This window comes from Chryseobacterium sp. C-71 (genome assembly GCF_020911865.1).
Taxonomy (GTDB): domain Bacteria; phylum Bacteroidota; class Bacteroidia; order Flavobacteriales; family Weeksellaceae; genus Chryseobacterium.
The window spans coordinates 1,672,472-1,787,814 of sequence record NZ_CP087131.1 but is presented as its reverse complement, the minus strand read 5'-3'; the positions used below and the strand labels follow the sequence as shown (position 1 = coordinate 1,787,814).

Annotated in this window: 109 protein-coding genes, 2 tRNA genes, 3 rRNA genes, 1 pseudogene and 1 riboswitch (2 of these 116 running past the window's edge); of the genes and pseudogenes, 44 read left to right on the top strand and 71 right to left on the bottom strand. The window is 35.2% G+C overall.

Features of this window, described 5'->3' with window-relative positions:
• Positions 1-1,034, top strand: the 3' portion of a protein-coding gene (locus LNP04_RS08135) for a carboxylesterase family protein (protein ID WP_229986013.1). Its footprint begins 295 nt before the window's first position; only the last 1,034 of its 1,329 coding nucleotides appear in the window; its start codon lies off the left edge, out of view; it ends in the stop codon at positions 1,032-1,034.
• Between the two features lie 77 nt (positions 1,035-1,111).
• Here LNP04_RS08135 and LNP04_RS08130 read toward each other — a convergent pair whose 3' ends face one another.
• The 4 genes from LNP04_RS08130 to lpxK all read right to left on the bottom strand — a co-directional run bounded on the left by LNP04_RS08130 (position 1,112) and on the right by lpxK (position 5,496).
• Positions 1,112-2,584: an alpha-amylase gene (locus LNP04_RS08130; RefSeq protein ID WP_229986012.1), complete on the bottom strand. Its 1,473-nt coding sequence runs from the start codon at positions 2,582-2,584 to the stop codon at positions 1,112-1,114.
• A 43-nt stretch (positions 2,585-2,627) separates the two neighbouring features.
• A complete protein-coding gene (gene dinB / locus LNP04_RS08125; RefSeq protein ID WP_229986284.1) occupies positions 2,628-3,722 on the bottom strand; it encodes a DNA polymerase IV in 1,095 nt (364 codons plus the stop codon).
• A gap of 87 nt (positions 3,723-3,809) precedes the next feature.
• The gene (locus LNP04_RS08120) at positions 3,810-4,325 is read right to left on the bottom strand and encodes a thioredoxin family protein (protein WP_229986011.1); all 516 of its coding nucleotides are present in this window, start codon (positions 4,323-4,325) and stop codon (positions 3,810-3,812) included.
• Between the two features lie 142 nt (positions 4,326-4,467).
• A complete protein-coding gene (lpxK, locus tag LNP04_RS08115; protein ID WP_229986010.1) occupies positions 4,468-5,496 on the bottom strand; it encodes a tetraacyldisaccharide 4'-kinase in 1,029 nt (342 codons plus the stop codon).
• Positions 5,497-5,699: 203 nt separating this feature from the next.
• Here lpxK and truA point away from each other — a divergent pair, with 203 nt between their 5' ends.
• From truA to LNP04_RS08095, 4 genes are all read left to right on the top strand, one after another.
• The gene (gene truA, locus LNP04_RS08110) at positions 5,700-6,440 is read left to right on the top strand and encodes a tRNA pseudouridine(38-40) synthase TruA (RefSeq protein WP_229986009.1); all 741 of its coding nucleotides are present in this window, start codon (positions 5,700-5,702) and stop codon (positions 6,438-6,440) included.
• A 114-nt stretch (positions 6,441-6,554) separates the two neighbouring features.
• Positions 6,555-7,142 carry a Crp/Fnr family transcriptional regulator gene (locus LNP04_RS08105; protein WP_229986008.1) on the top strand — a complete coding sequence of 196 codons (588 nt, stop codon included), beginning with the start codon at positions 6,555-6,557 and terminating at the stop codon, positions 7,140-7,142.
• 429 nt (positions 7,143-7,571) lie between these two features.
• Positions 7,572-8,342, top strand: a complete 771-nt coding sequence (locus LNP04_RS08100; protein WP_229986007.1) for a carboxylesterase — start codon at positions 7,572-7,574, stop codon at positions 8,340-8,342.
• Between the two features lie 375 nt (positions 8,343-8,717).
• Positions 8,718-10,469, top strand: a complete 1,752-nt coding sequence (locus LNP04_RS08095; protein WP_229986006.1) for an ABC transporter ATP-binding protein — start codon at positions 8,718-8,720, stop codon at positions 10,467-10,469.
• A gap of 22 nt (positions 10,470-10,491) precedes the next feature.
• Here LNP04_RS08095 and LNP04_RS08090 read toward each other — a convergent pair whose 3' ends face one another.
• From LNP04_RS08090 to LNP04_RS08080, 3 genes are all read right to left on the bottom strand, one after another.
• Positions 10,492-11,409, bottom strand: a complete 918-nt coding sequence (locus LNP04_RS08090; protein ID WP_407928602.1) for an IS982 family transposase — start codon at positions 11,407-11,409, stop codon at positions 10,492-10,494.
• Positions 11,410-11,514: 105 nt separating this feature from the next.
• Positions 11,515-11,868 carry a hypothetical protein gene (locus LNP04_RS08085; protein ID WP_229986005.1) on the bottom strand — a complete coding sequence of 118 codons (354 nt, stop codon included), beginning with the start codon at positions 11,866-11,868 and terminating at the stop codon, positions 11,515-11,517.
• A gap of 108 nt (positions 11,869-11,976) precedes the next feature.
• A complete protein-coding gene (locus tag LNP04_RS08080; protein WP_229986004.1) occupies positions 11,977-12,849 on the bottom strand; it encodes a CPBP family intramembrane glutamic endopeptidase in 873 nt (290 codons plus the stop codon).
• A gap of 292 nt (positions 12,850-13,141) precedes the next feature.
• On the opposite strand from LNP04_RS08080, the gene LNP04_RS08075 reads away from it, so the two are divergent.
• The gene (locus LNP04_RS08075; RefSeq protein WP_129536016.1) at positions 13,142-13,354 is read left to right on the top strand and encodes a hypothetical protein; all 213 of its coding nucleotides are present in this window, start codon (positions 13,142-13,144) and stop codon (positions 13,352-13,354) included.
• Positions 13,355-13,405: 51 nt separating this feature from the next.
• Here the strand turns inward: LNP04_RS08075 and LNP04_RS08070 are convergent, their stop codons facing one another.
• From LNP04_RS08070 to LNP04_RS08030, 9 genes are all read right to left on the bottom strand, one after another.
• Complete coding sequence (locus LNP04_RS08070) at positions 13,406-14,170, bottom strand: DUF3575 domain-containing protein (RefSeq protein ID WP_229986003.1); 765 nt, start codon at positions 14,168-14,170, stop codon at positions 13,406-13,408.
• A gap of 143 nt (positions 14,171-14,313) precedes the next feature.
• A complete protein-coding gene (locus LNP04_RS08065) occupies positions 14,314-15,291 on the bottom strand; it encodes a T9SS type A sorting domain-containing protein (RefSeq protein WP_229986002.1) in 978 nt (325 codons plus the stop codon).
• Between the two features lie 121 nt (positions 15,292-15,412).
• A complete protein-coding gene (locus LNP04_RS08060; RefSeq protein ID WP_229986001.1) occupies positions 15,413-15,853 on the bottom strand; it encodes a DUF1801 domain-containing protein in 441 nt (146 codons plus the stop codon).
• Position 15,854: 1 nt separating this feature from the next.
• Complete coding sequence (locus LNP04_RS08055; protein WP_229986000.1) at positions 15,855-16,208, bottom strand: DUF2200 domain-containing protein; 354 nt, start codon at positions 16,206-16,208, stop codon at positions 15,855-15,857.
• 57 nt (positions 16,209-16,265) lie between these two features.
• Positions 16,266-16,691, bottom strand: coding sequence for an NAD(+)--rifampin ADP-ribosyltransferase (gene arr, locus LNP04_RS08050; protein ID WP_229985999.1), 426 nt, complete (start codon positions 16,689-16,691; stop codon positions 16,266-16,268).
• Positions 16,692-16,863: 172 nt separating this feature from the next.
• Positions 16,864-17,130 (bottom strand): hypothetical protein, encoded by a 267-nt coding sequence (locus LNP04_RS08045; RefSeq protein WP_229985998.1) that lies wholly within the window; start codon positions 17,128-17,130, stop codon positions 16,864-16,866.
• Between the two features lie 212 nt (positions 17,131-17,342).
• Positions 17,343-17,948, bottom strand: coding sequence for a Pr6Pr family membrane protein (locus tag LNP04_RS08040; protein ID WP_229985997.1), 606 nt, complete (start codon positions 17,946-17,948; stop codon positions 17,343-17,345).
• Between the two features lie 87 nt (positions 17,949-18,035).
• Positions 18,036-20,093: a M48 family metalloprotease gene (locus LNP04_RS08035; protein ID WP_229985996.1), complete on the bottom strand. Its 2,058-nt coding sequence runs from the start codon at positions 20,091-20,093 to the stop codon at positions 18,036-18,038.
• A 131-nt stretch (positions 20,094-20,224) separates the two neighbouring features.
• Positions 20,225-20,764, bottom strand: a complete 540-nt coding sequence (locus tag LNP04_RS08030; protein ID WP_229985995.1) for a hypothetical protein — start codon at positions 20,762-20,764, stop codon at positions 20,225-20,227.
• A 315-nt stretch (positions 20,765-21,079) separates the two neighbouring features.
• Between LNP04_RS08030 and LNP04_RS08025 the strand changes: the two genes are divergently transcribed.
• Positions 21,080-21,976 (top strand): winged helix-turn-helix domain-containing protein, encoded by an 897-nt coding sequence (locus tag LNP04_RS08025; protein WP_229985994.1) that lies wholly within the window; start codon positions 21,080-21,082, stop codon positions 21,974-21,976.
• A 142-nt stretch (positions 21,977-22,118) separates the two neighbouring features.
• Here LNP04_RS08025 and LNP04_RS08020 read toward each other — a convergent pair whose 3' ends face one another.
• From LNP04_RS08020 to LNP04_RS07970, 11 genes are all read right to left on the bottom strand, one after another.
• Positions 22,119-22,442 (bottom strand): hypothetical protein, encoded by a 324-nt coding sequence (locus LNP04_RS08020; protein ID WP_229985993.1) that lies wholly within the window; start codon positions 22,440-22,442, stop codon positions 22,119-22,121.
• Positions 22,443-22,684: 242 nt separating this feature from the next.
• Entirely contained in the window at positions 22,685-23,530 is an 846-nt protein-coding gene (locus tag LNP04_RS08015) for a CPBP family intramembrane glutamic endopeptidase (protein ID WP_229985992.1), read from the bottom strand.
• Positions 23,531-24,082: 552 nt separating this feature from the next.
• Entirely contained in the window at positions 24,083-25,009 is a 927-nt protein-coding gene (locus tag LNP04_RS08010) for a kelch repeat-containing protein (protein WP_229985991.1), read from the bottom strand.
• Between the two features lie 206 nt (positions 25,010-25,215).
• A complete protein-coding gene (locus tag LNP04_RS08005) occupies positions 25,216-26,256 on the bottom strand; it encodes a RelA/SpoT domain-containing protein (RefSeq protein WP_229985990.1) in 1,041 nt (346 codons plus the stop codon).
• A gap of 63 nt (positions 26,257-26,319) precedes the next feature.
• Positions 26,320-27,282, bottom strand: a complete 963-nt coding sequence (locus LNP04_RS08000) for a hypothetical protein (RefSeq protein ID WP_229985989.1) — start codon at positions 27,280-27,282, stop codon at positions 26,320-26,322.
• 215 nt (positions 27,283-27,497) lie between these two features.
• Entirely contained in the window at positions 27,498-29,123 is a 1,626-nt protein-coding gene (groL, locus tag LNP04_RS07995; protein WP_056034555.1) for a chaperonin GroEL, read from the bottom strand.
• Between the two features lie 74 nt (positions 29,124-29,197).
• The gene (locus LNP04_RS07990) at positions 29,198-29,554 is read right to left on the bottom strand and encodes a four helix bundle protein (RefSeq protein WP_229985988.1); all 357 of its coding nucleotides are present in this window, start codon (positions 29,552-29,554) and stop codon (positions 29,198-29,200) included.
• A 51-nt stretch (positions 29,555-29,605) separates the two neighbouring features.
• Positions 29,606-29,884 carry a co-chaperone GroES gene (gene groES / locus LNP04_RS07985; protein ID WP_047444781.1) on the bottom strand — a complete coding sequence of 93 codons (279 nt, stop codon included), beginning with the start codon at positions 29,882-29,884 and terminating at the stop codon, positions 29,606-29,608.
• 144 nt (positions 29,885-30,028) lie between these two features.
• Positions 30,029-30,919: a hypothetical protein gene (locus tag LNP04_RS07980; protein ID WP_229985987.1), complete on the bottom strand. Its 891-nt coding sequence runs from the start codon at positions 30,917-30,919 to the stop codon at positions 30,029-30,031.
• Positions 30,920-30,969: 50 nt separating this feature from the next.
• Positions 30,970-33,348 (bottom strand): M1 family metallopeptidase, encoded by a 2,379-nt coding sequence (locus tag LNP04_RS07975; protein ID WP_229985986.1) that lies wholly within the window; start codon positions 33,346-33,348, stop codon positions 30,970-30,972.
• A 611-nt stretch (positions 33,349-33,959) separates the two neighbouring features.
• Entirely contained in the window at positions 33,960-34,538 is a 579-nt protein-coding gene (locus LNP04_RS07970; RefSeq protein WP_229985985.1) for a HupE/UreJ family protein, read from the bottom strand.
• A 68-nt stretch (positions 34,539-34,606) separates the two neighbouring features.
• On the opposite strand from LNP04_RS07970, the gene LNP04_RS07965 reads away from it, so the two are divergent.
• The 3 genes from LNP04_RS07965 to LNP04_RS07955 are packed head-to-tail and all read left to right on the top strand — an operon-like array spanning position 34,607 to position 35,633.
• Positions 34,607-34,855, top strand: coding sequence for a hypothetical protein (locus tag LNP04_RS07965; protein WP_229985984.1), 249 nt, complete (start codon positions 34,607-34,609; stop codon positions 34,853-34,855).
• A complete protein-coding gene (locus tag LNP04_RS07960) occupies positions 34,831-35,133 on the top strand; it encodes a hypothetical protein (RefSeq protein ID WP_229985983.1) in 303 nt (100 codons plus the stop codon). The genes LNP04_RS07965 and LNP04_RS07960 overlap by 25 nt, the downstream gene beginning before the upstream one ends.
• A complete protein-coding gene (locus LNP04_RS07955) occupies positions 35,130-35,633 on the top strand; it encodes a DUF6702 family protein (RefSeq protein WP_229985982.1) in 504 nt (167 codons plus the stop codon). Before LNP04_RS07960 ends, LNP04_RS07955 begins: the two co-directional genes overlap by 4 nt.
• Before the next feature lie 3 nt (positions 35,634-35,636).
• Here LNP04_RS07955 and LNP04_RS07950 read toward each other — a convergent pair whose 3' ends face one another.
• From LNP04_RS07950 to LNP04_RS07940, 3 genes are read right to left on the bottom strand one after another with little or no spacing between them, the layout of a single operon-like run.
• A complete protein-coding gene (locus LNP04_RS07950) occupies positions 35,637-36,230 on the bottom strand; it encodes an ACP phosphodiesterase (protein WP_229985981.1) in 594 nt (197 codons plus the stop codon).
• The gene (locus LNP04_RS07945) at positions 36,227-36,934 is read right to left on the bottom strand and encodes a VanW family protein (RefSeq protein ID WP_229985980.1); all 708 of its coding nucleotides are present in this window, start codon (positions 36,932-36,934) and stop codon (positions 36,227-36,229) included. The genes LNP04_RS07950 and LNP04_RS07945 overlap by 4 nt, the downstream gene beginning before the upstream one ends.
• On the bottom strand, positions 36,931-37,602 hold the full coding sequence (locus LNP04_RS07940) for a class I SAM-dependent methyltransferase (RefSeq protein ID WP_229985979.1): 672 nt from the start codon (positions 37,600-37,602) through the stop codon (positions 36,931-36,933). The genes LNP04_RS07945 and LNP04_RS07940 overlap by 4 nt, the downstream gene beginning before the upstream one ends.
• Positions 37,603-38,006: 404 nt before the next feature.
• Here LNP04_RS07940 and gcvH point away from each other — a divergent pair, with 404 nt between their 5' ends.
• The 7 genes from gcvH (at position 38,007) to rrf (ending at position 45,363) form a co-directional block, all read left to right on the top strand.
• Positions 38,007-38,384 (top strand): glycine cleavage system protein GcvH, encoded by a 378-nt coding sequence (gene gcvH / locus LNP04_RS07935; RefSeq protein ID WP_229985978.1) that lies wholly within the window; start codon positions 38,007-38,009, stop codon positions 38,382-38,384.
• Positions 38,290-38,736 (top strand): VanZ family protein, encoded by a 447-nt coding sequence (locus tag LNP04_RS07930; protein ID WP_324292113.1) that lies wholly within the window; start codon positions 38,290-38,292, stop codon positions 38,734-38,736. Before gcvH ends, LNP04_RS07930 begins: the two co-directional genes overlap by 95 nt.
• 1,287 nt (positions 38,737-40,023) lie before the next feature.
• Positions 40,024-41,540: ribosomal RNA gene (locus LNP04_RS07925) — 16S ribosomal RNA — on the top strand.
• Between the two features lie 233 nt (positions 41,541-41,773).
• Positions 41,774-41,847 (top strand) — tRNA-Ile (locus tag LNP04_RS07920).
• 82 nt (positions 41,848-41,929) lie between these two features.
• Positions 41,930-42,003, top strand: a tRNA-Ala gene (locus tag LNP04_RS07915).
• A 349-nt stretch (positions 42,004-42,352) separates the two neighbouring features.
• A 23S ribosomal RNA gene (locus LNP04_RS07910) occupies positions 42,353-45,113 on the top strand.
• A gap of 142 nt (positions 45,114-45,255) precedes the next feature.
• Positions 45,256-45,363 (top strand): 5S ribosomal RNA (rrf, locus tag LNP04_RS07905).
• Together the 16S, 23S and 5S rRNA genes with 2 tRNA genes alongside form the textbook arrangement of a ribosomal RNA operon.
• 154 nt (positions 45,364-45,517) lie before the next feature.
• Here rrf and LNP04_RS07900 read toward each other — a convergent pair.
• The 3 genes and pseudogenes from LNP04_RS07900 to LNP04_RS07890 form a co-directional block, all read right to left on the bottom strand.
• A pseudogene (locus LNP04_RS07900) lies at positions 45,518-46,436 on the bottom strand (IS982 family transposase).
• A 762-nt stretch (positions 46,437-47,198) separates the two neighbouring features.
• On the bottom strand, positions 47,199-47,672 hold the full coding sequence (locus LNP04_RS07895) for a VanZ family protein (protein ID WP_229985977.1): 474 nt from the start codon (positions 47,670-47,672) through the stop codon (positions 47,199-47,201).
• A 188-nt stretch (positions 47,673-47,860) separates the two neighbouring features.
• Positions 47,861-49,489 carry an acyl-CoA carboxylase subunit beta gene (locus tag LNP04_RS07890; protein ID WP_229985976.1) on the bottom strand — a complete coding sequence of 543 codons (1,629 nt, stop codon included), beginning with the start codon at positions 49,487-49,489 and terminating at the stop codon, positions 47,861-47,863.
• A gap of 390 nt (positions 49,490-49,879) precedes the next feature.
• Here LNP04_RS07890 and LNP04_RS07885 point away from each other — a divergent pair, with 390 nt between their 5' ends.
• Genes LNP04_RS07885 through LNP04_RS07875 form a run of 3 tightly spaced genes read left to right on the top strand, consistent with a single transcriptional unit; the run spans position 49,880 to position 52,648 of the window.
• Positions 49,880-50,758, top strand: coding sequence for a DMT family transporter (locus tag LNP04_RS07885; RefSeq protein WP_229985975.1), 879 nt, complete (start codon positions 49,880-49,882; stop codon positions 50,756-50,758).
• A gap of 12 nt (positions 50,759-50,770) precedes the next feature.
• A complete protein-coding gene (locus tag LNP04_RS07880) occupies positions 50,771-51,853 on the top strand; it encodes a PorV/PorQ family protein (RefSeq protein ID WP_229985974.1) in 1,083 nt (360 codons plus the stop codon).
• 30 nt (positions 51,854-51,883) lie between these two features.
• Positions 51,884-52,648: a hypothetical protein gene (locus tag LNP04_RS07875; RefSeq protein ID WP_229985973.1), complete on the top strand. Its 765-nt coding sequence runs from the start codon at positions 51,884-51,886 to the stop codon at positions 52,646-52,648.
• A 61-nt stretch (positions 52,649-52,709) separates the two neighbouring features.
• On the opposite strand, the gene LNP04_RS07870 is transcribed toward LNP04_RS07875, so the two are convergent.
• Both LNP04_RS07870 and msrB read right to left on the bottom strand, forming a co-directional pair.
• Positions 52,710-53,279, bottom strand: a complete 570-nt coding sequence (locus tag LNP04_RS07870) for a fasciclin domain-containing protein (RefSeq protein WP_229985972.1) — start codon at positions 53,277-53,279, stop codon at positions 52,710-52,712.
• A 138-nt stretch (positions 53,280-53,417) separates the two neighbouring features.
• The gene (gene msrB / locus LNP04_RS07865; RefSeq protein ID WP_229986282.1) at positions 53,418-53,900 is read right to left on the bottom strand and encodes a peptide-methionine (R)-S-oxide reductase MsrB; all 483 of its coding nucleotides are present in this window, start codon (positions 53,898-53,900) and stop codon (positions 53,418-53,420) included.
• Positions 53,901-54,028: 128 nt separating this feature from the next.
• Here msrB and LNP04_RS07860 point away from each other — a divergent pair, with 128 nt between their 5' ends.
• The gene (locus LNP04_RS07860) at positions 54,029-54,595 is read left to right on the top strand and encodes an RNA polymerase sigma factor (RefSeq protein WP_228446587.1); all 567 of its coding nucleotides are present in this window, start codon (positions 54,029-54,031) and stop codon (positions 54,593-54,595) included.
• 2 nt (positions 54,596-54,597) lie between these two features.
• Positions 54,598-55,422, top strand: a complete 825-nt coding sequence (locus tag LNP04_RS07855) for an anti-sigma factor domain-containing protein (protein ID WP_229985971.1) — start codon at positions 54,598-54,600, stop codon at positions 55,420-55,422.
• A gap of 63 nt (positions 55,423-55,485) precedes the next feature.
• On the opposite strand, the gene uvrC is transcribed toward LNP04_RS07855, so the two are convergent.
• Positions 55,486-57,279 (bottom strand): excinuclease ABC subunit UvrC, encoded by a 1,794-nt coding sequence (uvrC, locus tag LNP04_RS07850; RefSeq protein WP_229985970.1) that lies wholly within the window; start codon positions 57,277-57,279, stop codon positions 55,486-55,488.
• Between the two features lie 88 nt (positions 57,280-57,367).
• A complete protein-coding gene (locus LNP04_RS07845) occupies positions 57,368-58,132 on the bottom strand; it encodes a hypothetical protein (protein ID WP_229985969.1) in 765 nt (254 codons plus the stop codon).
• A 126-nt stretch (positions 58,133-58,258) separates the two neighbouring features.
• On the opposite strand from LNP04_RS07845, the gene hutH reads away from it, so the two are divergent.
• The 3 genes from hutH (at position 58,259) to LNP04_RS07830 (ending at position 62,263) form a co-directional block, all read left to right on the top strand.
• On the top strand, positions 58,259-59,749 hold the full coding sequence (gene hutH, locus LNP04_RS07840; RefSeq protein WP_229985968.1) for a histidine ammonia-lyase: 1,491 nt from the start codon (positions 58,259-58,261) through the stop codon (positions 59,747-59,749).
• 257 nt (positions 59,750-60,006) lie between these two features.
• Complete coding sequence (locus LNP04_RS07835; RefSeq protein WP_229985967.1) at positions 60,007-61,509, top strand: S8 family serine peptidase; 1,503 nt, start codon at positions 60,007-60,009, stop codon at positions 61,507-61,509.
• 289 nt (positions 61,510-61,798) lie between these two features.
• A complete protein-coding gene (locus LNP04_RS07830) occupies positions 61,799-62,263 on the top strand; it encodes a GNAT family N-acetyltransferase (RefSeq protein WP_229985966.1) in 465 nt (154 codons plus the stop codon).
• Here the strand turns inward: LNP04_RS07830 and LNP04_RS07825 are convergent.
• The 4 genes from LNP04_RS07825 to LNP04_RS07810 form a co-directional block, all read right to left on the bottom strand.
• The gene (locus LNP04_RS07825; RefSeq protein ID WP_229985965.1) at positions 62,245-63,414 is read right to left on the bottom strand and encodes a carboxypeptidase-like regulatory domain-containing protein; all 1,170 of its coding nucleotides are present in this window, start codon (positions 63,412-63,414) and stop codon (positions 62,245-62,247) included. The genes LNP04_RS07830 and LNP04_RS07825 overlap by 19 nt on opposite strands.
• A gap of 212 nt (positions 63,415-63,626) precedes the next feature.
• On the bottom strand, positions 63,627-64,454 hold the full coding sequence (gene ygiD, locus LNP04_RS07820) for a 4,5-DOPA dioxygenase extradiol (protein ID WP_229985964.1): 828 nt from the start codon (positions 64,452-64,454) through the stop codon (positions 63,627-63,629).
• 75 nt (positions 64,455-64,529) lie between these two features.
• The gene (locus tag LNP04_RS07815) at positions 64,530-65,042 is read right to left on the bottom strand and encodes a YceI family protein (protein ID WP_229985963.1); all 513 of its coding nucleotides are present in this window, start codon (positions 65,040-65,042) and stop codon (positions 64,530-64,532) included.
• Positions 65,043-65,449: 407 nt separating this feature from the next.
• Positions 65,450-66,289: a hypothetical protein gene (locus LNP04_RS07810; protein WP_229985962.1), complete on the bottom strand. Its 840-nt coding sequence runs from the start codon at positions 66,287-66,289 to the stop codon at positions 65,450-65,452.
• A gap of 150 nt (positions 66,290-66,439) precedes the next feature.
• On the opposite strand from LNP04_RS07810, the gene LNP04_RS07805 reads away from it, so the two are divergent.
• Positions 66,440-68,581, top strand: coding sequence for a S9 family peptidase (locus LNP04_RS07805; protein ID WP_229985961.1), 2,142 nt, complete (start codon positions 66,440-66,442; stop codon positions 68,579-68,581).
• 208 nt (positions 68,582-68,789) lie between these two features.
• Positions 68,790-69,809, top strand: a complete 1,020-nt coding sequence (locus LNP04_RS07800; protein ID WP_229985960.1) for an LLM class flavin-dependent oxidoreductase — start codon at positions 68,790-68,792, stop codon at positions 69,807-69,809.
• Positions 69,810-69,821: 12 nt separating this feature from the next.
• On the opposite strand, the gene LNP04_RS07795 is transcribed toward LNP04_RS07800, so the two are convergent.
• The 4 genes from LNP04_RS07795 to LNP04_RS07780 all read right to left on the bottom strand — a co-directional run bounded on the left by LNP04_RS07795 (position 69,822) and on the right by LNP04_RS07780 (position 75,511).
• On the bottom strand, positions 69,822-70,739 hold the full coding sequence (locus LNP04_RS07795; protein ID WP_407928602.1) for an IS982 family transposase: 918 nt from the start codon (positions 70,737-70,739) through the stop codon (positions 69,822-69,824).
• Between the two features lie 167 nt (positions 70,740-70,906).
• Positions 70,907-73,945, bottom strand: coding sequence for an AAA family ATPase (locus LNP04_RS07790; protein WP_229985959.1), 3,039 nt, complete (start codon positions 73,943-73,945; stop codon positions 70,907-70,909).
• A 190-nt stretch (positions 73,946-74,135) separates the two neighbouring features.
• The gene (locus tag LNP04_RS07785) at positions 74,136-75,347 is read right to left on the bottom strand and encodes an exonuclease SbcCD subunit D (RefSeq protein ID WP_229985958.1); all 1,212 of its coding nucleotides are present in this window, start codon (positions 75,345-75,347) and stop codon (positions 74,136-74,138) included.
• Between the two features lie 2 nt (positions 75,348-75,349).
• A complete protein-coding gene (locus LNP04_RS07780) occupies positions 75,350-75,511 on the bottom strand; it encodes a hypothetical protein (protein WP_229985957.1) in 162 nt (53 codons plus the stop codon).
• 800 nt (positions 75,512-76,311) lie between these two features.
• Between LNP04_RS07780 and LNP04_RS07775 the strand changes: the two genes are divergently transcribed.
• Positions 76,312-76,563, top strand: a complete 252-nt coding sequence (locus tag LNP04_RS07775; protein WP_229985956.1) for a VF530 family DNA-binding protein — start codon at positions 76,312-76,314, stop codon at positions 76,561-76,563.
• Positions 76,564-76,696: 133 nt separating this feature from the next.
• The gene (locus LNP04_RS07770; RefSeq protein WP_229985955.1) at positions 76,697-77,197 is read left to right on the top strand and encodes a peptidylprolyl isomerase; all 501 of its coding nucleotides are present in this window, start codon (positions 76,697-76,699) and stop codon (positions 77,195-77,197) included.
• Positions 77,198-77,259: 62 nt separating this feature from the next.
• On the opposite strand, the gene LNP04_RS07765 is transcribed toward LNP04_RS07770, so the two are convergent.
• Both LNP04_RS07765 and LNP04_RS07760 read right to left on the bottom strand, forming a co-directional pair.
• Positions 77,260-77,637, bottom strand: coding sequence for a YchJ family protein (locus tag LNP04_RS07765; RefSeq protein WP_229985954.1), 378 nt, complete (start codon positions 77,635-77,637; stop codon positions 77,260-77,262).
• Positions 77,638-77,820: 183 nt separating this feature from the next.
• Positions 77,821-79,965: a M3 family metallopeptidase gene (locus LNP04_RS07760; RefSeq protein ID WP_229985953.1), complete on the bottom strand. Its 2,145-nt coding sequence runs from the start codon at positions 79,963-79,965 to the stop codon at positions 77,821-77,823.
• A gap of 282 nt (positions 79,966-80,247) precedes the next feature.
• On the opposite strand from LNP04_RS07760, the gene LNP04_RS07755 reads away from it, so the two are divergent.
• Entirely contained in the window at positions 80,248-81,048 is an 801-nt protein-coding gene (locus LNP04_RS07755; RefSeq protein WP_229985952.1) for a head GIN domain-containing protein, read from the top strand.
• A gap of 1 nt (position 81,049) precedes the next feature.
• On the opposite strand, the gene LNP04_RS07750 is transcribed toward LNP04_RS07755, so the two are convergent.
• From LNP04_RS07750 to LNP04_RS07720, 7 genes are all read right to left on the bottom strand, one after another.
• The gene (locus LNP04_RS07750; RefSeq protein WP_229985951.1) at positions 81,050-82,933 is read right to left on the bottom strand and encodes a monovalent cation:proton antiporter-2 (CPA2) family protein; all 1,884 of its coding nucleotides are present in this window, start codon (positions 82,931-82,933) and stop codon (positions 81,050-81,052) included.
• A gap of 1 nt (position 82,934) precedes the next feature.
• Positions 82,935-83,456, bottom strand: a complete 522-nt coding sequence (locus LNP04_RS07745) for an NAD(P)H-dependent oxidoreductase (protein ID WP_229985950.1) — start codon at positions 83,454-83,456, stop codon at positions 82,935-82,937.
• 111 nt (positions 83,457-83,567) lie between these two features.
• Positions 83,568-83,984, bottom strand: coding sequence for an NTF2 fold immunity protein (locus LNP04_RS07740; protein ID WP_229985949.1), 417 nt, complete (start codon positions 83,982-83,984; stop codon positions 83,568-83,570).
• Between the two features lie 10 nt (positions 83,985-83,994).
• Positions 83,995-84,297: a hypothetical protein gene (locus LNP04_RS07735; RefSeq protein ID WP_229985948.1), complete on the bottom strand. Its 303-nt coding sequence runs from the start codon at positions 84,295-84,297 to the stop codon at positions 83,995-83,997.
• Positions 84,298-84,314: 17 nt separating this feature from the next.
• Positions 84,315-85,118, bottom strand: a complete 804-nt coding sequence (locus LNP04_RS07730) for a YgcG family protein (protein WP_229985947.1) — start codon at positions 85,116-85,118, stop codon at positions 84,315-84,317.
• Positions 85,099-85,527: a TPM domain-containing protein gene (locus LNP04_RS07725; RefSeq protein ID WP_229985946.1), complete on the bottom strand. Its 429-nt coding sequence runs from the start codon at positions 85,525-85,527 to the stop codon at positions 85,099-85,101. Before LNP04_RS07725 ends, LNP04_RS07730 begins: the two co-directional genes overlap by 20 nt.
• Positions 85,527-86,135: a LemA family protein gene (locus tag LNP04_RS07720; protein WP_129536070.1), complete on the bottom strand. Its 609-nt coding sequence runs from the start codon at positions 86,133-86,135 to the stop codon at positions 85,527-85,529. Before LNP04_RS07720 ends, LNP04_RS07725 begins: the two co-directional genes overlap by 1 nt.
• 148 nt (positions 86,136-86,283) lie before the next feature.
• Between LNP04_RS07720 and LNP04_RS07715 the strand changes: the two genes are divergently transcribed.
• Together LNP04_RS07715 and LNP04_RS07710 are read left to right on the top strand one after the other, a co-directional pair.
• The gene (locus tag LNP04_RS07715; protein ID WP_129536071.1) at positions 86,284-86,775 is read left to right on the top strand and encodes a dihydrofolate reductase; all 492 of its coding nucleotides are present in this window, start codon (positions 86,284-86,286) and stop codon (positions 86,773-86,775) included.
• Between the two features lie 86 nt (positions 86,776-86,861).
• The gene (locus LNP04_RS07710; RefSeq protein WP_229985945.1) at positions 86,862-87,428 is read left to right on the top strand and encodes a DUF2892 domain-containing protein; all 567 of its coding nucleotides are present in this window, start codon (positions 86,862-86,864) and stop codon (positions 87,426-87,428) included.
• Positions 87,429-87,500: 72 nt separating this feature from the next.
• Here the strand turns inward: LNP04_RS07710 and LNP04_RS07705 are convergent, their stop codons facing one another.
• The 3 genes from LNP04_RS07705 to LNP04_RS07695 form a co-directional block, all read right to left on the bottom strand.
• A complete protein-coding gene (locus tag LNP04_RS07705) occupies positions 87,501-88,133 on the bottom strand; it encodes a trimeric intracellular cation channel family protein (RefSeq protein WP_229985944.1) in 633 nt (210 codons plus the stop codon).
• Positions 88,134-88,183: 50 nt separating this feature from the next.
• On the bottom strand, positions 88,184-88,648 hold the full coding sequence (coaD, locus tag LNP04_RS07700) for a pantetheine-phosphate adenylyltransferase (protein WP_129536075.1): 465 nt from the start codon (positions 88,646-88,648) through the stop codon (positions 88,184-88,186).
• A gap of 74 nt (positions 88,649-88,722) precedes the next feature.
• Positions 88,723-89,712 (bottom strand): D-alanine--D-alanine ligase, encoded by a 990-nt coding sequence (locus tag LNP04_RS07695; protein WP_229986281.1) that lies wholly within the window; start codon positions 89,710-89,712, stop codon positions 88,723-88,725.
• A gap of 154 nt (positions 89,713-89,866) precedes the next feature.
• On the opposite strand from LNP04_RS07695, the gene LNP04_RS07690 reads away from it, so the two are divergent.
• The 5 genes from LNP04_RS07690 (at position 89,867) to murI (ending at position 95,179) form a co-directional block, all read left to right on the top strand.
• On the top strand, positions 89,867-90,928 hold the full coding sequence (locus tag LNP04_RS07690) for a PASTA domain-containing protein (protein ID WP_229985943.1): 1,062 nt from the start codon (positions 89,867-89,869) through the stop codon (positions 90,926-90,928).
• 69 nt (positions 90,929-90,997) lie between these two features.
• Positions 90,998-92,062, top strand: a complete 1,065-nt coding sequence (locus LNP04_RS07685; protein WP_229985942.1) for an RluA family pseudouridine synthase — start codon at positions 90,998-91,000, stop codon at positions 92,060-92,062.
• Positions 92,063-92,113: 51 nt separating this feature from the next.
• Complete coding sequence (locus tag LNP04_RS07680) at positions 92,114-93,064, top strand: PorP/SprF family type IX secretion system membrane protein (RefSeq protein WP_229985941.1); 951 nt, start codon at positions 92,114-92,116, stop codon at positions 93,062-93,064.
• Positions 93,065-93,116: 52 nt separating this feature from the next.
• Entirely contained in the window at positions 93,117-94,241 is a 1,125-nt protein-coding gene (hemW, locus tag LNP04_RS07675; RefSeq protein ID WP_229985940.1) for a radical SAM family heme chaperone HemW, read from the top strand.
• Between the two features lie 107 nt (positions 94,242-94,348).
• A complete protein-coding gene (murI, locus tag LNP04_RS07670; protein ID WP_229985939.1) occupies positions 94,349-95,179 on the top strand; it encodes a glutamate racemase in 831 nt (276 codons plus the stop codon).
• 35 nt (positions 95,180-95,214) lie between these two features.
• Here murI and LNP04_RS07665 read toward each other — a convergent pair whose 3' ends face one another.
• The 5 genes from LNP04_RS07665 to LNP04_RS07645 form a co-directional block, all read right to left on the bottom strand.
• Positions 95,215-95,814, bottom strand: a complete 600-nt coding sequence (locus tag LNP04_RS07665) for a nitroreductase family protein (protein WP_229985938.1) — start codon at positions 95,812-95,814, stop codon at positions 95,215-95,217.
• A gap of 46 nt (positions 95,815-95,860) precedes the next feature.
• On the bottom strand, positions 95,861-96,457 hold the full coding sequence (locus LNP04_RS07660; protein ID WP_229985937.1) for an RsmD family RNA methyltransferase: 597 nt from the start codon (positions 96,455-96,457) through the stop codon (positions 95,861-95,863).
• A gap of 72 nt (positions 96,458-96,529) precedes the next feature.
• Positions 96,530-97,246 carry a DUF3822 family protein gene (locus tag LNP04_RS07655; protein WP_229985936.1) on the bottom strand — a complete coding sequence of 239 codons (717 nt, stop codon included), beginning with the start codon at positions 97,244-97,246 and terminating at the stop codon, positions 96,530-96,532.
• An 18-nt stretch (positions 97,247-97,264) separates the two neighbouring features.
• Positions 97,265-97,759, bottom strand: coding sequence for a Smr/MutS family protein (locus LNP04_RS07650; RefSeq protein WP_229985935.1), 495 nt, complete (start codon positions 97,757-97,759; stop codon positions 97,265-97,267).
• 98 nt (positions 97,760-97,857) lie between these two features.
• Positions 97,858-98,355, bottom strand: coding sequence for a metallophosphoesterase (locus LNP04_RS07645; RefSeq protein WP_229985934.1), 498 nt, complete (start codon positions 98,353-98,355; stop codon positions 97,858-97,860).
• A 75-nt stretch (positions 98,356-98,430) separates the two neighbouring features.
• Between LNP04_RS07645 and LNP04_RS07640 the strand changes: the two genes are divergently transcribed.
• On the top strand, positions 98,431-99,972 hold the full coding sequence (locus tag LNP04_RS07640) for a serine hydrolase (protein ID WP_229985933.1): 1,542 nt from the start codon (positions 98,431-98,433) through the stop codon (positions 99,970-99,972).
• A 46-nt stretch (positions 99,973-100,018) separates the two neighbouring features.
• Here LNP04_RS07640 and LNP04_RS07635 read toward each other — a convergent pair whose 3' ends face one another.
• Positions 100,019-100,891, bottom strand: a complete 873-nt coding sequence (locus tag LNP04_RS07635) for an archaemetzincin (RefSeq protein WP_229985932.1) — start codon at positions 100,889-100,891, stop codon at positions 100,019-100,021.
• A gap of 11 nt (positions 100,892-100,902) precedes the next feature.
• Positions 100,903-101,379, bottom strand: a complete 477-nt coding sequence (locus LNP04_RS07630) for a histidine phosphatase family protein (protein WP_229985931.1) — start codon at positions 101,377-101,379, stop codon at positions 100,903-100,905.
• A 114-nt stretch (positions 101,380-101,493) separates the two neighbouring features.
• On the opposite strand from LNP04_RS07630, the gene ruvX reads away from it, so the two are divergent.
• The 4 genes from ruvX (at position 101,494) to LNP04_RS07610 (ending at position 103,615) form a co-directional block, all read left to right on the top strand.
• Positions 101,494-101,910, top strand: coding sequence for a Holliday junction resolvase RuvX (gene ruvX, locus LNP04_RS07625; RefSeq protein ID WP_229985930.1), 417 nt, complete (start codon positions 101,494-101,496; stop codon positions 101,908-101,910).
• On the top strand, positions 101,907-102,479 hold the full coding sequence (def, locus tag LNP04_RS07620) for a peptide deformylase (protein WP_229985929.1): 573 nt from the start codon (positions 101,907-101,909) through the stop codon (positions 102,477-102,479). Before ruvX ends, def begins: the two co-directional genes overlap by 4 nt.
• A 77-nt stretch (positions 102,480-102,556) precedes the next feature.
• Entirely contained in the window at positions 102,557-103,120 is a 564-nt protein-coding gene (locus tag LNP04_RS07615) for a DUF5606 domain-containing protein (RefSeq protein WP_229985928.1), read from the top strand.
• Positions 103,121-103,300: 180 nt separating this feature from the next.
• Positions 103,301-103,615 (top strand): hypothetical protein, encoded by a 315-nt coding sequence (locus LNP04_RS07610; protein WP_229985927.1) that lies wholly within the window; start codon positions 103,301-103,303, stop codon positions 103,613-103,615.
• Between the two features lie 214 nt (positions 103,616-103,829).
• Here the strand turns inward: LNP04_RS07610 and dusB are convergent, their stop codons facing one another.
• From dusB to LNP04_RS07580, 6 genes are all read right to left on the bottom strand, one after another.
• Positions 103,830-104,825 (bottom strand): tRNA dihydrouridine synthase DusB, encoded by a 996-nt coding sequence (gene dusB, locus LNP04_RS07605; protein WP_229985926.1) that lies wholly within the window; start codon positions 104,823-104,825, stop codon positions 103,830-103,832.
• A gap of 60 nt (positions 104,826-104,885) precedes the next feature.
• The gene (locus LNP04_RS07600) at positions 104,886-105,152 is read right to left on the bottom strand and encodes a Trm112 family protein (RefSeq protein WP_229985925.1); all 267 of its coding nucleotides are present in this window, start codon (positions 105,150-105,152) and stop codon (positions 104,886-104,888) included.
• A 3-nt stretch (positions 105,153-105,155) separates the two neighbouring features.
• Complete coding sequence (locus tag LNP04_RS07595; protein WP_229985924.1) at positions 105,156-105,785, bottom strand: thiamine phosphate synthase; 630 nt, start codon at positions 105,783-105,785, stop codon at positions 105,156-105,158.
• Complete coding sequence (locus LNP04_RS07590) at positions 105,785-106,834, bottom strand: AIR synthase family protein (protein WP_229985923.1); 1,050 nt, start codon at positions 106,832-106,834, stop codon at positions 105,785-105,787. Before LNP04_RS07590 ends, LNP04_RS07595 begins: the two co-directional genes overlap by 1 nt.
• Entirely contained in the window at positions 106,831-107,553 is a 723-nt protein-coding gene (locus LNP04_RS07585; protein WP_229985922.1) for a class I SAM-dependent methyltransferase, read from the bottom strand. The genes LNP04_RS07590 and LNP04_RS07585 overlap by 4 nt, the downstream gene beginning before the upstream one ends.
• Positions 107,554-107,617: 64 nt before the next feature.
• A riboswitch (TPP riboswitch) is annotated at positions 107,618-107,706 on the bottom strand.
• 270 nt (positions 107,707-107,976) lie between these two features.
• Positions 107,977-111,048, bottom strand: coding sequence for a hypothetical protein (locus LNP04_RS07580; protein WP_407928649.1), 3,072 nt, complete (start codon positions 111,046-111,048; stop codon positions 107,977-107,979).
• 310 nt (positions 111,049-111,358) lie between these two features.
• Here LNP04_RS07580 and LNP04_RS07575 point away from each other — a divergent pair, with 310 nt between their 5' ends.
• Together LNP04_RS07575 and LNP04_RS07570 are read left to right on the top strand one after the other, a co-directional pair.
• Positions 111,359-112,297: a T9SS type A sorting domain-containing protein gene (locus LNP04_RS07575; protein WP_229985921.1), complete on the top strand. Its 939-nt coding sequence runs from the start codon at positions 111,359-111,361 to the stop codon at positions 112,295-112,297.
• A gap of 161 nt (positions 112,298-112,458) precedes the next feature.
• Positions 112,459-113,316 (top strand): lamin tail domain-containing protein, encoded by an 858-nt coding sequence (locus LNP04_RS07570; RefSeq protein WP_229985920.1) that lies wholly within the window; start codon positions 112,459-112,461, stop codon positions 113,314-113,316.
• Between the two features lie 61 nt (positions 113,317-113,377).
• On the opposite strand, the gene LNP04_RS07565 is transcribed toward LNP04_RS07570, so the two are convergent.
• Positions 113,378-115,343, bottom strand: partial view of an aminopeptidase gene (locus LNP04_RS07565; RefSeq protein ID WP_229985919.1) — the 3' portion only. Its footprint extends 854 nt past the window's final position; only the last 1,966 of its 2,820 coding nucleotides appear in the window; its start codon lies beyond the right edge, outside the window; it ends in the stop codon at positions 113,378-113,380.

Here is a 115,343-nt window from a genome sequence, read left to right as displayed (position 1 = left end):
ATTTTAATGAAAATGAAAAATTATCAGTTTTAGTCTGGATTCACGGTGGATCTTATGAAATTGGATGCGGGGATATTGCAACTGCTGATCCTACCGATTGGGTGAAAGAACAGAGTTTGATTGTTGTCACAATTTCTTACCGCTTAGGAATCTTTGGGTTTTTAGGTGGAACAGAAGAAAGACCCGCAAATTTAGGATTATTAGACATTATTGAAGGTTTGAAATGGATAAAAACCAATATTTCAAGTTTTGGTGGTGATGCAGAAAATATTACTCTTTTCGGACAGTCGTCCGGAGGTGATGCGATTGCTCATCTGATGGCATCCGAAGGAATCGGAAATTTATTTAAAAGAGTCATTATTCACAGTGCGCCGTTAGGCTTAAGGCAAAACAGAAGTAAAATGTCTATGGAATTTTTAGGTAATACTAAAAGTTTCGATGAAAAATCTGATGCTGTAGAGATGATAGAAAACTACAAAAATAATCTCCCGTCTTTTATAAAATATGGTTTAAAAGCTGCAATGCCATTCGGAACTCAATATGGTTTTCCGCCATTGTGTAACGAAAGTGAAGTGGAAGAAAAATGGAAACAGAATGCTAAAAATATCGATGTTTTGATTGGCTTGAATGACGAAGAAACTTCCTTTTACTTAAGAGCTTCAGATAGTTTAAATAAATATTTGCCGAAAAGAATCATTGATAGAGCAATCAGAACAACCACAGAAATCATCTACGGAAAACCTGCCAAAGATTTTACTGAAAATTATGCTGAAGCCGGAGGAAATGTATATTTATTCCGAATTCATCCGCGCTTGACTGAAAATTATTTTATGGGAGCACACGCCATTGATCTTCCTTTTATTTTTGGAAATGAATCTGCCTGGAAAAATGCAGGAATTTTAAAAAATATTCCATGGGAATATATTAATGAAAACGGTAAAAAGTTAAGAAAGCTTTGGGCAGAGTTTGCCCAAAGCGGTAGTATATCTGATGATTCTGAAAGACCTGAGATTTTAGTTCTCCGAAAAGTTTAGTCTTTAGTTTAAACACAAATGACACGAATGTTTTTCACAAATAGCACAAATAAATTAGTGAAATTCGTGTAAAAAATCTATTCCGGGATCCACACACTCACATTTCCGGCAGGTGCAGGGAAATTTCCCCAGCCGTTTTCATCAATAGTTACCTTATCTTCAAATCTTCCCAGAAAATCATAAAAAGTCTGACCAATATATTTTTTACCCATTTCCATCGGCTTTTCGTAAGCGTCTTTATTGCTCAACACAACAGCGCAACCTTTGTGTTCATCATCACCTTCACGAGTCCAGCCTAGGCAATTTGCGTCTTCAAAATAATCTCTCTGAATTCCGTATGCATTTTCTTTTCTGGCTTTCAAAAGCTCTTCGATGCCGTCTACTTTATCTAAAAATATTTCCTGCTCGTTTCCTTCACGGTCATTATCTTTATAGCTTGCGCCATACAAATCTGGATAAAAGACACACGGATAGCCATTTTCTCTAAGCAAAATCAAGGCATAAGCCAAAGGTTTAAACCAAGTTTCAACCGGCGCTTCCAAATCCTGTAAAGGTTGAGTGTCATGATTATCTACGATACTTACAGAGTGTAGCGGGTCAGCTGAAGTAAGTGTTTCATCAAAAATTCTTCGCAAATCATAAGAACCACCTTCGTTGGATGCTGTATGGAAATTATTGTGAAGCGAACTGTCAAAAAGACTCATGCAGCCTTCGGTTGCTTCAATATATTTTTGAAGTAAATTCAATTGTCCTGGAGCCCAGTATTCTCCGACCGCAAAAATATTTTTACCGGAGTTTGTGCGCAACATCGTCAACCATTCTTTATAAAAATCAAAAGAAATATGTTTTAAGGCATCTAAACGAACACCGTCAAAATCGGTTTCATCAAAATACCATTTTGCCCAAGTATTCAGCTCTTCTCGTACATGAGGATTTCTGTGTTCGACATCATTAAACATCAGGAAATCGTAATTTCCTTTTTCATCATCGATCATTTCTTCCCAGTCATTTCCGTATTCAGACTGTATTTTGTAGATATGAGAATCTTTTCCTTCTGCATAATCTACACCACTGAAACAAGTGAAATTCCACTCAAAATCTGAATATTTTTTACCCCTTCCCGGAAAAGTAAATTTTGTGTACGACTGAATATCTGAAAACTCAGAAATGATTTTTTCACGGTTATTTTCGTCTACTTTTGCTGCTTTAAAGGTTTCAAGCTCGTCACCGCCGGCTTTATGACCTAAAACAATGTCAACGATAACCTGTATATTTTCTTTTTTCAATGCCTTAATTGAGTTGATGTAATCCTGCTTGGTTCCGTATTTTGTAGGGATGCTGTTTTTTTGGTCAAATTCACCCAGATCATAAAGATCGTACGCATCATATCCTACAGAATATCCTCCGTTTGTACCTTTGTAAGCTGGAGGAAACCAAACTGATGTGATTCCTAATTCTGATAAATGTTTTGCCTCTTTTTCGGCATGTTTCCACAGCGTCCCGTCTCCGTCACTGTACCAGTGGAAAAATTGAATCATTGTCTGGTTCATAGTCTATTGTATTTGGTAGTATCAATTTAATGAAAATTATTGGCTAATCTTCGAATTCCTCAAAACGAATTTTAAGCTGAACAGAAATCTGCTTTTTTTCTTCAGTGTTGAGATGAGATAACGACAGACCCAATAATCGTACCGCTTTATCATAGGGACGGAGTTCCCAAAGTTTTTTTGAAGTTTTAAAGTATTGCTCAGGAGAGCTGAAATATTCTTCTTTTGTAATGCTTCTTGTGAATAGTGAGAAATCTTTGTACTTTATCTTTAGAGTCAAAGATCTCCCCATAATATTATTTTTGGTTAATCGCTGATGAAGTTCTTCGCTTAGGCTTTCTAGTTTTTCATCAATCTGCTGCTCATCAGAAAGATCTTCAAAAAACGTTCTTTCCACGGCAACGCTTTTTTGGATTCTATGAGGTTTCACTTCAGAATGATGAATGCCACGTACCACATCATAATAATATTTTCCCGACTTACCGAAAAGTCTCGTTAAATCTTCCAGCGATCTTTTCTTTAAATCTTTGCCTTTATAAATCGCAAGACTAAACATTTTATTGGCGGTAACTTTTCCTACGCCGTAAAATTTTTCGACAGGAAGTTCTTCCAGAAATTTTTCAATTTTTTCGGGATGAATGGTTTTTTGTCCGTTGGGTTTATTGATGTCAGAAGCAACTTTAGCTAAAAATTTATTAACTGAAATTCCTGCAGAGGCTGTCAAACCCGTCTTTTCAAAAATTTTCTGACGGATTTCTTTGGCAATCTGATTGGCAGATTCTATCCCTTTTTTGTTTTCGGTGACATCGAGATAGGCTTCATCTAAAGAAAGCGGTTCTACCAAATCAGTATATTCATGAAAAATCTCACGAATCATTCTTGAAATCTCTTTATACCTCGGAAATCTGGGAGGAACAAAGATCAAATGCGGACATTTTTCTTTTGCAGTTTTACTTGGCATTGCAGAACGCACACCATATTTCCTCGCTTCATAACTTGCGGCAGAAACTACGCCTCGATGCCCGCCACCAACTGCAATGGCTTTTCCACGAAGTGCAGGATTATCAAGCTGCTCCACGGAGGCATAGAATGCATCCATATCGACATGAATAATTTTGCGTTGGGGAAAAGGAAAATCCATATTACAAAGATATGGATTCATTTATTTCCGTTTTAAAGTTTAATATTTAAGCTGTATGGTTTTTTAACATAAACCTTGATTTCAGCCTTACTTTAAAAGTTTGTCAATCGTAGCCTGAATTTCCGGATCTTCTGGAGAAATGGCGTAGTATTTTGCAATCTCAGATTTTTGATCGATGACCATATATCTCGGAATCCAGTTGAGATCAACGTAATTATTGAAATCATTCTTCCAGCCTACAGAAAACCAATAATTTTCTTTTTCTTTCATATTAAACCTTTCAAGACTGCTGTCGAATTTTTCTTTTGATCTTTCCAATGAAAAAAATACGAAATCGATGTTCGGGTTATTTCTTTCCAATTCTTCAGCTTTTGGTAAAGCGATAAGACAGTCTCTGCACCAGCCTGCCCAGAAATCGATGACCAAAACTTTTCCTTTGTGCTGATTTAATATTTCCTGAACGGTAATTTTTTTCCCGTTTTCGTCTTCTAATTTTTGTTTTAATGCTTCCTTTGAAAATTGAGTTTTTAAAACGTCAGGAGTTTTTTGTGAACATCCTAAAGTGAAAATACTCAACATCAAAAATGTCATGATCTGCTTCATTCTATTTTTTTTACAAATCTAAACATTGAAACGTAATTTTAGTGTGAAATTGTATGATTTAACAGAAATTTGAGAAATTGAGAAATTCTATTTTTAACAAAACAAAATCCGCAACGGTTGTTGCGGATTTTAGTATTTAGTTTTAATGCTTTTTATTCACATAATTCAGAATCATCTGATTAAATTCTTCTTTCTTATCAATAACGACATTAATTGGCCAGTAATAAACCATATCACGCAGATAATCAAAAGTTTTCAGTCGTACATAATCTTTTTCAGTGGTCAGAATTAATTTGTACTCGCCCAGTTTTTTGTATTCTGCAACGATGTTTTTAATATCTGCATCAGAAAAATTGTGGTGGTCTCTGAATTTGAGATGTTTCACTTTCTGAGAAAATTTAGACAAATGATTCAATAGAGGTTTCGGGTTGGCAATTCCTGTGATGAGAAGGATGTCATAGTAGCTGAGGTTATTGTCTGGCAGCATTTTCTCTCTTGAATATACGTTTTCATCATATCCAATCGATGAGAAAAATACTTTTTGATTGTGTGCAGGTCGTATTCTTGAGATGTAATATTGTTTGGTTTCTTCCGTCAGTTCATCAGGACATTTGCTGATCATGATAATGTCTGCACGACCTGCTCCAGCTCTGGATTCTCTTAAATCTCCGGCTGGAAGAAGATGATCTTTAAAATAAGGATCATTAAAGTCAGTCATCAGAATGTTAAATCCGGCTTTGATGGCTCTGTGCTGCATGGCATCATCAAGAATCAGAACATCAAGATCCATATCGTCAATAACTTTTTTGGCTCCAGGAACACGATCTTCAGAAACTGCGATTACAAAACGGTTTTTGAAACGTTCAAATAACTGCATCGCCTCGTCACCCACTGTTTTGTAGTTGCTGTCGTAATTGGTAACGTCATATCCTTTGGTTAGTCTTCCATAACCACGGGAAAGCACTCCGGTTCTGTAATATTTAGATAAAGATTTAGCCAAATACATCACCATAGGCGATTTTCCGCTTCCGCCCACAGAAAGATTGCCGACATTGATAATCGGAGTTTTGAATTTCGTAGATTTAAATATTCCCAGATCATACATTGTGTTTCGGATGCCCGTCACCATGTGATAACCCAAAGAAAAAGGATAGAGATACCATCTTTTCATACGTATGCAAAAATAAGAATTTTATAGCCGATTTTGTAGAATATATCTATGATTTATCAACATTAATTTTAAAAAATCGGTTCTTAATTGTTGTTAAATTAAATTATTTTTGCAATATTGTTTTTAAATCTGATTTTTAAAATAAGCAATTCAAAAAATCGAATAAGTTTGAAAGCAAAATCTACAATATAACATCTATTGCATTGAGGTATTTTATAGAATTTTCATACAACGGTAAAAATTATTTTGGCTATCAGATTCAGCCCAATGACATTTCTGTGCAGGAAGAATTGGAAAAAGCACTTTCCACCATTTTGCGGGAACCGATCAAAACGGTAGGAGCGGGGAGAACCGATACTGGTGTTCATGCAAAAAAGATGTTTGCCCATTTTGAAACAGAACAAGTTCTGAGCGATCAGCTTTCCTACAAACTTAATAGTTTTCTTCCTTCAGATATTTCAATTAAAAGAATTTTTAAGGTTGAAAAAGATTTTCATGCAAGATTTGATGCGACTTTCAGAACGTATGAATATTACATTTCATTAGAAAAAAATCCTTTTACTCAAGATTCGGCGTGGCAGCTTTGGAGAAGGAATATTGATGTCGATAAAATGAACGAAGCCTGTAAAATTCTTTTTGAATATGAAGATTTTACAAGTTTTGCGAAGCTTCACACTGACAACAAAACCAATCTCTGCAAAATATATAAAGCAGAATGGGAACAAAATGGAAGCGAACTAAAATTCACTGTTTCAGCCAACCGTTTCCTAAGAAATATGGTAAGAGCCATCGTAGGAACAATGATTGAAGTTGGTTCCGGGAAGATACAGCCGGAAGATGTAAGAAAAATAATAGAAAACAAAAATCGGAACTCTGCCGGAGTTTCTGCACCTGCTCATGCATTGTATTTAGTAGATGTGGGATATGAATTTGATGAAATTTAATTTTCATACAGTTTGTCATTCCGGAGGAATCTAAGCATAGATTTTTTGATTAAATTTGAATAATTCATCTTAGATTCCTACGGAATGATAAACTAAACTTATAGAACTAACACCATGACCGAAATAGAAAAACTTGCCTTTGCGCTCCATCACTTCGCCGGTCTTTCGGAAGAAGATTTTAAATTATCTGAGGATTTTTGGCATCCGAAAGAATGCAAAAAAGGAGAGTTTTATAATCTTCGGGCAACGGTTTGTACCTATTTTGGGTTTATTGTTGATGGCGTTTTCCGTTCTTATACGATTGATGAGAAAACAGGAGAAGAAAAGAATGTTTTTCTCTATTCGGCGAACGGATTTGTGGTTTCTTTCAAAAGTTTTATCAATCAGATTCCTTGTGATTATCACACGCAGGCTTTGACGGATGCTACCATTATTTACATCCGTTATACAGATTTAATTTCCTTGTATCAGCAGTCGCATCAGTGGGAAAAATTTGGACGGCTTTTGGCGCAGGAAGCTTTTAATGTGACGATGTCAAGGATTGAAGGATTTATTTTGAAATCTCCTGAAGAGCGGTATTTAGATTTGATGAAACAGCATCCTGATATTTTCAACAACGTTCCGTTGTATCATATTTCTTCATATCTGGGAATTCAGGGGCCGTCTTTAAGCAGGATAAGAAAAAGAATTTCAGGGAAGTAATTTAATTTTTTCTATTTTTTTTCTTTGGGCAGCTTAGAACTTCGTTCGTAGCTTTCGATTAAAGCCTTCGCTTTTATCTCATCTATGTCTTCCACTCCCACTTTTTTACCTCCGCTTTGCTCCGGCAAAAAGAGCTTCGTTCAAGCTGGGCTGTTGCAATTCGCTGCTAAAAGTGACGATTAATAAGAATCAATTGAAAATTTTCGCAATTTCATAATAATGAATTCTTTATGATCTTTGCTAAGTTTACGCCTTTGCGAACGAAAAATATTTTCAATAATTTTTAAAGAAAAAATTTGTCCCGAAAATTCGGGATTAAAAATAATATTCAAATAAAATTTAAACCTACTGTTACGATTTTAACCAAAGTTAAAATTATCCTCACTTAATCTGCGCAACTTTGTCTCATAATTTAAAACAATATTTATTATGAAAACAAAAACGATCGTATTGATTCACGGGTTATTCGTAAACAATACAAGCTGGAAAAACTGGAAATCTTATTTCGAAGCACAAGGTTACACTGTGCACACTCCATCCAATCCCGGACATGAAGGAAATCCGATTGATTTAAAGAAAAACATTCCTTCAGAATTGAAAAATGTTGGCTTTGATGACACGGTACAAAATTTAGTAAAATTCATCGACACCCTTCCTGAAAAACCAATCGTTATCGGGCATTCATTCGGTGGATTAATGGTACAAAAGCTGATTGATATGGGAAAAGCTGTTGCGGGTGTAAGCATTGACGGAGCTCCACCAAAAAATGTGATGGCTCCTTTTTCTACCGTCAAAATTGTCTGGCCTGTTGTGAATTTCTTCAAAGGAAACTCTGCATTTCTGGGAACCAAAGAATGGTATCACAAAGCTTTCTTCAATAATTATTCTAAAGAAGAAAGCGACAAATTGTACGAATCTGTTGCGGCTCCCGAAAGCAGGAAATTAGCAAGAGATCCGCTTTTCAAATCTTCAGCAAAATTAGATTTAAACAAACCTCACGAACCATTATTATTTATCGCAGGTTCCAACGACAATATTTTTCCGGCAGCATTTTCAAGAAAAATTGCCAATGCTTACAAAGACCAGAAAAGTATTGTTGATTTTAAAGAATTTGAAGGCAGAAGCCATTTTATTGCTGGTGAGAAAGGTTGGGAAGAAGTTGCTGACTATGTTTTGAATTGGTTGAAAAAACTGGCTTAAACCGTTGGGCACTTTGAGTGTTTGTTTTTCTAAAATAAGTGAAACGGCTTTGTTTAACTTGATTTCAACTCTTTTTATGAAGTTACTTCTATATCCTTACGTTTTTTAAACCGCAATGAGAGACAAAGTTTTTTCAATAAATACTTTCTTAAGATAAATAATGGCATTTCATTTAGCAAAGAAATACAATGTTTAAATTATCAGTCATTTGATAATGACAGCAAAATACAGAATTTGTGACTAAGATTTATTTGTTCAATAATCGAGATCGTGAATTTTCTATGAGTATTTGATAGAGTTGTAAAGGCTGTAAAATTTTAAAGCCGTATTTTTGCAGAGAATTTTTCAAATTAATTCTTTACGTCAATTCTATAAATGAAAAAACAAGATACCTGGGCAATTGTAAAAAGGCTTTTCTTCATCGGTATGAAGTTTCGTTCCTGGTTTATTTTTACCCTGATTATTTCTATCATATTGTCGATCGTTTCTACTTACAGACCTTATCTTACAATGCAGATTGTTGATAATGATATTACGAAACTGAAAGATAAAGCCTTGATGATGAAGCATATTTATGGCTTAGTCGGATTGGTTTTTGCGGAGACGATTTTAAATTTCTTTTTGGTTTATTTTTCCAATTATATATCGCAGAATGTGATCAGAGATATTCGTGAAAGATTGTATAATAAACTGATTTATTTCAGAACGGCTTTTTTTGATAAAACTCCGATTGGTCAGCTGGTAACGCGTGCTGTTGGTGATGTTGAAACGATTGCTACAGTTTATACCGATGGTTTTCTGATGGTTTTTGGTGACGTGTTGAGGATTATTTTTGTTTTGTTTATGATGTTTCAGGTTGATGTGCATCTGAGTTATATCTCATTGGCAATTTTACCTTTAATGGTCGTGATTACAAGATTTTTCCAGAAAAGACTGAAGAAAGCTTTTGGGGATGAAAGAACCTGGACTTCCAATCAAAACTCGTTTGTACAGGAAAGGCTTGCAGGAATGCCGATTATCCAAGTGTTTAACAGACAACAGGCTGAATTTAAAAAGTTTGATGACATCAATATTACTTTAAAAAGTGCTTTATTAAAAACGGTTTTTATCTTTTCACTGTTTTTTCCAGTAGTTGAATTGATTTCTTCACTTTTTATTGGTTTTGTGCTTTTTTATGGCGGTTATATTACCATCAGTGCGGGAGTTGTGATTGCATTTATTCAGTTTATTTCGATGTTGATTCGTCCTTTACGACAGATTGCAGATCGTTTCAACAACATTCAGCGTGGAATTGTTGGTGCCGAAAGAGTTTTAGGAATTATGGATGAAGATTATGCCATGCCTAATGATGGTAAGGTTTTTAAAGACCATTTCGACGGAAAAATAGAATTCAAAGATGTGCGTTTCGCATACGATGACAAGCAGGAAGTTTTAAAAGGAATCGATTTTAAAGTAAATCCTGGAGAAACTGTAGCGATCGTTGGTGCAACCGGAGCGGGTAAGTCTACAATTATCAGCCTGATTACAAGGTTGTATGATATTAATTCAGGTGAAATTTATATTGATGATGTTGAACTGAAAGATTACGAACTGTATAATCTGAGAAGTCATATTGGTGTCGTGTTGCAGGATGTTTTCTTGTTCCACGGAAGTATTTTTGAGAATCTAGCGTTCGGAGATGACAGTGTGACTTTAGAGAAAATAAAATCCGGTGCAAAGGAAATCGAAGTCGATGATTTTATCGAAAGTCTTCCCGGCGGTTATGAATATGTGGTGAGTGAAAGAGGCTCTTCCATTTCACTTGGGCAAAGGCAATTGTTGTCATTTTTAAGAGCTTATTTATCTGATCCCAAAATCCTTATTTTAGATGAAGCAACTTCGTCAATTGATCACGAAAGCGAAAAACTGATTCAAAGAGCAACCGAAAAAATCACTAAAAACAGAACGTCAATCATTATTGCACATCGACTTTCAACCATCGAGAAAGCTGATAAAATCATCGTGATGGATCAGGGTAAAATCGTTGAAGAAGGAAAGCATCTTGAACTTCTCGCTAATAACGGTTATTATTCAACTTTGTACAAAGCGCAGCTGAGACACGAGATTGAAGTTGAGGAAAAGATTTAATTTAAATTAACCTGAGTTCGGTTTAAGCAAAATTTAAAAACAATTGACCATCATTTACTTTTTTTAAGTTTAATGATGGTTTTTTGGGGAAGAAACAATAAGCAGTTAAGCTCCCCAAAATATTCATCATAAAATTACTAACACTTCTGTGGCGAGTATGTTCCACTTGACAATGGTTCTTTAATTCATCATTGATCGTTTCAATGATGGCTCTTTTTCGGAGCAAAATTTTGTCTTCCATTTTCATAATATGATTCTTCATATTCTTACGAAGTTTAGTAAAAAGCTGGATTCCATCAGCAAAAAGCATTTCCCAAAGAGCCTTGGAAAGATATCCTTTATCGGCAAATAGTTTTCCAAAAAGCTGCTGCGTCATTTTTTTGATATGCTTTGGGTTTCTGTCATCAATATTTCCTTTCGTTATATAAAAGGATAAAAGTTCTCCCTTTTCATTACAAACCAAATGCAGTTTAAACCCATAAAACCAACCCATCGAAGATTTTCCTCGCTCTGCCAAACCTTTGAAAACTTTGTGATTGTGAATCCTTTGGTTTCTGCAAACTTTCAAAGTTGTGCTGTCCATAAAGCTGATTCCAGTACATTTACCCAGACATTTTTCTTTCAAAAATAAGGCAAAAACCACAAAGCTTCTTTGCTGAAGTTCTATAAATCTATTGTAGGAAAGGGCTTTGGGAAACAAATTATTCCAATAACCACAAACTATTTCCTGATAATAATGCTTAAATGTTTTGTGTGCACCCAGATGAAAACCAATCATAATCGTAATAATTTCAGAATCCGACATCATAGATCTTCTGTTTCTTCTCTTCTTTTGGTCGCCGAGCGCCTGAAATTTCATGTGTTTGATTTGGAAATCAAATTCTTTACAGAAATCATCAACTTGTACAAAAATATTTGTAATTTGGTCTTTCAAAATCATAAGCAATAGTTCGTTTAAATATTTGAATGTTAGATACTTAAATATACGAATTATTGCTTTTTATTGCAAATTTATTTTGTATTCTTATCCCGAACTCAGGTTAAATTATAAACCGTAAGGAATAAATCCGAGGTCTTTTCGCCAGGTATCACCGTATTTTTCGGTGAGAGATTTGGCAATAAGTTGATTGTTTTCTTTGGCTTTTTGAGATTGGAATTGGCTGATCACGCAGTTCTGATAAATAACGGAAATTCCATATTTTTTTCTGAATTCATCATGATTTCTTGACATGATTCCAAACTGCATAAAATGTGAAGCATTTTCGTTTGGTAAAGTCTTTTCATTCTTTGCGGTACTTGTTTTAGCATTATCAGATTTATTTTGCTTGTTTTTCTGTGCAAAAATAGAACCTGAAACTGTAATTAAAGTCAAAATTAGAAAAGCGTTAAATGTTTTCATGGCTTAAATGTATTTGCTTATTTGATTGCAAATCGTTTTAAGAGTTAAATTTAAAAATCACTTTTAATAGATATTTCTTAAGAACAGAATAAATCTAGACTTGAAAATTTATTCAATATCATATTCCTTTTCCAGAATTTTTTTAAATTCTTCTTTGGTGACACCTTGTTTAGAAGAAAAATTCATATCAATTAAATATTCATCAACATAACATTTTTCTTCACCATAAATCTGATTGAGGATATCCTGAAGATACAATTGTTCAGCATCAATTTTATAAATCTTATTGTTTTCAATCTTTAATGAAATCGACTGAATTTCACTTTGTTTGAAAAGTATTTTCTCATCGATTTCTAAGCTATAGTTTTTAGAATGATCTACAATAGGACTGCTAAATAAGAGTACAATAGACGGAATAATTAAAGCAGCCATCAAATTCCATAAAGCATGATAAATGAATCCATAATAAAAATTGATTCTCACCCGAATGTAGCTGAGTACAAATCCGCCGGATAATTGACTCAAAAGTATTAGTGGCGATAGAATATAAAATGTTAAGGAGTCATTATAATAATTACTGGCATGTACAAGACCAAATGCAATACTCATTGCGTATACCAGATAAGGAAAATATCGATTCCATTTCTCTCGGTCGATCCATTTACTGAAAATTGAATTATATCTTAAAATAGATCTGAACATGATTTCTTCTAAAAAAGGAACTATAAGAACCATCAATAAAATGATTGCATAGATTGTATTAAAACGATAATCTAAACTCGGAGTTTTTATCATTACAAATTCGTCAATCAGATAATTAATGGGTAAAACAATGATTAGAGTAAATAGTAATTCTAAAATTAAAAGTTTAAAAATTAAAGAAAACCTATTTTTAGTAGAAAGATGAATCTGTTGATCGTTTGGTTTCTTTAAAAAATTAAAAAAGTCATTAAGAAATGACTTTGTGTTTGCGTTATACATGCTTATTCTTTTCCTAATCATTAGTGCTTGGAATTATGGTTTTGTTACAACTTAAAACCACTATATCATTAAATTTGTTAACATTTAGTTCATATTGAATTCACTTTAAATTAATAACTATACAGTTAGGTATAGTTTTTGTTATTTAGAATAAATGTAAAAATTATTGAAAACCCTATGGTTATTTCAAAGTAAATTACTAAATTTATTAAAAATTTAACCATCTGTTGAAATTAATAGGGGTTAGTTTGATAATTGTTGATGATTTTTTAACTTAAACCAAGATATAAAGATGAATAATATCCAAGACGAATTTCAAGTCTTAAAAGAAGAATTAAAGAAATTGAACATTGATGTTGAAAAAGTAGTAAAAGTAGGAAATGGAAGTATGGATTTCCATGAAGTCTTTTACAGATCCCCACGATATGATGATGTAAGAACAGTATATGTACAGCGTCACACGCTCGATCATCTTATTGAAAAATTTAAAGATGCCTATAAATAAAAAATACCATTCACGATTTTTTGTGAGCGGTATTTTTTTTTTGATGATTAATTAAAACCTGTATCCCAAGGAAAAACCACTTCTGAAACCTGCCCAAGGACCGTCTACTTTGATTCTTGCACCATTCGAATTGGTTTCTACTGTGTAATCTACAAACGGAATATCTAGGTTTTCAATTTCTCTTTTCAGCTCAGCCTGCATTTCCGGAGTAAGAAAAATATCGCTAGTTAAACTAAAATCTCCTCTTCCTGAGCCATAATGTGCCCCGGCGATCCAAAAGTCTAAGACAAAACTATGCTGCTTGTTCAGAAAAAACTGTGCGCCAACCATCAATCCGCCACTATTACCTTTCGCATCTCCCAAACCTTTCAGCGGAATTGGTAGGGTAGTTCCGAAAGCGGTATAGTCATAAGTATAATCAAATGTATTGGTTGAAATCTTTGAGTAACGATAGTAAGGAGCGAAGTAAAATCCTTTTCCGTAGCCTTCCCCGATGTAGAATCTTGGTTCGATGGTAAAGTTGGTCGCTTTAATTTTTAAATTCTGAAAATCTTTTTCATCTTCTTCATTCAAAAAGGCATTCATGAACGGTACTTTACCTTCTGCGACTGTTCCGAAACCGACATTGATCGCAAACCAACGGTTAATTGACCGCTCATAGGAAAGATTAATATTTCTGAAAGCATATCCGGTGATATTGGTTTTAATGATATTCATTTTATCTTCCGGGACGGTATTTACCTCTGATGTTATTATTTCCTGTGCATGGGCTCCTGAAATAATAAAAAGCGGGAGAAGTATAAGTAGTTTTTTCATGGCGTAAGATTTTTGATTTAAGTTAAATAAAATACGACTTGGTTTTGTGAAATTTAAAAAATATTAAATTACCATTTCATTAAATCAAAAACCGTTCTAGAAGCTTAGAACGGCTCAAAATATTTTCAAATAATTAATAATAATTACTTTTTGATGAATTTTACGCTTTCAGATTGTGTTTTGTTTCCTGAAACTTCAATGAAGTAAGATGAGGCCGGTAATTCCGAAACCTGTACTTTTCCGGCTTTTAAATCTGAAGTTTTAATGAGTTTTCCGTCTAAGCTGTAGATGTTGGCTTTAGAATAATTTGACATGTCTCCTTTAAATTCAATAAAATCCTGAGCAGGATTTGGATAAATTTTAAATGATTCTTTCTTTACAAAGTCTGATGTGCCTAAAAATACTTCGTTTAGAGCCTGAGCACCATTGGTGGTTTGGGCAGCGCTTCCTGTTGGAGTAATTACAGCATTAGTAGTACTAAACAAAGGAAATTTGTGAGAACCATCATAATATGCATATGAGGTATTAACAACTGTAGCAGCCGTGAAACCAAAAATAGTAAGGGTAAAGTTTTGTATAGATTTTATTCTGGTAACATTCGTATACGTTTTAGAGCCAACGAGAAGAGTTCCCCATGCATCAGCAGAAAGAGTGATGCTTCCACTGAAATTACCAGAACCTTGCGTGGTAGAAAATGTTCCTGATGCGTTATCTGTTTCTGAATATCCGTAAGTAGCAGGATAAGATATAAATGTACCGTTGTTTGCGCTGAAATTAAGAGTTGCATCGGGAGTTACCAAGCCTGTGATTTCAAGTTTCGAAGCAGTTTGCTTGTAAAAAACAGTGGTAGAACCGTTGACATACTTCAGAGTTGATCCCGGATAAGAAGAAATCTCTGCACCGCTCGGTGCAGAATATATTCCGGAAACCCCGCTACCTTGTGTGAGTGAAGAATTATTAAAAATAGTATTAATACCTGTAGCAGAATTATTTGGTGTGCCTGCCAAATTGATATTATCAGAAACATCGCCCACGCTAGGATCATGAAATGCCTTTGTAATTGTGGCTTGAGCCGATAATACAGCTGTAGACGCCATTAAAAAGAATAGAGTTGTTTTCATGTTTATTTTTCTTATAAAGATAATCAAAAAATAAATCGGTTTTTTTATTTATTTAATAATGAAAGATTTTGAGATTATTAGGTAAAATAATTTATCTCACATTTTTTTACAGTTACTGAGATTACTTTTTATGGCAGGCGCATTCATGATGTTCATTTTGATACATTATTGTTGCCTTGCAAATTTTTTCTAATGCATCAATATTAATATCAGAAAGCTTTTTTACATAAATACAGGCTTTTCCCATTTTGAATTTTCCGAGATTATCCAATAAATGTTTGTTTTCTTCAGTCGGCGAGTAGATGTAGAGCGAAAATTCTGCTTTGCGTGGTGAGAATCCGATAATGGGCATGTCGCCTTGATGTCCGCTGGAGTACTTGTAATGATAACTTCCAAATCCGATAATGGTTGGGCCCCACATTTTCGGTTCAAAGCCTGACCATTCGCTCATCAGTTTAATGAGGTGAAAACTGTCTGATTTCTTTTGTTCGTTTTCAACATAAGAATTGATGAAATCTGTGACGTCGACTTGCGTTTCTGTGGTTTTATTTGTTTTTGCCATTTTACTTTCTTAAAATTTTATCCATTGATTTTCCTTTGGCTAATTCGTCAATCAGTTTATCGAGATAGCGGATATTTCGCATCAATTCATCTTCAATTTCTTCAACATGATATCCGCAGATTACACCTTTTATTAAAGAAGCATTGGGATTAATTTGAGGAGCTTGGTCAAAAAATGTTCTGAAATTGGTTTTGTTTTCCAATATTTCCTGAAAAGTTTTTTCATCATAACCTGTCAACCAGAAAATAATTTCATGAACTTCTTCTTTTGTGCGTCCCTTCTTTTCAGCTTTTGTGATGTAGTGAGGATAAACTCCGGCAAAGGACATGTTATAAATTCTTTCGTTGTTTTTCATGTTTTAATGATGTGAATGTGAATTTTTTTAAACCAAAATTAATTTTAAACGTCGTATTTAATTGATAATTTCTGCATCTGGATTTTCCCGAAGATTTACAATTCTTTCCTTCCAGTTTTGGATCTCTTCATCGGTTAATTTAATCCATTCTGTTACTTCTCCAACGATTTTTACGAGTTCTGTACTGCGATAAGATCGGGTAGGGTTTCCAGGGAATTTTTTATCAGTCACATTGGGATCATTTTCAAATTCTCCTGTTGGTTCTACAATATAGATGCGTTCATGACCATCTCCTTTTGCTAATGCAGCAGCCAATCCGGCGCCGTTTTGTAGAGCTGTAAAATAGATGTGATTCATGATAATTTCATGATAATAATTCGATTTGAAACCGGCAGTAAGCAAGTCTCCGATTTTCAGATTAGCTTTCGTTCCGTGATAGAATGGACCGTTATCCAGAATTTGTTTATATTTTTTGTTTTCCATTGCTGGAGTGTTTTTGATTTTTGAAGAACTTGTAAACTTAGAAATTTGTTTTGAAATGGGAAAACCGATTTGGGAATTGAGCAGTTTTGATTTATTTTTTTGAGCGCAGAGTCTTAGTCAGTAATAAAACAGTTGCGTTGAAAATATGCAATGTTGACGTTCTTAGATTATTTCAGGAAATTTTCGCCAGTCTCACAATCTGATAGACTGCATGATTTTTCAGAGACAAAGATCTCGTAATTTCCGGAATTGCCTGCAGATGAGCTTCGAACAAATAGCCGAATTCAAGTTCTTTGATGACTTTGCAATGCTCTGAGATGATTTTCTTTAATTTTTTATCTGCTTTGTACAATTCTACATAAACCAAATATTTACTTTCTGAATAATCTCGTGGAGTTCCTATGTCTTTGATGTGCTTTTCTAAATCTTTATTAGGCATTTAATTAGTTTTTAAGTTTAAATTAATTTTAATTCTCACAGTTTTTAAATTAATCTGATTATTAAATTTTTTTTAAATCGCAAGGAAAAACAAAGTTTCTACAATAAATGCTTTTTTAAGATAGACAATGGCATTCCATTTAACAACGAAATACAAAGACTTTAATTATCAATAGCTCGAAATTGAAGTCGTTTACAAAATGGACAACGTGTTTATTTTTTTTCAAATTTATTATTAATTGCAATTAATGCAGATCCGCTTACCAAGAATACAATGAGCATGATGAAAATATTGATTATCACCTGACCAAAACCTAATTTATCTACATTCAAGAACGGATAAGGATACCAGCCAACCGCCGAACCACGAATCAATGAATATATTAGATAAATGAGCGGAAAGATAAGCCAGTAAAAGCCGTTCTTCCAATTTAGTTTAGCTTTATCAACCAAAAATAACCAATACAAAATAAACAGAATCGGAATGGTTACATGAAGCATATTATCTAAGAACAATTGCCATCCGGTAGGTTTCCAGATACCTCGCAAAACTGTGTTGTACACGATAAACACAATAAAAATGTATAATGCAATTGCTGTTTTGACAGACAAACCCGAAAAGAATTTCCCTAATTTGGTTTTAGGGAAAAATGTAGAAAGTGACAAACTGATCGCAATTAGAGAATTACACAAGATGGTAAAATAGCTGATGACATTCGTAAAGGTATCCGACGAAATATAAAATTGTAGGATGACGCAAAACCAAGCCATCAAAGCTAATAGAGATGCGGAAATTGTTTGGATTTTTGTATTGTTCATATTCTGATGATTATTAAATGGTGAATTTCAAATTTAATAATTATTAAATGTTTCTTTTGGTTTAAGAACGCAAATCCAATGAATAATTTATGAAACTTTCTCTACCTGATGACTGTTATGTAAATCTTTCATCAAAGAAAGTATTTCTTTTTTCTTCAGAAAATACTTTCTATGAAGGAAGTAAGGCAACATGTTTATTGATTTCATCAACATTTCCAAATTGCTGTCAAAATATTCTTCATTGTTGAAGTAGATGTGTTCTTTTTCGGTATAGTATGCTAAATCTTTTAGCTCTTGTTCACTTAATTCTTTGGTCAGAAGTGGATTTTGAAGATGGAATCTTAATTCAGATTTTAATTTTTCTTCAAAAGTTTTAAGGGTGATGAAATTCTGTCTGATTTGTTCAAACGGAGTTCTTTCACTGATAAAAGCAGTAGCATTCACAAGATCAATGTACAGTTTGTATTTTTCTTCATACTGCTTATCGTAATCTGCAAAAGAATGGTAAAGGTTCACAAAACCTGATTTTCTGTTTTGAGCCTCTGCTGTTTTCAGGAAATAATTATAAATATCAGAATCATTCTTTACAATCTTAGCTTTGACTTCCACTATTGATTGATCAATTTCCGGAATGAGTTTTTTAGCTTCGGTTGCCTTATATTTTCTTCCGTCGTAATCAAATGTTTTTAAAACAAATTCTTTGCTGGCAATAGCCTCAACAGTCTTTTTGTCATTTTCCAAAGCGATTAATGTGTATACGAGTTCTACTTTTTCATTGTTAAACAGCGTTTGAAACTTGATGTCTTCTGATATAGAATTCTCCCGAACTTCTGAATCAGGATTTTTATTGTCGTAATAGTTATTAAACATTTTATCGAAAGAATCGTGCTGATATTGTGCTTTAAATTCAGTGGTGAAGGTTTCAAATTCTACATCTGTTCTTCCGGGCTTATACTTTACGTTGGCGAAAAGTTTTGCAGTCAGTTTTTCTTCGGTTTTTTCAAAATTTTTAAATATTTTTTTGGCAGGTTGATGATCCACGTCTTTAATAATATTGAGCTGTCTGAGTTTTGCCACACGGTCTTCAGTGGAAGGGTGTGATGCCCATTGGTTTTCTATATTCAATTTTGATTTGTTGAATAATCCGGACTCTGCAAGTTTTACATGCGGAAGGTCGTATTTGGTTTCCAGCTCGCTCTGTTCTGCGAGAAAATTCATTACAAAAAACTGTTCTCTGTAAATGTTTTTGCTCGATTGGTTTTTAGAAATTCTCGCTTCATAAAAACTAATTACATTATCATAAGAATTGTTGGCAAGCTCGAGTCTCAAAAGTGACTCTTCCAATGAGATCGATCCTGCAATGTTGGCTGCTACCTCATCTGCATGAAATTCCATTTCCCTTGAAAGTGCCATATGACGGATGTTAACATAAGAATACATTTTGGCAAGAACCCACTGTATTTTTGAGGTAAAGAATATGGCCAATGATGCAAAAATGGTGAAGTAACCGCTGAAGCTTGCAAATTTTTCGATAGAATTACGATACGAGGCATCATCATTGACCAGATTGAAAATAATCTGATTGACATTATAAACATAACTTCCGACTTTCATGGAACGCTGTGAAAAATGTCCGAATTCGTGAGACAGGATAGCCTTTAGCTCCTGTTTAGTCGTGGTATTGATAAGTCCGACACCAATGATGAGGTTTTTCTGAATAGGAAAAAACATACTCCAGAAACTGGAATCGTAGAATACACTTGCGTTGACATCGTACGATAGATAAATTTTTTTCGGAAAATTGGTTTCTGCTTCTTTTACGATCTCATCAATCATTTTGAAAAGTTCAGGTTCGTCTGATCTTGTGATTTCGGTAAGATAACTTCTGTCGTTGATGTGTTTTTTAAACAAAAATTTAATAATAAAAAAGAATACAAAAAATCCGGTTCCTGCTAAACCGGCTCCTATCATCAATGTAAGAAACATCGGTTTTGCAGCTATAAGCCAAATTCCACAGCCTATACATGCTAGTGCTAAAAGAATAGTAAATAGAAAAATAAGAATATAAACAAAGATAAAAATGACGATAGAAGAAACCGCCGCTTTGGTCTTTTTTCTAAAATCTGGTGAAATCTGAATGTGCATGGTTGTATTTTTTACAATAATACATACATCCGATTAATAGAGCAAGAAAAATCCTGATTGTGGAGTTAAATTGGGTTGATTTTAAAAAGTAAATAACATCAGCCAGCTATTTGGAATGACCGAAGATTTAATCAACAACCTCCTTTACGAGGAATTCTTTTAAAAACTACTTTTCCATCTCGTTCCAGATATCCGCAAGATATGATGGGATAAGAATATTTTGGTGCGTGTGCTACATAACGGCTTTTTAAAATAATTTTATCGTTCACTTTAAGGTTGCGCAACTGATCAAGTTGAGGTTTTTCTGCATCAAATGTTACAATATAATCTTCATCATTAATCCTGACCATCACTCCAAAACCTAATCTGGAGCCTTGCGGAAGAGAAAGAGAGGTGACAACTCCCTCCATATTGGTGTAATTTGTAATGTGCTTCCATATTTTAGCTTCGGCGGCATACACTTTTTTACCTCGGGGAGATGCTTCCCATTCTTTGAATTTTTTACCGGAAGGGGTAGCTTCCCATTTTTTCATTTCGGCATTCTTTTCAGCAGCAGACAGTTGCTTTTGAATTGGCTTTTTACTGGTTTCATTCTTGATTTCACGATTGGCGAATACGAGTCCGCTCACTACAAGCAATGGTAGCATGAGTGCAAAAATTACTTTTTTCATAGTTGTTGGGTTTATCAAATTATACTTAAGTTATGATCATGTTTAATTAACGCGAAGGCAAACAAAGAATATTAAATAGTGACTGTTTTTAAGTTATACAAAGGCGTAAACTTAACAACGAAATACCAAGTATTTGAAATGATACAGATGGCGACCGTCATAAAATTAATTAGATTGGTTCTTTAAAATCCGATGTTAAAAATATTTGTCTTACACTATCAAACTTTACTCAACGAAAATACTTTGATATTTTTCGGATTCAGGGATTTGAATTGTAAATAAAATTGTAAACTTTGTAAATAATAACTTGACACTATGCATCTTAGTCAAAATCTCTTCTCAGGAAAGCGAAAATACCTTTTTACAATCATTTTGCTCTCACTGATTTTTGTAATCTGTGCCGCTTTCAGCACGGAGGATAAGGACGACTTTAATTTTGCCAAAAGGGAAGTGCTACTCCGCAGAATAGGACATGAGTTACTTTTACAGTCAGGCGATCGTACATCAAGAGTGCTTCCTGTAAAAAAGATCGGAGAAAATGAATATCAGATCAGCTTTGAGAACGAACTTACTTTTCAACCGGATTCTTTGGTGAATCTTTCGAAGCGTGTGTTGGCGAAAGATCCGGTTGCAAGTGATTATATTGTTAACGTTCTGAACTGTGGAAACTCCAGTGTGGCTTATGGATATTCGGTATCTAAGAACAAAAAAGATGATATTGTAGCCTGTCTGGGAAGAAAACAACCCAAAGCTTGTTACCTGATCAATATTAAATTTAAACCAACAGGACTCAACACAACAAAGAGCATTTACCTTTTTGGAGGTCTGTCATTTTTAGCATTGATCGGTTTTATTTTATTAAGATTTAAACCTGTGAAGTCACGACAAGTTGTACCTGAAAATCAGCAAACTGATCTGTTCACTTTGGGCTCAGTGTTATTTGATTCTAAAAATAGAAAGCTCATCATTGATGATAAGACCGTAGACCTTACCGCAACGGAAAGTCGTGTATTGCTTATTTTCGCATCTTCTCCTAACGAAATTATTGAACGAAGGCGACTGCAAAAAGAAATCTGGGAAGATGACGGCGTCATTGTAGGACGAAGTCTGGATATGTTTATCTCAAAACTCAGAAAAAAACTGGAAATCGATCCGAATATCAAAATTGTGGTGATCCGCGGGAAAGGGTATAGGCTGGAAGTTGGTGTTTAAGAAAATTTTTGTCAGTAAAGTGATTTTGTTAGAAATCACCGTTGATTTGGATGCCTTTGCAATTAACCTTGTCAAGGCTCAAAGCCTTGACAAGGTTAATTGCAAAGGCATTAAAACGAAATTGTTTCTGAAGGTCGGAGATTCACTCCACAACACCATTTCCGGTGATGATAGATTCTTCCATTAAATCTACAATTTCAGAGACTGAGATTGAAAAGACTCCGGCGACTCCCTGATCAAATTCTTTTTTCCAATAATCGTAGCCGTCAATTTTATTGGGAAGTTTGACTTTTTCGTTTTTTAATTCAGTAGCACTTTTATCTAAAGCTTCCTCAGTAATTGGAATGTGGGTGAATTCATTTGCAAAACCTTTTTCCACATCAGGTTTTCCCACTTTTAAATTGCCAATTGAGATATGAATCACCTTTCCATGTTTTTCATATTCTTCTATTTTTAAAATTTTCACAGTAGAGTTTTCTTCACCTTTGCGGGTTTTGTAATTCTACTCCTGACCGACTTTGTATTTCATGGTTTCTGGTTTTTTGCAGTTGGTGAGGAAGAGAGATAGAAAGAGTGTTGTGAGAATTTGGAGTTTGTTCATGGATTGAAATTTTGTTTTACTACACTGCCGCAAAGTCTGGAGACTTTAGCGGGTTGCAGCAGGAAATATTGATCAACTTTTAAAAACTCATTTTTTAAATTCATAACTTATTTTTTTCTTTTGATTATTTTACCTTCTTTATTAGAACGATAATATAAAAAAACACCAATTGAAAACAAAATAAATACAGTTATAATAGAATCTTCAATTCCAATTCCTCCGCCTGTAAACAAAACTGGACCTTCAAATTTAGAATGAATAATTTTGCCCATATTATCTAATCCTGTAAGGTTTGAACCATAAAAAGGTTGCGCAAAATTCCAACCTACATGAAAGAAAAAAGGCAACCAAACTCTTTTAGTATACACGAAAAGCATTGACATTGTAAATCCCCAACACAGTGATACAAAAAAGCTAAACAAAGTTGAGTTCGGATTAAAAATATGGTAAGTTTCAATTACCATTATTATTAGAATTGCAATATTAGTTCCCAACCAGTTTTCTAATTCGCGTAATACTAAACCTCTGGTAAAAAGATCTTCAATTAGCGCTGCAATAACCAGTGTCATAAATAATTTAAGGGAATAATCTTCGGTGGATATGTTAATAATGTGATAATACCCCAACAGATATACTATAAAAATAGATATTGAAATTGCAGAAAATCCAATTGCAAATCCACCAAACATTTCTTTAGGTAAATATTTTATTGAAAGTTCTTTAATTTCTCGTTTTTCATACCAGCGGAATAAAAAATAATAACTTGAAAGTAACACCAAAAAAGAAACCAGATGGATTAAAGGGTCGGCAATGTTTTTATCTTCAGTTATACTATAAAAAAGTGGTTTTGACACAAAATTTTGTACAACTACAAAAAGAGAAAAGCAAACAGTAATTCCCAAAATTATTTTTGTAATTGGGAAATACAAGATTTTTTTGATTGATTGATTCATAATTGATTTATTTGACGAAAAGAATGTGAAATTGTTACAAGAAAAATAGATTTAAATTTTCTGTTTTTTAAGCTGATCGCTAACTTGTATATATGCGAAACAAACTATCGCATATCCATCCAAAATTAACTAGGTTGGCGAAAGTTTGTTTTGTTTGATTTTAAAGATATTAAATTAAATCATCAACAATATTTTTTGCTGTACATTCTAATTTCAAAAAAGACGTCCAGAAAAAATCTGAACGGTTTATATTTATATGGTATCAGCGACACGCTGTTACATCATTCCCGGCATTCCACCTCCCATTGGCATAGCAGGTTCTGCGCTCTTAATTTCAGTGATCACACACTCAGTTGTCAATAGCATTCCAGAAACTGAAGCTGCGTTTTCAAGAGCAACTCTTGTTACTTTTATGGGGTCGATGATACCTGCTTCTTTTCCATCTATCTTTTCAGTGTTTTCAAACTGAGTGCTGTTATTTTTATTGCAAATTATGAAACCATCTCTGTAAGCATTGGTATAAACTTTTGATTTAAATACATCTTCATTGGTTTATTTAGCAGAAAGCACTTCTTCGCTAATATCTGCAACCTGAATGCTTTTAATAGATGATTTGGTTGAGGAGGCTGTACTTCCACACATGATGTATAATTTATTGTTATATATTTCCGCAGCAGCATGTCGTCTGGGAATCATATTGGATGATAACCGATGTAACGTATTGGTTTCTGTATCAAAATAGGCCAGAAAATTTTGATTATTATAACCGCCTGCAATAAAAATCTTAGTACCGAATACTGCTAATGAATGCCCCGATATCGCAGCGGGCATCGTATATTGCTCAGTCCACTCATTTTTGTTGAGATCAAACACATTGACCAGACGGGATGACGTACCGTTAAAACCTCCAATGACATAAAGTTTATCATTCACAATTTTGCCCCTTGCTTCTCTGGCTGTTGGCATATTCGGTAATGGATGCCATGTATCTGAAGCAATATCATAGTATTGAAACCTGTCAGAAAACACTGTGGTGGCGGCATTGTTTAGCCCACTTCCGCCGAACGTATATATTTTTCCGTTACGGATGGCAGAACCTGCATTTCCTGTGTAGGCATGATTAACAGCTCCCTTCGTTTTTTTATGAGTTTCAAGGTCTATAATTTCAAGATGGCTGTTTCCCCAACCGTTAAAAATATAAATTTTATTACCGTAAGTCTCCGAATTGGCGAATCTTTTGGGAACCAAAGTAGAATTGATTACACTCCAACGGTTATCTTTAATGCTGTATTTCTCAATAAAATTTGCATAACCATCCGTATCTTTATAACCATTGCTCACATAGATATTGTCACCTGCAATAGCACTGCTTATCGCGCCTCTGCGAACAGACATATCCGAAAGATGTTTGAAATTTAGGGTTTGTGCATTGCTTAAACATAAACCGAAAAGTGGAAGGAGTAATAACTTTGTTTTCAATGATGTGGAGGTTTGGTTTAATTGATTTTCTGTGTAGAAAAATATGTTTTAAATATAGGAAAAAGTGACGGATTGGGATTATTAGATATTGAATTTGTTTTGAAATGGAAAAACCGCTCGGATGGGAGCGGTTTTTATGTTGTGGGAAAGATTTAGACTCTGCTTTGGGATTTTAAATTTGCGACATCGGTTGTCAATAACTAATTCTAATGAGCCAATATATCTTTTAAGGTCTTTATAAACTCTTGAGTATCCAAGAAGTAACTTGGATAAGCTTTTCTTAAAGAATCTAATGAATTAGAAGATACTAGTACAACTTGTCTCTTATTTCCATCAGCAATTAATGCTTCTTCCTTTAGGTACTCTGTTGATGCTAGCTCAATAGAAATTTTAGGGAAAGTTCGTATTCTAACTTCCTTATTTGAAATATCTAAAACAATTAAGTGTAAACTTCCTTGCTTCTTGTCTGTTTCGATATTTGAAATAACCTCACTGAAACCTTCGAGTTGTGTAACTATTTGCAATCTATTTGCCTCAAATTTTACTTTACTAAAAATTTCTTCTTTCGAAACCTTATCAAATCTTGACAATGTAGATGTATTTTCTAAATAGGCAAATGCATTACCTACTAATGCAAAAAAATCGAGATAATCTTGAGGTCCTTGACTTGATTTTAGAGAATGATCAATAAAAGTACCCATTGTTTCAACTGCAGTAGCCCATGCGTGTTGTAGGCGCGTTCTGATTTGTAATTCAATCATTAATCCATCATAATTTTTATTCAGTAAGTTTTTATATTTATAAACAATATGGTAGCATCGATATCCCGAATCTTTGGGATTAAGAATATAATCTTTTTCATTTTTCACATAATGCTGAAATTGCATATTTCTATATATCTCAACTATTTGATTGACTTCCGTCATGCTAGGTAATATTGCTCTCAGTCCACCAATATCTTGCATCTGAGAAAGTCGCATATTTGGGAATCTTTCAAGCTTTAACAACATAGAAGGCGTTCTTTTAAGTCTTTGAGAAACAAGGTAATCTACTCCCGTCTTGTTTAATTTCTGCCTTAATGTTGACTGAAAAGTATTGATAGGGTAAGCATGGCATGATCTAAAATTACCTAATATTTCCATTGCATGCTCTTTTGCTTGTACTGACGAATTATTATCAATCAACACATTACCTGCGTCATCGATTTGTCTTTTACTAAATTTTAAAATATTATCCTTTAATGCCATTTGAATTTTTTAAAAATCTAAATTAAATAATTTTTTTCAAAAACCGCTCAGAAAAAGGTCGTGTTATAATTTATTGAAAAAGCCAAATGAATCAAAATTTGGATTGTAAGTTTTTAAATATTCGTCAGCTATTTTTTGTCCCCAATTGTCTCTAATTATATTCATAATCCTATCTATTGCAGCTGGATGTTTATTAGTTTGATTTGGATTTATCAGAGCCATAATATCAAATAATATTACAACGAATGGTAGAATGTTCTTTTTCTCCATTTTATATTTTTTTTGAGCAATTCTTGATATTAATTCGAAAGCATATGAGTCTGCTTTATATTCAATTTCATAATGCTTATTTTCTTCAATAATTTCAGCATCTGAGTCCATCAAATTTGTTAGGTTTCGTTTGTCTTCCAAATCTTTGTTAAATAAATGTCCGAGTTCATGACATAAAACAAATAATTCCTGAAAGTGAAGTATAAAACCATGTTGCATATTACCTTCGGTGGTTAATTTTAACATTGCTCCAACTGGAGCCTTATATATCTTGTAATTAGCTATTAGTTCATTTGCCCAATTAGAATAGTCTTTACTTTTAATTTTTGAAATATCTTCTCGATTACAGAATGCAACGATTTTGGGATTGCCTTGTGCAGCCAATAGTTTTCCATATTTATGGAGCAACATAAGTAATCCTTCATTTATTACAATACAATAGTGGTCAAGTCCGTCTTGGCTTTTGGCGCAAAAGGCATTTATTTTAGTATTATAAATTTTTCCAAATGCAACATTTTTAACTAATTCTTGTTCTGCAAGTGTTAGAATTGGTAAAACGTCTTGTACTAGATTGTCTACAATATCATCACCTTCTACATTATAGTTTTTTAATTTCTCTTTTAAATTATTTTCAAAATTTTCAAATTCGTATTTAGTGATTTTTGAAAATTCTTCACTTCTTAAACCACCTTCAATAATTGGTTCAAATCTAAAATGTAATTTCAGTCTGTCTAGGAAGTCTTTAGGTGTTGACATAATTGATTAGTCTATTTTTTAAAAATTACTGTTAAAATTCAAATTTACGCATTATCCAATAGAGGAATGTATAAGTGCCAATGTTGTTTTGGGTTTTAACTAAATATTTTTAATAATTAAATATACTATTATTTACGAAAAACCATATTAAAACAAAAAAACCGCTCCACAAAAGCAGAACGGTTTTCAATTTATATTGTCTCAGCGACACGCTGCTACATCATTCCTGGCATTCCACCTCCCATTGGCATAGCAGGCTCTGCGCTCTTAATTTCAGTGATCACACACTCAGTTGTTAATAGCATTCCAGAAACTGAAGCTGCATTTTCAAGGGCAACTCTTGTTACTTTCGTAGGGTCGATGATTCCTGCTTCAAGCATGTTTACATACTCGTCAGTTTTAGCATTGTATCCGAAGTCTCCGCTGCCTTCAGCAACTTTAGCTACGATTACAGAACCTTCACCTCCTGCGTTAGCAACGATTTGTCTCAATGGCTCTTCGATCGCTCTTTTTACGATTTTGATACCTGTAGTTTCATCAGCATTGATTCCTTCAAGGTTTGCCAAAGCAGAAATTGCTCTTACAAAAGCAACACCACCACCTGCAACGATACCTTCTTCAACCGCTGCTCTCGTAGCGTTCAATGCATCGTCAACTCTGTCTTTTTTCTCTTTCATTTCAACTTCAGAAGCTGCACCTACATACAATACAGCAACACCACCGGCTAATTTAGCCAATCTCTCCTGTAGTTTTTCTCTGTCGTAGTCAGAAGTAGTCGTTTCCATCTGAGCTTTGATCTGGTTTACTCTGCCTTTGATCTTGCTTTCTTCACCACCACCGTTTACGATCGTTGTGTTGTCTTTGTCGATCGATACTTTCTCAGCAGTTCCCAACATATCAAGAGATACGTTTTCCATTGTGAAACCTTGCTCTTCAGAGATTACCTGTCCACCTGTTAAGATAGCGATATCTTCCAACATAGCTTTTCTTCTGTCACCAAATCCTGGAGCTTTTACAGCAGCAATTTTAAGAGAACCTCTTAATTTATTTACTACCAATGTTGCTAAAGCTTCACCTTCAACTTCTTCAGAAATAATCAATAAAGATTTTCCGCTTTGTGCGATTGGCTCAAGAACAGGAAGCAATTCTTTCATTGAAGAGATTTTTTTCTCAACTAAAAGAATGTACGGGTTTTCCAATTCAACCGTCATTTTCTCAGGGTTTGTCACGAAATATGGAGACTGGTACCCTCTGTCAAATTGCATACCTTCTACAACATCTACTGTTGTATCGATACCTTTCGCTTCTTCTACAGTGATTACACCTTCTTTACCTACTTTTCCGAAAGCTTCAGCGATCAAAGATCCGATAGTTTCGTCGTTGTTTGCAGAAACTGAAGCCACTTGCTTCACCATTTCTGTAGAATCACCTACTTGCTTAGATTGTTCTTTTAGGTTAGCAACAACAGCAGTTACTGCTTTGTCGATCCCTCTTTTCAAGTCCATTGGGTTTGCACCTGCAGCTACATTCTTAAGACCTTCTCTTACGATAGCCTGTGCCAAAACAGTAGCGGTAGTTGTACCATCTCCTGCGATATCATTGGTTTTGGAAGCAACTTCTTTTACCATTTGCGCTCCCATGTTTTCTACTCTGTCTTCAAGTTCGATTTCTTTTGCTACAGAAACACCATCTTTAGTTACGTGAGGTGCACCGAAAGATTTTTCGATTACTACGTTTCTACCTTTTGGTCCTAAAGTTACTTTTACTGCATTAGCCAATGCATCAACCCCTCTTTTTAGAGCGTCTCTTGACTCGATATCGAATTTTATTTCTTTTGCCATATTTTTTTGCTTTTGGCGAATGGCTTTTGGCTTTTGGCTTTTAGCAATTCGCGTGTTTGATTTTTAAATTTGATTTAATTTCCGTTAAGCCTGTTCCAAAGGGTGACAAGCTTCTTTTTTAGTATTGTTAAGTCTTCTAAAAGATTTTGATAATCAATCTCGGTAATGTAATTTAAATCTCTAGATAGAATTAATTGGTTTTCGGCTTCGTTAGATGATCCTAATGCAATATTGATAAAATTAGCAAATTCTTTATCGGAATTTCTACCGCTTCCTTCGGAAATATTATATCCAATCGAAGCGAACGATCTTCTGATCTGAGAGGTCAATCCAAAAATCTCTTCTTTTGGAAAATCTTTGGTTGATTTATAAATATTTAAAGTTAATTGATGACTCAATTGCCAAACTTCAAATTTCTTAAAATCTCTCATCGTTGTTTGCTTAATCTCTATTGCCAAAAGCTAAGAGCCAGACGCTAATTGTTATCCAATTACACCAAGTAAATCTCCTTCTTTTACAATTAAGAAATCTTTTCCGTCTAATTTTAATTCAGAACCTGAATATTTTCCATAAAGAACTTTATCTCCTACTTTTACAGTGGTAGGCTCGTCTACTTTACCAGGACCTACTGCTACTACTGTACCTTCTTGTGGTTTTTCTTTCGCGGTGTCTGGGATGATAATACCTGAAGCTGTTTTAGTTTCTGCAGCGATGGGCTCTATAAGCACTCTGTCTGCTAAGGGTTTAAAGTTTACTGACATAATATTTTTATTTTTAAATTATTTCTGTCTCGTAAATCTCTAAATCTGTGCCAACAGACGGAAACTAAAGTTTTGGCAGATTTTTTTTAAAGATGTGAAATTTTGGCAGAAAAAAAGTTCACTTGCTGTAAGTGAACTCAGAATTTATTTGCACGAGCTGTCGTAGTCTTTCAGTAATTTTTTATACATATTGGTGTATAATTCAGTTTTGTATCTCATGTTTATTTTAGCAGCTGCCGCTCCCTTTTTCCCTTTCATCTCTTCCTTTCTTTGTGCGTCGGTAGCCTTTTTATTTTCTTTGTAGGTTTTGTTTGAGAAATATTCATTTTTTCTTGCTTCATCTACCTTTGCTAAAAACTCGGGGCAGTCGGCGCCTACAATTTCGTATGCTTTATAAAATTTCTTGTACAGAGATTTCATATTAAATAAATCCAGAGGCGTAAGCTTGTTGTAGTCTACTGGTGCAACGGCAAATGTGTCACCCGGTTTACTGAGATAGATCATGACATGTTGCAGTTGGCAGTCATCATTATTTCCATTGGATCCTGACGCAAAATTATCTCCAAAATCAGCTTTACAAAACATGCTTCTGTAACCGTAAAGATTAATTTCCCCTTTCTCCATCAATGGCAGCATCAAAACTCTGCCTTCAGATTCCAGTTCTAAATTATTGTCAATCTCTTTCACAATACGTTTGTCCAGCTGGAATTTTTCCTGTGTATCTTCGTTGGTATACACTAAACTTTTAATATCAGAAACCGGGATAAGCTGTACTGTTGCATCACTTTTTGATGATTTAAATTTAACATCCTTTCTACTGAGGTTTGCGCTTTTTTCAGAACTTTTAGTAAGGTAAGTAAAGGTTGCTACATCGGGAAGCATAAAGTCCTGAGCAAATCCGGTTTTGGTCGTTCCGTCTTCCATCAGAATTTCGATGGGTAGAAAATCTCTTTTACCTGTGTAAAATTGTAACGATTGCGCAAAATAAGATTGTGCTGAAGCAACAAGCAACATAAGAATACCGAGTTTTTTCATGTAAGAATTTAGTTTTTTGTTTTTAAAGATTAAAAATGAAATTGCAGAATTTACTTTTTCTTCCCCGCAGCCTGCATCGGATTGACCTTTCCTGTTCCGCCGCCTCTTACAGCACCTTCCTGTTTTTGTTTAAACACCTGGAATTTTGAAGTTTCAGAAGAAGATTGGTCATTGCTCCAAAGGTTGTTTGATATATCGATGTCCGCTGTTTCTCTCATAGGATCAAGCTGGATAGATTTTACCTTTTTGTCGAAATAAAACGTCTTAGAAACTTTCTTTTCGTTCTGTCTCCAGATTTGTGCAGACGATTTGTCTTTTAATTTTGAACCGTCTTCAAAAGTAAATTCTAGAATGATCGGCATTACCAATCCGCCTTTATTTACAAAATCTATTTGATATGCGGTGATATTTTTAAGTCTTTCCTGATCTTTCTTGTCCACAGCTATACTTCCTTCAGTCTTGAAAGTGTACTCTTTATTAGCATCCACTTTTTCCTGTCCACGGTCATATCGGTAATAAAAATCCTGTAGATCTTTATCTTTTTCTACCTCAAAAGTGATGGTTTTGTCTTCTCTGTTTCTGATTTTCGAAATATCTTCAAATTCATTTTGCAAAGGTTTTTCAACTTTATATTTTGTTTCATCAGCTTGCTTTACCGCAGTTAAGTCGGGAGTTGCCATCGTTACTTTATCAATCGCAATGTCTACAGGATCTGTACCGTAAAACCAACCTCTCCAGAACCAATCAAGATCTTCACCGCTCGCATCTTCCATTGTTCTGAAAAAATCTGCTGGCTCAGGATGTTTAAATGCCCATCTTTTAGAATACGTTTTAAATGCTTTATCGAAAAGCTCTCTTCCCATGATGGTTTCACGGAGAATATTCAATCCGGTTGCCGGTTTTGCATACGCATTCGGGCCAAACTGAATAATGTTTTCAGAATTACTCATGATCGGTTCCAGTTGATCTTTAGGAAGTTTCATGTAATCTGTGATCGTCCACGCCGGACCACGTTTTGACGGGAATTTATTATCCCATTTTTCTTCGGTAAGATATTCTGTGAAGGTATTTAAACCCTCATCCATCCAGCTCCACTGTCTTTCGTCTGAATTGATGATCATCGGGAAAAAGTTGTGCCCTACTTCATGAATAATCACTCCTATCATTCCGTTTTTAATTCCCTCGGAGTAAGTCCCGTCTTTTTCGGTTCGTCCAAAGTTGAAACAGATCATCGGATATTCCATTCCATTCGAAGCTTCCACAGACTGAGCAACCGGATAAGGATACGGAATCGTAAATTCTGAATAGGTTTTAATCGTATGAGCAACAGCTTTCGTAGAATATTTTCTGTAAAGACCGTAGGCTTCCTTCGGATAGAAACTCATCGCCATTACTTTATTGTTGTTTTCAGGAATCGTAACGCCCATCGCATCCCAAACAAATTTTCTGGAAGCCGTCCAAGCAAAATCTCTTACATCTTTAGCCTCAAAAACCCAGGTTTTTCTCTGTTTTGAATGATTTTTCTCTGCTTTTTTAGCTTCATCCAAAGTCACGATTTCTACAGGCTCGCTCGAAGTTTGAGATTTTTTATATCTTGATAATTGTTCAGAAGTTAAAACCTGCTCGTAATTTTTGCACTCTCCGGTTCCACCAATCACATGATCGGCAGGAACGTTCATCGAAACTTTATAATTCCCAAAAACCAAAGCAAATTCGCCTCTTCCTGTAAACTGATGATTCTGCCATCCTTGGAAATCACTGTACACACACATTCTTGGAAACCATTGGGTGATGGTGTACAAATCGTTTCCGTCTTCAGCGAAGTTTTCATATCCGCCACGGCCTCCCATTTTCATACGGTTTGGGATGTTATAATTCCAGTCTATTTTGAAGATGAATTTTTCGCCTTTTTTCAGAACTTTAGGCAAATCAATACGCATCATCGTTTTGTTGACAGTATATTTCAAAGGGTTGCCTGAGGCATCAGTCACTTTTTCCAAATTTACTCCGTAGCCATTGTCTTTTGCTGGAATTTCGGTAGTTTTAAGCTGTTGATCGTTGACAGATTTTGGTAACGTAGAGGAGAACTGATAATCTGCTTTTTTGACGCTTGACTGCTGGTTTTCATCCAATTGTAGCCAGATATAATCTAAATCATCGGGCGAATTATTATGATAGGTAACCGTTTCCGAACCTTTTAAATTTCTTTTATCCTCATCTAAGTATGCTGTAATATCATAGTCGGCTCTGTTTTGCCAATAGGCTTGCCCGGGCGCTCCTGAAGCTGCTCTGTAAACGTTAGGCGTGGGTAGAATCGTTCCCAGCTGTTCAAATCTGTTTCCGTGGTTGCTGCCAGGATTATTTTGAATATTTTGTGCAGAAACACCTACATATAGAAATACCGAAAGTGCCGTTACTTTTAGTTGCATGAATAGAATTTTTAAGAATCATCAAATATAATAATAAGTATTTGAAAATTTGGAAATGTTGCTTCGAGAGCTTTAATTATTTGGGAATTGGCGAATCTTAAGAAATATTCGGTTTAAAAGAAACTGCAAAATGTTTTTCTAAAGCAATAAGGCGATGAGATGTTGATCGCAAAATGATACTATTTGAGGCAGATATTTTTATATTTTTGGAATGTATCGAAATATTCTTTCGATGTAGAATAATATTCTTGTAATGTGACTGGATATTATTGCAATGTGGAGTTATATTCTTCTAATGTGATTGTATATACTTCCTGTGTTGATTAATATTCTTGCTTTGTAACTGGATTGTTTTGCAATGTAAAGTTATATTCTTTCAATGTGATTGTATATTCTTTTGATGTTGAATATTATTCTCGCTTTGTTGCTGGATATTTTTGTAATGTGGCAGAATATTCCTGCTTTGTAGTTGAATATTGGCATGGTGTAGACTTTTGTTTTTAAAGTGTGAAAGGATATTTTTCAACGAGTAGGTACAAAACCGGCGATCCTTTCCGCTGTAGGGAAAATGCAGACTTTGCAGATCTCAAAAACCCAAGCCAATGATTGACCTAAAAAGGTATTCTCTCCAGAGTCATTTTTAAAGCCAATGCAAAAACACCTGATGATACAAAAAGTATCCAGTCTTTTTTATTGATTTTGAAAAGATTTAAAAGAATAAATAGCAAAATTAAAATAGCAAGCACAATTACAATCTGCCCGAGCTCCAGCCCAATATTAAACCCTAAAAGCGGAACGGCGATGCTTTGATTTTTTGCGATTATCACTCTTGCAGTATTTGCAAATCCCAATCCATGAATGAGCCCAAAGAAAAGAGCTAAATAATAATTGGTTTTATTTTGCGACTGTTTTTTGTTTTTCATTAGAATATTTCCGGCCGCCGTCAAAACAATCGTCAGCGGAATCAAAAATTCAACCCAATCTGAAGGAAGTCTTACCACATCGAGAATGCTTAAAGCCAAAGTTATGGAATGTCCGATGGTAAAAGCAGTGACCAGAATCAGGATTTTTTTCCAGTCTTTTGAAGTATATACGGCAATTAAAGCTAAAACAAATAGTTGATGATCAAGCGCATCCAATGAAATAATATGTTCCCAACCGAGTTTCAGATAAAATAAAAAGTCCTGCATTTTCTAAATGATTTTTTGGAAATGCGATGATACAAAATTTATTTTAACTTTGTATAAAATTCAGTATCATGATTGTCAATATCGAGTTGGAAAATTCTGAAGATTTTGTTTTTATCAAACAGCTTTTGGAAAAAATAAAAGGAGTAAAATCGGTTTCTGTGGAAAGCGAGTACGAAATAATTGAGGGAGTTCCTGCTCATGTTTATGAACAGATAGAGAAATATGCAGACTCTGTGAAAGAAGAAGACTGTATTTCTTCAGAAGAGTTTTTTGAAAATGCCCGAAAAAAAGCATGCGAGTTATATTTACGAAAGTAGCGTATAGCTCTTACGGAAGTATTTTAGAGTTTCTTTCGGAAGTGTGGACTGAGAAAGAGATTGGTGTTTTCATCAACGATGTTGAACATATTGTGACTGAATTGAGAGATGGAAAGTATTCGATGTTTCTAAAGTCAAATCATAAAACCCGAAGTGCGCTTATCGGAAAAAAACATGTCAGAATGTTCTTCAGGAAGGAAAATGAGAAACAAATAAAAGTTCTCCTATTCTTTGATATGCGACAGAATCCTGAAAAAATAATTGAACTTTTAAAATGAAAAAAATACTATTTCTGCTTTTTGTCTGCTTTCTTTCGTTTTCGTCTTTTACTAAAATGATACACCCCTATCACGTTGGTTCGGTAGAAATCAATTACAACCCAAAATCAAGAACTTTTGAGGTTACAGGAAGATTTTTCCTGGATGATTTAGAAAATGGTTTGTCAAAAAAATACGGAAAACCTTTTCATTTTAATGATCCAAAATATAAAAATCAGATTAATGAGGCTCTGAAAAGCTACAGTTCTGAATATTTTAAGCTTAAATCAGATAATCAGTTTTTAAAAGTAAATTACGTTGGTTATGAAGAAGACAGCGAATCCGTCAATGTTTATCTTGAATCTGAAAAAGTAGAAAATCCTAAAAAAGTAGAAGCTGCTGTGAGTTTTCTGTATAATCTATTTGATGATCAGATTAATTTGGTTCATATCATCATCAACGGAAACCGTAAAAGTGAAAAACTGACGTATCCGAATCGATATTTATATCAACAGTTTTAAAAGCTATTTTTGCAATTGCAATAATGCATTTTCAGCCTTTGTATGAGCTAAAAGATCTGGAAAAAAATCGTCATAACATTTCTGCAGAATATCTTTATTATCCATAAAAGCCTCAAATACCGGAATATCTTTATCTAAATATTTCGCTTTATTCAAAACATTTCTCATACTGAATTGTATATTCTGATCGTGACGGTAGTTGTACAACCAATTATCCTGTTCCATTCTTGCGAGCATAGATCTGAAATTATCGGGAAGAAATTCGTAATGTTCATGAAGAACGCGATATACTTTAAGTGAATGATCTTTCCAACCTTTTAAGGAATTTAGCTGCAAATCATTGGCGACAAAATAATCCATAGAAACATCTACAAAAGCTCCTGAATAAAGTCTTACCAGCGGACTGAAAACTTTTTTCGCTTCATGTAAAGCTGGATGAGAATCTGTAAACGTATCGATCTCCCGATGCAACGTAATCCCATCCTGAATGTCTTTCGGGAACGAGTAACGGTCTTTGTTTCGGATAAAATCTTCGAGAAACTGCCCGACAATTTGTCCGTCATTGAAAGTGAGAAAAGAGTGGGCTAGAAAGTTCATAAACGAATATAGAAATTTTTAAATAAAGTTTGGTCATTATTCAAAGTTTCGGCGAAGACTCCGTTGTTAAATTCTTTATATTTGAATAATATTGTACTGAGTTGAATTTCATCTTGAGAAAGAATGCTGAGATAAAGTTCATTTTCCTGCACATAACATCGGAATTGTACTTGAAACAAGAGACTGTTTTTCATCTGTAGATCTTTGTAACCAAAAACAACTATAGCGTCTGCGCCTAAAGGTGTAAAACGTTCGTTTTCTTTATAGATTTCAATAGAGCGAGAATGCCTTTCTACGATTTCCAATCCGTTTTGCAAAGCAGAATAATATAAAATGGATGAGAACTGACAGATTCCGCCACCGAAATCCTGTGAAATATTGTTCTTAGCTAAATTTCGGACTTCTTTGAATTTGTTTTTTCTACTCGGTTTGCCAACTATTTTCCAAAATGAAAAAACTTCATTTGGCTGAATAATTAAGTTGTTGACTTTTTCACAGACGATTTTTAAATTATGGATTTTGTTTTCATGGAAATCTCCTCTTCTAATTACTTGCTTAAATTCAACTGAATAGTCTCCAATATCTTCATTTAAATAATTTTCAGCATATAAGTGAGGTTTTTTTTGTTCATGAAAAATCCTTTGCAATAGCCTATACTGCAATTTCCAAGAGTAGGGAAGAGAGTTTTTGATAAACTGCATCATTGTTTTTTTATTACAACGATTTGATATGATGCCCACTTTTTTAGAAATGTTGAGCAAATCAATATATCTAAAGGTAGAAATATTTTCCTCAATGCCTTTGGAATTCTGTGAATAGGAAAAAATAAAACTCCTTTTCTTTCAATGATCTTCCAATCAGTTTTTATTAAATCTAAAATTTCATCAGGTTTAAATGAATTATTCGCATGCCAATCTTCTTGTGGCGAAGTTACTTTTCTTCTTGATTTAATTGGATAATCAAAAATCAAAATTCCATCATTATTTATTTTTTTATAACATTCATTTAGAAAATTTTCTGTTTCCTGTCTGTTCTGGTGCATGATTACATGAAAACAGAAAATACAGTCAAAGTTTTCTTCAAAAGGAATATTTGAAATCTCTCCGATCATCAATTGTTTCTGAGGGAATTTTTCCTGAGCAATATTCAGCATTTCCTGACTGAAATCTGCGCCGTGCGTTGCAAAATTCAATAGCCTTCCCGTTCCGCAGCCCAAATCTAAAACCTTAGAATACTTTTTATTTCTAAAAAAGGAATTCAAAAAATATCTTTCCTGTTCATCAATATATTTTCCATAAGAATTTTCAAACCTGTTTTCGTCATAGGTTTTTGCGAGTTTACTATAGTATTGATGAATTTTGTTTTCGATCATATTAAACTTAATTCTTATATATATATTAAATTGATTGTCCGTTATTTGTCATAAGCTGAAAAACGTTGTGAGTTTGTATAAGTGAAATCGGAGATTCGACAAAGTCAAACGGCTTTGTGTAACTTTAAAAACGCTTAGTATTTGAAAAATCTTTGTGCACTTTGCTTTAAAATTAAAGTATTATGAGTAATATCGGATATTCAAATATTAAATGATGAATTTAGGAAAAAAAGAAAGACTTAAAATAAATTTTAGCGGTGTTTATATAATTAAATTTAAATAGTCTGTAACTCTTCTTAAGTTCCAATCTTCCCGCTTTAAGCTACTTTTCTAAATAATTATTTATTTTCTTTGAGCATATCTGTATTTTGAATAAATTTGTCAATATTAAATAAAAAATTAAAATGAACACACCATCAGAATTAAAGTACACTAAAGATCATGAATGGGTAAAGATCGAAGGTAATATAGCCACAATTGGTATTACAGACTTTGCACAGGGAGAATTAGGAGATATCGTTTATGTAGATGTAGATACGGTAGATGATGATATCAATGGAGGAGATGTTTTCGGAAGTGTAGAAGCTGTTAAAACGGTTTCAGATTTGTTCTTGCCAATTTCTGGTAAAGTAATTGAGTTCAATGCTGCGCTAGAAGATCAGCCAGAACTATTAAATACAGAGCCTTATGGAAACGGTTGGATCATCAAGTTGGAGATTGCTGACGGTGCAGATCAGTCAGAATTGCTTTCAGCAGAAGAATATCAGGCTCTCATTGGATAAGATTTCAAACATATTTATAAAGATACTGCCCATTTATTGGGCATTTCTTACTTATATGCTCCTGCGTCCGGGAGTAGAAAACCGCGAATATTTTTTTATGTTCGAGGGAATCGACAAAGTTTTACACTTCGGAATATTTGCAATGCTTGGTTTCTCATTTATGGCGGCCTTCCCAAGAATCAAATTCTCCTATTTTTTTCAGATCATCCTGATCTACGCATTCCTCACAGAAATCCTTCAGGAAGAAATGGGTTTCGGCAGATCTATGGAAACCTTAGACGTCATTGCCGACACCATCGGTTGCCTTCTCGGATACTATATATATAAGATACTCCTCAAACGGTATTCTTGATCAAAGTACATGTTCTTTCAACGACTTCGGTATCTTTCATATATTACACCACTTCCTTTTCTTCATAAGCTTTTTCCCGCTCTCCATTCATATTCCTCGCGCCAATTCTTTTCCCGTCGCTTGCTGTGGGGTAACCGTTTAGTGGTTGTTATATCAAAATTTATCAGAGTAAGATTTTCCATTTCTAGCTTACGGTTAACATTTTGACAAAACTTCTATATATAAGATAAGGACATTGAAAATATGTCGAACAATAATAACCGGCATATACCTTTTTGTAAATTCAAGAAATAGTTTATTGTTGAGCTCCATTGGAGCGTGCTGTTTGTAGTGTAATTTATAATAAAAACATGAGCTCCGTAGGAGCGTCACTATGCACATCTTTCAATACCCCCTTCAAACCCAAACTTATCCTTCATCAACTTTCGCTCTCACTTTCAACTACCCATATTTAAAATCACTTTAGAATAAAACACCACCATACTTAGCCCATCGGTGAACTCAAAACCTGCAAATTCTCCTTGCGCTCCAATTTAGATCTACACACTCTACCTTTCCACCCAACCTCCCTGCGAGATCAAGCCCCACCTTTCTACCCATGTCTTTCCCAAACATTCCATTCCGCACTTGCCTCTGAAACCCCTCTCGCACTATCATCTTTCCACTCTCCTCAATACTTCCACCAGCTTCTACTTGCACTCCAACCCTTCACGCCCTCAACTCCCGTCCTCCAACCTCCATCCTCCATCCTCCAACCTCCAGTTTCATAAAAATTTTTCTCTCATGTTTTCAGCTATTTAGCATCAAATATGAATAAAATATGAATTTTATGTTAAATAGATTTGGAAGTAGGGGTATAAACGTACTACTTTTGCCCCACTGAAAACGAGAGTATATCAGTAGCGCAGGAGCGCCTCCGGGCGGATAATTTAAGTTACTTTAATAGGATGTAGATCAAGAAACATTCATTAAAATTTTTAGCGATAAAAATTTGTGAGTTTAGAAAAGATTTGTATCTTTGCAATCCCAATACGGGGAGCGCAGGAGTAACGGATTAAGGGTTTGAGAAAAGAGTTTAGGGTTACTTAAAAAACTTTAAAATTTCTTCAAAAAACATTTGGTCAATTAGAAATAAGTTATTACTTTTGCACACGCAAATACGGCAACGCCCAACGACAGAAAAGGGTAGCTGAGGAAGCGGAAGAAGAGAGATCATTGAAAAATAGATATAACAACCAAGTAAGGAAAAACTAAAGCGTCAAAACTTTGAGTGAGTCAGACAAACATACAATGGAGAGTTTGATCCTGGCTCAGGATGAACGCTAGCGGGAGGCCTAACACATGCAAGCCGAGCGGTAGAAGATCTTCGGATCTTTGAGAGCGGCGCACGGGTGCGGAACACGTGTGCAACCTACCTTTATCAGGGGGATAGCCTTTCGAAAGGAAGATTAATACCCCATAATATAAGAAACGGCATCGTTTTTTATTGAAAACTCCGGTGGATAGAGATGGGCACGCGCAAGATTAGATAGTTGGTGAGGTAACGGCTCACCAAGTCAATGATCTTTAGGGGGCCTGAGAGGGTGATCCCCCACACTGGTACTGAGACACGGACCAGACTCCTACGGGAGGCAGCAGTGAGGAATATTGGACAATGGGTGAGAGCCTGATCCAGCCATCCCGCGTGAAGGACGACGGCCCTATGGGTTGTAAACTTCTTTTATACTGGGATAAACCTACTTACGTGTAAGTAGCTGAAGGTACAGTATGAATAAGCACCGGCTAACTCCGTGCCAGCAGCCGCGGTAATACGGAGGGTGCAAGCGTTATCCGGATTTATTGGGTTTAAAGGGTCCGTAGGCGGACTCGTAAGTCAGTGGTGAAATCTCATAGCTTAACTATGAAACTGCCATTGATACTGCGGGTCTTGAGTAAGGTAGAGGTAGCTGGAATAAGTAGTGTAGCGGTGAAATGCATAGATATTACTTAGAACACCAATTGCGAAGGCAGGTTACCATGTCTTAACTGACGCTGATGGACGAAAGCGTGGGGAGCGAACAGGATTAGATACCCTGGTAGTCCACGCCGTAAACGATGCTAACTCGTTTTTGGGTCTTCGGATTCAGAGACTAAGCGAAAGTGATAAGTTAGCCACCTGGGGAGTACGAACGCAAGTTTGAAACTCAAAGGAATTGACGGGGGCCCGCACAAGCGGTGGATTATGTGGTTTAATTCGATGATACGCGAGGAACCTTACCAAGGCTTAAATGGGAATTGATCGGTTTAGAAATAGACCTTCCTTCGGGCAATTTTCAAGGTGCTGCATGGTTGTCGTCAGCTCGTGCCGTGAGGTGTTAGGTTAAGTCCTGCAACGAGCGCAACCCCTGTCACTAGTTGCTAACATTCAGTTGAGGACTCTAGTGAGACTGCCTACGCAAGTAGAGAGGAAGGTGGGGATGACGTCAAATCATCACGGCCCTTACGCCTTGGGCCACACACGTAATACAATGGCCGGTACAGAGGGCAGCTACACAGCGATGTGATGCAAATCTCGAAAGCCGGTCTCAGTTCGGATTGGAGTCTGCAACTCGACTCTATGAAGCTGGAATCGCTAGTAATCGCGCATCAGCCATGGCGCGGTGAATACGTTCCCGGGCCTTGTACACACCGCCCGTCAAGCCATGGAAGTCTGGGGTACCTGAAGTCGGTGACCGTAACAGGAGCTGCCTAGGGTAAAACAGGTAACTAGGGCTAAGTCGTAACAAGGTAGCCGTACCGGAAGGTGCGGCTGGAACATCTCATTTTAGAGCGTCTTTCGACGTTAAACAAATAAAGGTACTTTACTGTACCATGTACTTACTTAAAAGAAAACGTTTTAGTTTTTTACTCGGTTGCTTATATTATAAAAATACAAAACCCACTAGAAATTAGTATCAGGGAAAGAGAGATTTTAGTTACAGAAGTTAGAGGTTAGATCATTAGAAGTTAGTATTAAAGCTAACAACTAAAAACCGACAACCGACAACTAAAAACATGAAGTCTCGTAGCTCAGCTGGTTAGAGCGCTACACTGATAATGTAGAGGTCGGCAGTTCGAGCCTGCCCGAGACTACTAATTGAGGCGGCTGGCAAATGGCTTATAGCTGATGGCAATAAAGCCAAAAGCGAGAAGCAAATCGCCAACGGCACCTAGAGGGGAATTAGCTCAGCTGGCTAGAGCGCCTGCCTTGCACGCAGGAGGTCAAGGGTTCGACTCCCTTATTCTCCACAATTACTGAAAAGTAATGAAAAAGATTACAGCGATGTAACAAGAATAGAAGTTATTAAAAAAAGAAACAAAGGATTTTAGCCGATAGGGGCTAGAGCGTCCCGATGAATCGGGAAGGTCAAGGGTTCGACTCCCTTATTCTCCACAGTTTTGCGAGTTTGATTTAAAAGTAAGATGAATAGAGCCAAAACAAATATTCATTTATCAGACAAGCAGAAAGACATAAGATCATTGACATTAACGGTAAAAATATCACAAAGAGAAAACCGAGCGCAATTAAGCGTTTGAGTTTACAAAATAGTTTAACAGCGATGTTAGACAAAAAATACTGAACTAATTAATAATTAGGAAAGAAATCGTTAAGGGCGTATGGCGGATGCCTAGGCTTTCAGAGGCGAAGAAGGACGCGGTAAGCTGCGAAAAGCTGCGGGGATCGGCACACACGAATTGATCCGCAGATGTCCGAATGGGGCAACCCGGCATGTTGAAGACATGTCACCTCGTAAGAGGAGCAAACCAGGAGAACTGAAACATCTAAGTACCCTGAGGAAAAGAAATCGAAGAGATTCCGTAAGTAGTGGCGAGCGAACGCGGATTAGCCCAAAAGTCTTTATATATTTAATAGAATGTTCTGGAAAGAACAGCCATAGAGGGTGATAGCCCCGTACATGAAAGGTATATTTAGATGATAAATGAGTAGGGCGGGACACGTGAAATCCTGTCTGAATATGGGGGGACCATCCTCCAAGGCTAAATACTCCTGAAAGACCGATAGTGAACAAGTACTGTGAAGGAAAGGTGAAAAGCACTTCGAATAGAAGGGTGAAATAGAACCTGAAACCGTACGCCTACAAGCGGTCGGAGCCCACAAGTTGGGTGACGGCGTGCCTTTTGCATAATGAGCCTACGAGTTAATGTTACTAGCGAGGTTAAGTACTTCAGGTACGGAGCCGGAGCGAAAGCGAGTCTGAATAGGGCGCTTAGTTAGTAGTATTAGACGCGAAACCTTGTGATCTACCCATGGGCAGGTTGAAGCTTTGGTAACACAAAGTGGAGGACCGAACCGGTTGACGTTGAAAAGTCTTCGGATGACCTGTGGGTAGGGGTGAAAGGCCAATCAAACTGGGAGATAGCTCGTACTCCCCGAAATGCATTTAGGTGCAGCGTCGTGTATAAGTTTATTAGAGGTAGAGCTACTGATTGGATGCGGGGGAGTCAAATCCTACCAATTCCTGACAAACTCCGAATGCTAATAAATGTTCCACGGCAGTGAGGGCGCGGGTGCTAAGGTCCGTGTCCGAGAGGGAAAGAACCCAGACCAACAGCTAAGGTCCCCAAATCTCTATTAAGTTGAAGCAACGCGGTTGGACTGCATTGACAGCTAGGATGTTGGCTTGGAAGCAGCCATTCATTTAAAGAGTGCGTAACAGCTCACTAGTCGAGCGGTCCGGCATGGATAATAATCGGGCATAAATAGAGTACCGAAGCTATGGATTTACAACTTAGGGTTGTATCTGGTAGGGGAGCATTCTGTTTGCACAGAAGCTGAGTCGTGAGGCTTGGTGGAGCGTACAGAAAAGAAAATGTAGGCATAAGTAACGATAAAGCGGGCGAGAAACCCGCTCACCGAAAGACTAAGGTTTCCTCAGCCATGCTAATCAGCTGAGGGTTAGTCGGGACCTAACGCGAACCCGAAAGGGGTAGTGGATGGACAATGGGTTAATATTCCCATACTTGCTCACACTAAAAAGGGGACGGAGTGCCGTACTTACTGGAGACTGACGGAATAGTCAAGACCTAGCCTTCGGGCGAAGTTGCTGTAAGGAAAGTGCTTCCAAGAAAAGCCGAAGTGAAGCAACCCGTACCAAAACCGACACAGGTAGTCGAGGAGAGAATCCTAAGGTGCTAGAGTGAATCATGGTTAAGGAACTAGGCAAAATAGTCTCGTAACTTCGGAAGAAGAGACGCCAGCAGCAATGCTGGCCGCAGTGAAGAGGCCCAGGCGACTGTTTATCAAAAACACAGGACTCTGCTAAATCGAAAGATGCTGTATAGGGTCTGACACCTGCCCGGTGCTGGAAGGTTAAGGAAGGGCGTTAGCAGCAATGCGAAGCGTTTGACTGAAGCCCCAGTAAACGGCGGCCGTAACTATAACGGTCCTAAGGTAGCGAAATTCCTTGTCGGGTAAGTTCCGACCTGCACGAATGGTGTAACGATCTGGGCACTGTCTCAACCATGAGCTCTGTGAAATTGTAGTAACGGTGAAGATGCCGTTTACCCGCAATGGGACGAAAAGACCCTGTGAACCTTTACTATAACTTCGTATTGACTTTGAGTAAGTAATGTGTAGGATAGGTGGGAGACTTTGAAGCAGGCACGCTAGTGTTTGTGGAGTCAACGTTGAAATACCACCCTTTACTTACTTGGAGCCTAACTTCTGAATGGAAGGACACTGCGTGGTGGGTAGTTTGACTGGGGTGGTCGCCTCCAAAAGAGTAACGGAGGCTTTCAAAGGTACCCTCAGCACGCTTGGTAACCGTGCGTAGAGTGTAATGGCATAAGGGTGCTTGACTGTGAGACCTACAAGTCGATCAGGTGCGAAAGCAGGACATAGTGATCCGGTGGTTCCGTATGGAAGGGCCATCGCTCATAGGATAAAAGGTACTCCGGGGATAACAGGCTAGTCTCCCCCAAGAGCTCACATCGACGGGGAGGTTCGGCACCTCGATGTCGGCTCGTCACATCCTGGGGCTGGAGAAGGTCCCAAGGGTTGGGCTGTTCGCCCATTAAAGTGGCACGCGAGCTGGGTTCAGAACGTCGTGAGACAGTTCGGTCTCTATCTATTGCGGGCGTTAGATGTTTGAGAGGGCTTGATTCTAGTACGAGAGGACCGAATTGAACAAACCTCTGGTGTATCAGTTGTTCCGCCAGGAGCACCGCTGAGTAGCTACGTTTGGAAGAGATAAGCACTGAAAGCATATAAGTGCGAAACTCGCCTCAAGATGAGACATCTTTTAAGGGTCGTTGGAGATGACGACGTTGATAGGCTACAGGTGTAAAGTTGGTAACAGCATAGCCGAGTAGTACTAATTACCCGTAGATTTATTGCCTAATTGGCAAGCCTTAATTGCGCATTCAAGGTTCTCTCTTTGTGAACATTTTTATCGATAAAACAGTTGACAGTAAGGAGTTGACAGTTGATAGTATTATACCATCAGCAATCAACCAAAACTGACAACCATATACAGCCTTTAGGGTGGTTTTAGCGGTGGGGCTCACCTGTTCCCATTCCGAACACAGAAGTTAAGCCCACCAGCGCCGATGGTACTGCGAAAGCGGGAGAGTAGGTCGCCGCCAGTTTTTATTTAAAAGTCTCATACATTCAGTTGTATGAGACTTTTTTTTGCTCTCAACTCAACGTTTAAAAAGCAACGAAGTCGCCATCCATAAATCAAATTTTAACATTCAATATTCAAGGTTCGAGATGTGAGTTCTAATTTAACCTGAGTTCGGGTTAAGCGAAGTTTAAAAAAAGTTGACCGTCATTTACTTTTTGTAAGTTTAATGACGGTTTTTTTGGAAAGAAACAATACGCAGTCAGCCCTCCCAAAACATTCATCATAAAGTTGTTCACGCTTCGATGTCTGGTGTGTTCCACTTGGCAATGGTTTTTTAATTCATCATTTATGGTTTCAATAATCGCTCTTTTTCTGAGCAAAATCTTGTCTTCCATCTTCATTATATGATTTTTCATATTTTTTCTAAGCTTGGTAAACACTTGAATACCATCTGCAAAAAGCATCTCCCACAAAGCTTTTGAAAGATATCCTTTGTCTGCAAATAGTTTCCCAAAAAGTTGCTGGGTCATTTTTTTAATGTGTTTCAGATTTCTGTCATCCACATTTCCTTTCGTAAGATAAAAGGATAAGAGTTCACCTTTTTCATTACAGACCAAATGCAACTTAAATCCATAAAACCAGCCCATTGAAGACTTTCCTCGTTCTGCCAAACCTTTGAAAACTTTATGGTTGTGTATTCTTTGATTTCTGCAAACTTTCAAAGTAGTGCTGTCCATAAAACTAATTCCTGTGCATTTTCCCAAGCATTTTTCTTTTAGAAACAAAGCAAAAACCACAAAACTTCTTTGCTGGAGTTCAATAAATCTGTTGTAGGAAAGGGGTTTTAGGAAATAAGTCTTTCCAATAACCACAAACTATTTGCTGGTAATAATGTTTAAAAGTTTTATGAGCTCCCAAATGAAAACCAATCATAATGGTGATCATTTCAGAATCTGACATTAGAGAGGCTCTGTTTCTTCTTTTCTTGCTATGGCAGAGTGCTTCAAACTTCATTTTTTTAATTTGAGCATCAAACTCTTTACAAAAATCATCTATTTGTACAAAAATTTTTATAATTTGGTCTTTCAAATTCATAGCAGTAATTCGTTTAAATATTTGAATGTCAGAAACTTAAATATACGAATTATTGCTTTTTTGTACAAATTTTATTGATGTTCTTATCCCGAACTCAGGTTAAGGATAGTTAATTGGTAACTTAAACTTATTAAACCATTTTGTCAGTATTGCTCCGTAGGAGCAGTATCTTAGAAAAAAGCTGAAGCGGTCACAAGTGCGTTCCGTCGGATCGATATCTGTTTATCATCTAAGAAGTGATTTGTCATCAGGGAATTGAAATAATGTACAGGTCGCTCCTAAGGAGCTTTCTCCATCCGTGAGCTGTATTCTTTTTCTATTAACAGTCTGCCACTCTGCGGCTTTTCAAGCAGTTGTACTTATTGCAGAACTATTTGTTGTACGTATTTTGAATAGTTTAAGATCATTGCATAACCTCTGTTATAATGATGAAATAAAAAGAAATCATTACGTTTTAAAATATATCAAGAAAATGTAATTTTGCCTAAAGCCTAAAGCCTAAAGCCTAAAGCCTAAAGCCTAAAGCCTAAAGCCTAAAGCCTAAAGCAAGATTTGAGAACGAAAAAAATGATTGTTTTGACAGATAATCAAAATAATGCAGTCACCCCTAGCCCAGATCGCAACGGCATCCTTTTTTGTTGCAAGGACAAAGCACAGGCACAAAAAAGATACAGTGAAGAGCTGGATAAAGCTTCTGGATAATTTAATTTGACAGATCGCTAATAATTTAACATAAGTGTTGATTTATCCTTTTCTTGAATATTAAGAAACCGTTGATACACGCTTACTTTTAGAGTCTAACAATTCAAAATGTACCTTAATATTGGCAATATTTTTCCACGTTGCATATTTGAATAAAACAAATCCTATGAGCATTCCTAATGTATTCAAAAATACATCATCAACATCTGCAACTCCTCTCCCGGAAATATATTGAATAGATTCAATTATACTTATTGCGAACAAAAAGAAAAATGTAATAGGAATAAAACGATTAAATTTTTTTATGCATAATCCTAACCATCCAAATGGACTGAATAGAAATATATTACCAAATATATTGACAATAAAAGCTTGATTATCAATATTATTGTCATTGAAAAAATGCTGAATGGTAATAAATGGCTGATGCTGGATATACGAAATTTCTGAAGGTTCTCTACCAGAAGCATAAAACATCATATATAATAAAACGACGGTGTATAAGGCAATAAATACTGCAAAATATCTTTTCATAGGTTTCCTTTGGGGATTAGTAATTAAAAAGAGGTTGAAGTGCTTATTAGTTTTTGTATTCTTTAATAACAAAAATCTTACCCTTATGTTATGTCGTTAAGACAGTTTATAATTCTTTAGGACTATTTAACATAATAAAAAAGCCCCACTTTTAAGGTGAGGCAAAATATTGTACAATTGAGTATTGATCAGACTTGGATCACTCCTAAATTGAATTTATCAGTAATAGGAGAATGATCGGCAGCTTCAATTCCCATAGAAATCCATTTTCTGGTATCAATAGGATTAATGATTGCATCCGTCCATAATCTAGATGCTGCATATGTAGCTTCTGTTTGTTTTTGATATTTCTTAGAGATGGAATCTAAAATTTCTTTATGAGCTTCTTCAGTGATTTCTTTTCCTTGTTTTTTCAAAGTAGATTCCTGAATTTGTGCTAAAACTTTAGCAGCCTGAGAACCTCCCATTACAGCAAGGTCAGCCCATGGCCAAGCTACAATTAATCTTGGGTCGTAAGCTTTTCCGCACATTGCGTAATTACCGGCACCGTAAGAATTTCCTGTGATGATGGTGAATTTAGGAACTACAGAATTGGCCACGGCATTCACCATTTTTGCACCGTCTTTAATGATTCCACCATGTTCTGATTTTGAACCTACCATGAAGCCTGTTACGTCTTGTAAAAATATCAAAGGAATTTTTCTCTGGTTACAGTTCGCAATAAATCTTGTTGCTTTATCAGCAGAGTCAGAATAAATTACCCCTCCAAACTGCATTTCTCCTTTACCATTTTTAACGAGCTTTCTTTGATTAGCGACAATTCCTACCGACCATCCGTCAACTCTTGCCGTAGCACAAATGATAGTTTGTCCGTAATCTGCTTTGTATTCTTCAAACTCAGAATTGTCTACAAGACATTTTATAATTTCTAAAGTATCATATTGATCGGCACGAGAAACCGGCATGATTCCGAAAATGTTATCTATATTTTCTTTTGGTGGAAAACTTTCAATTCTGTCGAAACCTGCTTTTTCGTAGCTTCCGATAGATTTCATAATATTCTTTATTCTGTTTAAAGCATCTTGGTCATCCTTAGCTTTATAATCTGTTACTCCCGAAATTGAACAGTGAGTTGTTGCACCACCTAAAGTTTCGTTATCAATGCTTTCGCCGATTGCCGCTTTCACCAAATAACTTCCGGCAAGAAAGATTGAGCCTGTTTTATCAACAATCATGGCTTCGTCGCTCATAATGGGCAGGTAAGCTCCACCAGCAACACAACTTCCCATAACAGCAGAAATCTGAATGATTCCCATTGCGCTCATTTTCGCATTATTTCTGAAAATTCTTCCGAAATGTTCCTTATCGGGGAAAATCTCATCCTGCATTGGAAGATAAACACCTGCTGAGTCAACAAGATAAATAATTGGAAGCTTGTTTTCCATTGCGATTTCCTGTGCTCTTAGGTTTTTCTTTCCGGTGATTGGAAACCACGCACCTGCTTTTACAGACGCATCATTAGCAACAACCAAACATTGTTTTCCAGAAACATATCCCATCACCACCACAACACCGCCACTTGGACATCCACCGTGTTCTTCATACATTTCATATCCAGCAAAAGCACCGATTTCAATGGAATCTGAATCTTTATCGAGAAGATAATCTATTCTTTCTCTCGCCGTCATTTTTCCTTCATCGCGAAGCTTTTGAAGTCTTTTTTCTCCACCGCCTTTTTTTATTTCAGAAAGTAAACGATTTATTTCAGATAATTTTAATTTGTTTTGATCTTCTCGTTTGTTGAATTCAATATCCATGAAATTTCTATTTTAATGTGCCTAAGATACTACTTTTATAAAAAATAATATATCATAAATTTTTATGATTCAACGCATTGAAAATCATAAAATTATGAAATATTTAACACAGTTAAGTTTTTTTATGTTTGTTTTTTTTATAATTTTACATGAGAGGAAAGGAGCTGATTACTCCGTTATAAATCCTCTGTTCCTAGTTTATTTTTTTAATAGTTTATTATTTGAAGGCCCTGAAAGTTGAATAGACTTTCAGGGTTTTTTATTTTTGATGAAGAAAATTTCACTTTTTCTAAATTCACTCAATATTTTTTATTCTTATAGGATAATATTTCTGTGTTTTACTAAAACCTATTCGTAAATTTGCTTGTTAAAAATTTGATATCAATAGACATGCAAAAATTAGCTCTTTTCAGATTGCACTTGATCGTTTTTTTGTGGGGATTTACTGCAATTTTGGGAAAACTGATTACTGCCAATGCACAAATTCTGGTGTTCTACAGAATGTTGTTTGCTGCGATATTTCTATTTGTGTTTATCAGAGTTTTTAAAAAAGAAAGTATTAAAGTTTCCAAAAAACTTTTTTTACAGCTTTCTGCTATAGGATTTTTCATGGCGCTGCATTGGTTATGTTTTTTTTATTCTATTAAAGTCTCGAATGTTTCAATTGCTTTAAGCTGCCTTTCTTTGTCTACATTGTTTGCTGCCATTTTAGAACCTCTCGTTTTTAAAAGGAAAGTAGATGTTTCAGAGGTTGTCATGGGAGTTGTGATTGTTGCTTGTATTCTTCTTATTTTTAAAACAGAGTTTCAGTACAAAGAAGGTATTTTCTTTGGTATTCTATGTGCAGTTTTTGGGACTATCTTTTCTGTTTTCAATGGAAAACTATTTGGTAAAACCAGTCCAGGAAATATTATTTTTTACGAAATCTTCAGCGGTTGGCTTATTTTGGCTGTATTTTATTTAATATCTGGTCAAATATTTTCAATGAATGAAATAAATTACAGAGATTTGGCGTTAATATGCTTGTTGGCAAGTGTTTTCACGGCATTCCCGATGCTCGAGTCGGTAAAGCTGATGAAATATATTTCGCCTTTCACATTAATTTTAACAGTAAATTTAGAACCAGTCTACGGAATTATACTAGCTTTTTTTATCTTTGGGGAATCAGAACACATGAGTCCAGTATTTTATGTGGCTTCACTCGTTATGATTTTGGCGATTGTAGCGAATGCTCTGATCAAAACCAGGAAACAAAAAACAATTAACTAAGCATCAAATTGCATGATGAAAAAATATCTTTTATTACTATTTCCCTTCGTATTTGGGTTTTCTCAATCTCAGATTATCAGAAAATATTCCAATGAATTTTTAAATATTGGTGCCGGAGCGAGAGGTCTTGCAATGGGTGGAGCTGTGATTTCCAATCAGGATGACGTCTATTCACCCATGTGGAATCCCGCAGGTTTAAACGGAATTACAAAAGACTGGCAGGGAGCAGCAATGCACGCAGAATATTTTGAATCGATTGCGAAATATGATTATCTGGCTTACGCAAAAGTTTTGGAGGAAGGTGTTTTTGGAGTTTCAATTGTAAGATTGGGAGTTGATAACATTTTAAATACTACCCAGTTGATCGATACTGAAGGAAATATTGATTACGATAAAATTACCAAATTTTCACAATCAGATTATGCTGGAATTATTTCTTATGCATTCAATCCCGGTGGAAATCCAAAATTGGATGTTGGTGTCAACGCGAAAATTGTTTACAGAAATGTAGGAAAATTTGCAAGCGGTTACGGGTTTGGTTTTGATGTAGGAGCAATTTATAAAGCTGATAATGGCTGGAAATTCGGGGGAATACTTCGTGATGCAACGACAACGGTGAACTTCTGGAGTATTAATCAAAACGAATTATCAACAGTTGTAAACGGGGAAGAATTTAACCCTGCGCCTACTGATAAAATGGAATTAACGATGCCTAAGCTGAATGCAGGTGCAAGTAAGTTATTTGAAATCAATAGTAGCTTATATGTTTTACCGGAAGCAGGAATCAACGTAGATTTTGCTAAAACAGCAGCACTTCTTTCGACAGATTTCGCAAGTATCACTCCGTATGCAGGTGCTGAATTGGGTTATCAGAAAATGATTTTTGTGAGAGTTGGAGTCAACAGATTCCAGTCTATTACGGATATTGAAGATTTAAGCAGAAAGGTTTCTTTCCAGCCAAGTGCAGGTTTAGGAATCAGATATAGAGGTTTGACACTTGATTATGCAATCAGCAACTCAGGAATCGGTGGATCAAATTTCTTCTCAAACTTTTTCTCTTTGAAATTGGATATGGGAGAATTTAGAAACGATTAAAAAATTCAGAATTATTTTAAATTTATTACAATGAAGAAACTTTCAACAATTATAGCAACTCTTTGCATTACGTTTTCGTATGCCCAAAAGGTTTCCGATTATAAATATATCGCCCTTCCGGAGAAATTCAGCGGATTTAAAAACGATCAATACAAAATGGATATATTGCTTTCTAAAACATTGAAACAAAAACAATATGTAGTTGTTTCAGGAAACAGGAGTCAATGGACGGCGGAAGCAAATTCAAATCCATGCAGCGTTTTGAATGCAGATGTAATCAATGACAGCGGTTTTTTAAGAAATAAAGTTGTTTTAGAATTTAAAGATTGCAATGGGAAGGTAGTTGCAAGTCAAAAAGCCAGCACTTCAATTAAAGAATTTGAAGAAGGTTTTCAGGATGCTTTGAAACAGGCTTTGGTAACTATTCCTGTCTCAAGCCCGAAAGAAATTTCCAATCAGGTAGAAACAGTTGTACAGGAAGTACAATCTTCAGAACCTGTAAAAGAAGTTACTCGCCAGGCGACAGAAAATTCAACTCCTCCTCAATCAGGAAAATATACGAACGGTAAAGTAAGTTTACAGAAAGTTCAGATTGATGACAGTCAGTTTATTTTAGTTGAAAATAACAGCTCAGTTCCTTTTGCGACATTCAAATCGACGAGTAAGAAAGATACTTTTAAAGTAAAATTAAACTCAGGAGAATCAACCATAGGATATTATGAAAATGGGAATATTGTGATCGAAATGCCAAAGGGCAACGATGATTATTCAAAAGAAGTTTTCACTTTAAAATAAAAAAAAGCCTTATCTGTCATCCAGATAAGGCTTCCTTAAAATAAACCATAAAAAACTAAAACTATGGTAATAGAACAGTGTCTATTACATGTATAACTCCATTAGACTGATTCACATCAGCAATGGTTACTTTTGCCTCATTACCTTTGGCATCGGTAATGTATAAATCTTTTCCTTTTGTCCAGAACGTTAGCTCTTCTCCGGCAACTGTCTTCATCATTGCTTTTCCGTTTCCTGCTTTCACTGCTGCCCAAACTTGTTTTGAACTGTATTTTCCTGGAAGAACGTGATACGTTAAAATCTTAGTCAGCATTTCTTTATTTTCAGGCTTTACCAAATTTTCTACAGTTCCTGCTGGTAATTTTGCGAAAGCTGCGTCTGTAGGAGCAAATACTGTGAAGGGTCCTGCGCTTTGTAAAGTTTCTACCAAACCTGCGGCTTTTACTGCTGCAACCAATGTTTTGTGATCTTTAGAATTTACCGCGTTCTCAACGATATTTTTAGAAGGATACATTGGCGCTCCGCCAACCATTACCGTCTTTTCTTTCATTTTTTGTGCAGCTGTATTTCCACTTAGTGCAAATGATAATGCAACCATTCCTAACGCTACGAATTTTGATCTTGTATTCATTTTTTTTGATTTTTTAAATTATTATTATTTGAGTTGTGAGTTTATTTCTTTGTTATTGGTATCTACGACAGTCTGCTGATTTTAGTTTTAAATATTTTAAATATTTATTTTATTTAACTGTAAATCAGTTGATTAAATTTATTTCTTTGTTTTTTGATTAGGAACAAACTCCAGAGAAACCGAATTCATACAGAATCTTTTTCCTGTTGGTTTTGGCCCGTCATCGAAAATATGTCCCAAGTGAGAATCACATCTTCCACAAAGAACTTCGGTACGCTCCATATTGTGAGAATTGTCTTTTTTATATTTTACACCATCTTTTCTCAATGGTTCGTAGAAAGAGGGCCAACCACAAGTTGTTGCAAACTTTGCTGTAGAAAGAAATAACGCATTTCCGCAAACTGCACAGTAGTAAGTTCCTTTCACATCAAATTCGTAATACTTTCCGGTGAAAGCCATTTCGGTCGCTCCTTGTCTTGCGACTTGGTACAATTCAGGCTTTAAGATTTTCTTCCACTCTGCATTGCTTACTTTTAAAGGAGTTGTATTTGTTTTTGAGTAATAAGGATTTTTTGCCTTAAAGTTTTCTGATTGAGCTGAATAAATTCCAAACATCAACATAATCAGTAATGTAGAAAATATTTTAGTTGTTGCATTTTTCATTTTAATTGTAATAATTGTTTATAATTATATATACGAGATAAATTTTTTAAAAGATTTTCAGGTCTACACGATTTATTTTATTATATTTGGTAGGTAAAATACTTCATATTAAAACAACCTATTCGGAAGACGAACTTATAGCTTTGCTCAGAGAAAAGAGCGAATCTGGTTTCCACCATTTATATGACCACTATTCTGGGGCATTATATGGTGTGATTCTCCGAATCGTGCAGTCTAAAGAATATACTGAAGAAATTATTCAGGATGTTTTTATGAAAATCTGGAATTCGATTCATCAATATGATGCTGCCAAAGGACGTTTCTATACCTGGATGATTAATATTGCAAGAAACACAGCAATCGATTATTTAAAATCTAAAAGCTTTCAGAACGAATTAAAAAACCAATCACTTCCTGATTTCGTATATAATAATGCGGAACTTTCAACCACCAATAATTCAGATTTTATTGGGTTTAGTAATGTGCTTGGAACTTTAGATTCTGATAAACAGGAGCTTATAGATTTGGCATACTATCAAGGTTACACGCAGAGTGAAATATCAGAAAAACTGAATATGCCTTTAGGTACTGTAAAAACGAAGATGCGTAATGCATTGATGAAATTAAAAGACTTATTAAAAGATTATCAATAACATTGAATAGTAAAGAATACATATCATCCGGAATTCTAGAATCATACATTCTAGGTCATGCTTCTCCCGAGGAAGCAGGTATTTTGGAATGTGTAATGAAGAACAATAATGAAGTAAGAGAGGCTTTTGAAGAAGCACAAAAAACTTTTGAGATGCTTGCCACTGCGCAGGCTGTGACCCCACCAAGTGATTTGAAATCTAAAATTTGGGCTAAAATTCAACAAGAACAAAACGTTGAATTAGAAAAACCTGTCATTCCTATCCAAAACAACGTTCAAAAAGTTGAGGAGGAAAAAGAAGTTCAGGAAATTAAAAATACAAAAAGCAGCAGTTGGAAGAATTTTGCAATTGCAGCAGCAGTTCTATTTTTAATCAGTACAGGTATTAATTTATACTGGATGAATAGTCAGTCAAAAATTAATGACCAACTTGTAAAAGTAGAAAGTGAACGCAAAACAGATCAATTGGCGATGCAGAATATGCAGCAAAAATTAGATGTTTTTGCAAATCCGAATATGAAAAAAGTAGTATTGGCTGGTGTAGACAAACACCCTGAGGCTAAAGCAACAGTACTATGGGATAGTAATTCCAAAGATATTTATCTATCTGCAAATTCTCTGCCAAAAGCTCCAGAAGGTATGCAGTATCAACTTTGGGCAATTGCAGACGGAAAGCCGGTAAGTGCCGGAATGTATTCTGAAGATAAAGACAGTAGAATAGCAATCTCTAATATCACCAATGCGCAAGCTTTTGCAATCACTCTTGAGAAAAAAGGAGGAAGCGAAGTTCCCACCATGGAAAATATGTATGTAATGGGAGGAGTTTAAGAAAAATTGATTAAAAATATTCATAAAAAATCAGCTCAAATTTTGAGCTGATTTTGTTTTTTATTATGGGTTGTTGAAAAAGTCATGTACTATTTTCCCTTTACTTTTTCCTAAAATCTCTTCCAAAATCTCAAGGTTTGCTTCCTTGATTCTTTTAACAGATTTCAATTTAGACAAGAGCATTTCAATCGTCTTCTCGCCAACGCCGGGAATTTCTTCCAATTCAGATTTTATGGTTGAATTGGTTCTTCTTGTTCTATGGTGCTTTACTCCGAAGCGGTGGGCTTCGTCACGTACTCTTTGTAAAACTTTCAACGTTTCAGATTTTTTATCGAGATACAAAGGGATAGGATCTTCTGGGAAGAAAATTTCTTCTAATCTTTTGGCAATACCAACGATGGTTATTTTTCCGTAGAGTCCAAGTAATTTTAAACTTTTTATAGCAGATGATAATTGTCCTTTTCCACCATCAATCAGGATCAGCTGTGGCAGGCTTTCACCTTCGTCGAGCATTCTTTTATAGCGGCGGAAAATCACTTCTTCCATCGTTTTAAAATCATCAGGGCCAACGACGGTTTTGGGGTGGAAAATTCTATAATCTGCTTTGCTGGGTTTTCCATCTTTAAAAACAACACATGCCGATACAGGATTGGTTCCCTGAATATTCGAGTTATCAAAGCCTTCAATATGACGAGGTTCAACAGGCATTCTCAGGAGTTTCTGCATTTCTGCCATGATTCTGTTTGAATGTCTTTCGGGATCTACAATTTGTACCTGTTTTAGCTTTTCGATTCTGTATTCCTTTGCGTTTTTTTCCGAAAGTTCCACGATACGTTTTTTATCGCCCATTTTAGGAACAATTAATTTAACATTAGGAATTTCCACTGTCAAATGAAACGGAATAAGCACTTCTTTTGAATCAGATTCAAATTTCTGACGGATTTCAATTAAAGCTTCTTCCAGAATATCTTCATCACTTTCTTCAATGATTTTTTTGATCTCAGTGGTGAAACTTTGGATAATATTTCCGTTTCTTATTTTAAAATAGTTCACATAAGCCGCTGTCTCATCACTCGTCATTCCAAAAACATCTACATCATCAATATTCGGATTCACCACGGTATGTTTCACCTGGTAATCTTCCAGCATATCGATGCGTTCTTTGATGGTCTGCGCATTTTCAAACTGCAGATTCTCAGCATATCTCATCATTTGATTGATTAAATATTTTTTTGCAGTCTGGAAATCTCCTTTAATAATTCCTCGTATCGCATCGATTTTTTCATCATACTCTTCTTTGCTTTCCAAACCTTCACATGGTCCTTCGCAGTTTTTAATATGAAATTCCAGACAGACTTTATATTTTCCGTCATCGATTTTGGTGGGAGCTAAATTAAGATTACAGGTTCTAAGCTTATAAATATGTTTAATCGTATCTAAAAGAATCTTTGCCGGGCGTACTTTCGCATATGGTCCATAATATTCTGAACCATCTTTAATCTTTGTTCGCGTCAAAAAAATTCTTGGAAAATCTTCATTTTTAATACAAATCCAGGGATAAGTTTTGTCATCTTTCAACATTACATTGTAAAAAGGCTGATGCTCCTTTATTAAATTATTTTCTAACAAAAGTGCGTCATATTCACTGTTGACGATGGTGGTTTCAAGTCGATGGATTTTACCGACCATGATTTTTATTCTGGAACCTAAAAGATTTTTATTAAAATAGGAGAGGACTCTTTTCTTTAAATGTTTAGCCTTTCCTACATACAGTAAATTGTCGTTTTTATCGTAATAACGATACACGCCGGGTTCTGATGGTAAAGTTTTAAGCTGTAATTCTAAGGAAGGATTCATAAAGCAAAATTACGGAATCCTGATGTTATTTAAAAGCATAAAAAAAGCTGCAGAAAATTCTACAGCTTCAGATTTATATTAAATAATTTTATCCGTTCGTCATCTCTGTGTATTCATTTACCAGAAAGCTGAAAAATCCCCATTCTACAGATTTTTTAGGGTATTTTTTCATGAACTCAGCATTGTCACCAAAAAGAAAATCGTAGTTGTCTTCAAAATCATCTTTATGAAGCCAAAGAACCTTCTCGCCTTTTTTTACATAAAACGATTTTGCAAGTCCGCCACCTAATTGCATCCCAAATCCTACAGTCATGCCCGAAGTTTCCTTTGCTCTCGGATCGTGGTAAACGGCAATAACTTCGCTAAATTCAGGATTTATAAGTTGCATTAAAAACTCTTTATCATCTTTTTTGTTTTTCAACGAAACGGTTTGATTTACAAATTGAATCTGACCATCAGTCGTATTTTTACTCAGTTTTTTAGTGCTTAAGCTTCTTACGTTAGTCATGTGTTTTCCAACTTTCAAAATTTTCGCCAATTTCGTAGGGTAGATGTACATTTCGTTCACATTGTCTGCGTTGAAAACCATTTGCTTTTTCGTAGCACTGTCTTTTATAGAAATTTCGTAAATCTGACCTTTTTTGGTTTCAATATTGTCGCAATAACCTTTATTTACAGTTCCGTCTTTTGAAATGATGGTTGAGATTTTCTTTGTTGACGGACCGGGAAATCCTTCGTTAAAAAGATATTGTTCCATCTTTTTGATTTGATCTTTCGTGTATTTTACTTTTTCCTGCGCAAATGAAAATGCACTTGTCAGTGAAAGCACCATTAATAAAGCTTTGAATTTCATATAGATTAGTTTTTAAATAGGCGATAAAAGTAGTGAAATAATTATCACTTTTTTTAATATTTTATCCTTTAAATATGATTTTTTCAGTGTGCTTCAAAATGTGTATTTTTAAGCAAATTTTTTGAAATGATATACGGAGTAGATGTTTTGAGTTTCCATGATGTTTTGGAAATCTGTAAAACGCCCAATAAAGCTAAATTAAATACAACTGCTAAGGAGCAGATCCTAAAATCTCAGGATAATGTAAAGAAAATCGTAGAGTCAGATCGTTGTGTTTATGGTATCAATACAGGGTTTGGACCGCTTTGTGATGTTAAAATTTCTGCTGACGAAACAGCACAGCTTCAATATAATTTAATAATTTCTCACGCTGTTGGTGTTGGGAAACCTATTGATAAAGAATTTTCGAAAATCATGATGATTGCAAAAATTCATGCATTGTCAAAAGGTTTTTCGGGAGTTTCTCTGGAAGTGATCGAAAGATTTATTCTGATGCTTGAAAAAGACATCATTCCGGTAGTTCCGGAGCAGGGTTCTGTGGGAGCTTCAGGAGATTTAGCACCTTTATCACACTTGGTTTTACCACTTTTAGGTTTAGGACAAGTTTGGGTTGGAAATGAAATTTTTGAAACTGCTGAAATTCTGGAAAAAAATGGTCTTGAGCCTTTGGTTTTAGGGCCAAAAGAAGGTTTGGGATTGATTAATGGAACTCAGTTTATTTTGGCGCATGCCATCAAAGGTTTAGAGAAATTTGAATACCTTTTAGACTTGGCAGATATGACGGCTGCAATGAGTTTGGAAGCGTATAGAGGTTCGGCAAGTCCTTTCAAAAAAGAACTTCACGACATCAGACCTTTTGAAGGAAGCAAGAAAGTGGCTGCAAGAATGTTGAAATTTTTAAAGAATTCTGACAACTTAAAAGCTCACGAATATTGCGACAGAGTACAGGATCCGTATTCTATGAGATGTGTTCCACAGGTTCACGGTGCCAGCAGAAATGCTTTTGAACATCTGAAATTACTTACTGAAATAGAATTAAACTCTGTAACCGATAATCCAATCGTTTTAAGTGCTGAAGAATCAATTTCAGGTGGTAATTTCCACGGACAATTGTTGGCGATGCCTTTAGATTATGCAACTTTGGCGGCGGCTGAATTGGGAAATATTTCAGATAGAAGAAGTTATTTATTATTGGAAGGAAAATACGGTCTACCAAGATTATTAACGGAAAGTTCAGGTTTAAATTCAGGATTTATGATTCCGCAATATACTTCTGCAGCGTTAGTAACAGAAAATAAAACACTTTGTTTCCCTGCATCGGCAGATTCTATTCCTACGAGTTTAGGTCAGGAAGATCATGTTTCTATGGGAAGTATCTCGGGAAGGAAATTTAATCAGGTTTTAGGAAATTTAGTCAATATTTTGGCGGTTGAGCTGATGTTTGCAGCGCAAGGTTTAGAATTCAGAAGACCTGCGAAATGTTCAAAAATCATTGAAGAAAACTTCGCAATTCTTCGTACGAAAGTTGAAAAGCTGGAAGAAGATAGATTGATTGGAAAAGATATGTTGGCGATTGCTGAATTGATTAATAACAGACAATTTGTAGTGAATTTTTAATTCTTTCAGTTTATAAATAAATCAAAGCTTCCACATCGGAAGCTTTTTTACTTTGAAGTAATGAATAAACCTTGTTTTTCAAAAATGAGTGAAACGCCTTGGTTATCTTAAAAGAATTAATATTTAAAATAATCTTAGTTTGCCTTTGCGTTAATGTTAAGCTGAAAATTCTATGCGCTCAATATTAAATTTCAGCCATCAAGTATCTGTAATTCAATAGAAAATACTAATTTGGTAAACCAAACAAAAATTTTACTATGAAAAAATGTGTATTATTCTTACTCACGGCATTCGCTTTGAGTTCATGCAGCAATGATGATCTTCAGACATCGGCTATTGAGAGCGAAATTGTACAAACAGATCCGCTCACTACGAGGCAAATCAATGATAAAATCAACGAAACGACCAAAACCAAAAGAAGATTTTCCTGGAACGAATCTTCATCACATTTTCTCTGGAGCGGAATTGTTCAGGGGAACAAAGTCGCATCCATCGGTTTCGGAGATTCTAAAGATGATTTTGACCGAAGTAAATCTTCCAATTCTGAAGCTTTACAGAACGAAATTCTTGAGGTAATTTCACAGTACGAAGGCAAAAAAGACCGATTTCTTATGGCTTCCGATGAATATTTAAATCAAATTGATGTTTATATCGAGAAGCAGGAAACAGTTATTGCGCTGCGTAAATTAAAATCAATCCGTTATTTTGAACCTGCAGATTACCGATATTTTGAAAATGAAAACAAAGTAAGCGGTGTTGCCAAATCAAGTGGAAGTTCATCCGGTTGCGGATTAGAATCAACAGCTTTAAGTTCAGCAGACTATACAACAGTTACACCCAATGCAAAAGCGCCGTGGTCATTCGCAAAACACAACATTACCAGCGCGTGGAATTACAGCACAGGAGCAGGAATTACGATTGGATTAATCGATTCAGGAGTTTCTTTTAACCAAGGTTTGCTGAGTGGCAGTTTTAATAATGGTTCATCTTCCGGGCGAACCATTAGCAAAAACGGTGTCTATGTAGATTCTGTCTGGCCTTGGAGTTCTGGTTACGACGGTGCAGATGATAAATGTGGTCACGGAACAAGCATGGCTTCTGCGATGGCAGCTCCAAGAAATAATCTCGGACAGCCGGTTGGTGTGGCATATAATGCTAATTTAATTTCATATCGTGCAGCTTCCAATGTCGTGTTGGATGGCTATCACGAACAAGAAGGTGTGAAAACGGCTTTTACCGCTTTAGGAAATAATACTTCTGTGAAAATCATCTCCATGTCAATGGGACATATTTTTTCTGTCGGAAAGATAGAAGACGGTGTAAAATACGCATATTCTAAAGGGAAATTAATTTTCTGTGCTGGTGGAACATCTACAAGTTTTACGACTTTCGTTGGCGTTATTTTTCCGGCTTGGATGCCAGAAACACAAGCAATCACTGGTGTAAAAGAAAATACATCCAACCAAAAATGCGATGTCTGCCATTCGGGAGCGGAAATCGATTTTACCTACCAGATGGAGCGAGCTTCAGGAAATAATATTCCGGTGTTGAGTTATTATAATGCTCAAACCGATTATGTGGGAGGTTCTTCGGTTGCAACGGCTTCTACAGCAGGAATAGCGGCTTTGGTCTGGTCAAAAAATCCTTTATGGACGAGAGATCAGGTTTTAAATAAAATGAGACAGTCTTCGACCTATTACCCTACAAAAAATGCAGATTACGGATACGGAAATATCAATGTTCTGCAGGCTGTACAGTAAATAATTACATTAAATTTTGATGCTTCCGTACGACAATTAAAATGATTCTTAGTTGTCGTACGGAAGCATTTTGGTTTTTAATAATTTATTTAATGTCCGAAATTTTATAATTTTAATCTTTCATAAATTAAAAAATGCTTTGTAATCTTTGCTGAGTGAAACGCCTTTGCGGACGACAAATATGTAATATATTATGAATAAAAACTTTGCGCACCTTTGCGTTTAAAATTAGGCATTATAGTAAACTACGGATAATCAAAAATTTCTTAATTTGCTTCAAAAATAAAAAATGACATTCAAGAGAGTTGATTCCACAGATAAAGATTTTCAAAATCTGGTACAGTTTTTAGATGCAGATTTGGCAATACGTGATGGTGACGAACATGCTTTCTACCATCAGTTTAATAAAATTGATATGCTGAAACACTGCATTGTTGCTTATTTGGAAGATGAAGCTGTCGCTTGTGGAGCTATTAAACCTTTTAATGAAGAAAGTGTGGAAGTGAAAAGAATGTACACCAACCCTCAAAAGAGAAAAATGGGTTTGGCGTCTGAAACTTTACATCAACTGGAGATTTGGGCAAAAGAACTTGGGTACAAAAAATGTGTTTTAGAAACCGGAATTAAACAACCAGAAGCAATTGCCTTGTATGAAAAATGCGGATATTATAGAATTCCAAATTACGGGCAGTATATTGGTGTAGAAAATAGTGTTTGTTTTGAGAAAGAATTAAATCAATCTCCTAATTTATAATCCAACGGCAATAATTTTTCAATCTTATCTTTTGCAAATTCTCCCTGATTCGTCAGCATTCCGGGATTTGAAGTATTTCCATCACGATAAACTTCAAAAGTATCGCCTTCAGGATGTAGAAAAGAGGTCTGAATAATTGGAATTGTTGCTTTCACAAACTGCCCTTTTTTCAGTTCATAAAAATATCGTTTAAAATTAATCTGCATCATAAAGTCATAATCCAAAAACAATTTGTCGCCTGTCTTTTTAGTATAATCTGACTCTGGAATCTGAGTTTTTGTGATGGCAATTTTATAAGGACTTTCACTTTGTTTTCGGCTATTAATATCATAAATCTCCTCACGAATATTGATGTACTTACTTTTGTCTAATGATTTTTTATAATCTTTCAGTCTCTGCAACTCTTCTTCCGTTGGATATTTTGAGTTTGGAAACTTAGTAATCTGATTGACAATGAAACCTTCATCTGCAACTTTGTTCTCATAGACACTTCTGAAAAAATGAGTCTGACTGCCGTCATAAGCATTCATTCTATTCAACTTTACCTTATCGTTGCTTTTCGTTTCTCTGAAAAAACTGGTTCCTGTAAACCGGGTAGTGTTTTCATTAAAATTGGCAGAAAATTCCACTAAATTATAATCAATCGTGTATCCTAAATTTTTGTTTTCGATAATTAAAGTCTGCGGAGCTTTTACTTTTAGAATTTTATTTTCTTTATCATAAGAGAATTTCAGTGAACGTTGATTCTTGATTCTTACATTCTGCTTGTCATAACCAATGAAAGAATCAAGAAAGAACTGAATGTAATTTTTGTAAGCTGTTTCTGTATAAGGGACAATCCGTACTTCCTCAATTTCTTTAGCTTTAATTAAAACCACTTTTAAGGTCTTGTTTAAAACTTCAGAAGTATTGATGGTAAATGTTTCGTAATCGTCCTTCTGAAAAACCAAACTGTTGTTATTCGAAGAAGGCAATTGAAGCGTAAAACTTCCGTCTGCTTCAGAAATTGTTCCCGTCTTTGTTCCGTTCAAATAAATATTGACGTTTGAAATAGGTTTCTCAATATCATTCACCACTTTTCCTTTAATCGTCTGAGCAATTGAAAGGTAAAACGGCAGAATAATCAATAAAAGGAATACTGTTTTTTTCATGGTAAACAATATTACTAAATTTATAGTGATAAAAAAAGAGGGTGAAATAAATTCTACTTGTTCTAAAATTCTAATAATTGGAAACTTTGTTAGCTTTTATGAGTGAAACGGCTTTGTGTATCTTAAAAACAGTTAGTTCTAAAAAAATCTTTGTGCCCTTTGCGTTAAAATTAAGTATTAAGATGAGCAAGGATCATCAAAATAAATTTAACCTATCCAATCCTTACACTCGTCATGCTCAAAGACCCTGCAATCAAATCATCATTAAATAAAACCAAATCCTCAGCTTGATTTTTTAAACCTAAAGAATAAATCAGCGGAAGATAATGATCAGGCGTCGGAATCGCATACTGCAAAGAAAGTCCCTGCTTTTGATAATCAATAAGATTCTGAAAATCTCCGTCCAAAAGCCAATTGTTGGTTTTTTCTCTTGCTTCAATAGCCCAATCCCAACCGGCGCCAACGGTGTTGATGTTTTTCCAGTCGATCATTCTGAGGTTATGAACGATATTTCCGCTTCCGATAATAAGAATTCCCTTTTCTCTCAGTTTTTCTAATTTTTTAGCCAAATCAAAATGATACTGCGGCGGTTTTTTATAATCAATACTCATCTGAATAACAGGGATATCAGCATTCGGATACATGTGTCTAATCACTGACCATGTGCCATGATCTAAACCCCAGTTGTGATCTTCTTCCACGAAAACGGGAGCTAAAAGTTCAGCCGTTTCTTTTGCCAGTTCGGGATTTCCGGGAGCTGGATATTCTACATCAAACAAAGCCTGCGGAAACCCACCAAAATCATGAATCGTTTTGGGCATATCCATCGCTGTGACTTTTGTTCCATGTGTAAACCAATGTGCAGAAATACACAGAATTGCATTCGGTTTCGGAATTTCTTTCGCCACATTTCTAAATCCCTGCACGAATTGATTTTCTTCAATCGCATTCATAGGCGAGCCGTGGCCAAGAAAGAGGACGGGCATTTTCTGAGTAGTTTTAAACTGATCGCTGATATTTTGTAAGTCGTTAAGTTGCATGATATGTATATTTTAAAATAAAAAGATTCGGTGATTATAGCAAACCACCGAATCTCAAAAACTATATTTAATTTACTATGCTTGCTTTACAAACTGCAGTTCACCTGCCACTTTCACATCTTCACCTACCATTACGCCTCCTGCTTCAAGAGCTGCATTCCAGTTCAATCCGAATTCTTTTCTGTTGATTTTTCCTTCAAAAGAAAAACCTACTTTTGTATTTCCCCAAGGGTCTACATTGATTCCTCCGAACTCAACATCTAACGTAATTGGCTTTGTAATCCCGTTTACGGTAAGATTTCCTGTTACAGAATTATTTAAAGCATCAGATTCGAAAGTAATCGTAGGATTAGCTTCTACGTTGAAGAATTCTGCAGATTTCAAGTGGTTATCTCTGTCTGTGTTGTGTGTAGAGATAGAATCTGTCTGAATGGTAGCGGTAGTTTTTGCGTTAGCAAAAGTATCGTCTTCAGCATCGATTTCTGCAGTGAAGTTGGTGAAGTTACCTTTGATGTTTGAAATCATCATGTGTTTTACTTTAAAAGTAATTTCACTGTGCGCTGGGTCTAAATTCCATTTTGTAGCCATTGTATTTATTTTTTGTTGTTATTTATAATGCAAATCTACACCAAGAACAATCTCCGATTCATTGATTTAGGATAAGAAATGAGATTTACTATAAATTTAACAAGAATTTTAGATTAGGTCATTACTTATTGCTAATTACTATTATTTGGGGGAGCTTCATCCCGCTATCCACTCATACTCCTCGCGCTAATGCTTTTTCCCAACGCTTGCTGTGGGGTAACCGTTGCTATCGGGGCTAGGGAAGTGGTTTGTAAATTTAAATGATGTCTGAAAAATTAACGATTGGACATTCATCTTAGAATGCACATTTGAAATCCACCCCTTCAAAAATTCTGAAAGAATTTTCGCCACCCCTTCAGTAGATTGAAATTTTCTTAGTACAAATATTTGACTTTATGAAAATGTTTTTAGATTTTAGAGTTCTTATTTAGTACTTTTTCTATTGCATCATCAATGTTTCCAAGTGGATTGATAGGCGAATTAATCCATTCAGGGTTATTAAAACCGTTAGCAGACATCCAATTTCTCATCAATTTCAATTTGTCAATCTGTGAGGTATTACTTTTATTGATAAAGAGACTAAAATAGGCAATATCGAGTCTCACATCAACATTCTCAATAATGCAGAACATATCTAGTAGAAAATTCCCTCCGTAGGAAATCATATTTCTATTTAAATTTCGGGTAAAAGTACTGTCAAATCCATAGCCAATTGACTCTAACACAATGTTTCTTTGATCTTCTGTCCAATGTAAAATATCAGTTTTTAATTCTTCCCAATCATTTTCGGTGAAATTATTTAAAATATTCTGTATCTGTTCACTTCCACCACCCAAAGACCAATAATCACTGTCAGTATATTCTTCTTTTAAAATTAGATTGTGAATGGATAAAATTTTAAAATTCTTACTTTTGGTTTTAGAATGTATTTTATAATTTTTCTGCCATTTCTTTACTTCGGGATGTCTAAAACCTTCAGGAAGCTGACCATAGATTTTCATTGCGATTATTCTTTTATCATTATCATATGCTGTTATGAACTTTCCGTCAAGTCCGTAGGCAAGGCAGTCTGTAAGAATATTCTGTTCGGTTACACCCCAATGAATAACATCATGGTAAATTTTTGAAAATTCAGAATAATTCATTTTAATAAGATAATTGTGTAAGGTAAATCCTCCTTCATTTTCCCAAAAATGAAGATCTCTGTTTCTATTATTGACAATATATTTGTAGATAATTTTATTCATCAAGTTTATCTTAAGTTTTTATTTGAATTTCACAAACTAATTTACCTAAGAATTTTCTGAAAACATTCTTAAAAATAAGTAATGTTTTAATTTAACATTTTTTAACGGTTGAGTTTTATTTCTTACTTTTGACAGATTCAATTTTATACAATGCAATTACATAAATTTTCTTTATTGATGGTTGTTTTGGGCGGAACTGCTTTTGCGCAGACCCAAAAGTTCACCATGGCAGAAGCAGTCAATGGTATGCGAAGCAATCTGGCGGTAAAAAATATTTCTCAGTTTTCATGGTCTGCTGATAATAAGTCATACATTCAGGCAGTGAAAGGCGGATATCTTTTGACAGATCTGAAGACCAGCAAACAGGATACTTTGATTTCTTTATATCAATTAAATAAAAGTTTCGCAGACAAAAAGCTGAAAGGTCTTCCACCGGTAAAGTTCACGAGTAATTCAAACGCTTATTTCTCAACCAACAATCAGATGTATTGGGTAGAAAAATCAGGAAATGAGTGGAAAGTGAAACGCTCTGCAGCATTGGGAGATAATCCGGCGAATGTGAAAACTCTTGCTGATAATCAGACTTTGGTGTATACAAAAGGAAATAATTTATTCATCAACAAAAACGGAAAAGAAGTTGCGGTAACGAATGATACCAACGAAAATATTCTCAATGGAGCTTCCAACGTTCACAGAAACGAATTCGGAATCGACAGCGGAATTTTCCCTTCTCCCAATTCAGAAAACATTGCGTTTTACAGAATGGATCAGACGATGGTTGCAGATTATCCCATCATCGACTGGTCTGTAACTCCTGCAGTGAATACCAATATTAAATATCCAATGGCAGGAAAAACTTCTCACGAAGTCACGCTTGGAGTATATAATATTAAAAATGGATCAACGACTTTCTTAAAAATTGAAGGTGAAAAAGATCAGTATTTAACAGCAATTACCTGGAGTCCCGATTCTAAATTTATCTTTGTCGGAGTTCTCAACAGAGGCCAGAATCATTTAAAAATGAATCAGTATGACGCTGTGACAGGAAATTTAGTGAAAACTTTATTTGAAGAAACCGACAGCAAATATGTTGAGCCTCAACATCCGTTGTTGTTCTTTCCAAATTCAAATACAGATTTTATCTGGCAAAGTCAAAGAACGGGTTACAATCACTTATTCCATTACAGTTTAGAAAAAGGTTTGATTGCTCAAATGACAAAGGGAGATTGGCTGGTTACCGATATTTTAGGATTTAATGAGAAGAAAAAAGAAATTTATTACGTTTCTACTCAGGAAAGTCCTACAGAAAGGCATTTATATAGAATCAATTGGGCAACATTCAAAACGCAGAAATTAGACAATGCAGAAGGAATGCACATAGCAGTTCTCAGCAGTGATGGAAATCATTTGTTTGATTCTTACAGCAATACCAATACGCCGAGAGTTGCCAATATCATCAATACGACAACATTAAAATCAACGAATCTTCTGACCTCAGAAAATCCGCTGAAAAATTATCAGCGTCCTGAAATTAAAAATATCAATCTAAAAGCTGATGACGGAACTTTACTGTACGGAAAAATCATTCTTCCGACCAATTTTGATCCGAATAAAAAATACCCTGTTATCGTTTATCTGTACAATGGTCCACATTTGCAGTTGATCACCAACAGTTTTCCGGCTTCAGGAAATCTTTGGTACGAATACATGGCACAAAACGGATACATCATTTTCACAATGGATGGGAGAGGTTCTTCAAACCGTGGGATGAAATTTGAGCAGGCAGTATTCAGAAATTTAGGAACGACCGAAATGAACGATCAGTTGCAGGGTGTAAAATATCTAAAATCACTTCCGTATGTAGATTCTGAGAGATTGGGAATCCATGGGTGGAGCTTTGGTGGTTTTATGACGACAAGCTTTATGCTTCGTCAGCCGGATGTTTTCAAAGTGGGGGTTGCGGGTGGACCTGTAATCGACTGGAGCATGTACGAAATCATGTACGGGGAAAGATATATGGATTCTCCACAGGAAAACCCACAAGGTTATGCAACATCAAATCTTTTGGATAAAGTTCAGAATTTAAAAGGAAAACTGTTGATGATTCACGGTGCGCAAGACGATGTAGTGGTTTGGCAGCATTCTATGAAATTCATCAAGTCTGCAGTTGACAACGGAGTTCAGTTAGATTATTTCGTTTATCCAGGACATCCACACAACGTGATCGGAAAAGACAGAGTGCACCTGATGCAGAAAGTGACTGATTATTTTGATCAGAATCTGAAGAAATAAATTTAAATCCAGTCTATTTTTAGATTGGATTTTTTTATTCTAAACTTAAACACAAATAGATACTAATTTTTTCACGAACTATACTAGTATTAAATTGTGAAATTTGTGAAAAGCATTTGTGACATTAATGTTTGAATGTACGTTCTTACCAAACATCAACGTTTTTAATCATTCATTACCCTAATTTTGTCCTATAAATATCAACAATATGGAATTAGGAATAGGAATGTTTGGCGACTTAGGTTTCGACCAAAATACCGGAAAATATAAAGATGCAGGAATTAAGATCCGTGAAATTATCGACCAGGTAAAACTCATGGATGAAGTTGGAATTGATGTCTTCGCAATGGGAGAACATCACCGTCCAGATTATGCAGTTTCCTCACCTGAAATGGTTTTGGCAGCGGCGGCAAGTGTTACCAAAAACATTAAACTGGCAAGTGGAGTAACAGTTTTGAGTTCGTCCGAACCGGTAAAAGTATATGAAGATTTTTCAACTTTAGATCTGATCTCAGATGGTAGAGCAGAAATTTATGTCGGTCGTGGAAGTTTTATAGAATCATTTCCTTTGTACGGTTATTCCTTGAACGATTACGAAGAATTGTTTGACGAAAAATTAGAATTGTTATTAAAAATAAATTCGGAAGAAAACGTTTCATGGTCAGGGAAACTTCGTGCACCGATGCAGAATCAAACCGTGTATCCAAGAGCGAAAAATAAAGGTAAGCTTCCAATTTGGAGAGCTGTTGGCGGAACTCCACAGTCGGTTTTAAGTGCGGCACAATTGGGAATGCCTTTAGTAGTTGCAATTATTGGAGGAATGCCAATTCAGTTCAAAAACTTAATTGAATTTTACAAACAGGAATACCTCAACGCAGGTCATCCAGAATCTGAAATGCAGATCGCAATTCACTCGCATACTTTTGTAAGTGACGATCAAAATGTTGTAGATGGATATTTCCATAATTATAAATCTCAAATGGACAGAATCGGGAAATCCAGAGGTTGGGCGCCTTACACGAAGATGCAATATGAAGGCGGCAGAGCAAAAGAAGGTGCTTTATTTATTGGGAATACAGATCATGTTGCTGATAAAATAAACTACATGAAAGAAATTTTCGGGATTACGAGATTTATCGGTCACATGGATGTCGGAGATCCTGCTCACGATATCATGATGAAATCTATTGAATTGTTTGGCGAAAAAGTTGCCCCAAAAGTAAGATAACCTGAGTTCGGTTTAAGCAAAATTTAAAAACAATTGACCATCATTTACTTTTTTTAAGTTTAATGATGGTTTTTTGGGGAAGAAACAATAAGCAGTTAAGCTCCCCAAAATATTCATCATAAAATTACTAACACTTCTGTGGCGAGTATGTTCCACTTGACAATGGTTCTTTAATTCATCATTGATCGTTTCAATGATGGCTCTTTTTCGGAGCAAAATTTTGTCTTCCATTTTCATAATATGATTCTTCATATTCTTACGAAGTTTAGTAAAAAGCTGGATTCCATCAGCAAAAAGCATTTCCCAAAGAGCCTTGGAAAGATATCCTTTATCGGCAAATAGTTTTCCAAAAAGCTGCTGCGTCATTTTTTTGATATGCTTTGGGTTTCTGTCATCAATATTTCCTTTCGTTATATAAAAGGATAAAAGTTCTCCCTTTTCATTACAAACCAAATGCAGTTTAAACCCATAAAACCAACCCATCGAAGATTTTCCTCGCTCTGCCAAACCTTTGAAAACTTTGTGATTGTGAATCCTTTGGTTTCTGCAAACTTTCAAAGTTGTGCTGTCCATAAAGCTGATTCCAGTACATTTACCCAGACATTTTTCTTTCAAAAATAAGGCAAAAACCACAAAGCTTCTTTGCTGAAGTTCTATAAATCTATTGTAGGAAAGGGCTTTGGGAAACAAATTATTCCAATAACCACAAACTATTTCCTGATAATAATGCTTAAATGTTTTGTGTGCACCCAGATGAAAACCAATCATAATCGTAATAATTTCAGAATCCGACATCATAGATCTTCTGTTTCTTCTCTTCTTTTGGTCGCCGAGCGCCTGAAATTTCATGTGTTTGATTTGGAAATCAAATTCTTTACAGAAATCATCAACTTGTACAAAAATATTTGTAATTTGGTCTTTCAAAATCATAAGCAATAGTTCGTTTAAATATTTGAATGTTAGATACTTGAATATACGAATTATTGCTTTTTATTGCAAATTTATTTTGTATTCTTATCCCGAACTCAGGTTAAGATAATAACACAAGCTACTAAAGCTAACCCTTTCAGCATTTCAAACGCCGAAAGGGTTTTTTGTTACACAATCTCAATCAAGCTTCCCCTTTCCTCATCTTTCGTAATATGTAGTGAAACCGGAATTTTCTCTTTCAGCTCTTCGACATGAGAAATAATTCCCACAATTCGGTTTTCTTTCTGAAGATTCATCAGTGTTTCAAAGACGATATTCACCGATTCCAAATCTTGCGTTCCAAAACCTTCGTCGATGAAAAAGAAATTTTTCTCCGATTGCGAATTCGTCTGCACACTTTCGGCCAAAGCCAGTGCAAGGCTCAATGAAACCTGAAAAGCTTGTCCGCCGGAAAGCGTTTTTACACTTCGGCTTCGGCCTTCATTCAGATAATCAACGATTTCAAAATCATTGCTTTCGTTCAACTGTAAACTTAGTTGATTTCTTGTCATTCGATGAAAACGAACATTGGCGTGGTCACATAACTGACGAAGATAAATGGAAGAAACGTACTGCACAAAACCTGCTCCTTTAAAGAGATTGGTCATTATTTTCAGATTTTCTGAGCGTTTTTGAAGTTGTGCTAAATCTTTTAAAAGACTTTCTTTTTTCTTGAATTCTTTTTCCAGTCTTTCGATTTCTGTCGTAATTTTTACTACAGAATCATTTGCATTTTTTAAATCAATTTCAAAAGCTTTAAACTGATTTTCAGTTTCTGCAAACTGTTCTTCATCAAATGAAAAATCTTTGAGCTTGATTTCCAGATTAATAATGTCATTTTTTACAATTTCAAACTGAATTTTGAATTGCTGAATGATATTTCTCGTGTCCGGAACATTAATTTCCTGCAGTAGAATATTTTTAACAGCATTTTCGTCATTGAAATTATTATCAACTAAGGATTTCGTTAAAATATTTTCATTTTCTAAACTCTCTTTTTCTAATTCTGTAACTCTCTTTTCTAATTGATCGACAATTGTTTTTTGCTCGGCTAATTTTGGCGAAATTTCTTTTTCTTCTTTAATTAATTGCTGATAATTCTGTTCTGTTTCGAGATTAGATTGCGAAAGTTTAATGTAAATTTCTTCAACATCAGCAATTGTTTTTTCTCTATAATCAATCCATTGCAAAACTTTTAAATTAGCTTCATTTGTTTTGATTTGCTCTTCTTTTTTTGCCTCATCAAGCCTGAATTTTTCTAAAGCCTTATTATAATTATCAAGATTTTCTCTTTCCTTATCCAGATTTTTTTGTTCAAAACCTATTTTTTGATTGAGTTCATCGATTTGTTTTTCTATTGAGAAAGATTGCTGACGTTTTTCTTCAAAATCATTTTGATTTTCAGCATTAAATTCTGTCCAGATAAAGCTTTTTAAATGTTCTTCAATGTTGATTTGAATTTGCTTTACAATCTCTTCTTCAGATTTCAATTGTTCCTCAAAAATCTTTTTTCTGTCAAGTATTTTTTCGATTTCTAAAGATTGTTTTTGAATTTGATCTTTTTGAGTTTCAATCTGTTCAATTTTTTTCTGAATTTCGTTTAATTCTGAATTTACATCGTCAAATTCTACAATATTTGGATGCTCCAAAGCACCACAAAGCGGACAAGATTCTCCGTCGTGGAGTTCACTGGCAAAATGTGCTAATTTTTGTTGAACTTCAAGATGATTTCGCTTTTCAGAAAGTGTTTTCTTCTGGTTTTCTAAAGTTTCAATCTGAGCTTTAAAATCATTTTTAAAGGTTTCAAGATTGATTTCAAAAGGTTTTAATTCCTCTGAAATTCTTTCAGTTTCAAGTTTTTTTGCATTGATTTTTTCTACCTGACTTTTTAAAGATTCTTCTAATTTTTTCTTTTCTGAAAACCAATTTCCTACATTTAAAAGTAAATTAGAATCTAATTTTTTAGGCTTTAAGAAATCAATTTGTTTAGAAAGTTCCTGAGCTTTTTGCTGAATTAATTTTTGATTTTCTTCAACTTCTTTTACTTTTTCTGAGCCCTTTTTTGTTCGTTCTTTTAGAGTTTCAATTTCGTCTGAAAATGTCAGCATTTGCAGCATCAGACTCAAATCATTCTCCTGAATTTTTGATTGATGTAAAGCTTCATATTTTGGCTGAATTGCCAAAAGTTTATTTTTAATGTTTTCAAATTTTCCTTCAGTTTCCTGTAAATTTTTAAACTGATGTTCTTTATTTTTCAACTGCTCCGAAATTTCTTTCTGAAGCTTATTTTTTTCAGTTATAATCGGTGTGAAGATTCTGAAAACTTTATCAAAAAGTTCAGTTTTGGTTTCTAATTCATCAATGTTTGTCTTTTGAATGCTAAGTTTTTCAAAATCTGTTTTTTTCTGTTTCAGCGATTCAAAATCTGTTTTTAAATTTTTAAGCTGCTGGTATTTTTGTTCAATATTTTTAAACTGAATTTTTACCTCTTCAAATTTCTGCTGTTCAGTTTTTAAATTTTCTTTTTGAACCAAAATTTGTTCTTCATTCACTTCCTCAAAACCTTTCAGCTGACCTTCCAACTGATCGAGCTCTGATCTGTTTTTAGCATTTAAAGCTGAAACATTATTCTGTAAATCAAAACGCTGCAGGCTGAAGATTTCCTTCATCATATTCGTGCGGTCAGCTGCGCCAAGCTCTAAAAATTCTTTAAACTGACCTTGCGGAATGATGATGGTTCGCTTAAAATTCGCATAACTCAATCCAATTATTTTTTCCGCATTAGAATGATCCAGAGGAATCCAGCTTTCATTTTTCCATTCGTAAAAGTTTACCGTGGGCGTTTTTACATCTTCGAAATTTTTAGAATTACGTCGGAATTCTCTTGTCGCACGGAATTTTTTATTCTCATAATTAATAAAATCAAACTCGATATACGATTTGTTTGATTTCAAATTCATCATATTGTAAGCACGTTTGTCTCTTGCGTTGAGACGTTCTGTTTCGCTGTATAATGCAAAAGAAATGGCTTCCAGAATAGAAGATTTTCCGGAACCTACCGAACCGAAAATTCCAAATAAACCAGCTTCTGTAAGATTTTCAAAATTAATTTTCTGGCGTTCCTGATAGGAGTAAAGACCTTCTATGGTAAGTTGAATTGGAATCATACAATTGGTTGTTGATAGTTTTTGGTTTTTAGTTTAAAAAATAAATTTAAAATTTGAACCATTAAGGACATTTAAGAAGTTGAGAATAGTTAAGGCTTTGCAAGCAAAGCGAAGAGTACTATCTTAAGAAATTTATTTCCCTTAAATAAACTTAACTTCTTAAATCCATCTTAATGGTTTATAGTATGGATTATTTCTCAGAGCTAACAATTTCATTAAACAAATTAATTAATTCTTCATTTGCTTCCTGACCGCCATTTTTGGATTTAAAATAATCATTGAATAAAGATTGTATATCCTGATTTAAATTAATGTCACCAAGCTGATTTTCATTAAAATCCTGATTTCTGATTTTCGGGATCAAATGCACAATTCCGGAATGAGATTGATAAATGAGTTTTCTTTCATCGGCTTTTAAAAAAGTTTCGCTTTCTATAGTCAGTTCAACTAAAGTATTTGGATTTTCTTTAAGCCATTTAATCGTATTTTCAATCGAATCAAATGTTTTTCTGACGAGTTGTTTACCGTTTTGTAAAGCGATTTTCTCAAAAGTTACCGGCTTATTAGGTTCGGCTTCAATAATGGAAACGTATTTTGTTTGTCCGGTCTCGCTAAAGCTGTAGCAAAGTGGAGAAGACGAATACACCACAGGTTTTTCTTCCGTTCCAATATTCTGAAAACCATGCAAATGTCCCAAAGCCGTATATTGAATCTGGTGTGGAATAATATCTGAAAAAACAAGGTCTGCATTTCCGATTTTTATGGGTTTTTCACCTTCGGGTTCTTCTAAAATGGGTGCGCCTTTTTTGTTCATATACAAATGAGTCATCAAAAGATTGACTCCGTTTTCGTTACAGAATTTATCGGCAGTTTGCTTCCAGTTTTCTCTCAGAACATTGTTGAGCTCTTCTTCCTTATTTTCTCCGAAATATTCTTTTAAACGAACTTCATTTGCATAAGGTGTATGCAAAATTCTGACAGGGAAATTTTGGTTTTTAAATTCTAATTCGATAAAACCTGCTGCTGAATTTGATATTTTAAAATGTTCCAATTCAAAAGGATTGATAGCAGCTTTTGGATATCCAATTAAAATAATTCCGCATTCACGGGCTAAAGGATCAGGAGCGTCAATCAGACTCGGAGAATCGTGATTGCCTGAAATAGCAATGACAGGACGTTTTCCGTTTAATGATAAACGTTTTAAAGTTTTATAAAAAAGTTCTGTCGCCTCTACACTTGGATTGAAATTATCGAATAAATCTCCTGCAATCAAAACCAAATCGACGTTGTGCTGATCGGCAATCTGAATGATTTCGTCCATCACCAAAATCTGTTCTTCCAATCTTGAAAAACGGTCGAGACGTTTACCTAAATGCCAATCGGCGGTGTGTAAGATTTTCATCTTTAATCTTCGTTTTGTTGATCTTCGGCTGATTTTTCTTTTCTATTTTCGCGCATTTCTTTCAGACGGTTTTTTCTTTTCAGTTCAGCTTCCTGAATTTTACGCTTCTTGTTGGCAATTTTCTTATTGTGAATTTTTTTATTGGCATCTGTATTTCTACTCATCTCAACTTTATTTTTGGTAAATTTTACTTTAAAATTGGTATTGCTAAATTAATCTATTCTGTAGAGAAAACTTTGTTTCAGATGGTATTTCAATATGCATATCTGTAATTTATCATAGTTCTTAATTTAACGCAAGGTCAAACAAGGAATTTTTAAATATTGCCCGTCCTTAAGTTATATAAAGGCGTTAACTCAACAAAGAAATACAAAGTATTTTTAATTATGACAGATTGCGGACAATCGTATATTCCAATATTTAATTCTACAGTTTTTTATTCAAAAGTAATTTTTATTTAGCTATTTCGAGAATGGAATAAAATCTTTGGTCGTTCAAAACAACCTAGTTTGTAAGTTCCGGAGGCGTATTTTGTTTAAAACAGCCTTGTTTGTAACAAAATGCAGTTGCAGTTGGTTTGTTTCAAGTTGTTTGTAACCAAATGCAGAATACTTTTATTTAAAATAACCCTGTTTGTAACAAAATGCAATTGCAGTTGGTTTGTTTCAATCTTGTTTGTGACTTCCGGAGCTTGCATTTTATTTAAAACAACCCTGTTTGTAACCAAATGCAGTTGCAATTAGTTTGTTTCAATGTTGTTTGTAACCAAATGCAGAATACTTTTATTTAAAATAACCCTGTTTGTAACAAAATGCAATTGCAGTTGGTTTGTTTCAATCTTGTTTGTGACTTCCGGAGCTTGCATTTTATTTAAAACAACCCTGTTTGTAACCAAATTCAGTTGCAGTTAGTTTGTTTCAATGTTGTTTGTAACCAAATGCAATTTTATCTCTATTTTTACAAAATGGAACAACAATCTAAAGATCCTTTACACGGAAAACGTCTTGATACCATCCTTGAAGAACTGGTGGAATATTATCAAGGTTTTGAGGAGTTAGGAAAACAAATTAATATCAAATGTTTTACAGATAACCCAAGCATCAATTCTTCTCTGAAGTTTTTACGAAAAACAGATTGGGCGAGGACAAAAGTGGAGAGTTTGTATTTGTATGTTTTGAGGCAGAAGAAAAAACAGGCGAGAAATAAAGAAGAATAGACTTCGGATCGCTTCAGCTTGATATTTATGACATATTAAATAATGGGTTGAAGATGATGATCTTTTGAATCATTTCAAAAACCTTATCTTTGTGCCGTTTAATCGTGAAAAAAAATCACGCAAAAAAAGAAATATGACTATTGATAACAATCATGTGGTAGCTGTAAAGTATATTCTTCACACTATCGAAGAGGATGGAAGCAAAATCCTTGTAGAAGAAACAACTGCAGAAAATCCGCTTACATTTTTATATGGTTTGGGAATGATGATTCCTAAATTTGAACAAAATATCCACGGTTTGAAAGCTGGTGATACTGCTGCTTTTGTGATTCAGCCGGAAGAAGCTTATGGTGAAAAGCAAGAAGATGCGATTGCTCAGTTGCCAATCGATATGTTTGGAGAAGCGGGAATTCCACCAGTGGGAGCTATTTTGCCTTTGTCTGATAACGAAGGAAATAATTTCCAGGCTTTTGTGGTAGAAGTTACACCAGAAGTTGTTATCGCAGATTTAAATCATCCAATGGCGGGGAAAGTTTTAGATTTCCAGGTTGAAATTTTAAATACTCGTCCTGCAACTGAAGAAGAATTGTCTCACGGTCATGCTCACGGCATTGACGGAAACGAAGCTCATTAATCAAAGTATTTGAATAATATAAATGTCCGATTTTTTGATCGGACATTTTTTTTGTTAAATAATTAGTCTAAAAATTCTCCCGAAACATAATACCAACGGTTTTGAATCATTTTGAAGAGCGATAATTCGTGGTGAATTTGGTTTTGTCCGTCTTCATCAGTATAATGTGCTTTGAATTCTACTTTATTCATCGATGGTTTGTCTACGATTTCCAGTTTTGTCCATTCATTGATTTCTCCCCATTCCTGCAAATCTTTTGTATTGTGAAACTGTCTTTTTCCGGGCGAAGTTGTTTCCATTAAATATTTTCCATTCGGAATGGCAAATGCAGAAAATCTTGAACGCATCAATGCTTCGGCAGTTGGAGCAAATTTTTCTCCGGTGTGATAAGGTTTACAGCATTCTTCGTAGGTTTTTCCGGAGCAGCAGGGACAATTCATTTTTTTAAATTTTAAAAGGCAAATTTACACGAATATTTTTTCGCAAATAATATCTCTCCCACAGATTGCACAGATTTCCACGGATGCTTGCGTTATATTTTAATCTGTGCAATCTGTGGGAGATTAAAAAAAACACTACCATTTGAAAACAAAAAGCATCCAAAAAATGAATGCTTTTAAAATTTATTTAATAAAACCTCTGCTTCTCAACAACGGTTTGATATCCGGATCGTGTCCTGTAAAATCTCTGAATGCCTGATTCAAATCAACAGAATTTCCTACAGAAAGAATATATTTTCTGAAACGGTCACCATTTTCTCTTGTCAAGCCACCGTTCTTTGAAATCCATTCCCAAGCGTCATTGTCTAAAGTTTCAGACCACAAATAAGCGTAATATCCTGCCGAATATCCTCCGCCCCAAATGTGTGCAAAATAAGGAGTGTGATATCTTGGAGGAACGGTTGCCAAAGTAAATCCGTGATTATTTAAAGATTGTTTTTCAAAATCTAAAACAGGAAGCAATTGCCCGTCGTTCGTTACAGAATGCCAATCCATATCCAAAGCTGCAGCAGAAACCAATTCAGTCGTCATATAACCTTGATTGAAAGTTGCTGCTTTTTTAATTTTATCAACCAAAGCCTGTGGAATAGGCTGTTTTGTTTCGTAATGTAAAGCGTAGTTTTTCAAAACAACAGGATCTAATGCCCAATGTTCATTAATCTGAGAAGGGAATTCCACAAAATCTCTCGGAACATTAGTTCCTGAAAGTGATGGGTATTTCTGGCTTGCAAACATTCCGTGAATGGAGTGACCAAACTCATGGAAAATTGTTGAAACATCATCAAAACTGATTAATGAAGGTTTACCCGGAGCAGGTTTTTGGTAATTGTAGCAGTTTACTATTACAGGCTTTGTTCCCAATAAATAGGATTGCTCAACATAATTGCTCATCCAAGCTCCACCGCTTTTAGAATCCCTTGTGTAGAAATCAAGATAATAAATAGCGATAGATTTTCCGTCATGATCGAAAACTTCGTAGGTTACAACATCTGGATGGTATACAGGAAGATCGGTTCTCTTTTTGAAAGTTAATCCGTAGAATTTTTCGGCAGCGAAGAAAACTCCTTTTTCCAAAACGGTCGTGATTTCAAAATAAGGTTTGATTTGGTTTTCATCTAAATCAAATTTGGCTTTTCTCACCTGTTCAGCATAAAAATTCCAGTCCCAAGGTTCTACTTTGAAACCTCCTTTCTGCTGATCAATCAAATCCTGAATATCTTTTGCTTCACGTTTTGCTGTTTCTACAGCAGGAGTTGCGACTTGATTCATCAGTTTTACAGCAGCTTCAGGTTTTTTTGCCATCTGATCCTGTAATTTCCATTCTGCGAAACTTTTTTTGCCTAAAATCTGAGCTTTTTTAAGTCTAAGCTTGGCTAATTTTTCAATCGTTTCTCTTGTGTCATTTCCGTCGCTTTTTTCAGCTCTTGTCCAAGAAGCTTTGAATAGTTTTTCTCTTGTTGCTCTGTTTTTCAGGTTTTGCAAAAGAGGTTGCTGTGTTGTATTTTGTAAAGCTAAAAGATATTTTCCGGGTTGTCCTGCAGTTTTTGCATCACTTGCTGCTGCCGAAATTTCGTCAGCGGAAAGTCCGTCTAATTCTTTTGCTTCAGAAAAGAAAACACCACCTTGCTTTCTCGCTTCCAATAATTTATTGGAATATTGAGTGGAAAGAGAAGCCAATTCCTGATTGACCTGCTTTAATTTTTCTTTGTCAGCCGAAGACAGATTGGCTCCTGCGATTTCAAAGTTTTGCTTATAAAACTGTAATAATCTTTTGCTTTCAGAATCTAAACCGTTTTCTGTGATTGATTTAATTCTTTTATAAAGATTTTCATTCAGATACATTTTGTCAGAATGAGCCGCGAAAATAGGAGCGTACTCTTCGTCTAATGCCTGTAATGTAGGATTTGTATTTGCACTCGTCAGATTTGAAAATACAATCATCGCTCTTTTTAAAACTTCTCCGCTTTTCTCCAATGCAACGATTGTATTGTCAAAAGTTGCAGTTTCAGAATTGTTGGCGATTTTTAAAATCTCTGCATCGTGCTGTTTTAAACCGAATTCAAAAGCGGGTTTAAAGTGCTCGTTTTTAATTTTATCAAATTCCGGGGTTTCGTATTGAAGCTTGCTTTTCTTCATAAACGGATTGGAAGAAAGCGAAGAATCAGGAACAGGAATTTCCTGTTTTATGTCGTTTGTTTTCATTGTGGTAGTACAAGAATAATTGAATGCCAAAGCAGAAACTAACAATACTGATGAAATGTTTTTCATAGGTAGATTATATATGCTATCGCCTATCTTCATAGGTGATTTTATTATTAAAGTCTAAAGATATTAAAACTATTTGATAAATATTTTGTGCTTTTATTTTGGTTATTGCTGCTTGATAATATTTTTTTAGTTTTATTAAATATCTATGTTTAAGATGAATGTCAAAATCTATTGTAAATAAGCATCAAATGTATTTGTAATGAATTATTTTTAAAGATGTAATATTTTTTATATTTTAGTTGTTATTAATAATATACAAACGAAATTAATTAAAACCAAACCATGAAATATCCTACAATTTTACTTTTTTTAGGACTTATTGTTCTTTCAGCATGTAACGAAAAATCTGAAAAATCAAAATGGCTCCCTGATGTCACCAATAAAGATCACGGACCTTTAAAACAAAAAGAATTTAGCGGGAATTTTGACGAAATTGAAGTTTCTCAAGCGATTGAAGCTGAAATTATTAAATCTGATGTTGAAAAAGTAGTGATTTCCGCACCAGCAAACATCATCGATGAGGTTTTGGTTGATAACAGCGGTGGCGAACTTCATATTCATTATAAAACGGGTTTCCGAGTGATGAATACAAATAACGTGAAAGCTAAAATTTATGCTAAAGATTTCAAGAAATTAGAAGCCAATTCTGCAGGGATTATTATAGTGAGAGATCAGTTTACACAAGATAAAACGGATGTTGAAATTTCAAGTTCAGGTCATATATCTGGAAAACTTGAAGCGAATGACATGGATATTGATGCAGGAAGCAGCGGAAGTTTTAAAGGAAATATCTGGGCGGTCAATCTAAATGTTGAAGCTTCTTCGGCTGGGGAAGTAACCATCTCAGGTAAAAGTAAAAATGCTAATCTAACTTCATCATCAGGAAGCAGTATTTCGGCAAAAGAGGTGATGGTAGAAAACCTAAAAGCTGATGCGTCAAGCGGTGCCAGTGTTGAAGTAAGTGCAAGTTTGACAGTTGAAGGATCTGCTTCTTCCGGAGGAAGCGTCAATGTTTATAAAAAAGGAAATGTAACGACCGTGAAAAAAGAAGAAAGCAGCGGTGGAAGTGTTTCTATTCAATAATTTAATCTTTTTCCTCATCGTCTTCTTCGGCAGTTGATGAAGAACCTTCCCAGTTTTTACCATCAAAATTAAGGTTGTCATATGCTAAAAGCTCCTCCTCTCTCTGGAGGAGTTCTTTTGTTGTAAACAGACGGATTTCATCATCGTCATCAGATTTTGCCAGTTTTCTGATAGAGGCTTTATCAATCGCCATGAAGCGTTGTCCGAGACGACGAGCAGCATATTTTCGCATACCTGTTTCGTGAAGGACATCTACAGCCATATCTACTGCAGTGCCTAAAGTTTCACGGTAAATATTGTCGATTCCGTTATTTAAATAAGAATAGGCATCGATTCTGTTTTTTGCACGTACAAAGATTTTTACATCAGGATATTGTTCGCTCACGAGTTCAGCAATAAACTTATTATCGCCGGAATTATCAAGACAGAGAATTAAAATTTGAGCATCATCAATTCCGGCAGCTCTCAATACAGGAATTCTCGTGGCGTCACCGTAATATACTTTAAAACCATATCCTCGCAACAACTTCACACGGTCAGAATCTCTGTCGAGAACGGTTGCAGTAATTTTATTGGCTTTCAATAAACGCCCAACAGTACTTCCAAAATGCCCAAAACCAACGATGATAATTTTCTTTTGTGCAATATTGTTTTCAAGAATATTAAAATCACTTTGGTCGTCAGGAATTCCTTTAATGAATCTTGGCGTTATTATTTTATCATTAATAATTAATAAGAAAGGAGTGATACACATGGTGATCGCTGTAACAGCCATCATCTGTGCATTTAATTCTTCTCCAAAAAGATACAGGTCTGAACCATAATTAATCAGTACAAAAGCAAATTCTCCAACTTGCGAAAGTGCGAATGCGTAGAATAAGCTTTGAGGATTATCCATTTTGAAAAATTTACCGATAGCAAAAAGAACCGCAAATTTTACAGCAAGAACGGTAAAAACCGTAGAGAAAATAAATAAAGGATCTGCTGCAATAACATTAAAATTCATCGTTGAACCGACGCTCACAAAGAAAACTGCCAAAAGCAATCCTTTGAACGGGTCAATCTGTGCTTCCAATTCATGACGAAATTCGCTGTTTGCCAACATTACACCTGCAAGGAAAGCTCCTAAAGCAGGAGACAGACCTATGGAGACCATTAATTCTGAAACACCGATGACCAGAAATAGGGAAGAAGCTGTTAATAATTCTGTCATTCCGGCTTTTGAAACATATCTTAAAAAAGGAACGAAAACGTATCTTCCCAATAAAATCAAAATAACCACGCCCATGATGACCGTTCCAGCCTGCAACCATTCAGGCAGTTTCTGTATTAAAACCTGAACCTCATTTTCGTTATGTTTCACTTTAGAATGCGCAAGCAAAGGCAAAATCGCTAAAATAGGAATCACCGCAATATCCTGAAATAAAAGGGTAGAGAAGGATGCCTCACCTGCAACTGTTTTGAAACTGTTTTTTTCCTGTAAAGTCTGTAGAACAATTGCTGTCGACGATAAGGCGAAACACATGGCAACGGCAATGGCTTTGTCTGTTTTCCATCCGAAAGTGACGAAGATGAGAAAGAGCAAAAGAATGGTAAGAACCATCTGCGTCATACCCAACCCTAGAATTTTCTTTCGCATTTCCCAGAATTTTCTGGGTTCCAATTCTAATCCAACTAAAAATAAAAGCATAATCACTCCAAATTCACTGGCATGCATAATGTCGTTAACGTCTTTTCCTGTCAGTTTTAGAGCGTATGGACCGATAATAATTCCACCTAAAATATAGCCGATGACAGAGCTTAATCCTAATTTCCTTGCCAGCGGAACCATAATAATGGCTACGCCCAGGAAAAGCAGGGTATTCATGGCTAAAGTAGATTCCATATTATTGATTTAAAAGTTCTGCAAATTTTTGTTTGTGTAAAATAATTTCTTTTTTTGACAGTTTATTGGCTTCATATACGATAATGATATCTTTGATGTTGGCTTTAAAAACTTTTAACGAAACAATAAGACCGCTGATTAATTCTTCAACAGTATAGTGATACGTTCCCTCTCTGCTGAAAGATCTTTCTTTTCCGCCGGTAGTTACAACAATATATACTTCTTTGCCTTCCAAAGGATTTTCTTCACCCTCATTGAGCCAGTTTCTGTCGAAAACTTCGTCAATCCAAAGTCTCAGCAAAGGCGGCATTCCGAACCAGATGATTGGAAACTGAAAGATAAAACGGTCGTAATTTTTCAACCTTTTTCGTTCCCGAAAAGCAGCAATATGAAAATCGGGATATTCTTCGTAAAGATCGCGTAAGGTAAAATGCTGATGACGAACGTAGAAGTTGATCAATTCTACATTTGAGTTTGAGTGTTCCAGATAAGGGTGCGCAAAAACTGCCAGCGTTTTCTTCATAGAACCTGTTTTTAGTAAATATAATGAAAAATAAGATGAAAAAATTAATAATTAGATGAGTTTTAAGGAAAATTTAATTGATGAAATGGGAATTGACGATTAGAAATATATTTATTCTCCATGTGTAAGTTTTATCACTTTACCATCTTTAGAATTGATAATGATTATAAATGTTCCGCCAATTTGTGGTTCTGGAAAAGTTCCCTTAATGATATAATATCCATGAATGAAGTGTACATCATAAGGTCTTTGTTTGATGATGTTTTCTTTGCCATAAATAGGAAACAAAATGCTTTCAGAAATTTCTACTGCTGTTTTTGGATCGAGAATTACTTTTGTTGGTGAAAATTCATTGCTGATTTTTGCATTTTCTAATTCGGTTTTGGCATATTCAGAATCTTTGTTTTCTATAAAAATTTCAATGTTGCTTGATTCAGGCTTTTGATCTGATATTTTATTTGTGTCTTTTTTTTCAGAACATGAAAAAGAAATTAACACAATAGGTAGAAAAAAATATGTTATTTTCATAAGCTTCAGACTAAATAAACCATTTCCAAAAACTTGTAAATATTGATAAAATTGCAAGCACAAGTAAAATTAATGCTGCGATTTTCATAAATACCCTTTCATTGTTTTTATAAGAGTAAAATAAAAAGATAACCGAAACCAATATAATTAAGAGAAAACAATATTTGTAGCTGTATTGTAATTCAATCAGTCCAAAAAGTGCTTTCGTTTTTCCATCAGCATTTATGTACTTTTCAAAAATTGAAACATTTATTCTTAATGTTAACCAAATCACAATAAAGTTTAATGTAATTGATGGTAAAGAATATTTCATAGTAGTATTATGTTAATCTACCATCCACCAGAAGCTCCGCCGCCACCAAAACTTCCGCCTCCTCCGAAGCCTCCAAAACCGCCGCCACCGCCGGAACTTCCACCGCCAAAGCCTCCACCACCAAAACTGCCGGGAAAAGGGAAAGGGAAGAATCCGCCAGGATAATTTCTTCGACCTCTTCGGCTAATCATGACATCGCCGTCATCGTCGCCACCGCCTTTATTTCTGAAAAGGAAGATCAAAATAATGAAGATCACAAATCCGATAAGGAGGAGTTTTGAAACATTGATATCTCCTGATTTTTTATGATTGGTTAATGGTTTGAACTTTCCCTGAACCGCATCCATAATGGCGGTCGTTCCGCCATTGATTCCTTCATACCATTTTCCTTGCTTGAAATTTGGGGTCACAATATAATCTATAATCTGTCCGGCAACTGATGCCGTTAGATATTGTTCAACCGCCCGCCCTTGCTGGATTGACATAGTTCTGTCTTGCGTGGCAATTAAAAAAACGATCCCGTTGTCAACGTCTTTTTGTCCGATTCCCCATTGTTCACCAAACATTGTTGCGAGATAATTGATGTCTTCTCCTTTGGTTGACGGAATGATGATTACTTCAATTTCCGTTGAGGTAGAATCTGCAAATTTAATGAGCTTATTGTTGAGTTCAGTTTTTTCCTGCTGCGTCAGCAAATTGCCTTCATCATATACCGGATATAAAACCGCAGGTTTTTCAGGAATAGTGTATTGTGCTGATACGATAGTGTACAAGCAAATGAATACAAATGAAAATAATATTTTAAGAGAACGTAATCTCATTGGGAAGTTCGTTGTGGTTTTCTCCCGTTACCGGAAAATGTTTTTTGAGTTCGAGACCGGTTTCGAGAATGGCACTTTTTAAAGCTTTGTGATAATTGCCTTTTGCAAATTCTGAAGTGATAAAGTCGTGCAGATGATCCCAATACGATTGATGTACTTTTGCATGAATGCCAGTGTCACCAATAATAGTGAGGTATTTCTTTTCAAAATTAATATGAAAGAGAACCGCATTTTTTTCTGCGGTTTTATCTTTACATAATTCGTTGAAAACTTCATAAGCAATCTCTGCATTGTTATTTTCGGTGGTAGAATCAATGTGCACACGAATTTCTCCGGTAGAATGATCTTCTGCCGACTGAATAGCTTCCACAAGGGAAGCTATCTGTTGATCTGTTAGATAATGGCTCATTATTCTGTGAAAACGTCCGGTGCTTTTTCAGCTCCTGCAGCTGCTTTAAACTGTGGTCTTTCTTTGAAATTGGTGAAATTTGCCAAGATATTATTCGGGAATGTTTTTATTGAAACATTGTATTCTTCTGCCGCTTTGTTGTAGTAAACCGTTTCTGAACGAATGCTGTTCTCAATCGCAATATATTCTCTCTGGAAATTGATAAACTGTTGATCTGCTTTCAAATTTGGGTAAGACTCAACAACTGCCATCAATCGGCTCAGTGCACCAGATAATTCTCCCTGTGCTGCTTGGAATTTGGCCATATCAGCTTCAGTCATATTTGTAGGATCGATGTTGATCGATGTAGCTTTAGAACGAGCTTCCACAACTTTCGTCAGTGTTTCCTGCTCAAATTTTGAATAAGATTTCACCGTTCTTTCTAAATTAGGAATTAAGTTCGCCCTTTTTTGATAGACAGTTTCAACGTTAGACCATTTTGTGTTAACGTTTTGTTCCTGCGTTACGAATTTATTGTATCCGCTTTTTCCCCAGAAAAATAATACAGCAACGATAATAAGTAGAGCAATACCGATGGTTCCGGCGCTCAGGCAACCTTTGTTTTTCATGTTTAAGTGTTTATTTGTTTCTAATAATTATTTGAATAAATGATCTTCAAATTAAAAGGTTTTCAATGATGAAGACTTAATAATTTAAAATTTTGTTGTGCTACCCAAATATACAAATTATGTGCTAATTTTGCAGAAAATAAATTGAATGACAACAATAGTGGTGGCAATGGGCGAGAAAAACGAAATTGGTGCTGATAACCAATTGCTTTGGCATCTCCCGAAAGATCTAAAACATTTTAAAGACCTCACATCGGGACACCCGATCATCATGGGAAGAAAAACTTATGAAAGCATCGGGAAAGCACTTCCAAACCGTACCAATATTGTCATTTCTAGAAAGAAAAATTGGTTCGAAGAAGGAATTTTAATTGTAGGAAGCATTAAAGAAGCTGTGAAATTTGCAAAGAAAATCGATGAAAATGTTTTCATCATCGGTGGCGGAAATATCTACGAACAAACCATGGAAATTGCTGATAAGCTTGAAGTTACTTTGGTAAAAGCTGAGTTGAAGGCCGATACTTTTTTTCCAAAAATCGACCCGAAAATCTGGAAGCTAACGGAAGAGGTTTTTCATGAGAAAGATGATAAAAACCAATACGATTTTAGTTTTCAGACGTATGAGAAAATTGAACATTAAACGTTGATGGGCGATAATTTTACAAAAGACGATATACAATGAACAATCAACCAAATTTATTATCTTTGCACTTCTAAATTTTAATAATGAATAAATACATAAAAATCGTAGTAGGGGCACTTCTTATTTTGGGAGGCTTATATATGATGATTTTCACAAGAAACTTAGGCTGGGGAATCGTGGTTTTCCTTTTGGCTGCTTTGCCAATTTTTCTTTTCTTTAAAAACGAAAATATCCTTTTGGCATTCTGGCAACTGAGAAAACAGGATATGGTAAAAGCGTCAAAGTTTTTAAATAATATTAAAGATTATAAAACAGAGCTTCATAAAACCCAATACGGTTATTACCACTACTTACAAGGTTTGGTTTTGGCTCAGGATCATCCTACGAAAGTTGAGCCTTTGATGAAAAAAGCATTGGAATATGGTCTCAATATGAAGCACGACAGAGCAATGGCTACTTTAAATCTAGCTGCAGGTGCAATTTCTAAAGGAAGAAGACAGGAAGGACAAAGACTTCTGGATGAAGCTAAAGCATTGGATACTGCTGGAATGATGACCGATCAGATCAAAATGATGAAAGATCAGTTGAAAATGCCTACAATGCAGAAGCATATTCACAATCCTCACATGAGAAACAGAGGGAAGTTTTAAGAAATAATTGATTTAAATAAAATAAAAATGCACCAAATCGTTTGGTGCATTTTTTATGTTTTGTAACTCAATCTACATTTCAGAATTACTCTCATATCCATAAAATTTAGGAATCTGCCAATGGTATTTCACGGCTAAGGTTCTGACGCTTACAATCATTAAAATTGTGAAAATCTGAATGAAAGTATAAGAAAGTGTAGTAAAATGGGTCAGTAATAAAAAAGTTGAACCGCCGATAATACAGGCACTTGCGTAGATTTCTTTTCTAAAAATTAATGGGATTCTATTTAATAAAATATCCCGAATAATTCCTCCAAAACAGCCCGTTATGGTTCCTAATCCTATACAAATCAAAGGATGGATGTCTGCATTTAGACCTTTCTGTACGCCGATAATCGTAAATAATCCCAATCCGAAGCTGTCGAAAATAAATAAAGTGACTTTGAAATTTTTCTCAATCGATTTAAAGATCATTGAGAAAATACTCGTTGCCAAAATAAGACCGCACATCAAAAGATCATGCATCCAAAAAACCGGAATATCCAAGAGTAAATCTCTTACCGTTCCACCACCAACCGAAGTAACGAAGGCAATAATCAAAACTCCGAACGGATCAAGTCGCTTCTGCATCGCAGCAAAGCTCCCAGACATCGCAAAGGATATGGTTCCGAGAATTTCTATGATGAGATTGAACTGTTGATGCATATATTTATTAATGATGATAAATGAATCAATTATCAACGATCATTTATCGATTATTTTTCAACGCGCACTGCGTCCGGAACCAATAATTCATATTCGCCGCCATGATTGATAATTTCTCTCACGATGCTGCTGCTGATGAATGATTTTCCTGATGAGGTCAGTAAGAAAACGGTTTCGAGTTTTTTGTGGGCTAAAGTGCGATTGGTGTGAGCGATGGCTTTTTCAAATTCAAAATCTGCAGGATTTCTTAAACCTCGAAGGATAAACTGAGCATTTTTTTCGAAACAGTAATCGACCGTAAGTCCTTCAAAATGATCTACTTCGACGTTGGGAAAGTCAGCGACCGAATTTTGGATGAATTCCATTCTTTTTTCAAGTGGAAACATGTATTTCTTCTGAGAATTTTGTCCGATGGCAATAATCACTTTGTCGAAAAGTGCCGCAGCTCTCTCAATAATATCGTAATGTCCTAATGTAATAGGATCAAAAGACCCCGGGAAAACAGCAATTTTCATGCGCAAATAAAGTTATAAGTTATGGGTTATCAATTATGAGTTGTTATTTACTCTAATATCTAACTTCTAAATATCTAGTTTCTTTTTTGTAAAGCTTTTTCAACCTCGTTTCCGCAAAGATCTTTAATCGAAATTCCATAGATTTTCGCCTGTTGAGGAAGAATACTTGCCGGAGAAAATCCAGGGTTGGTATTCATTTCCAGCATATATGGAATGCCATCCATTAAAATAAATTCACTTCTTGAAAAACCACTCATTCCTAAAGAATCGTAAGCTCTTTTTGCAATTTCTTCCACTCTTTTTGTGGTTTCAGCATCGATTCTTGCCGGAGTAATTTCTTCCGAAGCGCCTTCATATTTCGCTTCGTAATCGAAAAACTCATTTTGAGGAACAATTTCTGTAATTCCCAAAACAATAGTTTCGCCTTTGAAATCTATCACACCTACGGAAACTTCCATACCGTCGAGGAAACTTTCAATTAAAATTTCATTATCTTCTTTAAAAGCAATTTCTGTTGCAGCAATTAATTCAGAAGAATCCTTTACCTTAGAAATTCCCAATGAAGAACCAGATTGATTGGGCTTTACAAAAACAGGAAGTCCAAGATTTTCGATAATTTCATCAACGTTAATATCTTCTCCTTTTCTTAAATACACACTTTTCGCAGACGGAATTCCATACTTAGATAAAACGGCTAAAGTATCTTTTTTATTAAACGTTAAAGCGCTTTGGTAAAAATCACAACCGGTATAGGTTTGTCCGATTGCATCCCAATACGCCTGCAAAATTCCGTTTTCACCGGGAGTTCCGTGGATAATGTTGAAGCAGACATCAAATTTTAAAGTTTCATTATTATTTAAATTAACCGAAAAATCTCCTTTATTAATAGGAAGTTTGTTCTCATTTTCATCTAAAAAATACCATTCATCCTTGAGAATGACAATTTTATATACATTATAAAGATCTCTGTCTAAAGAATCATAGATCAATTGTCCACTTTTCAGGGAAACTTTATATTCGTCAGAATAGCCTCCCATTACTACGGCAACGTGTTTTTTGCTCATATCCGTTTGTATCATTTAAGGCAAATTTAATGAAATTATATCACGCACGAATTGAATTTCAGAAAATTTGAAACAAATGCTAATTCTGTTAAATAAAAAGTGCAATCAAAAATTATTAGTTATATTTGCCGTTATAATTCAAGTATTTTTAAGTATGCTTAAATCACTTTTCAATTGGAAAGTTTTAGTTAATTTGCTAGTAGCAATCGCAATTTTTGTGGGATTGGTATGGCTTACGTTTCGTTGGTTAGAGTATCATACCAACCATGGTCAGGAAATTCCTGTTCCTAACGTTATTAATAAATCTGTACATGACGCCGTCAAAATATTAGAAGACAACGGGCTCGACTACGAAGTAGACAGCGCTGCGTATAATCCGAAATTCAGACCTCTTCAGGTTTTGAAAGTTTATCCTGCACCCGGATCTCGTGTGAAAGACGGAAGAGCAATTCAACTGATGGTGAACCCTAAAAGCTGGGCTCCTGTTATCGTTCCTGATGTTATCAATAAATATTCAGGATTGGCATTCCAGAGACTTGATCGGGTAGGGTTGAAGGTTGGTGATACTATCTTTGAGCCGAGTATTCAAAAAGATGCGGTTCTTAGAATTTTATTTAAAGGTAATTCTTTAAAACCTGGATCACTTTTACCTAGATTTTCTACCGTTGATGTTGTAATTGGGTCTGGTCCTATGAGAAATATTACCATTCCTAATGTTGTAGGCCTTACTGTAAAAGAAGCAAGAGCATATATTGCCAGAAATCTTTTTGAAGTAGGAATTGTAGAGCATGAAGATGGTGGGAAAGATGAATCTGACATCGTATATTATCAAGATCCTGCGGCAGGTGATGCACGAGATCAGGGGATGCAGATAGACCTTTGGGCAAGTAAGAAAACTCCTGCGGAATTACGTGACAGAATTGATCAGCTAAATTCTACATACAGAATGAAAATTGATACTACACTTCCTCCGATAAGATATGAAGAAGTTCCTAATTTTCAGGATGAGCCGGTAAATGCGGTACCGCCACCTGCAGTTACACCAAAACCGGCTAGTCCGAAGCCGGCAGTTTCTGCAACGTCTAAGCCTGTAAGTACAACAAAAACCACTGAAGTGAAGCCTAAGACCACTACAACCAGTACAGACAATAAGGCTAAACCGACGACAACACCTGTGGCTGATAAGCCTAAAGCTAAGAAGGTAACGATTCAATAAAAAATATATTGATAAAAAATTCAGGCTTCAACTTTAAAATGTTGAAGCCTTTTATGTAAAAAGAATAGAATGACAGAAGATAACGAAGATTTTTTAGACGAAGAATTATTAGATCCCAACAATGTAGATATTGATGAGGAAAACAAAGGTTTGTATGAGCATGTGAACATTATCGTTGATGGTAAGCAGGAACCTTTAAGAATTGATAAATTTCTCTTAAACTTCCGTCAGAATTCTTCAAGAAATAAAATTTCGCAAACCTGCAGAGCCGGGAATGTTGTGGTTAACGGAAATCCTGTAAAGCAAAACTATCGTGTAAAGCCCGGAGATCAGATTTCTTTGTTGCTTGCGCATCCACCGAGATTGAATGTGATTATTCCTCAGGATATCCCTATTAATATTGTTTATGAAGATGACGATTTGGTTGTTGTAGATAAAGATCCCGGAATGGTAGTACATCCAGGATTTGGGAATTGGGATGGAACTTTGGTGAACGCACTGGCTTTTCATTTTGATAAGAAAGGTGAAAAATCAGATTTGGATAGAGTAGGATTGGTTCACAGAATTGATAAAGATACTTCAGGACTTTTAGTAATTGCCAAAAACGAATACTCACTAAGTTTTCTTGCAAAGCAGTTTTTTGAAAGAAAAACCAAAAGATTGTATTGGGCTTTTGTTTGGGGCAACGTAAAAGATGACGAAGGCACCATAACGGGTCACATAGGCAGACATCCTAAGAATAGAATGCAGATGTACACTTATGCAGACGGAAGCATGGGGAAGCATGCCGTAACGCATTATAAAGTTTTAGAAAGATTTAAATACATGACTTGGGTAGAATGTAAATTGGAAACAGGAAGAACCCACCAAATCCGTGCGCATTTCAAACATATTGGTCATACACTCTTTAATGATGCAAGATATGAAGGAAATGTCGCCCTTCGAGGAGTTAATCTACCTAAGTATAAGCACTTTGTGAAAAATGTATTTGATATTTTACCAAGACATGCACTTCATGCCCATACTTTAGGATTTATACATCCCACTACCAAAAAGGAATTGTATTTTGAGAGCCCAATGCCCCAAGATATGACGGATGCCGTAAAAAAATGGAGAAATTATTTAGAAAACTAAAAATATATTGAGAATTTTTTTATATTTGTTGAATTGAAATCAAGATTTGTTATGAGAAAACTATATGCTATCGTATGTTTAGCTCTTTTGTCTAATGCGTACAAAGCACAAGAATCATTACCATACTATCAGCAATATCTTTTAGATGGTGAGTTCCTGTTCAACCCTGCACAATATGGTAAAACGGACTATGTACAGCTTAATCTAAACTATCAACAACAATTTTCAAAATTTAGCGAGTCTCCGAACGTTCAGTCTGTCGGGATTAATGCTAATATTTTTGATAGAGTGGGAGCGGGTATTTCCGTTTTTAGAGATAGCAACGGTCCTATATCTGCAGGAGGAATTACAGCAGGAGCTTCTTACTTCATCCCTTTAAGCAGTGATGGTGAAAGAAAAGATCAGTTTTCTTTTGGTACAAGTGTTAACTTTTACAATATGAATTTTGATTATTCTAAAATTAACACAGAAGACGGTTACGATCCATTATTGCAAGGAAACGAAAGTAATATTTTTATGGCATATGCAAACTTCGGTTTAGCGGCTACTTATAAAGGATTATTTGGAGGTATTTCCGTAAACGATATTGCATTAAGCAATGACGAGTCTATCGTAAACAACTACGAGCCATCACCAATCAAATTCTTCTTAAACTTAGGATACGACTGGAAGATTGCAGACAATATTGCCATTACTCCTTCAGCTTTAATCAATTTAAATACGAATTCTACCAGAATGATGGATTTAAACTTGATGGCTACATTCTCAAATGACATCAATGCATTCTCTTTCGGGGTAAGCTACAGAGGTGTTCAAAACAGATTTGACAACCAGCAGTTGAGTATTTCACCAGTTGTAAAAGTAAGATTCAACAAATTCATGGTGGGTGCTACTTACAACCTTGGAATGTCTGACATCCAGGAGTACGGTGGAAACAGCTTTATGCTTGGTGTAGGTTATAACTTTGATAACTTCATTAATCATAGAGGATTTAGATATTAATCTGATATAATTTAAATAAATTTGAGCTCTGAATTTTTTCAGAGCTTTTTTTATGATCTACATTCACATTCCTTTCTGCAAACAGAAGTGCAGCTATTGCAATTTTCACTTTTCAACGTCTTTGAATTTTAAAGATGAGATGGTTGCTGCGATGAAAAAAGAGATTTTTCTCCGTAAAGATGAACTTCAAAACAAAAATTTACAGTCACTTTACTTTGGTGGAGGAACGCCTTCTATTCTTTCGGGTGACGAAATCAAGTCTTTAATTGATGAGGTCTTAAAATATTTCAGTTTTAATGCTGATATTGAAATTACTTTGGAGGCAAATCCGGACGATTTAGACAAAAACTTTTTAAAACAACTTTCAAATTCTCACATAAATCGACTGTCAATTGGGACGCAAAGTTTTTTTGATGAAGATTTAAGGCTGATGAATCGTGCGCATAATGCTTCTGATGCCGAAGGTTCTATCAAAAGAGCTCAGGATTTTGGCTTTGAAAACTTAAGTATTGATTTAATTTACGGTTCGCCAACCTCAAGTTTAGAAATTTGGAAACAAAATTTAAACAAAACCATTGCACTTGAAGTTCCCCATATTTCGTCATACGCACTGACGGTCGAGCCAAAAACTGCTTTAGAAAAATGGATCGTGAACGGAAAAGTTTCAAATCCAAAGGAAGAAGAACAGAACCGAGAGTTTTATTATATGATTGATTTTCTTAAAGATCATGAGTTTGAGCATTATGAAATCTCCAATTTTGCTAAAAAAGGTTTTCATTCGAGACATAATTCTGCATATTGGAAGTATAACGAATACTTGGGAATCGGACCTTCTGCACATTCTTACAACGGATTTGATGTGAGAAGTTGGAATGTAGCCAACAATCAACAATATATTAAAAAATTAAGTTCTAATCTTCTTGCTAAAGAGACAGAAATTCTTTCTCCTAAAGATCAGTTTAATGAAATGATCATGATCGGATTGAGAACAACTTGGGGAGTCGATCTTGAAAGTTTAAAAAGTAAGTTTAAAGAAGATATTTTAGACCAGTTTCATAAAGAAATTCAACAGAAAATCGCTGACGGAATTTTAATTAAAGAAAATAATCACTTAAAAATTCCTGAAAAACACTGGTTTATGGCAGACGGAATAGCTTCAGATTTGTTTCAGGTTTAAATTAGGTTATTAAATTCTGAAGATGCTGGAGCATTATGTGAAAAACTTCCAGCATCCGACATCCTGCATCCAACAATTTCACTATTTTTGCATAAAATTTCATTCATTTGAAAACTAAAAAACAAGATTATTCGCATCTTTCGCCTCAGCAGCCTATCGGTATTTTTGATAGTGGTGTTGGCGGTTTGACGGTTGCCAAAGAAATTAAAAGACTTCTTCCCAATGAAGATCTCATTTATTTCGGAGACACCAAACATCTTCCTTACGGTGAAAAATCCAAAGAAGCAATTATAGGATATGCTACGAAAATCACCAATTTTTTATTGGAACAAAACTGTAAAGCAATCGTTATTGCGTGTAATACTGCCACAGCAAACGCTTTAAATGAAGTAATGGAAGCAGTTGCCGGAAAAGTTCCTGTGATTGACGTGATCAATCCAGTGGCTGAAAAAGTAGCATACGAAATCCATAATAATGTGGGGGTGATTGCAACGAAAGCTACTGTAAATTCTGGTTTATACAAGAAAAGCATCCGAAAGCACAATAAGTTTATCAAAGTAGACGAATTGGCGACGCCGTTATTGGTTCCTGCAATCGAAGAGGGCTTCAAAAATCATCCTATTACGCATTCTATCATTTACAATTATTTGAGCAATGCGAAGCTTAAAAATATAGAAACGTTGATCTTAGGCTGTACGCATTATCCGTTATTGATTGACGAAATCAAACAATATTACGGAAACCGTGTTCGTGTTATCGATTCTCCGAATATTGTAGCAAATCACCTGAATATCATTTTAGATAAATATCATCTTCTCAATACCAGCAATCCGAAGGCAACATACCAGTTTTACCTTTCGGATATTACCAAAAACTTTGAGAAAATTTCAAAAAAGTTCTTCGGAAAGACAATCGATTTAGAACTGAAAGTATTATAAATAAAAAAGACTCATCGCTGAGTCTTTTTGTAGTTTTAGAGTTCTACAATTATCTTTTCAGAATCTAATCTTCTTTTTGGTGTAATTGTCAATTGATTTTTATCATCCTCAGACTTTTCACCGATGGCTACTGCAAAAACAGATTTATAATCTAGATTATTGATGATAGCATCGTATTGATCCGATTGGATTCCTTCCATCGGAGTAGAATCAATTTCCATATCAGCACAGGCTGAGAGAAATACACCCAGCGAAAGATAGACCTGATGAGTCATCCATGATTTTATACATTCTTCGCCATTCGGTTTTACCAGAGTGTTATAAAAATTTACTCCAACTTCATTAAGATAATCATTCATCTGGTTTTCAAAATGTTCTGAGCTTTTGAGCACCTGAAAAACGATAACATGACTGCAGTCAATTACTTTTTGTTTGTTGTGATAAGAAAATTTAGACAATTGCTCTTTGATATTTTGTGTTTTGATAAATACAAAATTCCAGGGCTGACTGTTGATCGAAGACGGACTTAAATTTAATATCGCCTTCAGTTCATCAATTTTTTCCTGACTGATTTTTGCTTGAGGATTGTATTTTTTTACCGTGTATCGGTTTTTTATTTTATCTAAAAAGCTCATCGTTATTCATTTTATACTTACTAATTTAAACAAAAAAAATCAGGAATTAAATTTCCTGATGATCTGTTTCTTCTAAATCCGTTGTTTCTTCCTCGATAGGTTCAAAAAAGCTGAACGTTATATTTCCGTATTTTCTGCTGTCAACCAAATTGGGATGATCGAGCTTCATTCTGCTTTGATGCTCTACGATGAAAACTCCGTTGGGTTTTAGATATTTGTTCTTTAAAACCAAAGAAATCAGTTCCATATACTTTTTCTCTTCGGTCTCGAATGGCGCGTCAGAGAAAACAATCTCGTAAGATTTTTTATTTCTGAATTTCTTCAGCCAATCAAAAACATCGCCACGCTGCACACTTACATTTAAGCTAAATCCTAATTCTGAAGCGGTAGAATTTAAAAATGAGGTGTGTTTAGGGTTTAATTCAACTGAAGTCACATCTTTGCAGCCTCTTGAAGCAAATTCAAAAGTAATCGAGCCGATTCCTGCAAAAAGATCAAGCACAGAACTCGCCTGCATATCGTATTTGTTTTCGATGATGCTGAACAAAGCTTCTTTCGCAAAATCGGTGGTCGGTCTTACGTCAAAGTTTTTGGGAGCTGCTATTTTTTTGGCTTTCCACTTGCCGGCAATTATTCTGTACATTTTTTTAGGTTTTAGGGTGTAGATTATAGGTAAGCAGAGAAGGACTAAATCCCAAAATCTGCATCCTGCAACCTAGTTTAGAATGAAATTCTTGTTTGGAATATTATCAAAAACAATTTTTATATTCTTCACAAACTTCTGAAGTTCTGAAATAAATGTTTCGTTTTCTGTTGTTTCACCGTACACAAAAAAGTTGGTGTCGTTGATTCCGAAACCGATTTTACTTAATGTAAACATCACGAAATAAAGAAAATCTACTTCTGAGTTGACATCAAGATTGTTGTATAAAATCACTTTTTTGTTGGCAATCGCAAAAAACTCACATTGATTATGATAAAGATTGATGTGAATTTCTTTATTGTTTTTATTATGAATCGAGTTTAAAAACTTCTCTCCTGAAAAATTAAATTTCACAGGAATTGAAAGATCTTTAATTTTTGTGTAAAAATCTTTAGGAAAAGTATAATAAAACTGAACATGAAATTTCTTATTTACTGAAAGCATCAGTTCTTCATTTTCTTTGTCAACAGGCGCATTGAAGGCAATTAAATCATATCCTGCATCGTGCTCAGAAAAACCTTCCGGCATCAAAGTAAAATGATTAAGCGCTGAGATTACAGACACTTCATCATATCTTTGTTTCAGCAAAGCTTCCTCCAACTTGTCAGCAATAAAATTTGCAGGAGATTCTTCATTCACGAGATAAGACTTTTCTTCCAAAACATTTTTGTTCTTGGAAATCTGATAGATTAGTCCGTCTTTGGTAAAAAGTAAAGTAAGTAAATTCATATATCAATTGCTGCAAATTTAGTGAAATTCTACCATTACCGCACCCGATTGATGATGAAGTATTTCCTTGTTGTAAAAATCCAGACCTGTCTGGCTTTCAAGTACGTCCCGGACTAATTTTTGAAGCACGCCATCGCCAATTCCGTGAACGATTTCAAGTCTTTTCAAATGATTTTTTCTGCAAAAATTAATAGTTTGTATGAGTTTTTCTTTTTGTATAAACAATCTCTCGAAACTATCATAGTCATTCGGATTTTTAACCAAATTATGAAAATGTAAGTCAAGAACTAAAGGATTTTTATCATGTTTTTTAGAAGTCACCTTTCTTGGTTCCGCCTTCTGTACAACCTTCATATTTTCATAGATAGAAGCATTTTTCGGAACCAGTTTTTCTTTCGGATATTGATAAGTAAAACCATATTCATCTTTGAAAACCACGATATTTCCATTTACAGAAGTGATTACTCCGCTCAAATCTTCATCAACCACCGAAACTTTATCGCCTATTTTCATATATTTTAAATACTAATGGACACAAATTACATCACAAATTTCCATAAACTATTTTAGTGTTATTGGTGAAAATCATTATTGCTTTTTGTATTTATAAATTAAATTTTCGATCCTAACTCAATCACCTCCAAATCCTTAATTTCCTCACCATCAATTACAAACCGCATCATTGTTCTCATTTTATGCCAGCCTTGTTTTCCGCAAGCTCCAGGATTGAGGTGTAGTAAATTATTTTTCTGATCAAACATTGCTTTCAGAATATGAGAATGTCCGGAAATAAATAATTTCGGCGTTTTCTCTGAAATTTCTTTTTGCGCTAAAGTTGTATATTTATTAGGATAACCACCGATATGAATCATTAAAACTTCTACGTCTTCACAAAAGAAACGATTCACTTCCGTAAATTCAGAACGGATTTTTGCGCCGTCAATATTTCCATAAACACCTTTTAGCGGTTTTATTTTTTCTAATTGTTCAATGATTTCAAAACTTCCAAAATCTCCACAATGCCAAATTTCATCTGCTTGTTTTCCATAATCTAAAATTCGATCATCGATGTATGAGTGGGAATCGGAGAGGAGAAGGATTTTGGTCATTGCTGATGAGAATTTCTTTAAAAAGCAAATTTACTCAATAATCCCGAATTGATTAACTTTGGAAAAATTAAAAAAATGAAGCAGAAGCTATCTCTATTCTTTGTTCTTGTCTCTTTTATCACATTTGCGCAGGTTGAAGAAAAAAAACTGGATGAACTCATTCAAAATACTTTAAAAACTTTCGATGTTCCGGGAATGTCTGTCGGAGTCATCAAAGATGGGAAAATTATTTATTCAAAAGGTTTCGGAGTACGCTCTTTAACGTCTAAACAACCCATGGATGATACCACTTTGGTAGGAATTGCATCTAATTCAAAAGGATTTACCTGTACTGCTTTAGCAATTTTAGCAGATGAAGGAAAATTGAACTGGGGTGATAAAGTTTCAAAATATATTCCAGAATTTCAGATGTATGATCCTTATGTTTCTCAAAATGTTACAATCAAAGATTTGGTGACTCATAGAGCCGGATTAGGTTTGGGCCAGGGAGATTTGATGTTTTTTCCAGAAGGTGGAAATTTAACGGTGAAAGATATCGTTCATAATGTAAGATATTTAAAACCTGAAAACCCTTTTAGAACAACTTTGGACTACAATAATATCATGTTTATTGTTGCTGGAGAAGTTATTACCAGAATTTCAGGATTAAGTTGGGCCGATTTTATTGAACAAAAAATTATGAAACCTGTTGGAATGACTTCAAGTTTCGGAAGTTACAGCAGAGCAAAAGCTATATCAAATAAAATTGACGCTCATGCACCGGTTGACGGAAAAGCAATCGCTGTTCCTCACGACTGGAATGAAACAGGAAATGCAGCAGGCGGAATTATGAGTAACATCAAAGATATGACGATTTGGGCAGAATGTCTGTTGAATAATTTTACGACTAAAGACGGTAAAAAATTAGTTTCAGACAAACAGATTCAGCAGCTTTTCAATTTGCAGATTGCAAGTCCGGTTGCGATGAAAAATCCTTATGACACCAGTTTTTATGGTTACGGTTTAGGTTGGTTTTTGAGCGATGTGAAAGGTCATAAACAAATTCAGCATACAGGCGGATTAATTGGAACGGTAACTCAGTTTACTCTAATTCCGGATATGAAATTAGGGATTGTTGTTTTAACCAATCAACAGTCTGGTGCAGCTTTTAACACGATTACAAATACTTTGAAAGATTCATATTTAGGTGTAGTCGACAGAAATTGGCTGAAAACATACGACGATAGAATGTCAAAAGCCAACGCTGAATATGAAAAACAAAAGAAAGATGCTTTTGCAAAGTCAGATGCATTTAAAAAAGATAAAAACCTTCAGCCAAAAGCGGAACAATTTGTAGGAAAATACAATGATGTCTGGTTTGGTGATGTAGAAATTGCTCAGCAGGGAAACAGTTATAGAATTTCTTGTAAAAACTCTCCTAGATTAAAAGGTGAACTGCTTCCTTATTCAAACAACTCTTTCATTATCAAATGGGATGACAGAAGTTACGATGCCGATGCATACATAATTTTCAGTTATGATGAAAACGGAAAGGCAGAATCTGCAAAAATGAAAGCAATTTCAGATATTACAGATTTTAGTTTTGATTTTGATGATTTGGATCTGAAAAGAAAATAATTAATTTTAGAAATAAAATCAAGGAAACGGGCTTTAGTCCGTTTTTTTATTGAACTAAATTTAAATCTTTTTCTGCTCTTGAAAGTTCCGCGTTAAAAGAATTTTCTTCAAAGAATTTCTTCAACTCAAGCAAGCGCTTTTTATCATCATATTTTAAACTTGAATTGAGTTTGTACTGACAAAGCGAACAAGCTCTTGCGAAATGAGCATCTGTTTCACTAAGGTTATTTGTTCCATTCATCACGCAGTTTGCGTTCAGGCAATGGCTGATTCCAAACATGTGACCGATCTCGTGCGAGCTAATTTTTATTAATCTTTCCAAACTTTTATTGAATTTAGATTCAGATAAATTATTTCCATCAGCAAATCTGTATATTGAGGTTACGCCAACTCCTTTTTGATAAGAAGCCAGTCCGAAAACATAATTCCATTCAGGTTTTGGAAACAAATCTCTTTCTGTAATTCCCATTAAAACAACAGCATCTTTTGGTTTTCTTTTAATTAAAACACTGTCCAGAACATAACCTGCGAGAATTTGCTCTTGCCCATTTTTAGAAATTCTTCTGATGTTTTTCGGAAAGATCTCATTAGAAATAGTTGGAAGAATTTTTGTTTCCAGCTGAAAATAGATCTTTAAATACTCTTTAGTAAACTTAATTTGCTTTTCCTGTAAATCATTAAATTCTCCAATAGGCTGCAAATAAATTATATTTTTTGCTGCTTCAGGTTTTATCTTTTTTAATTTTTTAAAATCGTCAAACGTCTGAAATTTTTCTTTGTGATTATATCTCCATTCACTAGAGTGTGGGCGTGATAGTTTTACATCATTTACAGCAATACTTTGAAAATAAGTATTTTCTTTATTTTGACATGAAAGAATAAAAACCAGAATGGAAAAATATAGAAATTTAAATTTCAAAATTAAGATAGCTAAAGCTTATTCGGTTCATAAAAGAACAATAATTTCTTATCAGCACCATCAAAATGTGACCACGAATCGCAGTTAATTTCAAAACCCGCAACACCACACGTTGGAAAATGAAAAATATCTTCCGAAATAGAATTGGCGAAATTTGAAATTCCGTTGTTGTGTGAGAAAAATGCGACCGAATCGACATTATCATTCAAATCATAAATCACAGATTGAAAATTATTTTCAGAAGGATTGTACAATTTTTCGTTCGTAATATAGTTGAGCCTATAGGTCTGATTAAAAATTTTGCAGGTATTCAGCGCTCTTACCGCAGGGCTTGAGATCAAGTAATCGATAGCAACATTGCTATTCTTTAAAAATTTAGACATCTTCAAGGCATCTTGTAACCCTTTGTCTGCCAATGGTCTGTCGAAGTCTTCGGTTTCTTCCGGCCAGTCGCTTTTGGCGTGTCTTACCAAGATGAGTTTCTTCATAGTTCTGAGTTTGGAATATTAAAATTATAAAAAAAAATATGGAATGTAACATCATTTTATAAAAAAAACTGCGTTATGAATAAAATCATTAAAATTTCTTAAATTTGCAGACTTATGGGACAAATCCTTGCAATAGACTACGGAAAGGCTCGTTGTGGCATTGCGGTGACCGATGATATGAGGATTATTGCCAGTGCGCTGGAGACTGTAGAAACAAAGTTTTTGATGGAATTTTTGAAAAAATATTTCAATGAAAACAAAGTTGAAGATATTGTTGTAGGTCTTCCGACAGATTTAAAGGGGAATCTTTCTGAGGTGGAAACGGATATTCTGAAATTTATAGAACTTTTCAGTAAAGAATTTCCCAACATTCAGGTTCATCGTTTGGATGAGAGATTTACGTCAAAAATGGCTTCGTTTTTTATTTCCCAAAGCGGAAAAAGTAAAAAACAAAGACAGGAGAAAGGATTAATAGATAGAGTAAGTGCAACCATCATATTGCAGAATTTTTTAGAACAAAGAACAAGATGATTTTACCAATTAGAGCCTTTGGAGATCCTGTTTTGAGAAAAGTAGGAAAAGATATAGATCAAGATTATCCTGGTTTGCAGGAGCTCATCGACAATATGTTTGATACGATGAATAGTGCCAATGGTATTGGTCTTGCAGCACCGCAAATTGGTTTAGACATCCGTCTCTTTATAGTAGATGTTTCGCCTTTGGCAGGAGATGAAGATTATGAAGATATTGCTGAAGAGTTGAAAGACTTCAAAAAAGTATTCATCAACGCTCAGATTCTTGAAGAATCGGGTGAAGAGTGGAAATTTAATGAAGGCTGTCTTTCGATTCCTGATGTACGAGAAGATGTCAAAAGAAAAAGTACGATCGTTATAGAATATTATGACGAAAATTTTGTTAAGCATAAAGAAACTTTTTCCGATATTAGAGCCCGCGTAATTCAACATGAGTATGACCATATTGAAGGTACTTTGTTTACCGATCATTTAAGTTCTTTAAAGAAAAAACTGGTAAAAGGTAAATTGGTTAAAATTTCTCAGGGTGATGTATCGATCAGCTACAAAATGAGGTTTCCAAAGTAATTAAAATAGAAAATAAGTAAATAATAAACTGCAGTTTGTCTTGAGCAGATTGCTAAAAATTTAAAAAAAATAAGATTATGCTGTTAGAAAAAATAATTTCGATTTCTGGTAAACCAGGTCTTTACAAATTAGTTTCGCAATTGAAAAACGGATTTATTATTGAAGACGTTACAACAAAAAAGAAAGTGAGCATCGGTAACTCAAGCCAGGTGAGCTTGTTAGATAATATCGCAATGTTCACATTCGATAAAGAAGTTCCTTTGTTCGAAGTTTTTGAAAATATTGCTAAAAACTACGAGTACAAAGAAACAATTTCTCACAAATCTACCGAAGATGAGTTGAAAGAATTTATGGGAGTATCTCTTCCAAACTATGATACAGAAAGAGTTTATTTTTCTGATATCAAAAAATTAGCTCAATGGTACAATATCCTTCACAAAGCAGGATATATTACTCCGGAAAGCTTCGTAAAAGCTGAGCCTGAGACTGTAGAAGGAGAAAGCGCTGAAGGTGATATCACCGCAGACAAAGCATCTCCGAAAAAAGCGGCTCCAAAAGCTGACAAACCTGCAACTCCAAAAGTGAAAGCAAGTACAGGAGCAAAAGCGGCTACAAAAAGTACACACAGAAAAATGGGATAATTTAATTTCCTAAAAACAATAAACCCATCAAAATCTGATGGGTTTGTTGTTTCCATATATTTTATGACAACCTTATTCAACCAATAAAAAACTCGAACAACCCGATACTCCTCAAAAAAACTAAAAATTTTGATTTTAAGTAAAATAAAATAGTAATTTTAATCTAAATTTTTAAATACAATGAAAAAAATAATTTCAATTCTGGCAATTTTATTGATTACATTATCTGCCAATGCACAAGAAAAGCAAACTGTAAAAGAAACAGTGAAAAAAGACGCTCAAGCTGTAGGAACTGCAGCTAAAAAAGGAGCCGACGCAACCAAAAAAGGTGTTCAGAAAGGAGCGAAGTGGACTGGTGACACCGCGAAAAAAGGTGCTAAAGCCACGGAGAAAGGTGTAAAGCAAGGAGCAAAATGGACGGAAAAAACTGCTAAAAAAGGCGCAAAAGCTGTAGAGAAAACATATCAGGATGTAAAAACTGATATTAAAAAATAATAGGTTTCATCAACCGAAAATAAACAAACCCATCAAAATTTTGATGGGTTTGCTTTTATATATTTTTGAACCATTAAGAATAATTTAAGGAGTTAAGTTCCATTAAGCAAAGCAAAAAGATTTTAATTTAGCATGATGCTTAAAGCGAAGCTCAGCTTAACTAATCTAAACTTCTTAATAAACCTTAATGTTTCAAATTATCCTCAACCTCAGCTTAAACCTGTGCCTGATATTCAGCATAAAATCCTTCAGTTTCTTTAATCACCTCATCCATTTCAACTAAAGAATATACTTCCAGAAACTTTCTTCTGAAATCTTTAAAATGAGGAATCCCTCTGAAGTAATTGCTGTAATGCTGTCTCATTTCGATTAAGCCTAATTTCTCACCTTTCCATTCTGCACTCCATTCAGCGTGTTGACGTACAGCTAAAAGTCGGTCTGAAATTGTTGGTGCATCGAGATGTTCCCCTGTTTCAAAGAAATGTTTGATCTCATTAAAAATCCACGGATAACCAATCGCAGCACGGCCGATCATAATTCCGTCGCAGGCATATTTATTTTTATATTCTAAGGCTTTTTCAGGCGAATCGATATCACCGTTTCCAAAAATAGGAATTTCGATATTCGGGTTTTGCTTGATTCTTGAGATATGTTCCCAGTCGGCTTCACCTTTATACATCTGGCCACGCGTTCTTGCATGAATCGTCAAAGCTTTAATCCCAGTTTCCTGAAGACGTTCAGCCACTTCATCGATATTGATTGAATTGCTGTCCCATCCCAAACGCGTTTTCACCGTCACAGGAAGACTTGTAGAGCTTACAACAGCCTTCGTCAGACGAACCATCATGTCAACATCTTTCAAAACTCCGGCTCCGGCACCTTTGCAAACCACTTTTTTTACCGGGCAACCAAAATTGATGTCCACCAAATCAGGGTTTACGGTCTCTACAATTCTTGCAGACATCGCCATAGCTTCCTCGTCACCTCCAAAAATCTGAATTCCTACAGGTCTTTCATAATCGAAGATATCCAGCTTCTTTCTGCTTTTCATCGCATCACGGATCAAGCCCTCAGAAGAGATAAATTCTGAATACATCATATCTGCACCATGTAATTTACACAGTCGTCTGTACGGCGGATCACTTACATCTTCCATCGGAGCGAGCAAAAGCGGAAATTCCGGCAGTTCTATGTTGCCTATTTTTATCATGCTGCAAATTTACGAAATTCTAAACTTTCAGCATTTTGAAATTATCTATTGCTGTTATCGTTAAGAAATTAGTTTGAAATTCTCCACTTTTTTTCCTTCCAAATGCTTTTCCCAGCGTTCTAAAACGGGTTGTTCCAGTTTAAATTCACGGTATTCGTCGGGTGACATAATCGGAATTCCGCTGATGATGGGGAAGACTCTTTTGCAGTCGTCGCAGATCAGTAAACCTTCCATAATATTTTCAGTTTCATCCTGCGAAATGATGGTTAAATCTAAATCTGATTTGTCAAACGGACAACATAGTTTTTCTATGGTTTTTATTCTCATTTTTTACTTTTTAATTTTTTGATGGTAATTTCTAATGGTTTCTGACGGATTTTCTGCACTCATAATTCCTGAAACGACGGCTATTCCGTCATAATTTAATTCACTTAAATTTTTAATATTATTGAAATCAATTCCTCCAGCTAAAAAGATTTTTCCACTGAAAATACTTTTCGCTTTCTGAACAGTCTCAAAATTTACCAGTTCACAACTGTTTGCGGTTTTTGACGGAAACATCGAGCAGAAAGAAATATAATCGAACTGATTTTCTTCGGCATATTCAATCGTTGAAAGTTCATTATTACAGGTAATTCCTGTAATGAAATCGCAATGGATCTCTTTTTTAATCTGAATGAAATTTTCAGGAATTTCATCAAAATGAATTCCATCAAAATGAATTTGATTTAAATATTCCCAGCGATTATTGATGATCAAGGGAATATTATTTGACGAAGTAATCTCATGACTTTTTAAAAGCAGTTCTTCAATATTCTGATTTTCTTTAAAATTGTCCAAGATCTGAATGGCTGATATTTTTTCTTTTACAATTAAATTCAATTTAGAAAAAAGAATTTCCTCATCCATCGAAGGATCGATAATCAGATAGATTCCTGATTGTATGGTTTGCTTTTTCATTATTTCCAGCCGTTTTTATAAGCGTTAAAGAATGCTTTCCAATAAGGGTCTTCCTCGAAATACATTAAATCAGTTGCTTGTTCGTTTTCAATTAATTTAATTCCGTCAGATTTTTCGGTAATCACGCCAACTTCTGTACATGGAATATGATTTGCCTCCAATCTTGAAATAATCTCCGAAGCCTTCTCTTTTTTACATGTAATGATCATTGACCCCGCACCAATGCAATATCTCGGATCTAGCGAAAACAAATTACAAACTTCTGACTGGACTTCTCCAATCGGAAGTTTTTCATTAAATATTTCTGCTCCATTTCCTGATGCTATGGCTAGTTCGTAAATCGCTCCCAAAACGCCGCCTTCCGTTACATCATGCATCGCAGTCACTCCTGAATTCTTATTTTGTACGGCAGTTAGGGCGTCTTTCAATGATGAGGTTTCGTAAAAGGAAGCCGATGCTGAATAGTAAAATTCTTTCCCTGCTTTATTTTTTACAGTTTCCGGAAAACTCATTGCTAAAATGGCAACCGATGAAAGTGCGCTTGTTTTGGTCACTAAAATTGAATCGCCGGGTTTTGCATATTTCGAAACTAAAATTTCTTCTTTCTGAGCAATGGTAATAAAAGTTCCGCCACCTGCAATAGTAGAGTTTTGACCTTCGATAAATCCCGTGTGTCCGCCGGTAATGCTTACGTCAATATCTTTACAAAACTGATGAATGTAATTCCAATAAATTTCAAAATCATTTTTAGAAAGATGAGCAGGAAGATTTAAAACAAACTGTCCGAACGTCGGTGCGAAGCCTGTGGTCGCCATATCATTCGCCATAAGATGAACTGACAGCCAAGCCGATTCTTCCAAACCTAAAGACGGAATCAAAGAAAGAGGATCACTCGTCAAAGCCATCGCTTTTCCGCCATGCAGATCGACTACGGAGACATCAACACCAAACTCAGGACCGACGCGTACTTCATCACGTTTTTTTCCGCATCGCTGTTTCAGGAAATCTTCAAATTGGGAATGATTTATTTTTCCTAAGGTTTCAATCATTCCACATCATTTAGCTGGATGTATAAACCAAAGAAATCGCCTACCGGAAGGTTCCATTGCTGTACAGGAAACCATTTTGGAAGTCCGGTGCATGTCCATTCAATTGTATATTTTCTTCCGACTAAAGCTTTTTCGATAATCTCTGTCAGCATTTTCGGAGTGTAGAAAGTTGCGGTCACGTAAAAAGGATTTTTCCCGAACAGCTGTTGCACTCTTCTTCTTGCGACCTTTGGGGAGTTCCTGTTCATCATTCCCATTGCAATTCCGTACTTCGCAACTCGGGCTGCCTCCCGAATAACTTTTACAGAATCTTTATAATATTCAAATGTTGTGATGAATGCCAATGAATCGAACGTATGATCTTTAAAAGGCATAAAATGAGAATCTGCCATCACCAGATCGCCTTCGAAAAGATGAACGGCTTGTGATAACATGAGAGGAGAAATGTCTCCGCCGGTTGCTTCAATCCCGATATTTTTCCACCAGCGTGTAAATCGGGTAGTACCACATCCGAATTCTAATAATGTTTTTACTCGTTGATCTTTGGAAATGAGCTGTTCCATTACTTTTTTCTGCCAGATTTCGGCTCGTTTGTATCTGCCTTCATACCATAATTCGTAGGTGTCGGTATGTTCTCTATTGAAAAACCATTCGGGTCTTCCTTGCCAGTTTTTGTCTTGTTGTGGGATAAGTTCTCCGGAATACTTTGTTACTTCCATTTTATGTTGATTTATTCAGTTCAGACCACAGATAAGCATGCGAACGAATAAAGCATAAAATGAAAATATTTTAAGCAGACATCCCTACGTTGGCATTATCCAAATCAGGTTATCGGGTATGATCTCAGCCTTGCGGCACCCCGTGTATTATTACTGAACAAATATAAGGAAAATGTAGAAAGGTAAAAGTATAAAGAGCCAAGTAAAAAGTAAAAGTTATTGATCCTATAGAAGGGTGTGGGCATTAAGATTTTGTTGCGAACCACGAAGTGGTTCAATATTAATAGCCGTGGGTGAAACCCATGGACAATAAGAAGGTGATGTATATTTGGCGGAATTTTACAGAACCACGAAGTGGTTCAATTTAAAACTCATGAAATGGAAAATATTACCTTATTTTCTGTTATAACCTTCATCTAAATTTTAAAAACTCGCCTTGACCTGCATACTCCCAATGTGAATCGTACGGTCACCCGAATTTCTGCCTTCATAATTTAAATTTAATTGTAAGAAAGAATTGATTGCCTGCTGTACAAAGACACTCCAGACCTGATTTTTGCCTGGTTTTAAACCATCGAGCATTTGGTTTCCTACAATGCTGAAATTGTTTCCGGTAAAATTATTGTTGATGAATGAGAAATTTCCTCTGATGGAAGTTTTCTTGCGTTCCCACTGAAGTGTTCCGGTGATGTCAAAAGCTTTTAAGAACTCTTCGCCATCCACTCTTTTCTTTTCGCGGTAAGCTGAAGAAAATTCGGCTTGTATGGCGTCGGTAAACTTGTACGTTGCTTTTGGTTTTGTCTCAAAATTATTCAGTCGGTAATCTCTCGTTGCAAAAAGTTGAGAGGAGTTTTGTAAATCATGAACAGAGTTTTCCCAATCTACCCTGAATTCTTTATTAAACCAATATCCAAGATTGACGAAATGCGAAGTCTGATTCCGTTCTTCGTTACTGAAATTGGCATTGATGAGGTTGTCGTTGGCAATGAAACGATAATTTCCGTTCCACCCGGATATTTCGGTTGGGTTAAACTGAACGGAAGCTAAAATATTCTGGTTTTTGAGAATCTGATCATCACTTTTTTCAAACGGATTCAAAACCAAAACTTTTTCTCTTTTGAAATAAGAATTTTGTGAATTTAAGGATACATTAAAATTCCAGCGCTTTAAAAACTTATTTTCTGAATCAAATATAATTGCCGGATTCACAAATAACGCCAACTGCAATTTGTTTTTGTTGGAAGGAATATACCGCACAGAATTGGTGTAAATCCTAATGTATTGTGCCAAATCTGAGTATTCTGCAATTTCAAATTCATCGAGCTGTTGAACGCCGTCACCATTATAGTCGGTCCATTTGTACACACCTTGCCCGTCGGTCACTTTGATGTATTGGAACTCACGTTGTGCCTCCTGTCCGTTTCCTAATTCGTAAAATGCCTGCAAACGCATTCCGTTTTTGAATAACTGTTGATTGTAAAGTATGTTTCCTACAACAAAATCTTTATTCTGATTCATATCTACATCTTCATTTTTATAGAAGAATTTTCTATAATGAATCAAAGCATTTAAAGTCGTTTTTTCTGTTTTAATTAATTGACTTTCTGCCATGAATCCCAAGATCCTGTTCATATTCTGAAGTCTATTGTCACGCACAGAGTCGTTATCTCTGATGTACATTTTAGCTAAAAGCTTGGTTCTTGTACTATCACCGATTTTCTTTTGAACAAACAATTCTTTCCAGCTGAAACTGGTGACATCCATCAATTGGGTTTCATTAAATTTCTTTTCGTTGTGCTCCATGCTTCCGCCTAAAGCCCAGCTTCCTTTTTTGCCGGTATATTCTGTGGCAGCGCCTCCACGGATAAATTTTGTATCCTGTAAAGTAGCATTGGTATCCAAGTAAGACAAGTTTCCTTTGGTAAGAAATTTCCCTTTGATCCAGCTGAAGTCTAAATCGTTTTTGATTCCTTTGTAAGAATCTTGCTCGTCAAGATAGTTGACACGATAATTTAATGCCGATTTATTATTCCATTTATTTAAAAAATTAAAAATAAATCTATTTTGTGTTCTTCCGCTAAATTCCTGAGCTAAGTTAAAATCTCTAGAGAATTCCACATCATTGATACGGTCTAGAATATGGAATTGCTTGTCGATGTATTGATATTCAAAACTTGGAGTTCCTTTCCAGTTGTTTTTTGTAAATGTTCTATTTCCAAAAACTCTGTATGCATAGCCCAAATTCTGATCAGAATCTTTTGAGGAAAATAAATTGAGATCGTAGTTGCTCAAAGAAATATCTGCACCTATTTTTCCATCTTTTAAAAGGTATTCTGAGTTTACAGTGTATACTTGAGATTTTTGTGGTGAAGGCAATTTTCTTACGGCTCTGTAATCCCCCATATTGGGACCAACATATTCGAAAACACGCCCGTTATTGGTTGTTTGTGTTAGTTTGTAATCCCCCAGATTCACTCCGAAATACGTAAACGAAACCGTGTACAGAGTCTGTGTAACATCGTTTGAAAATTGGTAGTGGCTTCCGTTGGTATCTGGTACGAGAATGTAAAGTATTTTGTTGACATCATATTCTGTAACGACACCTGAAGGAGCATACATCAGATTAGGATCATTCCCTGCATCGGCTAAAATCTGTTCGTCTTCTTTGGACAGATTTAAAGCTAAAGGTGCGTTTTTATTATCATTTTCCATGAACCAATTCAGCCCGATTCTGAATTTCTCACGCTGATGTTCCAATTTTCCTGTGAATAAATATCTTGAATAATTTCGGTTAGTATAATTAAACGAAATCGTAATAAAATTCTGCTGGAATATTGGTCGAAAACTCGTAAAAGTAACCTCACCGGTGTTGTAGTTAATCACGTAATCCTGATTCTCACCACGTTTCATTAAAATACCGTCAATAAAAACCTGTTCCGACCCTGAAATCAAAGTGATAAACTGCTCACCGTTTTTTCCGGTCAGTCGGTAAGGTCCTTGGTTTCCTTCCACACCCTGAAAACGGATTCTGTGAAATTCGCTTCGTGCCACACCCATCGAAACATCTGCAAAGGTCTTGTTTTCAGTTCCGAATTGCGTCTGAAACTGAAGCCCCATGCTTCGTCGCTGGTATTTTGCGAAATAATTTTTATCATCTAAAAGATCTAAATGCCCGGCTCTAAGAATTGATTTGTCCTTGATATTAAGCTGCATGTAAATCTTGTCAAATTCTTCAAGAGTTTGGGTGTATCCATCTGCCTGAATCGGTAAATTGTGATCTGAAATACTTGCTAAAATCGTGACGTCTTTTGATAGTTTTCCTGAAATTTGTAAATCCATTGAACTTTGTACAGACTGCCCCTGATTATTACCAAAAGTAATTCCTCTGATAATTGATCCTTTGGAATTTAATTCTCCTAAAAATCTTTTTTTATCATTTTTAGCAAGTACGGCTTCGTCAACAATAATTCGGTTGCTGGTTTTTACAAAATCCATCGTGTCTTTTGCAAAAATGTCCTGTTCAAGCCTTGCTGCAAGTATACTATCCTTCTTTATACTGTCTTTTGGGATGTTGGGATTTTTCCACGAGAAAATTTGAGCGTTATTCAGTGATAAGCCCAAGAAAAAAACGAAGAATATCAGAAGTGAATTCCGCAAGTCTTTGAAATAATTGGTAAAAATAGGTAAAAAATGTGAATGGCAGAGGGGTTAGTATTGTTAACAGAAAATTAACCTTAATATTGTTTTGAGTGTAAAAAATCCTTTAATTTTGCATTATAAATTATTAATAATAAAATTTTAAGTTATGAAAAAGATTTATTCTTTAGCAATGGTGGGGTTGGCAAGTCTAGCTTTCAGTCAAATTAGTTTGCTATCAGCAGGAACTGCTTACACACAGAATTTTGATGCTTTAGCTAACACTGGTACAGCTAATTCTATAACGTTGACAGGTGCATTAGCAGGGTGGTCAATTTTAGAAGTAGGATCAAATGCTAATACTACTTATGCAGCTGGAGATGGTTCATCAAATGCAGGAAATAGCTACAGCTTTGGATCTACTGGAAGTACTGATAGAGCTTTAGGAGGACTTGCAAGTAATAATTTAACTACATTTATTGGAGCTAGGTTTGTAAATAATACAGGCGCAGCACTTTCTGGTCTTTCGATATCTTATGTAGGTGAAGAGTGGAGATATGGTGGCAGTACAGCAGTTGATCAACTTGCATTTGAATATAGTTTAGATGCAACAGCTTTAGATAATGGAACATGGACACCGGTTAGTGCATTAAATTATAATACTACTAATACTACTGCAACAGCTGGTGCTCTTGATGGAAATAATTCAGCTAACAGAACAGCAATTGCAGGAACAATTTCAAGTCTTAATATTGCAAATGGTGCTACAGTTTTTATAAGATTCACTGATGTGAACATTACAGGTACTGATGATGGTCTTGCGGTCGATGACTTTTCATTAACAGGTCTTGCTGGCACTTTGTCAGTTTCAGATTTCAACAAAACAAAATCAAGCTTTATCAAAAATACATTCGTTAAAAACGAAGAAATTACTTTCGGAGCTGATGTGAAAGATGTAAAAGTTTATACTTTATCTGGTGCAATTGTAAAAACTGGTGCAGTAAAGAATGGTTCTACTTTAAACGTTGCTGAATTACAAAAAGGGAACTACATTGTAACAGGAACGGTAAACAATCAACCAGTTTCTCAGAAAATTTTGAAAGACTAAATATCTGAAAATATTTAAATCCAAAAAACCACTTATAGAGTGGTTTTTTTGTGTTGTTTGTTGAAATTTTGTTTTTGAATTTTTCAAAAGATGTGGTATTTGTTTATTTATTTGGTATTAAATTTGCATAATTTATTATAGAATCAATAAATATTATCGCCATGAAAAAAGCATTTACTTTTATCGGACTAGTTTCGATAGCTGCATTTTTTAATGCTCAGATTGTAATTAATGAAGTCTATACCGGAGGAGGGGTGCTCGGAATTTCACTTCTCACCCATGATTTCATAGAACTGAAGAATATTGGCTCTTCTACCACTACATTAAATGGAGCAACCATTCAGTATGGTCCCGCAACTGGCGGATTTACTCAATACCATACGCTGCCTTCCATCACCCTTAGTCCCGGGCAAACTTATTTAATTCAGGAAGGTACTGAAGGGGGAGGAGTTATCAATCTTATTAATCCAAATCTTATAGTAGGTGCTGTTGTCAATTTTGACGGATCGCCAACTGTTGGTTTGGGATTAGCGATAGGTCTTACTTCTGGTAAGGTTGCTTTAGCAAGTAATAATACTCAGGTAACAGGCCCTGCAGCATCAAACGTTCTTGATTTCGTGGGCTATGGATTAGCAAATCAATATGAAGGTTCCGGAGCTGCGCCATCACCTACAATTTTGAATTCAATTACCAGAACTTCAGGTGATACCAATAATAATGGAGCTGATTTTACTGTAACGCTTCCTAGTCCGTCGTCAAGTGTTTTGGCTATAAATGATTTTAACAATATGCCTAAGCAGTCACGTTTTATTAAAAATTCATTCGTGAAAAATAATGAAATTATCTTCGGAGCAGATGTGAAAGATATTAAAGTTTATAGTTCCACAGGACGATTGATAAAAACGGCTTCGGTAAAAGAAGGAGCTACCTTGAATGTTGCAGAATTACAAAAAGGAAATTATATTATCACAGGAACAGTAAACAACCAACCTGTTTCTCAAAAGATTCTAAAAGATTAATTAATGTTAGTTTTGATACAATGAAACAGCTGCACGAAGACAATCGTAGCTGTTTTTTTATTTAATACCAGCCTCTTCTTGCGGCGTTGATGATCGTGCTTAAATTTAAAATCAAAGTATACCTGATTCGTTTTCCGTAATCCTTAAATCCAGGTTCAAAGCCTAAAGTAGATTGTACCGGAAAGTATATTTCAAGGAAATCTGGGATTAATCTTACTTTCACACCGCTATCCCAAATAAACTGAGTCGGATTGTTCTTATTTTTGTAAACTCCGGCATCTGCGTAAATATGGAAAATTTTCCATACGCTGGTATCAACATTGACTGAAGTAATAAATTGGTTAACGGTTCCTGGGATAAAAGATTTAAAACCGCCATCAGCCAAAATGAATTGTTGAGAGAGAATTCCTCCCGTAGCACTTTGTCCCAAGAGGTTATAGGAGAAAGAGTAGTCAGAAACTCTTGCAATTCCGAAGTCGAAAGTATTGTTTCGGGTTTCGTTTCTGGCAAAATATCCGGCAAATAATCTTAAACTTAATTTCTGTCTCGGTGCAAATTCCCATCTGTAAAAAGCTTCCCCTGTGATTTTGTTAAAATCTTTCATCGCCTGAGTGCTGATGCTGAAGCTTTTCTCATGAATCATCTGGTTGTCGGCGTATCCATATCCCAAAGCCCACAAATTATATTTGTCATAATCACGGTCTGCAATCATTTTTGCATTCAGATCTCTCTGAAAATAATTGTATGAAAAATTCACACCCTGACTAACAGTGCTTCGCGGATCTTTTCTGAAATTGATATTCGAATATAAAGAACCTTTACGGTACGCCAGATCATAATCATAATGAAAATACGATCCGGAAACTCCTAACGTCAGACTTTGGATAATACTTTCAGCGGGAAGAAAAGAGTATGCAACCGCGCCCGAACCTGTGAGTTTTCCTGTTCCGGTACTGAAAGATGGGGTGATTGAATATAAAAACTTCTGATCAAACAACGATTGGTTTTTAAAATTCATCCCGATCAAAAATTTGTCATACGTATTGGTAAAACGGATTCTCGGGTTCAGGTAAATTTCATTGAATTCCGGATTGGGAATATCTTTGATCAGTTTAAATTTAATTTTTTTTGAATTTGAAAATAATCCCTTGGTATACAAAAAGTTATCCCTATAATTGGCTTCCGGAAAAATGTAATCGTCATTTAAAGTAATCTTATAAATGTTTTCGGCAGGAAGATTAACGGTTTTCTGTCTTTCATTTTTCTCCGTTTCTATCCAGTACGATTTTCTCTCACCGTTTCTGGTTTGAGTTTCCAGTTTTACGGGAATTGCATCATCTGTATTTTTTGCAATCCTTATTTCTAGAGAATCTTCTTTTGTCTTAAATTTTTTAAGTTTAAAATTAACTCTGTTTTTATGCTTCAAAAACTCACTTAAGTAATCTGTAGAGTGTTCTTTTTGAGAAAGCTCTTTCAAAAACGCTTCAGGATTGATGGGTCTGTCTCTGTTTTCTGCGATATATTTTTTCACTAAATCATTGAAGTTTCCTTCACCCATTTTATTGGCCGAAAAACTAAAAAGACTTCCCGTCTCAAAACTGCTGATGGCCATATCGTTGAAATTACTCAAAGCAGAAAATGGCTCATCAATTTTTTGGTCTAAATTCTGAGACATAATGTATTGATATGCCAAACCATAGCGGTCAAGCAACTTGACATCGGATGCGTGAAACCATTTTAATGGCTTGATTCCTAAAATATTTGTTTCGGGAAGATTGCCCAAAAGTTTGGTTTCTCCGTAGAATTTTTTCAGATATTGAGTTTCAAGATAAGATTTCAGTCCGTTTTTGAACCAGTGGTGATCTTCTTTATCGATGATAAGGCTTTCGTCTAAAATTTTCTTGGCGATAATTCCAAAATAGTCGAGGTCAATTTTTTCAGGATCTGTGAAAAGTTTTAATCGATATTTCCAAAAAACGATGTCATTGTTTCCAAAAAAATCTTCCTTAGTTCTGAATTTATCTGAA

What these genes read in the sequence shown, in the direction of transcription:
- LNP04_RS08130 (WP_229986012.1), bottom strand. Translation starts at nt 2,584, where the DNA reads ATGAACCAGACAATGATTCAATTTTTCCACTGGTACAGTGACGGAGAC.
- dinB (WP_229986284.1), bottom strand. Translation starts at nt 3,722, where the DNA reads ATGGATTTTCCTTTTCCCCAACGCAAAATTATTCATGTCGATATGGAT.
- LNP04_RS08120 (WP_229986011.1), bottom strand. Translation starts at nt 4,325, where the DNA reads ATGAAGCAGATCATGACATTTTTGATGTTGAGTATTTTCACTTTAGGA.
- lpxK (WP_229986010.1), bottom strand. Translation starts at nt 5,496, where the DNA reads ATGAAAAGATGGTATCTCTATCCTTTTTCTTTGGGTTATCACATGGTG.
- LNP04_RS08105 (WP_229986008.1), top strand. Translation starts at nt 6,555, where the DNA reads ATGACCGAAATAGAAAAACTTGCCTTTGCGCTCCATCACTTCGCCGGT.
- LNP04_RS08100 (WP_229986007.1), top strand. Translation starts at nt 7,572, where the DNA reads ATGAAAACAAAAACGATCGTATTGATTCACGGGTTATTCGTAAACAAT.
- LNP04_RS08095 (WP_229986006.1), top strand. Translation starts at nt 8,718, where the DNA reads ATGAAAAAACAAGATACCTGGGCAATTGTAAAAAGGCTTTTCTTCATC.
- LNP04_RS08090 (WP_407928602.1), bottom strand. Translation starts at nt 11,409, where the DNA reads ATGATTTTGAAAGACCAAATTACAAATATTTTTGTACAAGTTGATGAT.
- LNP04_RS08085 (WP_229986005.1), bottom strand. Translation starts at nt 11,868, where the DNA reads ATGAAAACATTTAACGCTTTTCTAATTTTGACTTTAATTACAGTTTCA.
- LNP04_RS08080 (WP_229986004.1), bottom strand. Translation starts at nt 12,849, where the DNA reads ATGTATAACGCAAACACAAAGTCATTTCTTAATGACTTTTTTAATTTT.
- LNP04_RS08075 (WP_129536016.1), top strand. Translation starts at nt 13,142, where the DNA reads ATGAATAATATCCAAGACGAATTTCAAGTCTTAAAAGAAGAATTAAAG.
- LNP04_RS08070 (WP_229986003.1), bottom strand. Translation starts at nt 14,170, where the DNA reads ATGAAAAAACTACTTATACTTCTCCCGCTTTTTATTATTTCAGGAGCC.
- LNP04_RS08065 (WP_229986002.1), bottom strand. Translation starts at nt 15,291, where the DNA reads ATGAAAACAACTCTATTCTTTTTAATGGCGTCTACAGCTGTATTATCG.
- LNP04_RS08060 (WP_229986001.1), bottom strand. Translation starts at nt 15,853, where the DNA reads ATGGCAAAAACAAATAAAACCACAGAAACGCAAGTCGACGTCACAGAT.
- LNP04_RS08055 (WP_229986000.1), bottom strand. Translation starts at nt 16,208, where the DNA reads ATGAAAAACAACGAAAGAATTTATAACATGTCCTTTGCCGGAGTTTAT.
- arr (WP_229985999.1), bottom strand. Translation starts at nt 16,691, where the DNA reads ATGGAAAACAAAAAATATAAACAAATTCTGGATAACGGTCCATTCTAT.
- LNP04_RS08045 (WP_229985998.1), bottom strand. Translation starts at nt 17,130, where the DNA reads ATGCCTAATAAAGATTTAGAAAAGCACATCAAAGACATAGGAACTCCA.
- LNP04_RS08040 (WP_229985997.1), bottom strand. Translation starts at nt 17,948, where the DNA reads ATGAACAATACAAAAATCCAAACAATTTCCGCATCTCTATTAGCTTTG.
- LNP04_RS08035 (WP_229985996.1), bottom strand. Translation starts at nt 20,093, where the DNA reads ATGCACATTCAGATTTCACCAGATTTTAGAAAAAAGACCAAAGCGGCG.
- LNP04_RS08030 (WP_229985995.1), bottom strand. Translation starts at nt 20,764, where the DNA reads ATGAAAAAAGTAATTTTTGCACTCATGCTACCATTGCTTGTAGTGAGC.
- LNP04_RS08025 (WP_229985994.1), top strand. Translation starts at nt 21,080, where the DNA reads ATGCATCTTAGTCAAAATCTCTTCTCAGGAAAGCGAAAATACCTTTTT.
- LNP04_RS08015 (WP_229985992.1), bottom strand. Translation starts at nt 23,530, where the DNA reads ATGAATCAATCAATCAAAAAAATCTTGTATTTCCCAATTACAAAAATA.
- LNP04_RS08005 (WP_229985990.1), bottom strand. Translation starts at nt 26,256, where the DNA reads ATGGCATTAAAGGATAATATTTTAAAATTTAGTAAAAGACAAATCGAT.
- LNP04_RS08000 (WP_229985989.1), bottom strand. Translation starts at nt 27,282, where the DNA reads ATGTCAACACCTAAAGACTTCCTAGACAGACTGAAATTACATTTTAGA.
- groL (WP_056034555.1), bottom strand. Translation starts at nt 29,123, where the DNA reads ATGGCAAAAGAAATAAAATTCGATATCGAGTCAAGAGACGCTCTAAAA.
- LNP04_RS07990 (WP_229985988.1), bottom strand. Translation starts at nt 29,554, where the DNA reads ATGAGAGATTTTAAGAAATTTGAAGTTTGGCAATTGAGTCATCAATTA.
- groES (WP_047444781.1), bottom strand. Translation starts at nt 29,884, where the DNA reads ATGTCAGTAAACTTTAAACCCTTAGCAGACAGAGTGCTTATAGAGCCC.
- LNP04_RS07980 (WP_229985987.1), bottom strand. Translation starts at nt 30,919, where the DNA reads ATGAAAAAACTCGGTATTCTTATGTTGCTTGTTGCTTCAGCACAATCT.
- LNP04_RS07975 (WP_229985986.1), bottom strand. Translation starts at nt 33,348, where the DNA reads ATGCAACTAAAAGTAACGGCACTTTCGGTATTTCTATATGTAGGTGTT.
- LNP04_RS07970 (WP_229985985.1), bottom strand. Translation starts at nt 34,538, where the DNA reads ATGCAGGACTTTTTATTTTATCTGAAACTCGGTTGGGAACATATTATT.
- LNP04_RS07965 (WP_229985984.1), top strand. Translation starts at nt 34,607, where the DNA reads ATGATTGTCAATATCGAGTTGGAAAATTCTGAAGATTTTGTTTTTATC.
- LNP04_RS07960 (WP_229985983.1), top strand. Translation starts at nt 34,831, where the DNA reads ATGCGAGTTATATTTACGAAAGTAGCGTATAGCTCTTACGGAAGTATT.
- LNP04_RS07955 (WP_229985982.1), top strand. Translation starts at nt 35,130, where the DNA reads ATGAAAAAAATACTATTTCTGCTTTTTGTCTGCTTTCTTTCGTTTTCG.
- LNP04_RS07950 (WP_229985981.1), bottom strand. Translation starts at nt 36,230, where the DNA reads ATGAACTTTCTAGCCCACTCTTTTCTCACTTTCAATGACGGACAAATT.
- LNP04_RS07945 (WP_229985980.1), bottom strand. Translation starts at nt 36,934, where the DNA reads ATGATGCAGTTTATCAAAAACTCTCTTCCCTACTCTTGGAAATTGCAG.
- LNP04_RS07940 (WP_229985979.1), bottom strand. Translation starts at nt 37,602, where the DNA reads ATGATCGAAAACAAAATTCATCAATACTATAGTAAACTCGCAAAAACC.
- gcvH (WP_229985978.1), top strand. Translation starts at nt 38,007, where the DNA reads ATGAACACACCATCAGAATTAAAGTACACTAAAGATCATGAATGGGTA.
- LNP04_RS07930 (WP_324292113.1), top strand. Translation starts at nt 38,290, where the DNA reads ATGGAAACGGTTGGATCATCAAGTTGGAGATTGCTGACGGTGCAGATC.
- LNP04_RS07895 (WP_229985977.1), bottom strand. Translation starts at nt 47,672, where the DNA reads ATGAAAAGATATTTTGCAGTATTTATTGCCTTATACACCGTCGTTTTA.
- LNP04_RS07890 (WP_229985976.1), bottom strand. Translation starts at nt 49,489, where the DNA reads ATGGATATTGAATTCAACAAACGAGAAGATCAAAACAAATTAAAATTA.
- LNP04_RS07885 (WP_229985975.1), top strand. Translation starts at nt 49,880, where the DNA reads ATGCAAAAATTAGCTCTTTTCAGATTGCACTTGATCGTTTTTTTGTGG.
- LNP04_RS07880 (WP_229985974.1), top strand. Translation starts at nt 50,771, where the DNA reads ATGATGAAAAAATATCTTTTATTACTATTTCCCTTCGTATTTGGGTTT.
- LNP04_RS07875 (WP_229985973.1), top strand. Translation starts at nt 51,884, where the DNA reads ATGAAGAAACTTTCAACAATTATAGCAACTCTTTGCATTACGTTTTCG.
- LNP04_RS07870 (WP_229985972.1), bottom strand. Translation starts at nt 53,279, where the DNA reads ATGAATACAAGATCAAAATTCGTAGCGTTAGGAATGGTTGCATTATCA.
- msrB (WP_229986282.1), bottom strand. Translation starts at nt 53,900, where the DNA reads ATGTTGATGTTTGGAATTTATTCAGCTCAATCAGAAAACTTTAAGGCA.
- uvrC (WP_229985970.1), bottom strand. Translation starts at nt 57,279, where the DNA reads ATGAATCCTTCCTTAGAATTACAGCTTAAAACTTTACCATCAGAACCC.
- LNP04_RS07845 (WP_229985969.1), bottom strand. Translation starts at nt 58,132, where the DNA reads ATGAAATTCAAAGCTTTATTAATGGTGCTTTCACTGACAAGTGCATTT.
- hutH (WP_229985968.1), top strand. Translation starts at nt 58,259, where the DNA reads ATGATATACGGAGTAGATGTTTTGAGTTTCCATGATGTTTTGGAAATC.
- LNP04_RS07835 (WP_229985967.1), top strand. Translation starts at nt 60,007, where the DNA reads ATGAAAAAATGTGTATTATTCTTACTCACGGCATTCGCTTTGAGTTCA.
- LNP04_RS07830 (WP_229985966.1), top strand. Translation starts at nt 61,799, where the DNA reads ATGACATTCAAGAGAGTTGATTCCACAGATAAAGATTTTCAAAATCTG.
- LNP04_RS07825 (WP_229985965.1), bottom strand. Translation starts at nt 63,414, where the DNA reads ATGAAAAAAACAGTATTCCTTTTATTGATTATTCTGCCGTTTTACCTT.
- ygiD (WP_229985964.1), bottom strand. Translation starts at nt 64,454, where the DNA reads ATGCAACTTAACGACTTACAAAATATCAGCGATCAGTTTAAAACTACT.
- LNP04_RS07815 (WP_229985963.1), bottom strand. Translation starts at nt 65,042, where the DNA reads ATGGCTACAAAATGGAATTTAGACCCAGCGCACAGTGAAATTACTTTT.
- LNP04_RS07810 (WP_229985962.1), bottom strand. Translation starts at nt 66,289, where the DNA reads ATGAATAAAATTATCTACAAATATATTGTCAATAATAGAAACAGAGAT.
- LNP04_RS07805 (WP_229985961.1), top strand. Translation starts at nt 66,440, where the DNA reads ATGCAATTACATAAATTTTCTTTATTGATGGTTGTTTTGGGCGGAACT.
- LNP04_RS07800 (WP_229985960.1), top strand. Translation starts at nt 68,790, where the DNA reads ATGGAATTAGGAATAGGAATGTTTGGCGACTTAGGTTTCGACCAAAAT.
- LNP04_RS07795 (WP_407928602.1), bottom strand. Translation starts at nt 70,739, where the DNA reads ATGATTTTGAAAGACCAAATTACAAATATTTTTGTACAAGTTGATGAT.
- LNP04_RS07790 (WP_229985959.1), bottom strand. Translation starts at nt 73,945, where the DNA reads ATGATTCCAATTCAACTTACCATAGAAGGTCTTTACTCCTATCAGGAA.
- LNP04_RS07785 (WP_229985958.1), bottom strand. Translation starts at nt 75,347, where the DNA reads ATGAAAATCTTACACACCGCCGATTGGCATTTAGGTAAACGTCTCGAC.
- LNP04_RS07780 (WP_229985957.1), bottom strand. Translation starts at nt 75,511, where the DNA reads ATGAGTAGAAATACAGATGCCAATAAAAAAATTCACAATAAGAAAATT.
- LNP04_RS07775 (WP_229985956.1), top strand. Translation starts at nt 76,312, where the DNA reads ATGGAACAACAATCTAAAGATCCTTTACACGGAAAACGTCTTGATACC.
- LNP04_RS07770 (WP_229985955.1), top strand. Translation starts at nt 76,697, where the DNA reads ATGACTATTGATAACAATCATGTGGTAGCTGTAAAGTATATTCTTCAC.
- LNP04_RS07765 (WP_229985954.1), bottom strand. Translation starts at nt 77,637, where the DNA reads ATGAATTGTCCCTGCTGCTCCGGAAAAACCTACGAAGAATGCTGTAAA.
- LNP04_RS07760 (WP_229985953.1), bottom strand. Translation starts at nt 79,965, where the DNA reads ATGAAAAACATTTCATCAGTATTGTTAGTTTCTGCTTTGGCATTCAAT.
- LNP04_RS07755 (WP_229985952.1), top strand. Translation starts at nt 80,248, where the DNA reads ATGAAATATCCTACAATTTTACTTTTTTTAGGACTTATTGTTCTTTCA.
- LNP04_RS07750 (WP_229985951.1), bottom strand. Translation starts at nt 82,933, where the DNA reads ATGGAATCTACTTTAGCCATGAATACCCTGCTTTTCCTGGGCGTAGCC.
- LNP04_RS07745 (WP_229985950.1), bottom strand. Translation starts at nt 83,456, where the DNA reads ATGAAGAAAACGCTGGCAGTTTTTGCGCACCCTTATCTGGAACACTCA.
- LNP04_RS07740 (WP_229985949.1), bottom strand. Translation starts at nt 83,984, where the DNA reads ATGAAAATAACATATTTTTTTCTACCTATTGTGTTAATTTCTTTTTCA.
- LNP04_RS07735 (WP_229985948.1), bottom strand. Translation starts at nt 84,297, where the DNA reads ATGAAATATTCTTTACCATCAATTACATTAAACTTTATTGTGATTTGG.
- LNP04_RS07730 (WP_229985947.1), bottom strand. Translation starts at nt 85,118, where the DNA reads ATGAGATTACGTTCTCTTAAAATATTATTTTCATTTGTATTCATTTGC.
- LNP04_RS07725 (WP_229985946.1), bottom strand. Translation starts at nt 85,527, where the DNA reads ATGAGCCATTATCTAACAGATCAACAGATAGCTTCCCTTGTGGAAGCT.
- LNP04_RS07720 (WP_129536070.1), bottom strand. Translation starts at nt 86,135, where the DNA reads ATGAAAAACAAAGGTTGCCTGAGCGCCGGAACCATCGGTATTGCTCTA.
- LNP04_RS07715 (WP_129536071.1), top strand. Translation starts at nt 86,284, where the DNA reads ATGACAACAATAGTGGTGGCAATGGGCGAGAAAAACGAAATTGGTGCT.
- LNP04_RS07710 (WP_229985945.1), top strand. Translation starts at nt 86,862, where the DNA reads ATGAATAAATACATAAAAATCGTAGTAGGGGCACTTCTTATTTTGGGA.
- LNP04_RS07705 (WP_229985944.1), bottom strand. Translation starts at nt 88,133, where the DNA reads ATGCATCAACAGTTCAATCTCATCATAGAAATTCTCGGAACCATATCC.
- coaD (WP_129536075.1), bottom strand. Translation starts at nt 88,648, where the DNA reads ATGAAAATTGCTGTTTTCCCGGGGTCTTTTGATCCTATTACATTAGGA.
- LNP04_RS07695 (WP_229986281.1), bottom strand. Translation starts at nt 89,712, where the DNA reads ATGAGCAAAAAACACGTTGCCGTAGTAATGGGAGGCTATTCTGACGAA.
- LNP04_RS07690 (WP_229985943.1), top strand. Translation starts at nt 89,867, where the DNA reads ATGCTTAAATCACTTTTCAATTGGAAAGTTTTAGTTAATTTGCTAGTA.
- LNP04_RS07685 (WP_229985942.1), top strand. Translation starts at nt 90,998, where the DNA reads ATGACAGAAGATAACGAAGATTTTTTAGACGAAGAATTATTAGATCCC.
- LNP04_RS07680 (WP_229985941.1), top strand. Translation starts at nt 92,114, where the DNA reads ATGAGAAAACTATATGCTATCGTATGTTTAGCTCTTTTGTCTAATGCG.
- hemW (WP_229985940.1), top strand. Translation starts at nt 93,117, where the DNA reads ATGATCTACATTCACATTCCTTTCTGCAAACAGAAGTGCAGCTATTGC.
- LNP04_RS07665 (WP_229985938.1), bottom strand. Translation starts at nt 95,814, where the DNA reads ATGAGCTTTTTAGATAAAATAAAAAACCGATACACGGTAAAAAAATAC.
- LNP04_RS07660 (WP_229985937.1), bottom strand. Translation starts at nt 96,457, where the DNA reads ATGTACAGAATAATTGCCGGCAAGTGGAAAGCCAAAAAAATAGCAGCT.
- LNP04_RS07655 (WP_229985936.1), bottom strand. Translation starts at nt 97,246, where the DNA reads ATGAATTTACTTACTTTACTTTTTACCAAAGACGGACTAATCTATCAG.
- LNP04_RS07650 (WP_229985935.1), bottom strand. Translation starts at nt 97,759, where the DNA reads ATGAAAATAGGCGATAAAGTTTCGGTGGTTGATGAAGATTTGAGCGGA.
- LNP04_RS07645 (WP_229985934.1), bottom strand. Translation starts at nt 98,355, where the DNA reads ATGACCAAAATCCTTCTCCTCTCCGATTCCCACTCATACATCGATGAT.
- LNP04_RS07640 (WP_229985933.1), top strand. Translation starts at nt 98,431, where the DNA reads ATGAAGCAGAAGCTATCTCTATTCTTTGTTCTTGTCTCTTTTATCACA.
- LNP04_RS07630 (WP_229985931.1), bottom strand. Translation starts at nt 101,379, where the DNA reads ATGAAGAAACTCATCTTGGTAAGACACGCCAAAAGCGACTGGCCGGAA.
- ruvX (WP_229985930.1), top strand. Translation starts at nt 101,494, where the DNA reads ATGGGACAAATCCTTGCAATAGACTACGGAAAGGCTCGTTGTGGCATT.
- def (WP_229985929.1), top strand. Translation starts at nt 101,907, where the DNA reads ATGATTTTACCAATTAGAGCCTTTGGAGATCCTGTTTTGAGAAAAGTA.
- LNP04_RS07615 (WP_229985928.1), top strand. Translation starts at nt 102,557, where the DNA reads ATGCTGTTAGAAAAAATAATTTCGATTTCTGGTAAACCAGGTCTTTAC.
- LNP04_RS07610 (WP_229985927.1), top strand. Translation starts at nt 103,301, where the DNA reads ATGAAAAAAATAATTTCAATTCTGGCAATTTTATTGATTACATTATCT.
- dusB (WP_229985926.1), bottom strand. Translation starts at nt 104,825, where the DNA reads ATGATAAAAATAGGCAACATAGAACTGCCGGAATTTCCGCTTTTGCTC.
- LNP04_RS07600 (WP_229985925.1), bottom strand. Translation starts at nt 105,152, where the DNA reads ATGAGAATAAAAACCATAGAAAAACTATGTTGTCCGTTTGACAAATCA.
- LNP04_RS07595 (WP_229985924.1), bottom strand. Translation starts at nt 105,785, where the DNA reads ATGAAAAAGCAAACCATACAATCAGGAATCTATCTGATTATCGATCCT.
- LNP04_RS07590 (WP_229985923.1), bottom strand. Translation starts at nt 106,834, where the DNA reads ATGATTGAAACCTTAGGAAAAATAAATCATTCCCAATTTGAAGATTTC.
- LNP04_RS07585 (WP_229985922.1), bottom strand. Translation starts at nt 107,553, where the DNA reads ATGGAAGTAACAAAGTATTCCGGAGAACTTATCCCACAACAAGACAAA.
- LNP04_RS07580 (WP_407928649.1), bottom strand. Translation starts at nt 111,048, where the DNA reads ATGGATTTTGTAAAAACCAGCAACCGAATTATTGTTGACGAAGCCGTA.
- LNP04_RS07575 (WP_229985921.1), top strand. Translation starts at nt 111,359, where the DNA reads ATGAAAAAGATTTATTCTTTAGCAATGGTGGGGTTGGCAAGTCTAGCT.
- LNP04_RS07570 (WP_229985920.1), top strand. Translation starts at nt 112,459, where the DNA reads ATGAAAAAAGCATTTACTTTTATCGGACTAGTTTCGATAGCTGCATTT.